At 72.3% G+C, this 112,823-nt stretch carries 103 protein-coding genes, 3 tRNA genes, 1 rRNA gene, 1 other RNA gene and 2 pseudogenes (1 of these 110 running past the window's edge); 48 read left to right on the top strand and 62 right to left on the bottom strand.

The window, feature by feature from the left end; genetic code table 11:
* The 4 genes from eccCa to AB0B39_RS19065 form a co-directional block, all read left to right on the top strand.
* Positions 1 to 62 carry the end of a type VII secretion protein EccCa gene (gene eccCa / locus AB0B39_RS19080; protein WP_357574954.1) on the top strand. It extends 3,913 nt beyond the left edge of the window, so 62 of the gene's 3,975 nt are visible here — the last part of the coding sequence; the start codon falls outside the window, past its left edge; its stop codon occupies positions 60 to 62.
* A gap of 74 nt (positions 63 to 136) precedes the next feature.
* Positions 137 to 1,468: a type VII secretion-associated serine protease mycosin gene (gene mycP, locus AB0B39_RS19075; protein WP_357574953.1), complete on the top strand. Its 1,332-nt coding sequence runs from the start codon at positions 137 to 139 to the stop codon at positions 1,466 to 1,468.
* A gap of 52 nt (positions 1,469 to 1,520) precedes the next feature.
* Entirely contained in the window at positions 1,521 to 2,312 is a 792-nt protein-coding gene (locus AB0B39_RS19070; RefSeq protein WP_357498143.1) for a phosphatase PAP2 family protein, read from the top strand.
* A 37-nt stretch (positions 2,313 to 2,349) separates the two neighbouring features.
* Entirely contained in the window at positions 2,350 to 3,042 is a 693-nt protein-coding gene (locus AB0B39_RS19065) for a phosphatase PAP2 family protein (RefSeq protein ID WP_357498141.1), read from the top strand.
* 13 nt (positions 3,043 to 3,055) lie between these two features.
* Here AB0B39_RS19065 and AB0B39_RS19060 read toward each other — a convergent pair whose 3' ends face one another.
* From AB0B39_RS19060 to AB0B39_RS19035, 6 genes are all read right to left on the bottom strand, one after another.
* On the bottom strand, positions 3,056 to 4,234 hold the full coding sequence (locus AB0B39_RS19060) for a MarP family serine protease (protein WP_234583294.1): 1,179 nt from the start codon (positions 4,232 to 4,234) through the stop codon (positions 3,056 to 3,058).
* Between the two features lie 64 nt (positions 4,235 to 4,298).
* Positions 4,299 to 4,991: a CoA pyrophosphatase gene (locus AB0B39_RS19055; RefSeq protein ID WP_357574952.1), complete on the bottom strand. Its 693-nt coding sequence runs from the start codon at positions 4,989 to 4,991 to the stop codon at positions 4,299 to 4,301.
* Positions 4,988 to 5,665, bottom strand: a complete 678-nt coding sequence (locus tag AB0B39_RS19050; RefSeq protein WP_357574951.1) for a TlpA disulfide reductase family protein — start codon at positions 5,663 to 5,665, stop codon at positions 4,988 to 4,990. Before AB0B39_RS19050 ends, AB0B39_RS19055 begins: the two co-directional genes overlap by 4 nt.
* Positions 5,662 to 6,450: an endonuclease III gene (gene nth, locus AB0B39_RS19045; RefSeq protein WP_234583291.1), complete on the bottom strand. Its 789-nt coding sequence runs from the start codon at positions 6,448 to 6,450 to the stop codon at positions 5,662 to 5,664. Before nth ends, AB0B39_RS19050 begins: the two co-directional genes overlap by 4 nt.
* Before the next feature lie 41 nt (positions 6,451 to 6,491).
* On the bottom strand, positions 6,492 to 7,670 hold the full coding sequence (locus AB0B39_RS19040; protein WP_357574950.1) for a CapA family protein: 1,179 nt from the start codon (positions 7,668 to 7,670) through the stop codon (positions 6,492 to 6,494).
* Positions 7,671 to 7,726: 56 nt separating this feature from the next.
* Complete coding sequence (locus tag AB0B39_RS19035; RefSeq protein WP_357574949.1) at positions 7,727 to 8,389, bottom strand: adenosylcobinamide amidohydrolase; 663 nt, start codon at positions 8,387 to 8,389, stop codon at positions 7,727 to 7,729.
* A gap of 143 nt (positions 8,390 to 8,532) precedes the next feature.
* On the opposite strand from AB0B39_RS19035, the gene AB0B39_RS19030 reads away from it, so the two are divergent.
* The 9 genes from AB0B39_RS19030 to AB0B39_RS18990 all read left to right on the top strand — a co-directional run bounded on the left by AB0B39_RS19030 (position 8,533) and on the right by AB0B39_RS18990 (position 19,591).
* Positions 8,533 to 9,210: a Crp/Fnr family transcriptional regulator gene (locus tag AB0B39_RS19030; RefSeq protein ID WP_007466162.1), complete on the top strand. Its 678-nt coding sequence runs from the start codon at positions 8,533 to 8,535 to the stop codon at positions 9,208 to 9,210.
* 108 nt (positions 9,211 to 9,318) lie between these two features.
* Positions 9,319 to 10,062: a metallophosphoesterase family protein gene (locus AB0B39_RS19025; protein WP_357574948.1), complete on the top strand. Its 744-nt coding sequence runs from the start codon at positions 9,319 to 9,321 to the stop codon at positions 10,060 to 10,062.
* Between the two features lie 362 nt (positions 10,063 to 10,424).
* Complete coding sequence (locus AB0B39_RS19020) at positions 10,425 to 11,075, top strand: helix-turn-helix domain-containing protein (RefSeq protein ID WP_357574947.1); 651 nt, start codon at positions 10,425 to 10,427, stop codon at positions 11,073 to 11,075.
* A 37-nt stretch (positions 11,076 to 11,112) separates the two neighbouring features.
* Positions 11,113 to 11,910, top strand: a complete 798-nt coding sequence (locus AB0B39_RS19015) for a TIGR03084 family metal-binding protein (protein ID WP_234583286.1) — start codon at positions 11,113 to 11,115, stop codon at positions 11,908 to 11,910.
* On the top strand, positions 11,907 to 13,583 hold the full coding sequence (locus AB0B39_RS19010) for an acyclic terpene utilization AtuA family protein (protein WP_357574946.1): 1,677 nt from the start codon (positions 11,907 to 11,909) through the stop codon (positions 13,581 to 13,583). Before AB0B39_RS19015 ends, AB0B39_RS19010 begins: the two co-directional genes overlap by 4 nt.
* Positions 13,580 to 14,776, top strand: coding sequence for an acyl-CoA dehydrogenase family protein (locus AB0B39_RS19005; RefSeq protein WP_357498126.1), 1,197 nt, complete (start codon positions 13,580 to 13,582; stop codon positions 14,774 to 14,776). The genes AB0B39_RS19010 and AB0B39_RS19005 overlap by 4 nt, the downstream gene beginning before the upstream one ends.
* On the top strand, positions 14,773 to 16,374 hold the full coding sequence (locus AB0B39_RS19000) for a carboxyl transferase domain-containing protein (RefSeq protein ID WP_357574945.1): 1,602 nt from the start codon (positions 14,773 to 14,775) through the stop codon (positions 16,372 to 16,374). The genes AB0B39_RS19005 and AB0B39_RS19000 overlap by 4 nt, the downstream gene beginning before the upstream one ends.
* An 11-nt stretch (positions 16,375 to 16,385) precedes the next feature.
* Complete coding sequence (locus AB0B39_RS18995; RefSeq protein WP_357574944.1) at positions 16,386 to 18,431, top strand: biotin carboxylase N-terminal domain-containing protein; 2,046 nt, start codon at positions 16,386 to 16,388, stop codon at positions 18,429 to 18,431.
* Positions 18,428 to 19,591, top strand: a complete 1,164-nt coding sequence (locus tag AB0B39_RS18990) for an acyl-CoA dehydrogenase (protein ID WP_357574943.1) — start codon at positions 18,428 to 18,430, stop codon at positions 19,589 to 19,591. The genes AB0B39_RS18995 and AB0B39_RS18990 overlap by 4 nt, the downstream gene beginning before the upstream one ends.
* Before the next feature lie 2 nt (positions 19,592 to 19,593).
* On the opposite strand, the gene AB0B39_RS18985 is transcribed toward AB0B39_RS18990, so the two are convergent.
* Complete coding sequence (locus tag AB0B39_RS18985; protein ID WP_357574942.1) at positions 19,594 to 20,748, bottom strand: hypothetical protein; 1,155 nt, start codon at positions 20,746 to 20,748, stop codon at positions 19,594 to 19,596.
* Entirely contained in the window at positions 20,745 to 21,686 is a 942-nt protein-coding gene (locus tag AB0B39_RS18980) for a transporter substrate-binding domain-containing protein (protein ID WP_234583280.1), read from the bottom strand. The genes AB0B39_RS18985 and AB0B39_RS18980 overlap by 4 nt, the downstream gene beginning before the upstream one ends.
* 169 nt (positions 21,687 to 21,855) lie before the next feature.
* Here AB0B39_RS18980 and AB0B39_RS18975 point away from each other — a divergent pair, with 169 nt between their 5' ends.
* The gene (locus tag AB0B39_RS18975; protein ID WP_357498114.1) at positions 21,856 to 22,197 is read left to right on the top strand and encodes a hypothetical protein; all 342 of its coding nucleotides are present in this window, start codon (positions 21,856 to 21,858) and stop codon (positions 22,195 to 22,197) included.
* On the opposite strand, the gene AB0B39_RS18970 is transcribed toward AB0B39_RS18975, so the two are convergent.
* The 7 genes and pseudogenes from AB0B39_RS18970 to AB0B39_RS18940 all read right to left on the bottom strand — a co-directional run bounded on the left by AB0B39_RS18970 (position 22,184) and on the right by AB0B39_RS18940 (position 30,339).
* Complete coding sequence (locus AB0B39_RS18970; protein WP_357498112.1) at positions 22,184 to 23,713, bottom strand: serine/threonine-protein kinase; 1,530 nt, start codon at positions 23,711 to 23,713, stop codon at positions 22,184 to 22,186. The genes AB0B39_RS18975 and AB0B39_RS18970 overlap by 14 nt on opposite strands.
* Positions 23,714 to 23,965: 252 nt before the next feature.
* Positions 23,966 to 24,343 (bottom strand): annotated as a pseudogene (locus AB0B39_RS18965) (hypothetical protein); the annotation flags it as partial.
* A gap of 244 nt (positions 24,344 to 24,587) precedes the next feature.
* Positions 24,588 to 28,190: an adenylate/guanylate cyclase domain-containing protein gene (locus AB0B39_RS18960; RefSeq protein WP_357498110.1), complete on the bottom strand. Its 3,603-nt coding sequence runs from the start codon at positions 28,188 to 28,190 to the stop codon at positions 24,588 to 24,590.
* A complete protein-coding gene (locus AB0B39_RS18955; protein WP_357498108.1) occupies positions 28,187 to 29,017 on the bottom strand; it encodes an MBL fold metallo-hydrolase in 831 nt (276 codons plus the stop codon). The genes AB0B39_RS18960 and AB0B39_RS18955 overlap by 4 nt, the downstream gene beginning before the upstream one ends.
* A 129-nt stretch (positions 29,018 to 29,146) precedes the next feature.
* Positions 29,147 to 29,608 carry a RidA family protein gene (locus AB0B39_RS18950; protein WP_007466196.1) on the bottom strand — a complete coding sequence of 154 codons (462 nt, stop codon included), beginning with the start codon at positions 29,606 to 29,608 and terminating at the stop codon, positions 29,147 to 29,149.
* A 46-nt stretch (positions 29,609 to 29,654) separates the two neighbouring features.
* Positions 29,655 to 29,810, bottom strand: coding sequence for a DUF4177 domain-containing protein (locus tag AB0B39_RS18945; protein ID WP_007466198.1), 156 nt, complete (start codon positions 29,808 to 29,810; stop codon positions 29,655 to 29,657).
* 43 nt (positions 29,811 to 29,853) lie between these two features.
* A complete protein-coding gene (locus AB0B39_RS18940) occupies positions 29,854 to 30,339 on the bottom strand; it encodes a hypothetical protein (protein ID WP_357498106.1) in 486 nt (161 codons plus the stop codon).
* 730 nt (positions 30,340 to 31,069) lie between these two features.
* Between AB0B39_RS18940 and AB0B39_RS18935 the strand changes: the two genes are divergently transcribed.
* Genes AB0B39_RS18935 through AB0B39_RS18925 form a run of 3 tightly spaced genes read left to right on the top strand, consistent with a single transcriptional unit; the run spans position 31,070 to position 33,861 of the window.
* On the top strand, positions 31,070 to 31,651 hold the full coding sequence (locus AB0B39_RS18935) for a hypothetical protein (protein ID WP_234583306.1): 582 nt from the start codon (positions 31,070 to 31,072) through the stop codon (positions 31,649 to 31,651).
* 26 nt (positions 31,652 to 31,677) lie between these two features.
* On the top strand, positions 31,678 to 32,655 hold the full coding sequence (locus AB0B39_RS18930) for an ArsA-related P-loop ATPase (RefSeq protein ID WP_357498104.1): 978 nt from the start codon (positions 31,678 to 31,680) through the stop codon (positions 32,653 to 32,655).
* Between the two features lie 54 nt (positions 32,656 to 32,709).
* Positions 32,710 to 33,861 (top strand): ArsA-related P-loop ATPase, encoded by a 1,152-nt coding sequence (locus tag AB0B39_RS18925; protein ID WP_234583272.1) that lies wholly within the window; start codon positions 32,710 to 32,712, stop codon positions 33,859 to 33,861.
* A gap of 6 nt (positions 33,862 to 33,867) precedes the next feature.
* Here AB0B39_RS18925 and AB0B39_RS18920 read toward each other — a convergent pair whose 3' ends face one another.
* The gene (locus AB0B39_RS18920) at positions 33,868 to 34,188 is read right to left on the bottom strand and encodes a WhiB family transcriptional regulator (protein WP_007466209.1); all 321 of its coding nucleotides are present in this window, start codon (positions 34,186 to 34,188) and stop codon (positions 33,868 to 33,870) included.
* A gap of 403 nt (positions 34,189 to 34,591) precedes the next feature.
* Here AB0B39_RS18920 and AB0B39_RS18915 point away from each other — a divergent pair, with 403 nt between their 5' ends.
* Positions 34,592 to 37,021, top strand: a complete 2,430-nt coding sequence (locus tag AB0B39_RS18915; protein ID WP_357498101.1) for a transglycosylase domain-containing protein — start codon at positions 34,592 to 34,594, stop codon at positions 37,019 to 37,021.
* Positions 37,022 to 37,102: 81 nt separating this feature from the next.
* Here the strand turns inward: AB0B39_RS18915 and AB0B39_RS18910 are convergent, their stop codons facing one another.
* Complete coding sequence (locus AB0B39_RS18910) at positions 37,103 to 37,558, bottom strand: GatB/YqeY domain-containing protein (protein WP_234583270.1); 456 nt, start codon at positions 37,556 to 37,558, stop codon at positions 37,103 to 37,105.
* 25 nt (positions 37,559 to 37,583) lie between these two features.
* Between AB0B39_RS18910 and AB0B39_RS18905 the strand changes: the two genes are divergently transcribed.
* Complete coding sequence (locus tag AB0B39_RS18905) at positions 37,584 to 38,477, top strand: metallophosphoesterase (RefSeq protein ID WP_357498098.1); 894 nt, start codon at positions 37,584 to 37,586, stop codon at positions 38,475 to 38,477.
* A gap of 280 nt (positions 38,478 to 38,757) precedes the next feature.
* Positions 38,758 to 38,834, top strand: a tRNA-Pro gene (locus AB0B39_RS18900).
* Positions 38,835 to 38,916: 82 nt separating this feature from the next.
* Here AB0B39_RS18900 and AB0B39_RS18895 read toward each other — a convergent pair.
* Positions 38,917 to 39,390: a hypothetical protein gene (locus AB0B39_RS18895; protein ID WP_357574941.1), complete on the bottom strand. Its 474-nt coding sequence runs from the start codon at positions 39,388 to 39,390 to the stop codon at positions 38,917 to 38,919.
* A 129-nt stretch (positions 39,391 to 39,519) separates the two neighbouring features.
* On the opposite strand from AB0B39_RS18895, the gene AB0B39_RS18890 reads away from it, so the two are divergent.
* Entirely contained in the window at positions 39,520 to 40,797 is a 1,278-nt protein-coding gene (locus AB0B39_RS18890; protein WP_357574940.1) for an MFS transporter, read from the top strand.
* 319 nt (positions 40,798 to 41,116) lie between these two features.
* Here the strand turns inward: AB0B39_RS18890 and AB0B39_RS18885 are convergent, their stop codons facing one another.
* Positions 41,117 to 42,823: a bifunctional metallophosphatase/5'-nucleotidase gene (locus AB0B39_RS18885; protein WP_357574939.1), complete on the bottom strand. Its 1,707-nt coding sequence runs from the start codon at positions 42,821 to 42,823 to the stop codon at positions 41,117 to 41,119.
* A 319-nt stretch (positions 42,824 to 43,142) separates the two neighbouring features.
* Between AB0B39_RS18885 and AB0B39_RS18880 the strand changes: the two genes are divergently transcribed.
* On the top strand, positions 43,143 to 43,940 hold the full coding sequence (locus tag AB0B39_RS18880) for an alpha/beta fold hydrolase (protein ID WP_357574938.1): 798 nt from the start codon (positions 43,143 to 43,145) through the stop codon (positions 43,938 to 43,940).
* A 56-nt stretch (positions 43,941 to 43,996) separates the two neighbouring features.
* Here AB0B39_RS18880 and AB0B39_RS18875 read toward each other — a convergent pair whose 3' ends face one another.
* On the bottom strand, positions 43,997 to 44,713 hold the full coding sequence (locus tag AB0B39_RS18875) for a histone deacetylase (RefSeq protein ID WP_357574937.1): 717 nt from the start codon (positions 44,711 to 44,713) through the stop codon (positions 43,997 to 43,999).
* Positions 44,714 to 44,724: 11 nt separating this feature from the next.
* The gene (locus AB0B39_RS18870) at positions 44,725 to 45,501 is read right to left on the bottom strand and encodes a phosphodiesterase (protein WP_357574936.1); all 777 of its coding nucleotides are present in this window, start codon (positions 45,499 to 45,501) and stop codon (positions 44,725 to 44,727) included.
* A 170-nt stretch (positions 45,502 to 45,671) separates the two neighbouring features.
* On the opposite strand from AB0B39_RS18870, the gene AB0B39_RS18865 reads away from it, so the two are divergent.
* Positions 45,672 to 47,093: a sensor domain-containing diguanylate cyclase gene (locus AB0B39_RS18865; RefSeq protein ID WP_357574935.1), complete on the top strand. Its 1,422-nt coding sequence runs from the start codon at positions 45,672 to 45,674 to the stop codon at positions 47,091 to 47,093.
* A 121-nt stretch (positions 47,094 to 47,214) separates the two neighbouring features.
* Here the strand turns inward: AB0B39_RS18865 and AB0B39_RS18860 are convergent, their stop codons facing one another.
* A complete protein-coding gene (locus tag AB0B39_RS18860) occupies positions 47,215 to 48,276 on the bottom strand; it encodes an aspartate-semialdehyde dehydrogenase (protein WP_357498735.1) in 1,062 nt (353 codons plus the stop codon).
* Between the two features lie 5 nt (positions 48,277 to 48,281).
* On the bottom strand, positions 48,282 to 49,547 hold the full coding sequence (locus AB0B39_RS18855; protein WP_234583260.1) for an aspartate kinase: 1,266 nt from the start codon (positions 49,545 to 49,547) through the stop codon (positions 48,282 to 48,284).
* Between the two features lie 267 nt (positions 49,548 to 49,814).
* On the opposite strand from AB0B39_RS18855, the gene AB0B39_RS18850 reads away from it, so the two are divergent.
* Positions 49,815 to 50,606 carry a hypothetical protein gene (locus AB0B39_RS18850; protein WP_357498733.1) on the top strand — a complete coding sequence of 264 codons (792 nt, stop codon included), beginning with the start codon at positions 49,815 to 49,817 and terminating at the stop codon, positions 50,604 to 50,606.
* An 84-nt stretch (positions 50,607 to 50,690) separates the two neighbouring features.
* The gene (locus AB0B39_RS18845; RefSeq protein WP_357498731.1) at positions 50,691 to 51,221 is read left to right on the top strand and encodes a nitroreductase family protein; all 531 of its coding nucleotides are present in this window, start codon (positions 50,691 to 50,693) and stop codon (positions 51,219 to 51,221) included.
* On the opposite strand, the gene AB0B39_RS18840 is transcribed toward AB0B39_RS18845, so the two are convergent.
* Positions 51,222 to 52,220: an ArsR family transcriptional regulator gene (locus tag AB0B39_RS18840; RefSeq protein WP_357574934.1), complete on the bottom strand. Its 999-nt coding sequence runs from the start codon at positions 52,218 to 52,220 to the stop codon at positions 51,222 to 51,224.
* An 80-nt stretch (positions 52,221 to 52,300) separates the two neighbouring features.
* On the opposite strand from AB0B39_RS18840, the gene AB0B39_RS18835 reads away from it, so the two are divergent.
* Positions 52,301 to 53,572, top strand: coding sequence for an MFS transporter (locus AB0B39_RS18835; RefSeq protein ID WP_357498727.1), 1,272 nt, complete (start codon positions 52,301 to 52,303; stop codon positions 53,570 to 53,572).
* 237 nt (positions 53,573 to 53,809) lie between these two features.
* Entirely contained in the window at positions 53,810 to 55,567 is a 1,758-nt protein-coding gene (leuA, locus tag AB0B39_RS18830) for a 2-isopropylmalate synthase (protein ID WP_357498725.1), read from the top strand.
* A gap of 27 nt (positions 55,568 to 55,594) precedes the next feature.
* On the opposite strand, the gene AB0B39_RS18825 is transcribed toward leuA, so the two are convergent.
* Positions 55,595 to 57,088, bottom strand: a complete 1,494-nt coding sequence (locus tag AB0B39_RS18825) for an MFS transporter (RefSeq protein WP_357574933.1) — start codon at positions 57,086 to 57,088, stop codon at positions 55,595 to 55,597.
* A 107-nt stretch (positions 57,089 to 57,195) separates the two neighbouring features.
* Here AB0B39_RS18825 and AB0B39_RS18820 point away from each other — a divergent pair, with 107 nt between their 5' ends.
* Together AB0B39_RS18820 and AB0B39_RS18815 are read left to right on the top strand one after the other, a co-directional pair.
* Positions 57,196 to 57,837: an HNH endonuclease family protein gene (locus AB0B39_RS18820; RefSeq protein ID WP_234583253.1), complete on the top strand. Its 642-nt coding sequence runs from the start codon at positions 57,196 to 57,198 to the stop codon at positions 57,835 to 57,837.
* On the top strand, positions 57,837 to 58,229 hold the full coding sequence (locus tag AB0B39_RS18815; RefSeq protein ID WP_234583252.1) for a hypothetical protein: 393 nt from the start codon (positions 57,837 to 57,839) through the stop codon (positions 58,227 to 58,229). The genes AB0B39_RS18820 and AB0B39_RS18815 overlap by 1 nt, the downstream gene beginning before the upstream one ends.
* Before the next feature lie 51 nt (positions 58,230 to 58,280).
* On the opposite strand, the gene AB0B39_RS18810 is transcribed toward AB0B39_RS18815, so the two are convergent.
* The 8 genes from AB0B39_RS18810 to AB0B39_RS18775 all read right to left on the bottom strand — a co-directional run bounded on the left by AB0B39_RS18810 (position 58,281) and on the right by AB0B39_RS18775 (position 65,984).
* Entirely contained in the window at positions 58,281 to 59,381 is a 1,101-nt protein-coding gene (locus AB0B39_RS18810) for an oligopeptide/dipeptide ABC transporter ATP-binding protein (protein ID WP_357574932.1), read from the bottom strand.
* Positions 59,378 to 60,364: an ABC transporter ATP-binding protein gene (locus AB0B39_RS18805; protein ID WP_357498720.1), complete on the bottom strand. Its 987-nt coding sequence runs from the start codon at positions 60,362 to 60,364 to the stop codon at positions 59,378 to 59,380. The genes AB0B39_RS18810 and AB0B39_RS18805 overlap by 4 nt, the downstream gene beginning before the upstream one ends.
* A 112-nt stretch (positions 60,365 to 60,476) precedes the next feature.
* On the bottom strand, positions 60,477 to 61,436 hold the full coding sequence (locus tag AB0B39_RS18800) for an ABC transporter permease (protein WP_357498759.1): 960 nt from the start codon (positions 61,434 to 61,436) through the stop codon (positions 60,477 to 60,479).
* A gap of 65 nt (positions 61,437 to 61,501) precedes the next feature.
* The gene (locus tag AB0B39_RS18795) at positions 61,502 to 62,509 is read right to left on the bottom strand and encodes an ABC transporter permease (protein ID WP_357498718.1); all 1,008 of its coding nucleotides are present in this window, start codon (positions 62,507 to 62,509) and stop codon (positions 61,502 to 61,504) included.
* Positions 62,510 to 62,607: 98 nt separating this feature from the next.
* A complete protein-coding gene (locus tag AB0B39_RS18790; protein ID WP_357498716.1) occupies positions 62,608 to 64,281 on the bottom strand; it encodes an ABC transporter substrate-binding protein in 1,674 nt (557 codons plus the stop codon).
* 229 nt (positions 64,282 to 64,510) lie between these two features.
* Entirely contained in the window at positions 64,511 to 64,969 is a 459-nt protein-coding gene (locus AB0B39_RS18785; RefSeq protein ID WP_357574931.1) for a hypothetical protein, read from the bottom strand.
* Between the two features lie 104 nt (positions 64,970 to 65,073).
* Positions 65,074 to 65,667 carry a recombination mediator RecR gene (gene recR / locus AB0B39_RS18780; protein WP_234583245.1) on the bottom strand — a complete coding sequence of 198 codons (594 nt, stop codon included), beginning with the start codon at positions 65,665 to 65,667 and terminating at the stop codon, positions 65,074 to 65,076.
* Between the two features lie 8 nt (positions 65,668 to 65,675).
* On the bottom strand, positions 65,676 to 65,984 hold the full coding sequence (locus tag AB0B39_RS18775) for a YbaB/EbfC family nucleoid-associated protein (RefSeq protein WP_234583305.1): 309 nt from the start codon (positions 65,982 to 65,984) through the stop codon (positions 65,676 to 65,678).
* Positions 65,985 to 66,221: 237 nt separating this feature from the next.
* Between AB0B39_RS18775 and AB0B39_RS18770 the strand changes: the two genes are divergently transcribed.
* Positions 66,222 to 66,902, top strand: coding sequence for a DUF998 domain-containing protein (locus tag AB0B39_RS18770; RefSeq protein WP_357574930.1), 681 nt, complete (start codon positions 66,222 to 66,224; stop codon positions 66,900 to 66,902).
* 15 nt (positions 66,903 to 66,917) lie between these two features.
* On the opposite strand, the gene AB0B39_RS18765 is transcribed toward AB0B39_RS18770, so the two are convergent.
* Entirely contained in the window at positions 66,918 to 69,956 is a 3,039-nt protein-coding gene (locus AB0B39_RS18765; protein WP_357574929.1) for a DNA polymerase III subunit gamma and tau, read from the bottom strand.
* A gap of 189 nt (positions 69,957 to 70,145) precedes the next feature.
* Positions 70,146 to 70,235, bottom strand: an RNA gene (ffs, locus tag AB0B39_RS18760) — signal recognition particle sRNA small type.
* 82 nt (positions 70,236 to 70,317) lie between these two features.
* Here ffs and AB0B39_RS18755 point away from each other — a divergent pair.
* Together AB0B39_RS18755 and AB0B39_RS18750 are read left to right on the top strand one after the other, a co-directional pair.
* A tRNA-Ser gene (locus AB0B39_RS18755) sits at positions 70,318 to 70,402 on the top strand.
* Between the two features lie 77 nt (positions 70,403 to 70,479).
* A complete protein-coding gene (locus AB0B39_RS18750; RefSeq protein WP_357498708.1) occupies positions 70,480 to 71,316 on the top strand; it encodes a class I SAM-dependent methyltransferase in 837 nt (278 codons plus the stop codon).
* Between the two features lie 20 nt (positions 71,317 to 71,336).
* On the opposite strand, the gene AB0B39_RS18745 is transcribed toward AB0B39_RS18750, so the two are convergent.
* Positions 71,337 to 71,573 (bottom strand): flavin reductase, encoded by a 237-nt coding sequence (locus AB0B39_RS18745; protein WP_357498706.1) that lies wholly within the window; start codon positions 71,571 to 71,573, stop codon positions 71,337 to 71,339.
* 199 nt (positions 71,574 to 71,772) lie between these two features.
* On the opposite strand from AB0B39_RS18745, the gene AB0B39_RS18740 reads away from it, so the two are divergent.
* Both AB0B39_RS18740 and AB0B39_RS18735 read left to right on the top strand, forming a co-directional pair.
* Complete coding sequence (locus AB0B39_RS18740; RefSeq protein WP_357574928.1) at positions 71,773 to 72,540, top strand: helix-turn-helix transcriptional regulator; 768 nt, start codon at positions 71,773 to 71,775, stop codon at positions 72,538 to 72,540.
* Positions 72,531 to 72,722 carry a DUF397 domain-containing protein gene (locus tag AB0B39_RS18735; protein WP_357574927.1) on the top strand — a complete coding sequence of 64 codons (192 nt, stop codon included), beginning with the start codon at positions 72,531 to 72,533 and terminating at the stop codon, positions 72,720 to 72,722. The genes AB0B39_RS18740 and AB0B39_RS18735 overlap by 10 nt, the downstream gene beginning before the upstream one ends.
* A 6-nt stretch (positions 72,723 to 72,728) precedes the next feature.
* Here the strand turns inward: AB0B39_RS18735 and AB0B39_RS18730 are convergent, their stop codons facing one another.
* Positions 72,729 to 73,373 (bottom strand): DUF1349 domain-containing protein, encoded by a 645-nt coding sequence (locus AB0B39_RS18730; protein ID WP_357574926.1) that lies wholly within the window; start codon positions 73,371 to 73,373, stop codon positions 72,729 to 72,731.
* A gap of 99 nt (positions 73,374 to 73,472) precedes the next feature.
* Between AB0B39_RS18730 and AB0B39_RS18725 the strand changes: the two genes are divergently transcribed.
* The gene (locus AB0B39_RS18725; RefSeq protein ID WP_357498698.1) at positions 73,473 to 74,027 is read left to right on the top strand and encodes a hypothetical protein; all 555 of its coding nucleotides are present in this window, start codon (positions 73,473 to 73,475) and stop codon (positions 74,025 to 74,027) included.
* A gap of 93 nt (positions 74,028 to 74,120) precedes the next feature.
* Positions 74,121 to 74,615, top strand: a complete 495-nt coding sequence (locus tag AB0B39_RS18720; protein WP_357498757.1) for a hypothetical protein — start codon at positions 74,121 to 74,123, stop codon at positions 74,613 to 74,615.
* 55 nt (positions 74,616 to 74,670) lie between these two features.
* Here the strand turns inward: AB0B39_RS18720 and AB0B39_RS18715 are convergent, their stop codons facing one another.
* Complete coding sequence (locus tag AB0B39_RS18715; protein WP_357574925.1) at positions 74,671 to 76,284, bottom strand: carboxylesterase/lipase family protein; 1,614 nt, start codon at positions 76,282 to 76,284, stop codon at positions 74,671 to 74,673.
* Between the two features lie 167 nt (positions 76,285 to 76,451).
* On the opposite strand from AB0B39_RS18715, the gene AB0B39_RS18710 reads away from it, so the two are divergent.
* A complete protein-coding gene (locus tag AB0B39_RS18710; RefSeq protein ID WP_357574924.1) occupies positions 76,452 to 77,387 on the top strand; it encodes a TetR/AcrR family transcriptional regulator C-terminal domain-containing protein in 936 nt (311 codons plus the stop codon).
* Between the two features lie 4 nt (positions 77,388 to 77,391).
* Here AB0B39_RS18710 and AB0B39_RS18705 read toward each other — a convergent pair whose 3' ends face one another.
* Positions 77,392 to 78,024, bottom strand: coding sequence for a TetR/AcrR family transcriptional regulator (locus AB0B39_RS18705; RefSeq protein WP_357574923.1), 633 nt, complete (start codon positions 78,022 to 78,024; stop codon positions 77,392 to 77,394).
* Between the two features lie 130 nt (positions 78,025 to 78,154).
* Here AB0B39_RS18705 and AB0B39_RS18700 point away from each other — a divergent pair, with 130 nt between their 5' ends.
* The gene (locus AB0B39_RS18700) at positions 78,155 to 78,904 is read left to right on the top strand and encodes an SDR family oxidoreductase (protein WP_357574922.1); all 750 of its coding nucleotides are present in this window, start codon (positions 78,155 to 78,157) and stop codon (positions 78,902 to 78,904) included.
* A gap of 56 nt (positions 78,905 to 78,960) precedes the next feature.
* On the opposite strand, the gene AB0B39_RS18695 is transcribed toward AB0B39_RS18700, so the two are convergent.
* A tRNA-Ser gene (locus AB0B39_RS18695) sits at positions 78,961 to 79,047 on the bottom strand.
* Positions 79,048 to 79,122: 75 nt separating this feature from the next.
* On the opposite strand from AB0B39_RS18695, the gene deoD reads away from it, so the two are divergent.
* Positions 79,123 to 79,830, top strand: coding sequence for a purine-nucleoside phosphorylase (gene deoD / locus AB0B39_RS18690; protein ID WP_030328147.1), 708 nt, complete (start codon positions 79,123 to 79,125; stop codon positions 79,828 to 79,830).
* Between the two features lie 172 nt (positions 79,831 to 80,002).
* On the opposite strand, the gene AB0B39_RS18685 is transcribed toward deoD, so the two are convergent.
* The 4 genes from AB0B39_RS18685 to AB0B39_RS18670 are packed head-to-tail and all read right to left on the bottom strand — an operon-like array spanning position 80,003 to position 83,530.
* Complete coding sequence (locus tag AB0B39_RS18685) at positions 80,003 to 81,217, bottom strand: ABC transporter permease (RefSeq protein WP_357574921.1); 1,215 nt, start codon at positions 81,215 to 81,217, stop codon at positions 80,003 to 80,005.
* On the bottom strand, positions 81,214 to 81,924 hold the full coding sequence (locus tag AB0B39_RS18680) for an ABC transporter ATP-binding protein (RefSeq protein ID WP_357574920.1): 711 nt from the start codon (positions 81,922 to 81,924) through the stop codon (positions 81,214 to 81,216). The genes AB0B39_RS18685 and AB0B39_RS18680 overlap by 4 nt, the downstream gene beginning before the upstream one ends.
* Complete coding sequence (locus AB0B39_RS18675; protein WP_357498684.1) at positions 81,921 to 83,009, bottom strand: peptidoglycan-binding protein; 1,089 nt, start codon at positions 83,007 to 83,009, stop codon at positions 81,921 to 81,923. Before AB0B39_RS18675 ends, AB0B39_RS18680 begins: the two co-directional genes overlap by 4 nt.
* Positions 83,006 to 83,530, bottom strand: a complete 525-nt coding sequence (locus AB0B39_RS18670; protein ID WP_357574919.1) for a hypothetical protein — start codon at positions 83,528 to 83,530, stop codon at positions 83,006 to 83,008. The genes AB0B39_RS18675 and AB0B39_RS18670 overlap by 4 nt, the downstream gene beginning before the upstream one ends.
* A gap of 129 nt (positions 83,531 to 83,659) precedes the next feature.
* Here AB0B39_RS18670 and AB0B39_RS18665 point away from each other — a divergent pair, with 129 nt between their 5' ends.
* Both AB0B39_RS18665 and AB0B39_RS18660 read left to right on the top strand, forming a co-directional pair.
* Positions 83,660 to 84,316, top strand: coding sequence for a response regulator transcription factor (locus AB0B39_RS18665; RefSeq protein ID WP_357498680.1), 657 nt, complete (start codon positions 83,660 to 83,662; stop codon positions 84,314 to 84,316).
* Positions 84,313 to 85,476 (top strand): HAMP domain-containing sensor histidine kinase, encoded by a 1,164-nt coding sequence (locus AB0B39_RS18660; protein WP_357498678.1) that lies wholly within the window; start codon positions 84,313 to 84,315, stop codon positions 85,474 to 85,476. Before AB0B39_RS18665 ends, AB0B39_RS18660 begins: the two co-directional genes overlap by 4 nt.
* Before the next feature lie 122 nt (positions 85,477 to 85,598).
* On the opposite strand, the gene AB0B39_RS18655 is transcribed toward AB0B39_RS18660, so the two are convergent.
* The 4 genes from AB0B39_RS18655 to AB0B39_RS18640 all read right to left on the bottom strand — a co-directional run bounded on the left by AB0B39_RS18655 (position 85,599) and on the right by AB0B39_RS18640 (position 87,556).
* Positions 85,599 to 86,045, bottom strand: a complete 447-nt coding sequence (locus AB0B39_RS18655; RefSeq protein WP_357575047.1) for a nucleoside deaminase — start codon at positions 86,043 to 86,045, stop codon at positions 85,599 to 85,601.
* Positions 86,046 to 86,241: 196 nt separating this feature from the next.
* Positions 86,242 to 86,769, bottom strand: coding sequence for a tRNA adenosine deaminase-associated protein (locus AB0B39_RS18650; protein ID WP_234583233.1), 528 nt, complete (start codon positions 86,767 to 86,769; stop codon positions 86,242 to 86,244).
* A gap of 117 nt (positions 86,770 to 86,886) precedes the next feature.
* A complete protein-coding gene (locus AB0B39_RS18645) occupies positions 86,887 to 87,054 on the bottom strand; it encodes a hypothetical protein (RefSeq protein ID WP_167626078.1) in 168 nt (55 codons plus the stop codon).
* A 112-nt stretch (positions 87,055 to 87,166) separates the two neighbouring features.
* Positions 87,167 to 87,556 (bottom strand): hypothetical protein, encoded by a 390-nt coding sequence (locus AB0B39_RS18640; RefSeq protein ID WP_357574918.1) that lies wholly within the window; start codon positions 87,554 to 87,556, stop codon positions 87,167 to 87,169.
* 62 nt (positions 87,557 to 87,618) lie between these two features.
* Here AB0B39_RS18640 and AB0B39_RS18635 point away from each other — a divergent pair, with 62 nt between their 5' ends.
* A complete protein-coding gene (locus AB0B39_RS18635; RefSeq protein WP_357498673.1) occupies positions 87,619 to 88,380 on the top strand; it encodes a M23 family metallopeptidase in 762 nt (253 codons plus the stop codon).
* 29 nt (positions 88,381 to 88,409) lie between these two features.
* Entirely contained in the window at positions 88,410 to 89,480 is a 1,071-nt protein-coding gene (locus tag AB0B39_RS18630) for a PHP domain-containing protein (protein WP_234583230.1), read from the top strand.
* 18 nt (positions 89,481 to 89,498) lie between these two features.
* On the opposite strand, the gene AB0B39_RS18625 is transcribed toward AB0B39_RS18630, so the two are convergent.
* Complete coding sequence (locus AB0B39_RS18625) at positions 89,499 to 90,479, bottom strand: DMT family transporter (RefSeq protein WP_357574917.1); 981 nt, start codon at positions 90,477 to 90,479, stop codon at positions 89,499 to 89,501.
* Positions 90,480 to 90,599: 120 nt separating this feature from the next.
* Between AB0B39_RS18625 and AB0B39_RS18620 the strand changes: the two genes are divergently transcribed.
* The gene (locus AB0B39_RS18620; protein ID WP_357498670.1) at positions 90,600 to 92,270 is read left to right on the top strand and encodes a DUF885 domain-containing protein; all 1,671 of its coding nucleotides are present in this window, start codon (positions 90,600 to 90,602) and stop codon (positions 92,268 to 92,270) included.
* Positions 92,271 to 92,339: 69 nt separating this feature from the next.
* Here the strand turns inward: AB0B39_RS18620 and AB0B39_RS18615 are convergent, their stop codons facing one another.
* Complete coding sequence (locus AB0B39_RS18615) at positions 92,340 to 93,875, bottom strand: DUF6114 domain-containing protein (RefSeq protein WP_357574916.1); 1,536 nt, start codon at positions 93,873 to 93,875, stop codon at positions 92,340 to 92,342.
* A 71-nt stretch (positions 93,876 to 93,946) separates the two neighbouring features.
* Positions 93,947 to 94,570 carry a DUF6230 family protein gene (locus AB0B39_RS18610; protein ID WP_357498666.1) on the bottom strand — a complete coding sequence of 208 codons (624 nt, stop codon included), beginning with the start codon at positions 94,568 to 94,570 and terminating at the stop codon, positions 93,947 to 93,949.
* 390 nt (positions 94,571 to 94,960) lie between these two features.
* On the opposite strand from AB0B39_RS18610, the gene AB0B39_RS18605 reads away from it, so the two are divergent.
* On the top strand, positions 94,961 to 95,704 hold the full coding sequence (locus AB0B39_RS18605) for a class I SAM-dependent methyltransferase (protein ID WP_234583225.1): 744 nt from the start codon (positions 94,961 to 94,963) through the stop codon (positions 95,702 to 95,704).
* A 73-nt stretch (positions 95,705 to 95,777) separates the two neighbouring features.
* Here the strand turns inward: AB0B39_RS18605 and AB0B39_RS18600 are convergent, their stop codons facing one another.
* On the bottom strand, positions 95,778 to 96,821 hold the full coding sequence (locus AB0B39_RS18600) for a DUF3068 domain-containing protein (RefSeq protein WP_357498664.1): 1,044 nt from the start codon (positions 96,819 to 96,821) through the stop codon (positions 95,778 to 95,780).
* 152 nt (positions 96,822 to 96,973) lie between these two features.
* Here AB0B39_RS18600 and AB0B39_RS18595 point away from each other — a divergent pair, with 152 nt between their 5' ends.
* On the top strand, positions 96,974 to 98,437 hold the full coding sequence (locus AB0B39_RS18595) for an acyltransferase (RefSeq protein WP_357575046.1): 1,464 nt from the start codon (positions 96,974 to 96,976) through the stop codon (positions 98,435 to 98,437).
* 2,034 nt (positions 98,438 to 100,471) lie between these two features.
* Here the strand turns inward: AB0B39_RS18595 and AB0B39_RS18590 are convergent.
* From AB0B39_RS18590 to AB0B39_RS18570, 5 genes and pseudogenes are all read right to left on the bottom strand, one after another.
* A pseudogene (locus AB0B39_RS18590) lies at positions 100,472 to 102,475 on the bottom strand (alpha-(1->3)-arabinofuranosyltransferase family protein); the annotation flags it as partial.
* Between the two features lie 59 nt (positions 102,476 to 102,534).
* Entirely contained in the window at positions 102,535 to 103,986 is a 1,452-nt protein-coding gene (locus tag AB0B39_RS18585; protein WP_357574915.1) for a glycosyltransferase family 4 protein, read from the bottom strand.
* Positions 103,983 to 104,789, bottom strand: a complete 807-nt coding sequence (locus AB0B39_RS18580; protein ID WP_357498660.1) for a glycosyltransferase — start codon at positions 104,787 to 104,789, stop codon at positions 103,983 to 103,985. Before AB0B39_RS18580 ends, AB0B39_RS18585 begins: the two co-directional genes overlap by 4 nt.
* 30 nt (positions 104,790 to 104,819) lie before the next feature.
* The gene (locus AB0B39_RS18575; RefSeq protein ID WP_234583219.1) at positions 104,820 to 104,981 is read right to left on the bottom strand and encodes a hypothetical protein; all 162 of its coding nucleotides are present in this window, start codon (positions 104,979 to 104,981) and stop codon (positions 104,820 to 104,822) included.
* A complete protein-coding gene (locus AB0B39_RS18570; protein ID WP_357574914.1) occupies positions 104,978 to 106,705 on the bottom strand; it encodes a hypothetical protein in 1,728 nt (575 codons plus the stop codon). Before AB0B39_RS18570 ends, AB0B39_RS18575 begins: the two co-directional genes overlap by 4 nt.
* A gap of 227 nt (positions 106,706 to 106,932) precedes the next feature.
* Between AB0B39_RS18570 and AB0B39_RS18565 the strand changes: the two genes are divergently transcribed.
* Complete coding sequence (locus tag AB0B39_RS18565) at positions 106,933 to 108,213, top strand: polysaccharide biosynthesis protein (protein WP_357574913.1); 1,281 nt, start codon at positions 106,933 to 106,935, stop codon at positions 108,211 to 108,213.
* On the opposite strand, the gene nudC is transcribed toward AB0B39_RS18565, so the two are convergent.
* Complete coding sequence (nudC, locus tag AB0B39_RS18560) at positions 108,110 to 109,027, bottom strand: NAD(+) diphosphatase (RefSeq protein WP_357574912.1); 918 nt, start codon at positions 109,025 to 109,027, stop codon at positions 108,110 to 108,112. The genes AB0B39_RS18565 and nudC overlap by 104 nt on opposite strands.
* Before the next feature lie 197 nt (positions 109,028 to 109,224).
* On the opposite strand from nudC, the gene AB0B39_RS18555 reads away from it, so the two are divergent.
* Positions 109,225 to 111,048 (top strand): VanW family protein, encoded by a 1,824-nt coding sequence (locus tag AB0B39_RS18555; protein ID WP_357574911.1) that lies wholly within the window; start codon positions 109,225 to 109,227, stop codon positions 111,046 to 111,048.
* Between the two features lie 27 nt (positions 111,049 to 111,075).
* Here the strand turns inward: AB0B39_RS18555 and AB0B39_RS18550 are convergent, their stop codons facing one another.
* The 4 genes from AB0B39_RS18550 to rrf all read right to left on the bottom strand — a co-directional run.
* Positions 111,076 to 112,014, bottom strand: a complete 939-nt coding sequence (locus AB0B39_RS18550) for a cyclase family protein (protein WP_357498650.1) — start codon at positions 112,012 to 112,014, stop codon at positions 111,076 to 111,078.
* Between the two features lie 38 nt (positions 112,015 to 112,052).
* The gene (locus tag AB0B39_RS18545) at positions 112,053 to 112,283 is read right to left on the bottom strand and encodes a hypothetical protein (RefSeq protein WP_357498648.1); all 231 of its coding nucleotides are present in this window, start codon (positions 112,281 to 112,283) and stop codon (positions 112,053 to 112,055) included.
* Positions 112,284 to 112,353: 70 nt separating this feature from the next.
* Positions 112,354 to 112,557, bottom strand: a complete 204-nt coding sequence (locus tag AB0B39_RS18540; protein WP_357575045.1) for a helix-hairpin-helix domain-containing protein — start codon at positions 112,555 to 112,557, stop codon at positions 112,354 to 112,356.
* Between the two features lie 181 nt (positions 112,558 to 112,738).
* Positions 112,739 to 112,823 (bottom strand): 5S ribosomal RNA (gene rrf / locus AB0B39_RS18535); the annotation flags it as partial.

Raw genomic sequence — 112,823 nt, 5'->3', positions numbered from 1 at the left:
GGCTGGTCACCCGACGGGAGGGCGTACGCCTCGTGCAGCTCGCACATCTGCCGCCACCATGACCTGTCTCCGTAGTTCCTCCCGTGACGGGTGGGGAAACCGGTAATCTCCGATCGTCGTGGTTCCGTCGGGATGAATGGCTGAGGATGTGACAGGGGTTCGGCACAGCGGTCCTGCAGTGGCCCGACGGGCCGGCCGGGCGCTGCTCGGTGTGGCGGCGATGCTCGCCGTCGCGGTCCCGGCCGCCGCACCTGTCGCCGCGCCCAGCAGCGGCGGGCAACTCGCCGGCGCACCGGTGGCGCTCGCCCCCGGTGACAGCGTGGCCCGCACCGACCAGGTCCGTGACGAGCAGTGGCAGCTCGACGAGTTGCGGGCCGACACGGCGTGGCGCAGCTCGACCGGCCGGGGCGTGACCGTGGCGGTGGTCGACTCCGGTGTGGACGCCAACCATCCCGACCTGGCCGGCCAGGTGCTGCCCGGCCTCGACCTGGTCGGGCCCGCTGGCGGCGCCGGTCCGGATCCGGTCGGTCACGGCACCACTGTCGCCGGCCTGATCGCCGGGCGTAACGACGACAAGCGGGGCGTGGTCGGCCTGGCGCCGGATTCCCGGATCCTCCCGGTCCGCGTGCTGGACGAGCGCAACAAGTACGACGACGCCCTGATCGTCGCGAAGGGTGTCCGCTGGGCGGTCGACAACGGCGCCCGGGTGATCAACCTGTCGCTGGGCGGCAGCGGGGACAGCCCGGCCCTGGCCGCGGCTCTGGACTACGCGTTCGCCCGGGACGTGGTCGTGGTCGCCTGCACCGGCAACCTGGCCACGTCGACCGACTCCAGGGTCTGGTACCCGGCTCGCGAGCCGGGCGTGATCGCGGTCGCCGGGCTGGAGCGCAGCAGCGACAACCTGTGGTCCGGCTCGATCACCGGCCGGGCGACGGTGCTCACCGCCCCCGCCACCGGCCTGGTCGGCGCCCGCCCGGCGGACGGGTACTGGCGGGTGCAGGGCACCAGCTTCGCCGCGCCGTTGGTGGCCGCGACCGCCGCGCTGGTCCGGTCCCGTTTTCCGGACATGCCCGCCGGCGAGGTGGTCAACCGGCTGCTGGCCACCGCCCGTGACCTCGGCCCGACCGGCCGGGACGACCGCTTCGGGTACGGGGTGGTCGACCCGGTGGCGGCGCTGACCGCGGACGTTCCCCCGGTCACCGTCAACCCGCTGGACGATCTGACCTCGCCGGGCGTGGTCGGCTTCGGTCCGGCCCCCGGTTCGGACGACAACGGCCCGGTCAGCGGCGCCGGCAGCGACCCGCTCGGTTTCACCGCCGGACGACAGCAGACCGGGTGGACGGCCCGACCGGCGGGCGCTCCGGCCGAATCGGCGCCGGAGCAACTGTGGACCGGTGTCGCGCTCCTCGCTGCCCTGGTGACCGGTGCGGCGCTGATGGTGCGCCGGTTCCGCCAGCGCAGTCGCTGAGCGTCGCGGACGGCAGGCCTGAAGGCCCGGCGGGTGGGGTAGAACCGTCCGCATGAGCACGCCCGCCGCACGAACCCTCGACACCGACCGGCGCCCGTCCTGGCGGCGTCGCCGCCTCGACCCGGACCACTCGTTGGGTCTGCGGCTGACCCTGGCGGCGACGGCGACGTTCCTGGTGCTGGTGCCGTTCGCCCTGCTCGCACTGCTGGTGCTCGGTGCGTGGGGGCCGCTGCACCGGCTGGACACGACGATCACCGACGCGCTGCACGACCATGCGGTGCGCCACCCGGCCTGGGTCGCGTTGATGGACGTCTGGAGCGCGGTGTTCGCGCCCCTGCCGCTGCGGGTCGTGGCCCTGCTCGTGGTGATCTGGCTGCTGCGCCGCCGGGCCCGCCGGCTGGCCCTCTGGGTGGCCACGACGATGGTGGTCGGCGGGTTGATGGGTCCACTGCTCAAGTTGCTCGTCGGCCGGGACCGGCCGGAACTGCTCGACCCGGTGGCGCGGGCCGCCGGCTACTCGTTCCCCTCCGGGCACGCCCTGAACGCCACCCTGGCCGCCGGGGTGCTGCTGCTGGTGTTCCTGCCGTACGTCCGGCGCTGGGCCGCGCGGGTCGCGCTCTGGATCGCCGCACTGCTGCTCACCCTGGTGACCGGGCTGAGCAGGGTCTCGCTCGGTGTGCACTTCACCAGTGACGTGCTCGGCGGTTGGCTGCTCGGCGTGGCGGTGATCGCGGCGACCACCGCCGCGTTCACCAGTTGGCGGGCGCACACCGGCCTCCGACCGGTCCGGCCGGTGCGCGACGGCGTCGCGCCCGAGGTCGAGCGGCAGCCGGACAAGACCTGAGGCGTGACGACGACGTCGATCGGGTATTGGCCGGCTCATGTCCGACACCGTGGTCCAGATCCTCCGGCGGGTGCTGCTGCCGGTGTCCCTCCTGTTCGGTTTCATGGTGCTGCTCGGGGTGCTGATCACCCGCGTGTTCGAACGGACCTGGCCGTTCACCGTCGAGGACTCGGTGAATCGGGAGTTCGCGGGTGACCGCACCGGCGGCTGGAACGACGTCTCGCTGGTGTTCAGCACGCTGGCCAGCACCCAGATGATCGTCGTGGTCACCGTGCTGGTGGCCCTGGTGCTGCGACTCTGGCTCAAGCGCTGGCGGGAGCCGCTGTTCCTGTGCGCGGCGGTGACCGCCCAGGCGTTGGTGTTCCTGTTCACCACGATGGTGATCGACCGGCAGCGGCCGGCGGTGGAGCACATGGACACCTCGCCGCCCACGTCGAGTTTTCCGTCCGGGCACACCTCGGCGGCGGTGGCCCTCTACGTCGGTATCGCGGTGCTGATGGCCCTGCGGGCACGCAGCACGGGAGCGAAGGTCGCCTGGTGGACGCTGCTGCTGGTGCCGGTGGGTGTGGCGCTGACCCGCATGTACCGGGGGATGCACCACCCGAGCGACGTGGTGGCGTCCTTCATCAACGGCGGCACCTGCGTCGCGATCATGGCCCGGGCGGTGCTGGACCGGGGACTGCGCTGGGGACGCGCCAAGCTGCCGATGGCCGCCACGGCCCGGACCTGATCCGGCGCACCGCTCAGGTGCACTCGCCGGTGGCGACGGCCCGGTTGCGCTCGGCCCCGGCCAGCGCCACCGGCCTGGCCTCGGCGGCGGTCACGGCGAACCCGGTGTTGGGGTCGTCCGCCGCCGCCGCGAAGATCACGCCGAGCACCAGACCGTTGGCCGAGAGCAGCGGTCCACCGGAGTTGCCGCTGCGCACCAGCGCACGAATGGTGTAGATCTCCCGGGTGACGTCGCCGGAGGAGTAGATGTCCGGCCCCTTGATTTTGTCGACGTCACGAACGCGGGCCGACTGCGCGTTGTACGGGCCATCCAGCGGGAAGCCGAGCACGATGGCGTCCGAGCCGCTGCCCGCGTTGCCGGCGGCGAACCGCAGCGACGGGCCGGGCAGCCCCGGCACGAGCAGCACCGCCAGGTCGCGGTTCGGGTCGTAGACCACCACCTGACCGTCGTACCGCTCCCCGCCCAGCTCCACCGCCACCGAACGGGTGCCGGCGACCACGTGGGCGTTGGTCATGACCCGGTCGTCGGCGTACACGAAGCCGGAGCCCTCGATGCGGCGCGAGCAGCTGGGCGCGGAGCCGAGCACCTTGACCACCGAACGCTGACCGTTGACCACCACCTGCGAGCCGGCCAGCGCCGGGTCGGGCGGGTCGACCTGGCGGGCCCGGGTGGGCGTGAGACCACCGAAGACGTCCGGGAACCCGTCGGTGTCGACGGTGTCCTCCAGGGCGGTGGAGAGGCGGTGCGCCTCCTCCGGCAGGACCCCGTTCACCACGCCGATCAGCGCGCTGTTGCGCACCGCGGAGGCGAGCCAGGGCACCGACGACGACCCGAGCGGCACGGCGACCAGCCAGGCCAGCAGGAGCACCGCGAACAGTGAGACGAACGCCCCGCCGATGTCGTCGATCCGCCGACCCACGTCGCTGGTGATCGTCTTGCGCAGGTGCGAGCCGAGCCAGCCGGCGAGCGCCTGCCCGATCACTGCCAACCCGAAGATCGCCACCAGTGAGATCAGCACCCGGGTGCCGGCGTCGACGAACTGCCGGGCGAACAGCGGCCCGAGTTGCAGGCCGAGCAGCAGCCCCAGAAAGAAGCCGGACAGCGACGTGATGCCGATGACGAAACCCTGGCGGTATCCGCTGATCGCGAACACGAGCATGAGCAGCAGCAGGACGAGATCCACGACGGACACGGGGTCCAGCGTACGGGCAGTGCGCCCGCCGGATGACCACCGCTTGCGGAAGGTGACCGCGTGGTCAGCGCAGGGCGGTCTCGTCGACGTCTTCGGTGCCGGCCGACGGCGCGGGAGTGGCCCCCGTGGGCGGCAGATCGACCAGCCGGCCGGGCGACCACGGGCGGGCCCAACCACCCATGTCCAGCAGGGTCGCCAGCACCCCGGCGGTGAAGCCCCAGACGAGCATGCCGCGCGCCGAGAACGCCGGCCCCACCCAGCCGCTGGGATGGCGGACCCGCAGCCGGTTGGCGGGGTCGACCAGCTCGCGGACCGGCAGTCGCGCCACGTGCGCCACCTCGGCGGGCTCGGCCGGGTGCACCGGGTGCGGGTCGTGCCACCAGGCCAGCACCGGGGTGACCACGAAGTCGCTGACCGGGATCCACAACTTCGGCAGCTCGGCAAGCACGGTGACGCTGGCCGGGTCGAGGCCGACCTCCTCGTTCGCCTCGCGCAGCGCGGTGGCCCGGACGTCGGCGTCCTCCGGGTCGGCCGCCCCGCCGGGGAAGGCCGGCTGACCGGCGTGGTTGCGCAGGGTGGCGGCCCGTTGCAGGACCAGCACGTCGGGGCCGAGGTCGGGCTGCTCACCGAGAAGCACCAGCACGGCGCTCTCCCGGCCGCCCTCGGAGGGGGTGGTCAGCCGGGTGAAGTCCTCGGCGCGGGCGGTGCCCAGCCGGGTCAGCAACGGCTCGATCCATTCCGGCGGTCGGCGGGTCATGCCGGCACCGTCAGGCCGAGATGCTGGCGGACCAGCTTGGCGATCTGGGCGTCATCGAGGGCCCCGGTGGCGTCGATGTGCCGGATGCGGCCCTGCGCGTCGACGAAGAGGGTCAGCGGAATGGCGTTGCGCTTCAGTTCGCGCTGTAGCGCCTCGCCCTGGTCGACCAGGATCGGGAACCGGACGCCGAAGTCCTCACCGATGGACTGGGCGCCGCTGCGGCTGTCCCGGCTGTTGACCCCGACCACCTGGAGCTGACCGGCGGCCCGTTCGCTGAGGCGTTGGAAAGCGGGCAACTCCTTGCGGCACGGCGGGCACCAGGAGGCCCACACGTTGATCACGGCCGGCCCGGCCACGTCGCGCAGCGCGACGGGCGCCCCGCCGGTGAAGCAGGAGAGCGTCAGCTCCGGCAGCTGCTGCCCACCGGCGGTGGGGGTCGGCGTGCCGGACGTGCCAGAGGCCGCTGTGCCCGAACCGGGCGACGCAGGGGTCGCCGGGCCGGAGCCGGGTGCCCCGGCCGTGGGTGCCGTGCTCAGGGCGGCGCAGTCCCGGAAGGGGGATGGCCGCTCGGCCGCGGCCGGGCGGGTCGCTGGTGCGTCGTCGGCCGGGTTGCCCGTGCAGCCGGCAACGGCCAGCAGCAGCGGCAGGACGGCGAGGGCGAGGCGGCGGTTCACGGCACCTCCGCGGCGACCGCCTGCGCCGGCACCAGCTCCGGGTCGACCCCGGCGGCCACCGCGAGGTCACGCGCGCGGGGGCCCTTGAGCAGCTTGGCGGCGGCGGCCGGCTCGGTCGGGCCGGTGCCGTAGGAGGGGCACAGCTTCGCGAGCGTGCACGCCCCGCAGGCGGGCTTGCGGGCGTGGCAGACCCGTCGCCCGTGGAAGATGATCCGGTGCGACAGCATGGTCCAGTCGCGCTTCGGGTAGAGCGCGCCGATCGCGTGCTCGATCTTGACCGGGTCGGTCTCGGTGGTCAGCTGCCACCGGTGCACCAGCCGCTGGAAGTGCGTGTCGACAGTGATGCCGGGGACGTCGAAGGCGTTGCCGAGAATGACGTTGGCGGTCTTGCGGCCGATCCCGGGAAGCGTCACCAGGTCGACGAGCCGGCCGGGGACCTGACCGTCGTACCTGTCGACGAGGGCCTGCCCCAGCTTGAGCAGCGAGTCGGTCTTGTTGCGGTAGAAGCCGGTGGGCCGGATCAGCTCCTCCATCTCGCCCCGGTCGGCCCCGGCGTACGCGGGGGCGCTCGGGTAGCGGGCGAAGAGCTTCGGGGTGACCTCGTTGACCTTCTTGTCGGTGCACTGCGCCGAGAGGATGGTGGCGACGGCCAGCTCCAGGGCGTTGGAGTGGTCCAGTTCACAGTGCGCGTCGGGGTGCGTCTCGGCCAGCACCCGGCCGATCTTGCGGGCACGACGTGTGCGCCCGAGGTCGGTCTCGCTGGCACCGGGAGAGCTACTGGTCACGACGGTCAGCCTACGTCGCGCCCCGGACGTTCCTCCTCGGGTCAACCCGCCGTCGGCGCGGTGATCCTGCCCTGCCCGTCGAACCGGGCCCCACCCTTGGGGAAGTCGGCGCGGCTCAGCTCGGTGACCAGGCCCAGGCCGCGGTCGTCCGGGTCCATCGTCGGCTTGCCTGCGGAGTTCATGTACGTCGAGGTGAACGAGCCGCCGGCCCAGCTCCCGTCGGGCTTGAGCGACACCTTGAGCACCCCGCCCCAGCCGAGCCGGCCGGTATTGATCAACGTGTTGCTACCGCCGGCGAAGTTGCCCAGGCTGTACGCGATCAGGCGGCCCTGGTAGAACTCCATGCCGCGCAGCACGTGTGGCCCGTGCCCGACGATCAGGTCCGCGCCTGCGTCGATCATGGCGTGCGAGAACTTGACCGGGTCCCCCCGGTTCTCACCCAGGAAGATCTCGGTGCCCGGCTTCACCCGGGTCTTGTCCGCGCCCTCGCCGCCCATGTGCACCTGCACCACGACCAGGTCGGCCATGGTGGCTGCCTTGGCGACCACCGTCTTGGCCTTGGCGATGTCGACCAGGCTGTTGGACCAGACGTACGACGAGAAACCCACCACGGCCACCTTGACGCCCTTGACGTCGACCACGGTGGTCTCGTCCGGGGCGCCGGTGTGCTTCAGGTCGTACTTCTCCAGCGCCTTCTGCGTGTTCTCGTAGCCCTTCGGCCCGTAGTCGTAGCCGTGGTTGTTGGCCTGGTTGAGCACCTCGAAGCCGGCGTCGCGCAGGTGCGCGGCGTACTCCGGCGGGGCCCGGAACTGGTAGCAGCGGGTCGAGTTGGCCCCGCACTTGCCGGTGCCGGTGTCCACCGTCAGCGGCTCCTCCAGGTTGCCCATCACCAGGTCGGCCTTGAGCGCCTGCTTGACCGAGTCGAAGAAGCCCTTGCCGCCGGCGGCGGGCAGCCGGCTCGGCGCGTTGCCCATGATGATGTCGCCGGTCGCGGAGAGCGAGATGGCGCCGCCCCCGCCCGACGCCGAGGCACCGCCGCTGGCCTTGGGGCCGGCCGTGCTCACCGGCGCTCCGGTGCCACCACCACCGGCGCCGGGCTGCCACACCGGGGCCTCCCCGCTGTCGGCACAGCCGGCGACGAGCAGGGCGGCCAGCAGCGCCGCGAGGCCGATGGCGACGCGGCGGAACGGGCGGGACGCGAGGGGGGCGGTAGCGTACATCGTCCGCGACCCTACCGGCCGCTCAACGCGCCGACGAGGGCCGATCGGTCGGAAGTTCAGCCGTTCACCCGGTCCGACCAGGGCACCACCGGCCGGTCCCCGCCCGCGCGTACGGCGGCGTGCACGGCTCGGGCCAGCGGGGCGCCCCAGGTGGAGCGCGGCCCGCCGTACGCGGCCGCGGGGCCGTCCACCGGACAGAGCACGGTGACCGAGTCGGTGGGGGTGCCGGTCCCGGGCAACCCCAGCTCGACGATCGCCTGGGTCTTCGCCTCGGTGGCGGTGGCGACGGCGTTGACCAGGGCCGAGTCGGCGAGCCGGGCCGGCACGTACACCACGATGTTGACAGTGCCCACCCGCTGGGCGAGGGCGGCCGGTTCCGGCGCGGCGGCGGGCACCGGGGTGCCGAGCCCGACCGTCGCCCAGACCCGCACGCCGCTGTCGGTCCGGGCGACCACCTCGGTCACGTCGACGCCGGTCAGCAGGCCCACCCCGGGCCCGTCGAGGGCCAGGTCCGCGGCGAGCGCGGTCAGGTGGGCGGCGGGGTCGTCCCGGTCGTACGACATGGGCACTGTCGCGTTCAGCACCCAGTGCCGGACGCCGACGCCACCGCCGAGCGGGCCGCTGCTGACCGCTCGCAGGGGCCTGTTGGGCCGCCAGACGAGCAGCGGAATGTGCCGCCCGTCTTCGGCGCGGCTGGTCAGGGTCGGGTCGCTCAGCACGTCGGGCAGGTTACGCCCACCGATCAAGATTCCAGGGCCGACCTCTGATTCGTGCTCACATGCGCCTAGACTTGGCGGCGCGCGAGGGGATCAGCGGACGGCGGCCCCGGCCGACGGACGGCACGCGTAACCGGAGGTGCGCGATGGATGAGGTACTGGCCCGCAGCGGGATCTTCCAGGGTGTCGACCCGGAAGCTGCCGAGGCGCTCGCCAAGGAGATGGAGACGATCGAGGTCCGCAAGGGCGAGATCGTCTTCAATGAGGGCGAGCCCGGCGACAGCCTCTATATCCTGCTGTCCGGGAAGATCAAGGTCGGCCGCCGGGCGGCGGACGGCCGGCAGAACCTGATCGCGGTGATGGGGCCGTCGGACATGGTCGGTGAGCTGTCGCTCTTCGACCCGGGTCCGCGTACGGCGACCGCCACCGCGGTGACCGACACCCGGCTGGTGCGGCTGCGCAAGCAGGCACTGCGGCCGTGGCTCAACAACCGCCCGGAGATCGCCGAGCAGCTGCTCCGGGTGCTCGCCCGGCGACTGCGCCGGACCAACGACTCGCTCGCCGACCTGATCTTCACGGACGTGCCGGGCCGGGTCGCGAAGAACCTGCTCCAGATGGCCGGCCGGTTCGGCACGCGCGACGGCGGCGTGCTGCGCGTGACGCACGACCTCACCCAGGAGGAGATCGCCCAGCTCGTCGGCGCCTCCCGGGAGACGGTGAACAAGGCGCTCGCCGACTTCGCCTCGCGCGGCTGGCTGCGGCTGGACGGCAAGAGCATCATCATCCTGGACCCGGAGCGCCTGGCCCGCCGCGCCCGCGTCTGAGCGGTACGTCCCGTCCCCGCCTTCCCTCATCGACGGGAGGCGGGGACGTTTCGTCTGCCCGGCGCAGAAATGCTGGCTCGCGGCGGCTGAAGTGGTGAGGGTGGGGCCATGGTGAACAGAGTTGCGGTGCTCTCCGACATCCACGGCGTACTGCCCGCGCTGGAGGCCGTCCTGGCCGAGCCGGACGTCGCCGCCGCCGACCTCATCGTGCTGACCGGCGACATCGCTTCCGGTCCACAGCCGGTCGAGGTGCTGGACGTGCTCGCCGACCTGGGTGACCGGGTCTGCTGGGTGGGCGGCAACTGCGAACGTGAGCTGGTTGACGCGCGGGCCGGACGGCCCGCCGCTTTCGAGGTGTCCAACTGGGCGGCCGGGCAGCTCCGCGACGATCAGGTGGCCCGGCTCGCCGCGCTGCCGGCGACCGTGACGGTGGAGATCGACGGCCTCGGGCCGACACTGTTCTGCCACGCGACGCCCCGCGACGACGAGGAGGTGGTGCTCGTCGACTCCCGGATGGCGCGCTGGGAGGAGGTGTTCGCGGGCCTGCCCGCCGAGGTCGGGACGGTGGTCTGCGGCCACACCCACATGCCGTTCACCCGGCTGGTCGACCGGCGCCTGGTGGTCAATCCGGGCAGCGTCGGCATGCCGTACGGGGGTGCGGGCGCGTGGTGGGCGCTGCTCGGGCCGGGCGTACAGCTGCGCCGCACCGCCTTCGACGTGGACGCGGCCTGCGCCCGGGTGGCGGCGGAGTCGACGTACCCGGACGCCGCCGCCTGGGCCGACGAGTACCTGCGCTCCCAGCACAGCGACGCCGACGCCCTCGCCGTCTTCGGCCCGCGCGACGGCCGCTGACCCCCACCGATCCGACGCCGCACATCCCCTCGACCCCGCACGTTTCCTCGGCCGTGCACGTGTCCTCGACCCCGCACGTCCCCTCAACGCGGCGCATCCCTCGCCGCGCAGATAGCCGCTGATCCGGCGAGTCAGCTGAGGCCCGTGGACCCGCTCTCCTACCTGTCGAGCTGCCCCAGGAGTGGGGCAGCTCGACAGGGCACGGGAAGGGGCAGATGGCGCACCGCCGCCGTCCCACTCGTGGGGCAGCTCGACAGGGCACGGGTAGGGCAGTCGAGGTCGGCTCGACCGGAGCACGGCCGCCGACTCGGCCATAAAAAGTCAGTCTTGACTGTTTGTTTCGGAGGCCGCAGGCTGTTGCCGTGTCCGCCACATCAACGTCCGCCACATCAACGTCCGCCGCATCGACATCTGCCGGCGCGACGCGTGTTCCTCAGCAGGAACGCAGTCGTGCCACCCAGGCCCGCCTGCTGGAGGCGACAGTCGACTGCCTGATCGATCACGGCTGGTCGGGCACCACGACCACAGTCGTGGCGGCGCGGGCCGGTGTCTCGCGGGGTGCGCAGCTGCACCACTACCCGACCAAGGCCGCGCTGGTCACGGCCGCCGTCGCCCATCTGGCCGAGCGCCGGGCCAACGAGCTGCGCACCGAGGCCGAGGCGTTGCCGGCCGGCCCGCAGCGGCTCGACCGCGTGATCGACCTGCTCGGGGTGGCCTTCACCGGGCCACTCTTCGTCGCCGCGCTCGAACTGTGGGTGGCCGCCCGCACCGACCAGGAGCTGCGCGACGCCCTGGTCCCGCTGGAGGCGACGGTCGGCCGGGAGATGCACCGCCTCACCGTCGCCCTGCTCGGGGTCGACGAGCGCCGTCCCGGCGTCCGCGAAGCCGTGCAGGCCACCCTCGACCTGCTGCGCGGGCTCGGGGTGGCCAACCTGCTCAGCGACGACTCGGCCCGCCGCGCCGCCCTGCTCGCCACCTGGAAACGCCAGCTCGCCACCCTCCTCACGCCCTGACCCCGGCCACACCGGCCCAGCACCGACCGGAGGCATCATGGTCGACCTCAGTGACCTGCTCGCGGATCTGGCCGCCGAGTCCGCCGACCTGGACGCGTTGGTGGCGCCCCTGCCTGCGGCCGACTGGGCCCGCCCGACCCCGGCGGCGGGCTGGAGCATCGGGCACCAGATCGCCCACCTCGCCTGGACCGACCACGTGGCCCTGCTGGCCGCCACCGACGCCGACGCCTTCTACGCGACGGTGACGGCCGCGCCGGACCCGAACCGGATGGTCGACGCGGGCGCCGAGGCGTTCCTCGCCCCGCCCGCCGACCTGCTCGCCCGCTGGCGGGCCGGACGGGCGGCGCTCAACGACGCGCTCCTCGCGGTCCCGGCCGGCGAGAAGCTGCCCTGGTACGGCACCCGGATGTCGGCCGCGTCGATGGCGACCGCCCGGATCATGGAGACCTGGGCGCACGGTGAAGACGTGGCCGACGCCCTCGGTGTCGTCCGCCCCGCCACCGACCGCCTCCGGCACGTGGCGCACCTCGGTGTGCGTACTCTCGGGCACGGATTCGCCGCCCACGGCCGACCGGCACCGGCGGCACCGGTCCGGGTCGAGTTGACCGGACCCGGCGGGGAGACGTGGACCTGGGGCCCGGCGGACGCCGCCGACCGCCTGAGCGGTCCCCTCCTGGACTTCTGCCTGCTCGTCACCCGCCGCCGCCACCGCGCGGACCTCGCCCTGCTGGCCAGCGGCCCCGTCGCCGACGAGTGGCTCGACGTGGCGCAGGCGTTCGCCGGCCCGCCGGGCACCGGGCGCGAACCGTCGAGCCGACGCGGAGTCACGGCGTGATCCGCATCGGCAACGCTTCCGGCTTCTACGGCGACCGGTTCACGGCCTGGCGGGAGATGCTCGACGGCGGCGAACTGGACGTGCTGACCGGTGACTACCTGGCCGAGCTGACCATGCTGATCCTCGGTCGGGACCGGCTGCGCGACCCCGACCTCGGCTACGCGAAGACGTTCCTGCGTCAGCTGGAGACGTGCCTGGGCACGGCCCTCGACCGGGGGGTGCGGATCGTGACCAACGCCGGCGGGCTGAATCCGGCCGGCCTGGCCGCCGCCATCGAGGCGCTCGCCGGCCGTCTGGGCCTGTCGGCCCAGGTGGGGTACGTCGAGGGCGACGCGCTCCGGCGGCCCGACGCGCTCACCGCGAACGCGTACCTGGGCGCGTTCGGGATCGCCGCCTGCCTCGACGCCGGCGCGGACGTGGTGGTCACCGGCCGGGTCACCGACGCGTCGTTGGTGGTCGGCCCGGCCATCGCCAGGTACGGGTGGGGTCGCGACGATCTCGACGAGCTGGCCGGGGCGACAGTCGCCGGGCACCTCCTGGAGTGCGGCGCCCAGGTCACCGGCGGCAACTTCAGCTTCTTCACCGAACTGCCCGACGGCGGGCACCGCCCCGGCTTCCCGATCGCCGAGGTGCACTCCGACGGCTCATCCGTGGTCACCAAGCATCCCGGCACCGGCGGTGCGGTCACCGTGGAGACCGTCACCGCCCAACTGCTCTACGAGATCGGCGGGCCGGCGTACCTGGGACCGGACGTGGTCACCCGGCTGGACTCCGTGACGCTGCGCCCCGACGGGCCGGACCGGGTCCGGATCTTCGGCGTCCGGGGCACCCCGCCGCCGGCGACGCTCAAGGTCGGCGTCAACAACCTCGGCGGCTTCCGGAACTCGATGACGTTCGTCCTCTGCGGGTTGGACATCGAGGCGAAGGCGGCCCTGGTGCGGGGGCAGATCGAGGAGGCGGTGGGCAAGGACGGGCTGGAGTTCACGCTCGCCCGCACCGACCACCCGGACGCGGCCGACACCGAGGTCGCGAGCGCCCTGCTGCACGTACACCTGCGCGACGGCGACAAGGCACGGGCCGGGCGGGCCTTCTCGGCCGCCGCGGTGGAACTGGCCCTGGCCTCCTACCCGGGCTGCACGCTGACCACCCTCCCGGGCGACGCGACACCGTACGGCGTCTTCACCGCCGACACCGTGCCGCAGGACGCGGTGGCGCACGTCGCGGTCCGGCCCGGCGGTGAACGGGTGCCGATCGCCCCGCCGGTCCGTACCGCCCCCACGGTGCGGGACGAGACCGTGCCGGGCGGCGGCGCGGCGGTCGACGGCCCGACCCGGCGCGGGGCACTCGGCGAACTGGTCGGCGCGCGCTCGGGCGACAAGGGCGGTGACGCCAACCTCGGCGTCTGGGCCCGGACCGACGCCGGGTACGCGTGGCTGCGCGCCTGGTTGACAGTCGAGCGGCTGGCCGAGCTGCTGCCGGAGACGGCGTCGCTGTCGGTGCGGCGCTACGAGCTGCCGAACCTGCGGGCGGCCAACTTCGTGATCGAGGGTCTGCTGGGGGCCGGGGTGGCCGCGTCCACCCGGTTCGACCCGCAGGCCAAGGCGCTCGGCGAGCTGCTGCGCGCCCGGATCGTCGACCTGCCCGCCGAGGTGCTGACGGGGGTGGCGCGATGAGCATCGTGGACACCCCCGAACGGCGGCAGCTGCGCGAGCTGACCAGGGCCTTCGTGACCCGGGAGGTCCTGCCGCACCTGGACGACTGGGAGCGGGCCGGCGAGGTCCCCCGGGCCCTGCACGCGACCGCCGCGAAGCTCGGCCTGCTCGGCATCGGCTTTCCCGAGTCGGTGGGCGGCAGCGGCGGTGACCTGCTCGACTCGATCATCGTGACGGAGGAGCTGATCCGCGCTGGCGGCTCGTCCGGCCTGGTGGCGGCCCTGTTCACGCACGGCATCGCATTGCCGCACATGGTCGCCGCGGCCGGCGCCCGCACCGGCGGGTCGCTGGGCGGCCGGCTCGGCGGCACCCCGTCGCCGGCCGACGGCGGCCTGATCGAACGGTACGTCCGGCCCACCCTGGCCGGCACGATGATCGGCGCGTTGGCGATCACCGAGCCGGACGGCGGCTCCGACGTCGCCGGCATCCGTACGACCGCCCGCCGCGACGGCGAGCACTACGTGGTGAACGGGTCGAAGACGTACATCACCAGCGGTCATCGGGCGGACTTCGTGACCACCGCGGTGTGCACCGACTTTCCCGGCAGCGGTGAACTGACCCTGCTCGTCATCGACAAGGGGTCGCCCGGGTTCACGGTGGGGCGCCGACTGGAGAAGCTGGGCTGGCACTGCTCGGACACGGCGGAGCTGTCGTTCGTGGACGTGCGGGTGCCGGTGGCCAACCGGATCGGCGCGGAGAACACCGGCTTCCTGGCGATCATGCAGCACTTCGCCGCCGAGCGACTGTCTCTGGCGACCCAGGCGTACGCGACCGCGCAGCGCTGTGTCGAGCTGGCGGTGCGCTGGTGCCGGGACCGGGAGACCTTCGGGCGTCCGCTGGCCAGCCGGCAGCTGGTCCGGCACCGGCTGGCCGAGATGCACACGCGGGCCGAGGCGGCCCGGTCGTACGTGCACGAGGTGGCCGTCCGGGTGGCCGCGGGCGAGCCGGTGGTGACGGAGGTGGCGATGGCGAAGAACGTCGCGGTGGCCGCCTGCGACCAGGTCGTCGACCAGGCGCTGCAACTGCACGGCGGCTTCGGCTACCTGCGGGACGCCGAGGTGGAGCGGCACTACCGCGACGCCCGGATCCTCGGCATCGGCGGCGGCACCACCGAGATCATGAACGAGATCATCGCGAAGGGCATGGGCCTGTGACCACACTGGACAGCAGGGTGGACCCCGCCGCACCGGGGTACGCCGCGAACCGGACGGCGTTGCTGGAGCGGCTGGCCGAGCTGGACGCCGCGCTGGACCAGGCCCGGGCGGGCGGCGGCGAGAAGTACGTGTCCCGGCACCACAAGCGCGGCAAGCTGCTCCCCCGCGAGCGGATCGAGCTGCTGGTGGACGCCGACAGCCCGTTCCTGGAGTTGTCGCCGGTCGCCGCGTACGGCACGGACTTCCCAGTCGGGGCCAGCGTGGTCACGGGCATCGGCGTGGTCGAGGGCGTGGAGTGCCTGATCGTCGCCAACGATCCGACGGTACGCGGCGGCGCGGTCAACCCGTGGTCGCTCGCGAAGACCCGGCGGGCCGGCGAGATCGCCCTGGCCAACCGGCTACCGATGGTGAACCTTGTCGAGTCGGCCGGGGCGGACCTGCCCACCCAGGCGGAGATCTTCATCCCGGGTGGTCGGGTGTTCCGGGACCTGACGCGGCTCTCGGCGGCGGGCATCCCCACGGTCAGCGTGGTCTTCGGCAACGCCACTGCCGGTGGCGCGTACGTGCCGGGGATGTCCGACCACGTGATCATGATCCGGGACCGGTCGCAGGTCTACCTGGCCGGGCCGCCGCTGGTGAAGATGGCGACCGGTGAGGTCACCGACGACGAGTCGCTGGGTGGCGCGGCGATGCACGCCGGCACGTCCGGCCTCGCCGACCACCTGGCCGAGGACGAGCGCGACGGCATCCGCCTGGCCCGGCAGTGCGTCCGCCGGCTCAACTGGCGCAAGCACGGGCCGTCGCCGCGTACGGCGGTGCCGCAGCCGCCGAAGTACGACCCGGAGGAGCTGCTGGGCATCGTCAGCGCCGATCTGAAGGTGCCGTTCGATCCCCGCGAGGTCCTGGCCCGGATCCTGGACGGCAGCGACTTCGACGAGTTCAAGCCGGCGTACGGGGACGCGTTGGTCACCGGCTGGGGCGAGCTGCACGGGTACCCGGTGGGGGTGCTGGCGAACGCCCGGGGGGTGCTGTTCAGCGCGGAGGCGCAGAAGGCGGCCCAGTTCATCCAGCTCGCGAACGCCTCGGACACCCCGTTGATCTTCCTGCAGAACACCACCGGCTACATGGTCGGCACCGAGTACGAGCAGCGCGGCATCATCAAGCACGGCGCGTTGATGATCAACGCGGTGTCGAACTCGACGGTGCCGCACCTGACGGTGAACCTGGGCGCCTCGTACGGGGCCGGCAACTACGGCATGTGCGGCCGGGCGTACGAGCCGAGGTTCCTGTTCACCTGGCCGAACGCGAAGTCGGCGGTGATGGGCCCGGCGCAGCTCGCCGGGGTGCTGTCGATCGTGGCCCGGCAGGCCGCCGCAGCTCGGGGGCGCGACTACGACGAGGACTCCGACGCGGCGATGCGGATGATGGTCGAGCAGCAGATCGAGTCGCAGTCCGGGGCGCTGTTTCTCTCCGGCCGGCTCTACGACGACGGGGTGATCGACCCTCGGGACACCCGCACCGTCCTCGGGCTCTGCCTCTCGGCGATCCACAACGGACCGGTGAAGGGCGCCGACGGCTTCGGCGTCTTCCGGATGTAGAGAGGCCACTCATGATCAACAGACTGCTCGTGGCCAACCGGGGCGAGATCGCCCGCCGGGTCTTCGCCACCTGCCGCGCGATGGGCGTGCAGACCGTCGCCGTGTACTCCGACGCGGACGCCGACGCGCCGTTCGTCGCCGAGGCCGACCTGGCCGTACGCCTGCCGGGAAGCTCACCGGCCGAGACGTACCTGCGGGTGGATCTGATCCTGGACGCGGCCCGCAAGGCCGGCGCGGACGCCGTCCACCCCGGCTACGGCTTCCTCGCCGAGAACGCCGAGTTCGCGGCGGCGGTGACCGACGCGGGGCTGACCTGGATCGGGCCGCCGGCCAAGGTGATCGCCGCGATGGGCGACAAGTTGGCGGCGAAGGCGCTGCTCGCCGAGGCGGGCGTGCCGATGCTGCCGAGCTGGACCGACGCCGACGAGGTCACCGACTTCCCGGTGCTGGTGAAGGCGTCCGCTGGCGGCGGCGGCCGGGGCATGCGGATCGTGCGGTCCGCGGACGAGCTGGCGGAGGCCGTCGCCGGCGCCAGCCGGGAGGCGGCTGCCGCGTTCGGCGACGGCACGGTCTTCATCGAGCGGTACGTCGAGCGTGGTCGGCACGTCGAGGTGCAGATCTTCGGCGACTCGCACGGCACGGTGGCCGCCCTCGGGGTGCGCGAGTGCTCGATCCAGCGCCGACACCAGAAGATCATCGAGGAGGCCCCCGGGGTGCTCCCGGAGGAGTTGCGTCCGGCGCTGCACGAGGCGGCGGTGTCCGCCGGACGTGCCGTCGACTACGTGGGCGCCGGCACTGTGGAGTTCCTGCTGGCTCCGACCGGTGAGTTCTTCTTCCTCGAGATGAACACCCGCTTGCAGGTGGAGCACCCGGTCACCGAGCTGACCGGGCCCGTCGGGCTCGACCTGGTCCGGTGGCAACTGCTCGTCGCCGAGGGCGTGCCGCTGCCGGAGCACCTGCACGAGCCGGGTGTACGCGGCTACGCGATCGAGGTGCGGTTGTGCGCCGAGGACCCGGCGCAGGGCTGGCGACCCGCGACAGGTGTGCTGCGCCGGTTCGCGGTGCCGGGGGTGGACCGGGAGTTCGGTGGCCTCCAGCACGCCGGCCTGCGGCTGGACTCCGGCGTCGGGACGGGCTCCGAGGTGAGCGTGCACTACGACTCCATGCTCGCCAAGCTGATCGCCTGGGCGCCGACCCGGGCCGAGGCGGCCCGCGCGCTGGCCGGCGCGCTGGCCCGTGCCGAGCTGCACGGGGTGGCCACCAACCGCGATCTGCTGGTCCGGGTGCTGCGCAGCCCGGAGTTCGCGGCTGCGGAGATCGACACCGGTTTCCTGGACCGGCACCCCGAGGTCTTCGCGCCGCTGCTGCCCGCCGATCAGCTTCCGCTGACCGCCCTGGCGGCCGCGCTGGCGGGTGCGGCCCAACGCCGAGCGACCGCGCCGGTGCTCGGCGGGCTGCCCTCCGGCTGGCGCAACGTGCCCGCCGTACCGCAGGTCAGCCGCTTCACCGGCCCGGACGGCGAGATTGAGGTCCGCTACCGACTGGACCGCACCGGCCGACTCGCCGACTGGTCCGCAGCGCCGCCCGGCGACACGGTGGCGTTGGAGGGGAAGCCGCCGACGGTAGCGCTGGCGGAGGTCACCCCGGACCGGGTGGCGCTCGACGTCGACGGCGTTCGGCGCGCGTACCGCGTACACCGGGTGGGGTCGGAGATCTTCGTGGATGGCCCGGACGGGGCGGCGAGCCTCGTCGAGCTGCCGCGCCTCCCGCTGCCCACGGCGGCGGTGGCGGCCGGGTCGCTGCTCGCGCCGCTGCCCGGCGCGGTGACCCGGGTGCACGTGCAGGTCGGCCAGCGGGTCACGGCCGGCGAACCACTGCTCACGCTGGAAGCGATGAAGCTGGAACATCAGGTGCTGGCCCCGACCGACGGGGTGGTCATCGAACTCCCGGTGCCGGCCGGCGCTCAGGTGCGCACCGGCACCGTCCTGGCCGTCATCGACGGCTCCCCCGCAAGCGACGACCCGACGCCGTCGAACCCCGAGGAGGACCCCCGATGACCTTCGACCTCACCCCCGAGCAGGACCAGCTCCGCGACGCCGTGCGGGCGCTGGGCCGCCGGTACGGCCACGGCTACTTCGTCGAGAAGGCGAAGGCCGGTGAGCACACCACCGAGTTGTGGGCCGAGGCGGGACGGCTCGGCTATCTGGGGGTCAACATCCCCACCGAGTACGGCGGCGGGGGCGGCGGCATCACCGAGCTGGCCATCGTCTGCGAGGAGCTGGCGGCGGCGGGGTGCCCGCTGCTGCTGCTGGTGGTCTCCCCCGCCATCGCGGCGACGGTGCTCGCCCGGCACGGCACCGAGGAGCAGCGCAAACGGCACCTGCCCGGCCTCGCGGACGGCTCGGCGAAGATCGTCTTCGCGATCACCGAGCCGGAGGCCGGTTCCAACTTCCACCGGCTCGGCACGGTGGCCCGCCGCGACGGCGACGACTGGCTGCTCAACGGCCGCAAGTGCTACATCTCCGGGGTCGACGAGGCCGGGCACGTCCTGGTGGTGGCCCGGACCGAGGACTCCTCCACCGGCAAGCTCAAGCCCGCGCTGTTCCTGGTGCCTACCGACGCGGCGGGGCTGACCCGGTCCAAGCTGGACATGGAGATCGTCTCTCCGGAGAACCAGTTCCTGCTCTACCTCGACGACGTGCGGGTGCCCGCCGACGCGCTGGTCGGCGAATCCCTGGACGCCGGGCTGCCGGCGCTCTTCGCCGGGCTCAACCCGGAGCGGATCACGGTGGCCGCGATGGGCGCCGGCACCGGTCGGTACGCCATCGAGCGGGCCACCGAGTACACCGCCACCCGCAAGGTGTGGGGTGGCCGGAGCATCGGCTCGCACCAGGGGGTGGCGCATCCGCTCGCCCACGCGGCGGTGCAGGTGGAGCTGGCCCGCCTGATGATCCAGAAGGCGGCCACCCTGTACGACGCCGGCCGCGACCTGGAGGCCGGGGTGGCCGGCAACATGGCCAAGTACGCGGCCGGGGAGGCCGCCGCCCTCGCCGTGGACACCGCAGTGCAGGCCCTCGGCGGGGCGGGCATGACCACGGAATACGGGGTGGCCACCCTGCTCGGCGCGGTCCGGGCCGGGCGGATCGCCCCGGTCAGCCGCGAGATGATCCTGAACTTCGTCGCCCAGCACGTCCTCGGCCAGGACAAGTCCTACTAACCTCAGCCGGGGGCGCGGCAGGCCGCGTCGATGCGGTGCACCGGGCGGACGCGGCGGCCCAACCCCTCCAGCAGCGAGTCCTCGATGTGGAAGTCGTGGATCCGCAGCCGGTGCCGGGGCAACTCCTCCTCGCTCGGGCAGAGCACCTGCGCGCGGACGAGGTCTACCGGCACGTACCGGACTCCGCCCCGTTCCTGCAGGATCACCATGTTGACGTCGTCGGTGGTCACCACGTGCCCTCGGACGTCCTCGGTCGGGCCGTTCTCGACGCCCACGGTGGTGACGGTGAGCGGGAGCACCGGTGTGCTGATCACCGGCAGCGCGGCCCAGACCAGCATGGCCAGCACCGCCACCTCGGTCAGCGACGCCAGCGGCCGGATCACCATGCCGGGCAGCGGCCCGGCGATGAACAGCGCCAACACCGGCGGCACCACGAGAAGTGCGAACACCAGCAGCTCGCGCTGCCCGGCCGCGTCGCGCAGCGTCGGCAGCAGCAGCCAGCCGTACCCGGCGAGCAGCGCGACGATCGCCGCCAACCGGGGTACGACCCACTCGTGCAGCCGGTCCGGACGAAGCTGGAACGCGGCAGCGAACGCCGGCAGCAGCAGCGGCAGGTAGAGCAGCGGCCAGGTGAGCAGGGCGAGCAGGAAGCTCGCCAGCACCACCCAGGCCGGGGTGAGGTCCGCCCAGCGGGCGAAGAGCGGGCGGCGACGGGTGCCCGGCGGCAGTCGGTCCACGCTCACGGCCAGCACCGCGCCGAGCGCGAAGACGGCGACCAGCCCGGTGGAGAGCAGTCGAGCCGCGGTGGTCAGGAAGCCCGCGAGCAGGTTGACCGGCCCGACGTTGGCGACCAGCAGCAGCGTGGTCTGCAGCTCCCCACCCGCCTCGACGCCGAGCCGGAGCACCGAGAAGATCGCCGGTACGCCCACGACCGCCGTCCAGAACGACTGGCTGGCCCGCGCCCGCCGCTCCGCCGGATCCCACCGCACCGGCACCTGCTCGACGTCGGCGACCGGCACTGCGGGTTCGGCCCGCGGCACACCGGCCGGCCACCCGCCGGGGTCCACCTCGACGTGGTCGGTCGGCACGGCGGGCCGGGGCGGCGGCACCGTGCCACCGGGGCTCGCGTCGCCGGTGGTGGTCGGCACCGTGCTCACCGCCGGGGCGCCTTGTCGTCGAAGTCGACAAGCTTCGGCACCTCAAGTGGCTGTGGCTGGGTCTTCTCGACGCGCAGCCACGGGCCCAGGGTCCGGTTGTACGCCGTCAGCCACGGACTGGCCTGCCCGTTGCGGCCCTGCTGGTAGCTCTTCTGCAGAAAGAAGGCGACCAGGTCACGCAGCGCCGGATCGCCGATCGGCACGCCGATGCCCAACAGCTCGCTCGTGCCGAAGGGCAGATCGACGATCTCGAACTCCTTGGGGTACGTGGCCAGGAAGCCCGCGAGGATCGTCTCGTCCGAGCTGACCACGTCGTACCGGCCGGCGCGGATGCCTGTCACGCAGTCCCAGACGTCCTTCACCACAAGCGCCTTGACCTGGCGCTTCTCCAGCTCGGCCTCGGTGGTGGAGCCGCCGGTGGTGCAGACCTTGTATGCCGGGTCGCGCAGGTCCTCGATGGTGCGGATCCTGTCCTTGAGCCGGACCGGCACCAACACCTCCTGCGTGGTGACGAAGTACGGCCCGGCGAAGCTGACCAGCTTCTTGCGCTCCTCGGTCATCGAGAAGCTGGAGATCACCAGGTCGACGGTGCCGCCCTGCAGGTACGGGATCCGGTCCTCGGTGGCCGCCGACACGAACTCCAACTGCTGCTCGCCCTGGTAACCGAGGGACGCGGCGATGTACCTGCCGATCTCGACGTCGAAGCCGACGTGCTGGCCGTTGCGGAGGTCGCCCATCAACGGCTCGTTGGTGGCGACGCCGATACGCAGCTTCGACTGCCCGTAGATGTGCGACTCGCGCAACTTCTCCTGCACCGACGGCAGGTCCGGTTCCTTGCGGCTCTCGCAGCCGGCGGCGGCGGAGAGGGTGAGGGTCAGGGCGACCGCCAGTGTCGACGCGACCGAGCGGAGCCGGGACTGGGAACTGCGTACGTTCATGGGCGACCTCGCTGACGGAGCAGCCTGCGGAACACCGAGAGTAGCGAGACGAGTCCACTGCGTGTGCACGCCGACCGGTCAGGTCGGATGGTCCGTTCGATCAACACTGATCGGCGCGGCGGATCGCCTCTCCGGTTGACAGCGGGCCAGGCCGCGACATGCTGGAGGGGTGAGTCGACTGTCCAGGATCGATGCGCGGATGGTGGCGGCGGTCGCGGCGCCGGGTGCCGTCGCGCTGCTGGCCCTGCTTGTCGTTCTGCGCCGGCAGGACCTTCTCGGCGTGGTTCTCGCACTGCTCTGCGTGCTGCTGGCCATGGTCGCCGCGGTCGCCGTGTCCGCCGTCCGCCAGCGCGCCGAACCGGAGCCGGCGGACCAGCCACACGCCACCGCACCGCCGGAGTTGATGCCGTACGGGATCGACGCCGACACGCTCGACGCCCTGGACAGCCGGGACGCGTTGCGTGCGGTGCGTGACCGGGGACGGGCGCGCGGCGGGTTCAGCGACCGGTGAGCGTGGGCGCGGTGAGCGCGTCGACGCCCCGCCCCGCCAGGCACCGGTAGACCCGGTCGACGTTGCCGTCCACCGGCGGCAACACCTCCAGGTGCCAGCCGACCGGCTCGGCGATCTCCGTGGTCAGTCGGAACGTCGTGGCGCTGCAGACCTGTCGTACCGGCTCGGCGGCGATCACCTCGTCGTAGGCCGCGCCGACGAGCTGCACCGGCAGGATGCCCTCGGCGTACGTCTCCCAGGTGTGCCGGCCGTCGCACGGGACGCGGGCCGCCTCGGCGCGGGCACCGCGGATGCGTACCGGGCCGAAGCACTCCAGCTCGGGCAGGCAACGGGCGCCGCTGGGCAGCGCGGTCGGCGCCCCGGCACCTGACGCGCAGCCGGGCAGCGGCCCGGTCGCCGGTGCCGCGACCTGGGTCACCGAGGGGGACGGGCCGGGCGGCGGGCCACCGCTCGCCAGCCAGGCCCCGGTGGTGGCCGAGGCGGCGAGCGCCAGCACCCCGGCGCCGCCGAGGAACCAGCGTCGTCGCCACCGCCGGCCGCCGGGAACGCTGGGGCGGGAGTCCTCGACCGGCGGCCGGGGCGCTGGCTGGCCGGTGCCGTACAGGCCGGACCGGCTCGGGCCACCACTGACCGGGGCGCCGCTGATCGGTGAGCCGCTGGTCGGGACGCCGCTAACCGGGGCGGACGGTGAGCCGAACGGCAGGTTGGCGAGCAGGTCGTGCAGTTCGAGGGCGGACGGCCGCTCGGCCGGGTCGTTGGCCATGCCGAGACGCAGCACGTCGATGAGCTCGTCCGGTACGCCCGGGAGGCCGGGAAGCGGCTGGTTGAACATCTCCAGCACGGTGACCAGGCTGGGGTTGCGCTCGGACTGCCAGCGGGGCGGCCGGCCGTGCATCACCGCGTAGAGGGTGGCGCAGAGCGCGTACACGTCGACGGCAGGCGACGGTGGGCTGTGGCTGAACATCTCCGGCGGCGCGTACGCCGGGGTGAGCACCTCCAGGGTGACCGAGGCGTCGCGCGCCTCGGCCAGCACGGCCAGCCCGAAGTCGGCGAGCACCGCCGAGTTGAAGTGCGAGTAGAGGATGTTCGCGGGCTTCACGTCCCGGTGCAGCACCCCGGCTCCGTGTGAGTGCGCCAACGCATCCGCGATCTTGATGCCGAGATCGCGGGCCTCCACCGGGCCGAGCGGCGAGCTGCGCATCCGCTCGGCGTACGACCCGTCACAGAGTTCCATGATCAGGTAGGGGTGCTGGTCGACGGTGACGCCCACGTCGAAGAGGTCCACCACGTGCGGGTGCGACGACATCCGCCCGGCGGCACGCGCCTCGCGCAGGAAACGGGCCTGATCGCGTTCGCTGTCCAGCGTGCGGTTCTCGACCTTGACGGCGACCTCTCGACCGACCGAGATCTGGGTGGCCTGGTAGACGGTGGCGTAGCCGCCTCGGGCAAAGACCCGCAAATCAGTCAGACCGGGCACGATCGGCACCGGCAAGCCGCCGGTCGGGGTGTCGGTCACCGCTCGAAAATACCCAACCCGGCCGGCGGCTCAGCGCGCCGCGTCCGCCGGAGCGGCACCGGCCGCGCCGGGCGCCTCTCCGGTGCCTTCCGGCGCGTCGGCATCGGCCGACGTGGAGGCGGCGGGCGCAGCGGGCGCGGAGGCGGGAGCGGGAGCAGGCGGAGCGGACGCCGCGGCGGGAGACGCGGCGGGAGTGGGAGACACGGCAGCGGTGTCGACGGCGGCCGGCGTGCCCCGACGGGCGTCCATCCGCAGTCCGATCGCCGTGGCAACCGCGCCCAACCCCTCCCACGCGGCCACGCCGAAGAACCGGTCGGGGGCGATGTCGGCCAGCACGGCGATGCTGAACACGGTGAAGGTCACCAGCCGGAAGACCACCGTGAAACGGTAGAACGCCCGCCACTCGGTGACCGTCGCGAGCAGGTAGTAGACGCCCATGTTGAACGACGCCATCGACGACGCCAGCAGGAAGGTGCCGGTGTAGTCGCCAGCGCCACGAGTCGCCGGCACCTCGAACCCGAGCAGACGCAGCTGCGCCTCCGGCCACAGCAACCCGACCGCGCCCATCACCAGCGCCAGCACGCCGAAGACCGCGATGGTCCAGCCCGCGACGGAACGCGGCAGCTTCATGATGGCCTCCCCAGGCACGGCGACGGTCGCCACTGTGGACCACCGCACGGTGGTGACACGCTAGCCCCTCGCCCCGACCACCACATCCCCAGAACCGCCAAAACCGCCCCACCCCACCCCTTGCGGCCCCACCCGCACCGCGCGGTGATCATGAAGTTGTTGCCACCAATGCCGGCGCGTCGGCGCAACAACTTCATGATCAACCGCGGGAGGCCCGGGTAGGGGCCGGGTGGGTGGAGTGGGGTTAGGGGAGGGTCAGGCGGGCTTGTAGGGACTTTGCGGCTGCTCGTTCGCTGCGTTGTTCGGTGGCGTAGGCGAGGCGGACCGCCTCGTCGGCGCAGGACCGGGCTTCCGCCGAGTGGCCGCAGGCCGCCAGCGCCTCGGCGAGCACGCTCGCCGCGATCACCTGACTGCGTACGTCCTCGGCGGGCGCGGTGACCGCCCGTCTCGCCCAGTCCAGCGCCTGCTCCCGCTGACCGTGCGCGAGCAGCGCCGACGCGTACCGGGCCATGGTCTGGCGGCGGGAGAAGAGCAGCGAGGGCGCGTTGGCGGCGGCCGTCGCCACCGGGGCGAGCAGCCCGACCGCGGTCGCGGGGTCACCGGCGGCAAGCCGGGCGGTGGCCAGCAGCACCCGGGGCGCGACCTGCGCCGGCGCCTGCGGGTTGTGCGGTTCGACGGCCGTCAGCACCGCCCGGGCGGCCTGCTCGGCGGTCTCGTGGTCGCCCATGTCCAGCGCCACGAAGCCGCGCAGCGTGCCCGCCATTCCGGTGAGCAGCGGGTGCGAGGTCTGGTCGGCGTACACCAGGGCGTCGGTGAGCAGGTCGGCCGCGTGCTCCGGCTCGCCCAGTCCACGAGCGACGACGGCCCGGACGACGAGCGCGAACCCGCGACCCCAGTCGTCGGACGCGGCGGCGAACTCGCGGTACGCCCGGCGGGCCTCCCGGTCGGCCTCGGCCAGGTCGCCCAACTCGGCGGTGGCGAACGCGGCGACCGCGCGCAGCGTGCCCACCGCCCACGCCTCGCCGACCCGCTCGCCGAAGGGCAGGAAGACCTGCGCCATCCGGCACGCCTCCCGCAGCCGACCGGCGAGCAGCCGGGCGAACGCGGTGGTGCCCCGCAGCCAGGCCCGCCCGTACGGGTCCTTCAGCTCGGCGAAGAGCCGCGCGGCCCGGCCGAGGACGGCATCGGTGCCGGCGAAGTCACCCCGGGTCGTGGTCACCCAGGCCAGGTTCTGCAGCGACCAGGCCTGCCCACGCCGGTCCTGCGCGCCGAGGCTGACCTGGTACGCGGCGGCCAACCGGCTGCTCGCCTGGCTGAGCCGGCCGGCCACGAAGTCGCCCATGCCGAGCCGACGCATGGCGGACGCGCGCAGCGTGGGCAGCCCGCCGGCCGTGGCCACCTGCAACGCCTCCTGCCAGGCGGCCTCCGCCCGACCCTGGTCGCCGAGGGTCTGCTGGGCCTGCCCGGCGAGCAGCAGGGCGCTGGCACGGGTGGCTTCGTCCCCCGCGTTCGCGGCGATCTTCTCGGCGAAGGCGAGCGCGTCGGCGACCCGGCCGATCTGCAGCAGCGCACGGGCGTGCACCACCCGGTCGATCGCCGGTATCCCGTCGCGGGCCAGTTCGCTGGCGCGTTCGGCGTACTCGACGGCGAGCGCGGGCTCCCCGGCGGACAGCGACCGGCGGGCGGCCCGGCCGAGCGCGGCGATCCCGAGCGGGACCACGGCGCGGGCCGGCGCGTCCGGTCGCAGTTTCACCGCGTCGGCGAGCGTGGCGGCCCGCTGGACGTGCACGGCGACGAAGTCGTCGCGTGCCTCTTCGGTGAACCCGCCCACCGCGCCGGCCGTAGCCCCGTCGACGGGCGCCGCCCAGCGGGCCAGCGCGGCGTGCCGCTCGGCCAGTTCCGCCTTGCTCACCCCGGCGTACGCGGCCTCCCGCATGAGCGGGGTGGCGAACGCGTAGCCGGCTCGGGTGCGGTGCAGCATGCGGCGTTGCAGCAGCTCCTCGACGGCCCGGTCGAACTCCACGGCGACCACCGCCGAGGGCCTCCCGTCGCGGCCGGCCCGCTGCTCGCGCAGCGCCTCCAGCGCGCCGGTCGGCACTGTGTCACCGACCACCGCCGCGTCCCGCAGGACGGAACGGGCGTCCGGTGGCAGCGCGTCGATGCGGGCGGCGAGGACTGCCGCGAGGTCCCGGGAGAGCAGCCGGCTGCCCAGCGAACCGGGCACGAGGCGCCAGCCGGCCGGCGTGGCCGGGTCACCGTCACCGGACGCCTGCCGCTCCGCGGTCAGCGCGCCGCGTTCGATCAGCAGGGTGACCAGCTCCGCCAGGTAGAACGGGTTGCCCTGGGCGGTGGCGAGCAGCCGATCCGCGTCGGCCGGTGGCAGCTTCCCTCCGCCGAGGTAGCTGGTGAGCAGCCGGGCGGCGTCGGCGCCGCGCAGCGGCGGCAGGGAGTGCACCTCGGCGTCCGCGACGCGGGTCAGCGCGCCGGCGGTACGGACCAGCTCGGGGCGGCCGAGCAGCAGCACGAGCACCGGACCGGTGAGTCGGGAGAGCGCCAACCCGAGAGCGCGGATGGTCTCGGGGGTGGCGTCGTGCAGGTCGTCCACCACGATGACCAGGGGCGCCTCCGAGGCGAGCCCGCTGAGCAGGTCGGCGACCGCGTTCGGCACCGCCTCGGCATCGGCGGGCGAGGCGGTGGAGCTGCCCCACTCGCCGTTGTCGGCACCGCCGTGCGCGGGCAGTTCGGCGTAACCGAGCAGGGCGAGCAGCTGGTCGGTGGCGATCGGGGGCGACTCGCCGCCGGAGCGGGCGAGCCGCTGACCGAGCCGGCGCAGCCGCTCCTCCACAGCCGGCCGGGTCAGCGCGGTTGCCGCATCACTGGGCAGACCGACCGCGGCGCGGACCAGGTCTGCCAACGGCGCGAGCCTGCGTCGCTCACCGAAGGCGGCGCAACGCACCGAGAGCACCCGGGCGCCGGTGTGCGCGGCGTACCGGCCGGCGCCCACGTCGTACCCGGCGGCGAGACGCTCGACCTCGGCGGCGAACCGGGACTTGCCGATGCCCGCCTCGGCGGTCATCAGCAGCACCCGCGGGTCGCCTTGGTCGATCACCTCGGCGAGTCGGCCGGCGACCCGACCGATCTCGGTCTCCCGGCCCACGTAGGGCGCCTCGTCGCCGAGACCCGACCGGGTGCCCGGCGCGTCCAGCAGGCCCAGCAGCTCGTACGCCTCGACCGGCTCGCGCTTGCCCTTGAGCCGGAGCGGGCGCAGCGCCCGCCAGGAGGCGACGTGCCGGGTCGCTGCGGCGGTCCGCCCGCCGGCGTAGACCGCGCCGACAGCGGCGGCGTCGGCCAACCGGGCGGCGGTGTTCACCGTGTCGCCGATGACCGTGTATTCGATGGCCGCCTGGATGCCGGCGATGACGTCGCCGGTGTTCAGGCCGACCCGCAGGCCGAGCGGTGCGCCGCCGCCGCGCTCGTCGTCGAGCACCCGGCGGACGGCCCGCTGCATGGACAGGGCGGCCCGCATGGCCCGCTCGGCGTCGTCCTCGTGCGCCACCGGCGCCCCGAAGACCGCCATGATCCCGTCGCCGGTCAGCTTGTCGACGTGCCCGCCGAACGTCTTCACCGCCCCCGCGAGGGAGGCGAGCACCCGGTCGGTGACCGCGCCGACCCGTTCCGGGTCGAGGTCCTCCGACCAGGACGTGAATTCCGAGAGGTCACCGAAGAGCACGGTGACGACCCGACGCTCGGCCGCCGGCAACGTGGCGGCGGCCGGCAGCGCGGCACCGCAGTTGTGGCAGAACCGTGCGCCGGGGACAGCGACAGTTCCGCACACCGGGCAGGTCACATGTGCTCCAACCCACTGACCCCAGGCGCAGATTCCCCGGTGTCGACGCCCAGATACTCCAACTGGGCACGGACCGACCATTCCGCAGCCCACCAGAGCGAGCGGTCCACGTCGGCGTAGACCGCCGCGACCACGTCCGCGGGTGTCCGCGCGCCGGCGGCGACCGCCGCGCGGACCTGGTCGAGCCGGGCCCGGCGGTGGGCAAGATAGAAGGTGGCTGCGGCGGCGCAGTCGGCCAGCGCCGGGCCGTGCCCGGGCAGCGCCGGGATTCCGGCGTACGCGGACAGCAGCTCCAGGCTGCTCAGGTAGTCGCCGAGGTGCCCGTCGGGATGGGCCACCACCGTGGTGCCGCGGCCGAGGATAGTGTCACCGGTGAGCACCGCGCGTTCGTCGCCGTGCTCGACCAGGAAGCAGACCGAGTCGGCGGTGTGCCCCGGGGTGGCCAGCAGCCGGATGCCCAGGCCGAAGCCGCCCAGGTGCGCGTCGGTCAGGGGCGTGCCGCCGATGGCGTGCGCCGGGTCGACGGCGAGGACGTGCACCCCGCCGAGCAGTTTGCTGAGCCGGGCGGCGCCCTCGGTGTGGTCGGGGTGGCCGTGCGTGATCAGGATCAGCCCGATCGGGCCGTGTGCGGCGATCGCCGCCAGGTGTCCCTCGTCGGCCGGCCCGGGGTCGACGACCACCGCCGGGTCACCCGGTGCCGCGCGCAGCAGCCAGGTGTTGGTGCCGTCGAGGGTCATCGGGCCGGGGTTCGGCGCGCGCAGCAGTGTCACCCAGCTCGGCAGCCTGTCGGCCAGCGCCGCAGTCGCCCCCGTCACGTGCCCGCTCATGGCTGCGATCGTACGACCCTGCCCGCCACGTCCCGCGATCATGCACGTCCGGCCCCTGATTCGTCCCTGTTCAGGGCTTTCCTCCGGGCCAGCGGCGCATGATCGCGGGACGGTGGCGGTGCGGTCAGGTCAGGCGACCTCGACGATCAGTTCGATCTCCACCGGGGCGTCCAGGGGCAGCTCGGCCACCCCGACGGCGCTGCGGGCGTGGCGACCGGCCTCGCCGAAGACGGTGCCGAACAGGTCGGAGGCGCCGTTGATCACGGCGGGCTGACCGATGAAGCCGGGGGCCGACGCCACGAACCCGGTCAGCTTGACCACCTTGACCACGTTCTCCAGGCCGACCAACGAGTCGACAGCGGCCAGCGCGTTGAGCGCGCACCGCTGGGCCAGGTCCTTCGCCTGCTCGGCGGAGATGCCGGCGCCGACCTTGCCGGTCGCCAGCAGCTTGCCCTCGGCGATCGGCAGCTGGCCGGAGACGTACACGTGCTGCCCGGACTGCACTGCCGGCACGTAGCTGGCCACCGGCGGCACCACGTCGGGCAGTTCGAGGCCCAGCTCGGCGAGCTTCGCGTGGGGACCGTTGCTCATCGCGTCACCCCGTGGCCCGCGACCGCGGTGCCGCGCCGCGCCGCGCTCACGCCTTGGGCCGCTTCAGGTACGCCACCAGCTGGTCGGGGTTGGGGCCGGGGACCACGGCGACGAGTTCCCACCCGTCCTCACCCCAGTTGTCGAGGATCTGCTTGGTCGCGTGGACCAGCAGAGGGACCGTGGAGTATTCCCACTTCTGCATCGCTGGAGGGCTCCCTCGTGGTGCGGACTTCGTCGGGCACAGCCTACGGTCCGCTGGCCGGACGAGGCGCGGGACGCTGCTCCGGCGCGGTCGGCAGCTCTCCACAGGGGCCCTCGTGCTCGTACCCCTGGGGGCAGCGCGACCGGTCGGGCAGCAGCAGGTCGCAGAAAACCCGGTGGCGGTTGTTCTGGTCGTCGGCGTTGGACACGGTGGTCTCGCCGGCGTCCAGCTCCGGCAGGAAGCCCAGCGACTCCGCGACGCGACCGGCCAGCACGGTCGCCGAGGCCAGGTCGGGCACCCGGATCGGCAGGTGGATGACGAACCCGGGCTCGTCGTCGTCCCGCAGCCGCTCGACGGGCTGGCTCGACATCCGGATCACTTCCGGGGGCTCCGGAACCCGACGGTACGACCGCTCGTTGATGGGCAGGCTGCCCAACGGCCCGCCGGCCACCTCGCCCACGGATGCGGGCCGGCGTTGCCGTTCGTTCGTCGGGAATTGGGTGCGAGGGATGTTGTCCGCGTCGCGCATGAACTGCCTCCGGTCGTACCTCTCGGACCACGCTTCCGGCCCGGACCATTCATCCGTTCCGGCCCCCCCGCCCGGACGAAGGTAGGTCTCCGGCGGCGGTCCCGCCAACAGGACGCGCACGATCAGTCACCGAGAGTCACATATGTGACAGATGTCGGGCAGGAATCCCGACTGCGAGTGATCTCACCGTCTGCGTGATGCACGCCATGCCCACACACCGCGCGATAGGGGCGACACCGAACCGTCGGCTGGCCGCTACCCTTCCGGTCGGACGGTCGCACAGCGCCCGGCCGCCCGCTCGATCTCGCTCGGCGCCAGGGGTGGCGGCCGGGCGCCGCACCCCCGGGGGAACGAGATGACCCAACCGCCCAGCGGCGACCAGGCCGGCCCGCGCGCTCTTCCGTCGGCGACCCCGGATTCCGCCGGTCAACCCGAGAAGACGGCAATCCCCGCACAGCCCGACCCGACGGCTTCCGGCCAGCCGGATCCGACGTCCGCCGGCCAGCCGATCCCCGGGCAACCCGACCCGCGCACCCCCGTGGGCGAGCCCGAAGCGGCGACAGTCACTTCACCCGGCCCGGTCGCCCAGCCCGCACTTCCCGCCCCGGCCGCCCCTTCCGGCTCGGCGGTCCCGTCCGGCCCGTCCGCCCAGCCAGGCCAGCTCGCCCTTCCGGGGCAGCCCGCTCTGCCCGGGCAGCCCGCGCCGGGGGGATTCCCCGCGCAGCCGGGCGTGCCGACCCAGCCCGGCCCGCCCGCTGGCCTTCCGCAGACCGATGTTCCGACCGGCACGCCGCAGTCTCCCGGCGCCCCGGGCGCGTTCCCGCCGCCCCCGCCCGGCTACCCGCCGTACCAGGGCACTGCCGAGCCGAAGAAGAAGCGCGGTCTGCTGATCGCGGCAATCGCGCTGGTCGTGATCATGGTGCTCTGCGTGGGCGGCGGCGTCGTGGCGTTCCTGACCCTGCGCAACGCCGAGTCCGGCGAGGGCGCGAAGGAGCCGGCGGTCGCCGTCGACGAGTTCCTCACGGCCGTGTACAAGGACCGGGACGCGACCAAGGCCGCCAAGCACGTCTGCGCTGCCTCCCGGGACGACAAGAAGATCGCGGCGAAGGTGGCCGAGGTGCAGAAGTACGCGTCCGAGTACCAGAACCCCCGGTTCAAGTGGGCCACCCCGAAGGTCGACAACCAGACCGGCGACCGGGCCACCGTCTCCACCCGCATCACCATGACCACCGCCGACGAGAAGGTGGCCGACCAGGACCTGCGCTTCACTGTGGTGCAGAAGACGGGTTGGTGGGTCTGCGAGGTCGCCTGACCGGCGAGCCTGGATAGGCTCGACGGGTGCGTGCAGCTGAGCGGCCGTCCGACCCGGCCGGTACCGGATGGTCGGCCCGCCTCCACGTGGTGACCGGCAAGGGCGGCACCGGCAAGACCAGCGTGGCCGCGGCGCTGGCCCTGGCGCTGGCCGCCGGTGGCCGGCGCACCCTGCTGGTGGAGGTGGAGGGCCGGCAGGGCATCGCCCAGCTCTTCGGCATCGACCCGCTGCCGTACGAGGAGCGTCGCCTCGCCGACGCACCGGACGGCGGTGAGGTGCGCGCGCTCGCGGTGGACGCCGAGGAGGCGTTGCTCGAATACCTGGACATGTTCTACAAGCTGGGCGCCGCGGGCCGGGCCCTGCGCAAGCTCGGCGCCATCGACTTCGCCACGACCATCGCCCCGGGCCTGCGTGACGTGCTGCTCACCGGCAAGGTGAAGGAGGCCACCACCCGCACCACGGGGCAGCGACGCGCGTACGACGCGGTAGTGCTGGATGCGCCGCCCACCGGTCGGATCGGCCGCTTCCTCAACGTCACTGCGGAGACGGCGCGGCTCGCCAAGGTCGGCCCGATCAAGACCCAGAGCGAGGGGGTGTCCGCGCTGCTGCGCTCCCCGATGACCGCCGTCCACGTGGTCACGCTGCTGGAGGAGATGCCGGTGCAGGAGACGGTGGACGCCATCGCCGACCTGACCGCGCTCGGCTTCGGCATCGGGAAGGTGATCGTCAACGGCGCCCGGCCTCCACTGCCGGCCGGCCCGGCGGTCACCGCCGCGGAACTCCGGCGCGGTCTGGTCGCCGCCGGGCTGCCTGCCGATCAGGACATCGTGGCCGGGTTGCACGACGAGGCGCGAGACCAGCTCATCCGGCGCGAACTGGAGGATTCGCTCCGCGCCGACCTGGTGGAGTTGGGGCTGCCGATGATCGAGCTGCCATTGCTGCCCGACGGGGTGGACCGGGCGGGCCTCACGGCACTGGCCCGTGCCCTCGTCAGCGCCGATTGACTCACACCTGAGCTCAGCACGGGCGCATGGACCGACGCGGCCCGATACGCTCGATTGGTGCCTTCCGAAGACGCGGCGCCGCAGCTGGACGTCGACCAGATCCTCGCCGACCCGGGCGTGCGGATCGTCGTGTGCTGCGGTGCCGGCGGGGTGGGTAAGACGACCACGGCCGCGGCGCTGGCGCTGCGGGCCGCCGAACACCACGGCCGGCGCACGGTGGTGCTCACCATCGACCCGGCCCGCCGGCTGGCCCAGTCACTGGGCCTGACCGAGCTGGACAACACACCCCGCCAGGTCAAGGGCATCGACGTCGAGGCCAGCGGCGGTGAGCTGCACGCCATGATGCTGGACATGAAGCGCACCTTCGACGACGTGGTGCTCCAGCACACCGACCCGGCGAAGGCCGCGGAGATCTTCGCGAACCCGTTCTACCAGGCGATGAGTTCGACGTTCGCCGGCACGCAGGAATACATGGCGATGGAGAAGCTGGGCCAGCTGCACGCCCGGGGCGAGTGGGACCTCATCGTGGTGGACACGCCGCCGTCCCGCTCCGCGCTGGACTTCCTGGACGCGCCGGCCCGGCTGTCCCGCTTCCTCGACGGCCGGATGCTGCGCCTGCTGCTGGCACCGGCGCGCAGCGGCGGACGGAGCATGTTCAACCTGGTCACGGCCTCGTTCGGGATGTTCTCGAAGGTGGTGCAGAAGGTGCTCGGCGCGCAGCTGCTCACCGACCTGTCCGGCTTCGTGGCCGCGCTCGACTCGATGTTCGGGGGTTTCCGGCAACGGGCGGAGCAGACGTACCGCATCCTGCAGGCGCGGGAGACGGCCTTCGTGCTGGTCGCGGCGCCGGAGCCGGACGCGGTCCGGGAGGCCGCCTATTTCGCGGGCCGGCTGCGGGAGGAGAAGATGCCCCTGGCCGGCCTGGTGCTCAACCGCGTGCACCGACCGGCGGTCCCGGAGCTGGACGCCGAGCAGAGTCGGGCCGCCGCGGAGCGGCTGGCCGAGCTGGGTGGGCACGAGGCCACCGCCGACGTGCTGCGGGCGCACGCCGCGCTGGCCCGTCAGGCGGTACGCGAGCAGCAGGTCGCCGCGCGGTTCACCGAGGCGTTCCCGGCGGTGCCGGCGGTGTCGGTGACGGCGCAGCCCGCCGACGTGCACGACGTCGACGGGCTGCGGACGATCGGCGCGGCGATCAGCCGGTCGTGACCGGCGTCAGGTGGCCGCGCTGACGAGGATCTTGTCCTTGCCAGCCTTGTCCTTGCTGTTCTTCTTCATCGCTGCCTCGAACATCTTGCGCCAGCTCGTCACCTGGGGGTGACGACGCAGCAACGCCCGGCGTTCGCGTTCGGTCATACCGCCCCACACACCGAACTCGATCCGGTTGTCCAGCGCGTCGGCCAGGCACTCGTACCGAACTGGGCAGCTCCGGCAGATCCGCTTCGCCACGTTCTGTTCGGCGCCCTGTACGAACAACGCGTCCGGGTCCCCGTTCTGACACGCCGCCAGCGACGGCCAGTCAGTGATCATGCCCATGTGTACACGTCCCCCCTTGCAGTACCTACCGACCTCGTTGCACGGCAGCCGGCAATTTCCCCCCGGTCGCCCGGCCGCCTTCCCCAAGGCGGTGCGGACGACATGTGGCGCTGTCGCCGCCATCATCATGCTCTGTAGTCGACTGATTACGCAACGTTGTCGGCGAAATCCATCATTCCGGACACTCCCGGCTTCCCGGGCTCTCGACCGCCGGTTACCCCGCCGAGGTCGGCGAAAACGCTGCGGAGCCTCCGCCAAACGGTGGAGACTCGCGCCAGGTCACACGCAACCTCGTACGGGGGGTCATGCGTTTAGCACAACGAGGGCAGCGCACGCAGGAAATGGGGAAAGACGCCCAGGCGGCCCTCGTTCCCTACTCGCGTACCATGCCGAGGTGACCTGGATGCGGAAACGTGACCACAATGTGCTGACCAACGCCGCATCGCTGCTCATATGTGGCCTGTTGGCTGGCGTGGTGGTCGCTGCGGCGGCCTTCCCCGCGGTGGCGATGTCCGGCTTGGCCGCCAAGGCCGGGGCAGAGACATTCGGCAACCTGCCGACAGAGCTGACGGTGGCCCGCGCGCCACAGATCAGCTATCTGCTGGCGTCGGACGGCAAGACGCCGCTCGCGACGATGTACGACGAGAACCGTCGCGACGTGAAGCTCGCCGACATCTCGCCGTACATGATCAAGGCCATCATCGCGGCCGAGGATCACGACTTCTACAAGCACAACGGCGTCGACATCAACGGTGTCGCCCGCGCGTTCGTCAACAACCAGAGCGAGGGCTCCGGGCGCCAGGGCGCCTCGACGCTGACCATGCAGTACGTCCGGCTGGCCATCGCCTACTCGGCCACCCACCCGGCCGACGTGGTCGCCGCGACCGAGGACACCAGCGCCCGCAAGCTCCGCGAGATGCGGCTGGCCCTGCAGGTCGACAAGGAGTTCTCCAAGGACGAGATCCTGACCCGCTACCTCAACCTCGCCTCGTTCGGCAACGGCGCGTACGGCATCTACGCCGCCAGCCAGGTCTACTTCGGCAAGCCGCCGAGCAAGCTGAAGATCGAGGAAGCCGCGCTGCTGGCCGGCATGGTGAAGGCCCCGACGACGAACGACCCGACCACCAAGAGCGGCTACCCGCTGGCGCTGGACCGTCGTAACTACGTCATCCAGAACATGGTCGACACCAAGGCCATCACCCAGCAGGAGGCCGACGCCGCCAAGGCGGTCAAGCTGAAGGTGCAGGACAAGCGCACCCCGAACGGCTGCGTCGCCACCAACGTCAACAGCTGGGGCTTCTTCTGCGACTACTTCTACCGCTGGTGGATGCAGCAGGAGACGTTCGGTTCGACCTCGTACGACCGTGAGCGGCGACTGAAGAGTGGCGGCTACACCGTCGTGACCTCGATCGACGTCCAGGCACAGAAGGGCGCCGACGCGGCGGTCCGCCGGGCCAAGAAGGAGACCAGCAAGGAAGCCGCCATGGTCGCCGTGGTGGAGCCGGGCACCGGCCGGGTGCGGGCGCTCGCGGTCAACCGGCAGTTCAAGTTGGACGATCCGAAGAGCCCGAAGAACAAGATCTCCAGCGACCCGGCGAAGAGCAAGCGCGGCATCAAGGGCAACTACCCGGCGACGGTCAACCCGCTGCTCACCGGCGGCGACGGCATCGCCGGCTACCAGGCCGGCTCGACGTTCAAGATCTTCACGATCGTCGCCGCCCTGGAGAAGGGCATCCCCCTCAGTTATTCGTTCAACGCGCCGCAGCAGTTCAAGTCGGAATACATCATCGACAGCAACAGCCCTGCCGCCTGCTCCGGCACCCACTTCTACTGCCCGACCAACTCGGGCAAGAAGGCCGGCGGCGTGCAGAACATGTGGAGCGCCTTCGCCCAGTCGATCAACACCTACTTCGTGCCGCTTCAGCAGCAGGTCGGCGCGGAGAACGTGGTCGACGTCGCCAAGCGGGCCGGCATCCAGTTCCGGGCCAGCAACGACGCCAAGTTCGCCGCCACCAAGGACTCGGCCCACCAGTGGGGCGCCTTCACCCTCGGCGTCTCCTCCACCACTCCGCTGGACCTGGCCAACGCGTACGCGACGCTCGCGGCGGACGGCAAGTACTGCGAGCCGATCCCGGTGCAGGAGATCCGCGACCCCGAGGGCAAGAAGCTGGACATCGCCAACCCGCGCTGCGAGAAGCGGTTCAGCACCGACGTGGCCCGCGCCGCCGTGGACGCCGCCCGCTGCCCGGTCGGCGACAACTCCAAGACCAGCAAGTGCGGCAGCAGCCGTACGGCCGGCGTCGTGAAGGGCATCGTCGACGCGCCGGTGGCCGGCAAGTCCGGCACCACCGACTCCGAGAAGACCGCCGCCCTGGTCGCGATGACCAAGCAGTACGCGGTGGCCGGCATCATGGCCGACCCGGACTGGCCGCAGACAAACGTCAAGATGAAGCACGCCGAGAAGGACGGCATCAACCCGCCGGTGTACGAGACGCTGCGAGACGCCATGAAGGGCAAGCCGCGGATCAACTTCGAGCCACCCGGCCAGAAGATCTCCGAGGGTGACCAGCGCAGCATCCCGGACGTGAAGTGCCAGCCGGTGGAGACCGCCAAGTCCCGGATCAAGGGCGCGGGCTTCGAGCCGATCGTCTCCCAGACGAAGGTGACCTCCCCCTGCCCGGCGGGCACCGCCGCCGGTACCAACCCGGACGGGCGCACCATCAAGGGCGGCCCCGTCACCATCGAGATCAGCACCGGCGGCGGCGCCGCCGGCACGCCGCCGGCCAAGAAGCCGGGGCAGCCCGGCAACCCGCCAGGCCGCCCGGGCGGCTGATCAGCAGCAGTACGCACGAACGGGCGGGCACCCTCTGTGGGGGTGACCGCCCGTTCGCATGTCCGGACTGGGCGCTGGGGATCAGAGCCCGAGCTGTCGGCGTACCTCGGCGGCGACCCGACCACCCTCGGCCTGGCCGGCCACCGCGGCCTGGGCCGCCTTCATGGCCGGGCCCATCTGGGCCTTGCCGGTGAAGCCGCCCGCGGCGAGCGCCCCCGCGACCAGCTCGGTCAGCTCGGCGTCCGAGAGCTGCTTGGGCAGGTAGCGGTCCAGCACCTCACCCTCGGCGGTCTCCTTCGCGGCCTGCTCGGCGCGGCCCGCGTCGGCGAAGGCGGTGGCCGCCTCCCGACGTTTCTTGGCCTCCTTGGTCAGCACCGCGAGCACCTCGTCATCGGTGAGCTCGCGCTTGGCCTTGCCGGCGACCTCGGCATTGCCCACGGCGGCCAGGGCCATCCGCAGCGTGGAGGTGGTCAGCTCGTCGCGCGCCTTGAGCGCGGAACGCATGTCGGCGGTGAGGCGGTCCTTCAGCGTGCTCATGGACGGTCAAACTACCCTGAACGCCATGCGAAAGCGCACACTATTCCGCCTCGCCGCCGGAACCGCAGCGGTCGGCGCGACCACACTCGCGTACGCGTCGCTCGTCGAGCGCAACATGTTCACCCTCCGGCGGTACGACGTGCCGACGCTGCCGGCCGACGCGGAGCCGCTGCGCGTGCTGCACCTGTCGGACCTGCACATGATGCCCGACCAGGCGCGCAAGCAGCGCTGGGTGGCGTCGCTGGCCGCCCTCGACCCGGACCTGGTCGTGGTCACCGGCGACAACATGGCGCACCCGGGCGCGGTGCCGGGCGTGCTGCGGGCGCTGCAACCGCTGCTCGACTACCCGGGCGCGTTCGTGTTCGGCTCCAACGACTACACCGGGCCGGTGCTGAAGAACCCGTTCACCTACTTCCTGCCTGACCGGGAGTACACCGAGGGCGTCGACCTGCCCTACGAGGAACTGCGCCAGGTGTTCACCGGCGCCGGCTGGGCCGACCTCAACAACGCCCGGACCACCCTCAAGGCCGGCGGCCGGGAAGTGGACCTCGTGGGCGTCGACGACCCGCACATCGACCGGGACGACTACCCTGTCGTCTCCGGCCGCGTCTCGTCCTCTGCCGATCTGTCCATCGCCGTGACACACTCCCCCGAGCCACGGGTGCTCGACCAGATGGCCGCCGACGGCTTCGGCCTGCTGCTGGCCGGGCACACCCACGGCGGCCAGGTCTGCGTCCCGGGGTACGGGGCGCTGGTGACCAACTGCGGCCTGCCCCGCTCGATGGCACGTGGCCTGCACCGGTGGCCGGGATCGGACTCCTGGCTGCACGTCTCCGCCGGCCTCGGCACCCACCCGACCGCACCGATCCGCTTCGCCTGCCCCCCGGAGGCCAGCATCCTGACCCTCATCCCCCGCTGACCTGTCCCGCCGCGCCTCCCCGACCGCCCCCGACCACCCGCCCCGCCGTCGCCCCGCCCTCGTCCCCGCCGTCGCCCCGCCCTCGTCCCCGCCGTCGCCTCGCCGCGCCCCAAGATCCGCGCAGTATCGGGGATGTTGCTGCCTCGCCGTGCCGGGAGGCAGCAACATCGGGGAAGTTGCGCGGATCTTGGCGGCTGCGGGCGTGATTCGGCCGGGTCGGGCGGCGGGGGTACCGAGTTTGACCATCGGAGCGGGTGGGCTACTATTTGTCGGCACGCCTCGGGGTGTGGCGCAGCTTGGTAGCGCGCTTCGTTCGGGACGAAGAGGTCGTCGGTTCGAATCCGGCCACCCCGACCAGAGGTAAGAGGGCACATCCGATCGATGGATGTGCCCTCTTGTGTCTGTCGGCGACGGTCACCGCCCACGGCAACCCCTGCCGTCAGTCCTGCCGTTCGGTGCGCTCGATCTCGGTGAACGCGGCGGCCAGATAGTCGTCCAACGGCACGCCCGTCACCGCCAACAGGTCGGCCACGAGCAGCGGGGCGTGCCGGGCCAGGGCGGCCGCGTCCGGCCGCGACTCGTCGCCCTCGGGGTCGTACACACCGAGCGCTCCGGCGAGCAGGACGAGCACCACGTGCGGGTCCACATCGCGACGCCACCGCATCGCGCCCTGCACGCAGCGGGTCAGCACCTGACGGATGTCGTCGCCGGCCAGCCCCTCCGGGTGGCACTCCTCCAGCAGGAGCCGCACCACAGTTCCGAGCACCAGACCGGACCGCTCGTCGGCCGCGAGATCAACGACCGCCTCGTCGTACGCCTGATCGTCGCGGGCCTGGGCTGCGGCGACGGCCGCCGTGGCGGTCACCGCGATGGCGCGGGCGGTAGCGGGCAGGTGGCGCCAGGTGCCGGTCATCGGGCCAGCATCGCAGACCCGGCGGACACCGACGATCGCCGTGGGGTTGGTCACGCGGCGGCCCGGGAACAGCGTCGCCGCTGCAAAACGCTTCGCGGGGCGTCACACCCACCGAACAGAATGCCGGACATGCTGCGTCGATCCCTGCCCCGCCGTCCGGAAGCCCGCCGGATCCTCCTCGGCACCCTGCTGTCGGCGATCGGGCGGGGTCTGACCCTGCCGTTCCTGTTCATCTACCTCACCGACGTACGCGGGCTCACCGACACCCGCGCCGGCCTGGTGATCGGCTGGTACGGCGTCGTCACGCTGGCGTTGTCGCCGCTGGGCGGGACGCTCATCGACCGGTTCGGCGCGCGCCGGGTGGTGGTGCCGTGTCTCGTGATCGAGGCGATCGGCACCGGTTCGCTGGCGCTGGTCCACTCGACCGGCTCGGCCCTGCTCGTGATGACCGTGATCGCCGTCGGCAGCTCGGCGATCTGGTCCGGGCAGAACACCATCCTCGCCTCGCTCACCGACGACGGTGAGCGGCAACGGGTCTTCGGGCTGAACTTCGCGCTGCTCAACCTCGGCATCGGTATCGGCGGCATGACGTCCGGCGCGATCGTCGACACGGCGCGACCCGCCACCTTCCAGACGATCTACCTGCTGGATTCGGTCAGCTACCTGATGCCGGCTCTGATCCTGTTGACCCTGCCCGGCGTCGGCCACCGACTCGGCCACCGCTCCGCCGGCGACGGACCGTCGAGCGGCGGCTACCTGACAGTGCTCCGGGATCGTCCGTTCCGCCGGCTGGTGATCTTCGGTCTGGTCCTCACCACCTGCGGGTACGCCCAGGTCGAGGTCGGCTTCGCCGCGTTCGCGGTACGCGTCGCCGAGGTGAACCCCCGGGTGGTGGCCTGGGCGCTCGCGGCCAACACGGTGATGATCGTGCTCGCCCAACTGCTGGTGATCCGCCGGATCGAGGGGCGTAGCCGCACCGGCGCGCTCGCCGTGGTCGGGGCGGTATTCGCCGCCGCCTGGCTGGTCCTCGGTGTCGCCGGTGTGGTCAGCACCGGCAACGCCCTGGTGGCCGCCCTGTGCGTGGTGGCCTGCTCGGCGATCTTCGGCCTCGGCGAGACGCTGCTGTCGCCGGTGATGCCGGCGCTGACCAACGCGCTCGCCACCGACGAGCTGCGCGGCAGGTACAACGCCATGAGTTCGATGATCTTCGGGATCAGCGGTGTGATCGGTCCGGTGACCGCCGGCCCGCTCATCGGCGCGGCCAACGGCATGGTCTGGGTCGCGGTGGTGGTGGGCGGTTGCCTGGTCGCCTCGCTCATCGCGCTCTCCCTGCGCCGACTCCTCACCACCGATCAGGACGGCCGCCCGACGATCACCGCGCCCGCCCCGGCACCCGCCCCCGTCTGACCCGACGCGGTAGCCGCGTTCGGATGCGCGGGCAGCCCGGACCGCGGGCAGGGCGGCGTCGCGCGCGTCCGCAAGATCATGCTCGAACCTGGATGTAGTGGCATCCCTGCGCCCGAAGGCCACTACAACCAGGATCGAGCGCGATCTTGCGGAGGCGGACCGCCGGCGCTGCCCGGGCCGGGCAGGCCGCCAGGCGCGGCCAACGCGCAGCGCGCGGGCAACACGCGGGACGGCAGCAGGGCGTCGCGGCGCCGGTGCCCGGGGACGGGTCGGGCCCCGGAGCGGGTGCTCCGGGGCCCGATCGTTGCGGGGTACGCCGTCAGGCGGCGGGGACCTCGGCAGTGGTGCGGATGCGGTCGAGCGTCGGTGCGGAGACCGGCGACTGCGCGGTCAGGTACGCCACGAACGCGTCGAGGTCGATCTGGCCGGTGACCAGGTTGGTCCCGGCGGTGAGGGCGCTGAAGCCGTCGCCGCCGCCGGCCAGGAAGTTGTTCACCGTCACCCGGTAGGTGGCGGCGGTGTCGACGGCGGTGCCGCCGATGGTGAGGCTGCCCCGGACCACGCGGGTGCCGGCGCACGGGTCGGCGGCGGTGCCGGTGGTGCCAGCCGGGTCGACCACGTAGCCGACGGTCGACGACGGGTACAGCACCCGACCGGTGACGAACTGCTGCTCCAGTACGCAGTAGAGCTGCGCGCCGGTCAGGTCCAGCGTCACGAGGTTGTTGGCGAACGGCTGCACCGTGAACGCCTCCTCGTAGGTGACCGGGCCGGCGTTGAGGTCGGCCCGGACCCCACCCGGGTTCATGAAGGCGGCGACCGCGTTCTGCTCGTCGTCGGTGGCGGCGAGCTGCGCGTCGGCGATCAGGTTGCCCAGTGGCGACTCGCCCACTGTCGTACCGAAGAGGGTTTCCTGGGTCTTGGTGATCGCGGTGGTGGTCTCGCCGACCTGGCGGTCGGCGACCGGGCCGAGCACCGTCTTGTACCTGTCGATCAACGCGGTCTGCTTCGGGTCCTTGGCGACGTCCCGGGTGACCACCACGTTGTTCGCGGCGGCCGAGAGCACGTCCCCGGACCGGCGGTCGATCTTCAGGTCGATGTCGGTGACCAGGCGGCCGAACGAGCTGGCGCTGGTGACCAGCTTGCCGTTGATGTTGCAGTTGTACGCCTGGTGGGTGTGGCCGCTGACGACCACGTCGATCGAAGGGTCCATCCGGTTGGCGATGTCCACGATGGGCCCGGTCATGCCGACGCAGTCGTTGATGCCACCGGTCGCCGCCTGGGCACCACCCTCGTGCAGCAGCACGACGATCGTCTCCACGCCCTTGCGGCGCAGCTCACGGGCGTACCGGTTGGCGGTCTCCGCCTCGTCGGCGAAGGTGAGGCCCGCGACGCCCTGCTGGCTGACGATCTGCGGGGTGCCCTCCAGGGTCATCCCGATGAAGCCGACCTTGACGCCCTGCACCTTGTGGATCGCGTACGGCGCCATCAGCGGCTTGCCGGTGGCGGTCTTGAAGGCGTTGGCGGACAGGTACTGGAAGCCGGCGCCCCGGTACGGGGTGCCGTCGGCGCAGCCGTCCACCGGGTGGCAGCCGCCGTTCTGGATCCGCAGCAGCTCGGCGGCGCCCTCGTCGAACTCGTGGTTGCCGACGCTGGCGTAGTCCAGCCCGGCCATGCTCAGCGCCTCGATTGTCGGCTCGTCGTGGAACGCCGCGGAGAGCAGGGGGGACGCGCCGATCAGGTCACCGGCGGCGACGGTGATGGTGTTCTGCTTCTTGGCGGCGGCGCGCAGCTCGGCCAGGTGGGTCGCGAGATATTCGACGCCTCCGGCGGTCTGCCCGGCGATGGTGCCGCTGGACCCGCTCGGCGGTTCGAGGTTGCCGTGGAAGTCGTTGAGGGCCAGCAGGGTGACGTCGACCGGCTTCGGTCGCGCGTCGGCCTGCTCGGGAGTGGTGGCGACCGCGCCGAGCGCTGCCACCGCGAGCGCGGTCAGGCCGACAGCGGCCCGACGCATCCCGGGTATGGACATGGAACTCCTCGTGAGAATCGGCGCGTGCGGTGGCCGGCCTGTGGGTCGACCGGGCCGCCGACCGACGCCGTCGGAAGGGTCGGTCGCGGATGGCGGCGGTTGGGAATTGCCGCCCGCACCGAAAGCCTCTCATCCGGAGGCCGGTCGGTCGAGCCGGGCAGCGGATCGAAGCCGTTCCGCGGACAGCGCGTCAGAGCTGCGGATACGCCAGCATCGGCGCGGGGGTCGACATGGCCCGTGGTCGACAGCGGTCTGCCGGACATTGTCGGTCCGCTGGTCTAGAAAGGACGGGACGGCAGACGCGGATGGAGGCGGCATCGTGAGCGGAACAGCCCCAACGGTGGAGCAGGTGCGATCGGCGGACGGCACGCCCATCGCGTACGAGCGGTCCGGGGCCGGACCGGCGATCATCCTGGTGGGCGGCGCGTTCAACGACCGCGGCACGACCCGGGCGTTGGGCGAGGCGCTGGCACCGGACTTCACCGCCGTCGGCTACGACCGTCGGGGGCGGGGCCACAGCGGGGACACGGCGCCGTACGCGGTCGATCGGGAGATCGAGGACCTGGCCGCCGTGGTCGACGCGGTCGGTGGCAGCGCCGCCCTCTACGGGATCTCCTCGGGCGCGATCCTGGCCGCCCTCGCTGCCGCACAGGGCCTGCCGTTGACCGGGCTGATCCTGTTCGAGCCGCCCTTCCAGGTCGGTCCGCATGTCGGCATCCGGGAGGACATCTCGGCGCGACTCACCGAGCGGATCGCCGCCGGCGACCGGGACGGCACGGTGGAGATGTTCCTCCTCGAATCGGTGGGTCTGCCGGCCGAGGCGGTCGCCGGCATGCGGGCGCAGCCGATGTGGGAGTCGCTGGCCGCGATCGCGCACACCCTGCCGTACGACGCGCTGGTCAGTGCCGGTGGCGCACTCCCGGTCGACCGGCTGGGAGCGATCGCCACCCCGACGCTCACGGTGGACAGCACCGGCAGTCCACAGTGGCTGCGCGACGCGAGCCACGCCACCGCCGAGGCGATTCCGGGCGGCCGGTCGATCAGCCTCGACGGCGGCTACCACGAGGTGCCGCCCGCCACGCTCGCCCCCGCGCTACGCCAGTTCCTGCTCGGCTGACGACCGCCGACCGCCCAGGCCCCGACCACACCCCCGGCCCACGCCGACCGGCGCGGTCAGTCAGCGGCGAGCCTATCGCTGACCAGCCCATCGACGGTGGGCCCGCCGCCAGCCAGCGCTTCGGTGGCGAGCGCTTCGGTGACCAGGGTCGTGACGGCGTCGGGCGGCCAGCAGTCGACGACTCCGGGACGTTGTGCCAGGTAGTCGGCGACCCGCTCGGCGGGCCAGCCGTGTGACTCGCGCAGCCCTCGGGCGATCATGCGCAGGTAGGTCGGTGCCGGTGGCCGGCAGCGCACGGCCGACGCCGGCTCGGGGGCGGTGAAGGTGAGCATCGGAACGCCGGCGCGCAGCCCGGGGCAGATCAGGGTCTCGTAGCGGCCCGGGCCGAGCGTCGCCCGCCCCTTCGCGACGGCGGTGTCGACAGCCGCGCCGGTCGCCGGAATGAGGTCGGCGGTGTCGCCCGTCGGGCGGTACATCTCCTGGGCGGCGATGTCGGTGAACTGCTCGATGGTGACCAGGTAGGCCCGCGCGGCGGCCTCGCCCGGCAGCTGCGGGTCGTAGAACGCCATCCCGCCGGTCCACGCGCCGGACTCGCCGGCGAAGTAGATCCCGCCCGGAAGCCACACCGGCGCCGACCGGCTCGGCGGGCGGGGGTCGCGGCAACCCGGGTACGTCCGCCGACCGCCGGGCGGGCAGCCGCCGACGATGTACCAGGCCAGCCGGGCGGCGTGCATGTTCGAGCCGTACGCGACGTACCAGACGGTGCCGAGCATGGGCGGCGGGCTCAGAAGCCGCAGGTCTGGCCGGCCGAGTGGCTGACCTGTACGACGTGGGTCGTGCAGCCGTCTGGCTCGATGCGGTGCAGCAGGAAGGCGGTCGGCTCGGCGACCCAGCCGATCACCTCGTCGGCGGCCATCGTGAGGGTGCTCTGCTTCCAGGTGCTGGGTGCCACGGTGAGCACCGTGCCGGCGTACCCAATGGTGACCGGACGGTGCAGGTGCCCGGCGGCGACCCGCACGACGTGCCGGTGCCGGCCGATCACCTCGGCCAGCGCGGGCCCGTCGGCGAGCCGGATGGCGTCCGCCGCCGGGATGCCGACCGCGACCGGCGGGTGGTGCAGGAAGATCGCGGCAGGCACGTCGGGCCGACCGGAGAGCACGCCGTCGAGCCAGGCGAGCTGCTCCTCGCCCAGGTTGCCGCCGCCGCCGGGGGTGAGCGAGTCGAGCACGACGACAGTCGCCGCCTCGTGGTCGACGTGGTAGTAGGCGGAGAACCCGCCGCCGAGCCAGGGTGTGCCGCCGAACGCGTCGAGCAGCGACTCCCGGTCGTCGTGGTTGCCGGCGGCCAGGTACACCGGCAGCGGGAATCGGCCGATCAGCTCGCGCAGCGCAGCGTACTCGTCGGGTCGGCCGTGGTCGACCAGGTCGCCGGTGATGACCACGCAGTCGGGTCGCGGGCGTAGGGCCAGCACCCGGCCGAGCGCCCGGTGCAGCCCGGCGGCGGGCTCGGCGGCGAGCAGGCCGGTGGTCACGTGCGGATCACTGAGCTGGGCGATGAGCATGAGTGCTCGCCTCCTCGGCGACGGGAGTTCCACGCTATCGCCCGCCGCTTCTTCCCACAGGCTGCGTCCACAGCCTGTGGATAGCACATGTGTACGAAGCTCGGGGCGGTTCCGTCGGCGTGGGTACGCTTGATCGCGCAGAACCCTCCCCTACCTGGAACGACGTGCGAGTGGATCATCAGCGAGTCATCCGTGACGGCACCGTCGGCCTGTCGATGGCGTCGACCGCGCCGGAGGCCTGCCGGCGGACGGTCGCCGCGCTGTCGCGCCACACCCCGGCCACCATCTCGGTGCTGCTCGAGGCCCACGACCGCCTGCGGTGCGTGGCGGCGACCGGCGCGTGGCAGGTCTTCGCGACCGTCCCGGCCCGCACCGGGATCGTCGGCCGGGTGTACGCCACCGACGTCGCGGCGGTCGTCCCGGACGTCACCGCCGACCCCGACTACCTTCCGGTACGCCCGGACGTGACCGCTGAGCTGTGCGTGCCGGTGCGCGACCCGGCGGGCCGGGTCTTCGGCGTACTGGACCTGCAGTGGAGTGGGCCGGTCGACCTGGAGCCGTGGCAGGAGACCGCGCAGCGGCTGGCGGCCCGGCTCGGCGCGCGCATCGCCGCGCTGGGCGGCCCTCCGTCGGAGAGCCGGAGCGAGAAGCTGCTCCGGCACGCCGCCGCGCTCTCCGCCGCGCCGACCGAGGAAGCCGTGATCAGCGCGGCGACCTCGGCCGCCCGGGAGGTGTCCACCCTCTCCACCGCGGTGCTGCTGATCGGCGGCCCGGAGGGCGCCCAGCTCGGGCCGCCGGCGCTGGCGGGGTGCGAGTTGGAGACCCGCATCCGGGCCGAGTTGGCCGAGGCGGGGCCGGAGGCTCTCGGCCGGATGATCGACCGGGCGCACCGGTACGGCGCAGGCTACACACTGGGCGAGGCGGGCCACCCGCCGACCGAGGACTACCGGCCGCTGACCCGGGCCGGGGTACGCACGCTGATCGCCGTTCCGGTGGGTCCACCGGACGTCGGTGGGGCGCTGCTCGTCGCCGACGAGCGGGCGCTGCGGCCGGACCCGACCACGGTCAGCCTGATGGAGCTGCTCGCCGGGCAGGTGTGGACCAGCCTGGACCGGCTGCGTACGCTCGCCCGGCTGCGGGAGCAGGCCAGCTCGGACCCGCTGACGGGGCTGCGGCACACCGGCCCGTTCGGGCAGCGGATCGCGGCGGCCACCCCGGGGCGTACGGCTCTGCTGGCGATCGACGTGGACGGCTTCAAGACGGTCAACGACACGTACGGCCATCAGGCCGGCGACCAGGTGCTCGTCGGGTTGGCGCGGGCGCTGGAGGGGGCGTTGCGCCACGGCGACGAGCTGTACCGGATCGGCGGCGACGAGTTCGTGGCGGTGATCGAGGTGAGCCGTCCGGAGGAGGCGGTCCGGATCGCCGAGCGGCTGACCGAGGCTGCTCGCCGGACCGGTCGCACGATCAGCGTGGGCGTCGCCCTCCCCCGCCCCGGCGAGTCCCCCGACCGCACCCTACGAAGGGCCGACCAGGCCCTCTACGCGGTAAAACGCCAGGGCCGAGACGGAGTCCACCTGGCCGCGGCGTGAACCTCCCCGCCGATCTTGCACTTTCGGTCGTCGTTTCGTCACCTTCACGCCTTATGCGGGGACAGAAAGTGCAAGATCGGCGCGGAGAGGGGCGGGGGGCGAGGGTGCGGGTGGGGCGGGGCTAGGGGGTGCGGAGTTCCTTGGCCAGGAGTTCGGCGATCTGGGCCGTGTTGAGGGCGGCGCCCTTGCGGAGGTTGTCGCCGGTGACGAAGAAGTCGAGGGCGCGCGGGTCGTCCAGGGCGCGGCGGATGCGGCCGACCCAGCTCGGGTCGGTGCCGACCGCGTCGATCGGCATCGGGAACTCACCGGCGGCGGGGTCGTCGACGAGGATCACGCCGGGGGCGTTGCGCAGTGCCTCGCGGGCGCCCTCGGCGTCGACCTCGGTGGCGAAGACCGCGTGCACGGCCACCGAGTGGCCGGTCACCACCGGCACGCGCACGCAGGTGGCGCTCACCTTGAGGTCGGGCAGGCCGAGGATCTTCCGCGACTCGTTGCGGATCTTCATCTCCTCCGACGACCAGCCGCCGTCGGCCGGCGAGCCCGCCCAGGGCACCACGTTGAGCGCCAGCGGCGCCGGGAACGGGCCGAGGTCGTCGCCGACCGCCTGGCGGACGTCGCCGGTACGCGAGCCGAGCGCTCGATCCCCGGCGACCTTGGTGAGCTGGTCGTGCAGGATGTCCACGCCGGCCTTACCGGCGCCGGAGACCGCCTGGTAGGAGGCGAGCACCAGCTCCCGCAGGCCGTACTCGCGGTGCAGGGGCGCGACCGCGACGATCATCGCGAGGGTGGTGCAGTTGGCGTTCGCGATGATGCCCCGGGGCCGGTTGCGGACCTGCTCGGGATTGATCTCCGGGACGACAAGTGGGACGTCCCGGTCCATCCGGAAGGCGCCGGAGTTGTCCACGGCGATCGCGCCCCGGGCGACGGCGATGGGCGCCCACTCGGCGGAGACCTCGTCGGGCACGTCGAACATCGCCACGTCGACCCCGTCGAACGCCTCCGGGGTCAGCGCCTGGACGACGATGTCCTCGCCCCGGCAGCGCACCCGCCTGCCGACCGAACGCTCGGAGGCGAGGAGCCGGATCTCACCCCAGACGTTGCGACGCCCGCTGAGCAGCTCACACATCACGGTGCCGACGGCACCTGTCGCTCCGACCACGGCGAGGGTGGGCAGCGCCGTCATCGGCGCTACCTTCCCGTCCCGGCGTAGACCACGGCTTCGGTGTCGCCGCCCAGCTCGAACTGGTCGTGGATGGCGCGGACCGCGGCGTCGAGGTCGGTGTCCCGGCAGACGACGGACACGCGGATCTCGGAGGTGGAGATCATCTCGATGTTGACCCCGGCAGCGCCGAGCGCGGCGAAGAAGCCGGCGGCCACGCCGGGGTGCGAGCGCATGCCGGCGCCGATCAGGGACACCTTGCCGACGTGGTCGTCGTAGAGCAGGCCCTTGAACTTGACCGGCTCCTGGATCTTGCTGAGGGCGGCCATCGCGGTCGGGCCGTCGGCCTTGGGCAGCGTGAACGAGATGTCCGTCCGGCCGGTGCCCTCGGTGGAGACGTTCTGCACGATCATGTCGATGTTGATCTCGGCGCCGGCGACGGTGTCGAAGATCCGCGCGGCGGCACCCGGCTCGTCGGGCACGCCGACGATCGTGATCTTGGCCTCGCTGCGGTCGTGCGCGACCCCGGTGATCAGTGCCTGCTCCACGGAAAGGTCCTCCATCGATCCGGTGACCATCGTGCCGGTGTTGGTCGAGTATGACGAACGGACGTGGATCGGCAACCCCGCCCGGCGGGCGTACTCCACGCTACGCAGGTGCAGCACCTTCGCGCCGCACGCGGCCAGCTCCAGCATCTCCTCGTAGGTGATGTCCCGGATGTGGCGGGCGTTGGGCACGATCCGCGGGTCGGCGGTGAAGATGCCGTCCACGTCGGTGTAGATCTCGCAGACGTCGGCGTGCAGCGCGGCGGCGAGCGCCACGGCCGTGGTGTCCGAGCCGCCGCGGCCCAGCGTGGTGACGTCCTTGGTGTCCTGCGAGACGCCCTGGAAGCCGGCCACGATGACCACCGAGCCCTCGTCGAGCGCGCCCTTGAGCCGCCCCGGGGTGACATCGATGATCCGCGCCCGGCCGTGCACCGAGGTGGTGATCACACCGGCCTGCGAGCCGGTGAACGAGCGGGCCTCGTACCCCAGGTTGTGAATCGCCATGGCCAGCAGGGCCATCGAGATCCGCTCCCCGGCGGTGAGCAGCATGTCCAGCTCGCGGCCCGGCGGCAGCGGGCTGACCTGGTTGGCCAGGTCGAGCAGCTCGTCGGTGGTGTCCCCCATCGCGGAGACCACCACCACCACGTCGTCGCCGGCCTTGCGGGCGGCGACGATGCGCTCGGCCACCCGCTTGATCCGCTCGGCGTTGGCGACGGAGGACCCGCCGTACTTCTGCACAACGAGTGCCACGACGGTGCACTCCCTCCCAGTGACCCTGAGCGTGCCGACGCCGCCGGAACCGGGGCCGGCGGCGCGTGTCAGACCCCATGAGGGTATCCGGCGGGTCACGGCGGCGGGTCGGGTGATCCCACCATCCGGCCCGCGCGGCCGTCCGGGCAACGCGGGTGGCCAGGTCCGCGAGTTCGGGCGGTACGCCGAAAGTCCGTGCCCGACACGCCGGGGCGGACGGCTGCCCGCCGCTGCCCACACCTGGCCCGCACCCACCAGAATGGGCCGGTGCCCGTCCTTCACCGCTCGGCCAGCCGCGTGCTCGGGCCGCTCGTGTTCGCCCTGCCGGTAGTCCTGGTCTCCTGCACCAGCGAGCAACCTCCGCCGCCTCCGCCGCCGGCCGATCCCGGGCCGGTCGAGGTGGACGGCGCCCGGGACGAGCTGGCCGCCCTGGCCGCCGCCGCACAGGATCGCCACCTGGTGGCGCGGTACGTGTTCGGCCGGACCGGCCAACCGGACCGCAGCATCGTGTTCACCAGCGCGAACGACGGCAGTTGGCGGGTCGACGTGCCGGGCGGGGCGCTGGGTGGCACCGCCGACGTCTCGCTGGCCGCCACCGGCGACGGGCTGTTCCAGTGCGCGCTGCCCTCGACCGGCCATCCGGAGCCGGCGCGCTGCGTACGCCTCGGCGAACGGGACGACGCGCTCCCGCGCCGGCTGGACCCCCGGATCCAGCATCCACTCACCGATTGGCTGGACGTGCTGACCGACCGGCGTGCGCCGCTCGCGGTGGCCCTGGCCGCCACGCCCAAGGGGTTGACCGGGACCTGCTACTCGGTGGAGTCCACCTCCGCCTCGCTGAACGCGCCGTTGGACGTCGGCATCTACTGCTACGACACCGACGGCACGCCTACCGGCGTCCGGACCGAGGCCGGCACGCTGCGGTTGGCGGCCCCGCCCGGCCCGGCGCCCGCCACCGTGCAGCTCGCCGGGCCGGTGGTGGTGGACGCGGAGCCCCTCGACACCGCCGCCCCTCCGACGCCCGATCCGACACTCAGCCCGAGCGCGGGAACGCCCTGATCTTCATACCGTTACGGGTGCTTTTGCCCACATACGGCGAGCCCACGTTGAGTGGCGAATCACCCATACAGGACAATTCTCGGCATGGCTGACCTGACCCCGCTGCTCGCCTTCCGCTGGAGCCCTCGGGCCTTCGACCCGGGCGCCACCCTGACCTCGGACGAGGCGGCCTCGCTGCTGGAGGCCGCGCGGTGGGCGCCGTCGGCGGACAACGGGCAGCCCTGGCGGTTCGCCCTCGGCCACCGGGACGACCAGAACTGGAAACGGATCCTGATCAACCTGCCCGCCGACGACCAGGGCTGGGCCCGGCACGCCGCGACCCTGGTGGTCGGCGCGCACACCGGCGGCGACGCCGAGCGGGCCGCGTACGACCTCGGTCAGGCGATGGCCCACCTCACGCTCCAGGCCACCGCGCTCGGTCTGCACGTCCGCCAGCTCGTCCGCTTCGACCGGGCCGGCCTCGCCATCGAACTCGACCTGCCCGGCGGCGTCCGACCGCTGGTGGTCGCCGCCGTCGGCCGGCTCGGCGACCCGTTCGCCCTCCCGGCCGAGCTGCGAGCCCGGGAGACCGGCCTGCGGCACCGTCGGCCGGTCGCCGACCTGCTGCTCGCCTGATCACCCGACCGGGTCGGCCGCCCCGCTGGCCCGCAGCAGAACCTCTGCGGCGTCGGTGTTGCGGTAGAGGACGTGCCGACCCTGTCGAGACCGGCTGACCAGGCCGGCGGCATGCAACGCGGCCAGGTGCTGCGAGACGTTCCCCGCGGACATCCCGGTGCGGCGGGCCAGGTCGGTGGTGGTGGTGGCCGTGTCGAGCAGGTGCAGCAGCGCGGCGCGGCCGGGGCCGATCACCCGTGCCAGCGGGTCGCCGGGCGGTGGCGCGGTCGCCTCCCAGAGCGTCCCGACCGCCCGGACCGGGTACGCGCCGGCCGGCAGCGAATCCTCCAGCAGGTTCCACAGCACCTGCCGCCCGCTGAACACCGTCGGGTTCAGCGCCAGCCCGCGACCGCGCAGGTCGAAGTCCCGTCCGAACGTGTCGTCGCTGATCACCCGGTCCCCGTGCCAGTGCAGGCTCGGGTGGAGCTGCTCGAAGAACCGACCGGCGCCGTTCTCGGCGAGCTGGGCGGCGCGGTACGCCACGTCGGCGTCGAGCAGCGCCCGCATCCGCGGCCAGTCCGGGGCGATCGCCTCGTCGTACCAGACCCGCACCGCGTCGACGAGCTGCGGCAGCAGTCCACGGGGGTCGGCGAGCAGCGCCTGCCCGAACGGATTGAGCGGCCGGCTCGGGACGGTCGCCAGCAGATCCTGGACCACCACGCTCGGCGGTGTCGCGGCGATCTGCTCAAGCTGCTCGGCCATCTCCACGTTCGGCCGGGCCGCCGGGGTGAGGAAGTCGGGCAACCAGCGCCCCCGCCCGACCATCTGCGTCAGCGGACCGACCCGGGCGGCCACCTCGGGGCGACGCAGGGTCACCCGGGCCCGGTCGATCCAGGGCAGGTGCACCGCGTAGCGGACCGGGCTGGCCATCGCCCACATGCTCATGACCGTCTCGTTGACCGGCGACACGGCGAGCCGCACCCCCGCGACGTCGGCCAGGCTGAACCGCAACTCGGACACTGACACCCCCCTCGGGAGCAGGATTCGGTCCAGCCTAAAAGGCTCGACCGTCGTCATGGGGGCACGGTTCACTCCCGGCCATGGGGGCCAGAGAAACCATCCGCACTGCCGTCCGAAACGTCGTACCGCCGGCCGGGTTGATCCGCGCGCTGGCCGTGCAGGCCACGGTCTACGCCGTCGGCAGCGGCCTGTTCCATGCCGGCAGCGCCGTCTTCTTCACCCGGGCGCTCGGGCTCAGCGCCGCCCAGGTCGGGCTGGGGCTGTCCATCGCGGCGGGGGTGTCGCTGCTGGGCACGGTGCCGCTGGGCGGGCTCACCGACCGGTACGGACCGCAGCGGGTCTGGATCGTCGGGCTGGTGCTGGACGCGGCGCTCTTCGCCACGTACCCGTTCGTGGGCGGCTTCGCCAGCTTCCTCGCCGTGGTGGTGGCACTGGCGGCCGTGGATGCGTCGACAGGCGTGGCCCGGCAGGTCTACTCGATCAACGCACTCCCCCCGGCCGAGCGGGTCACCGCGATGGCGTACCAGCGTTCGTCGCTGAACGTCGGCTTCGGGCTGGGCGCGGTGATCAGCGGCGTGGTGCTGGCGGTGGACACGATCGAGGCGTACCGCGCGATGGTCTGGTTCATCGCGGCGGTGATCCTGGTGACGGCCCTGTTCGTACGGCGGCTGCCCCGGCTGCCGCAGGTGACCCGGCCGGTGGAGCCGATGAGTCGGCTCGCCGTGCTGCGGGACCGCCCGTTCATGGCGGTGTCCCTGCTCTCCGGGCTGCTCACCGCGCACCAGGCGCTCTACCTGACGGTCATGCCGCTCTGGATCCTCACCCACACGGACGCCCCGAAGACGGTGATCGCCGCCCTGGTGCTGCTCAACACTGTCCTGATCGTGCTGCTCCAGGTGCGCGTGAGCCGGGGCGCCGACACCGCCGCGGACGCGGCGAAGGCCTCCCGCCGGGGCGCGCTGTTGATCGCCTCGTTCTGTCTGGTCCTGCCGATCTCCGGGTTCACCCGGGGCTGGCTCACCATCGTGGTGCTGGTGGCCGCCGCGACGGTGCTGATCCTGGCCGAGCTGATCGAGTCGGCGGGCACCTGGGGGCTCACCGCCACCCTGCCGCCGGCCGGCCAACGCGGCGCGTACGTGGGGGCGTTCCGGCTCGGCGAGCAGGTGCAGTACTTGATCGCCCCGGCGGGGCTGACCGCGCTCGGCGTGACCACCGGCGGCTGGGGATGGTTACCGACGGCAGCGATCTTCGTGCTGGTCGGAGTGGCGATCGTGCCCGCGGTGGCCTGGGCTCTACGGACGCCGAGGCTGGGCGCCGAGGTCCCGGAGCCGGCCATGACTCCGGTCCCATAGTCCGGACCGACCTTTCCACCCTCCGTTCCATCACGTAGGGTGACCTGGTCATGTGGCGGGCGCTTCTTCTCCTTAGCCGCCGCGACGAGGCCTGACCGGCCGGCACCTCGTCGCGGAGTCGCATCGCGCCGTCCAGCACATCTGAGTTTCCTCTCGGCACCGCCGCGCACCGTCGCCCGGCACCTCGCCGACACCTTCCGATCTGCTGACGCCACATGTTCCAGGGAGCACTCTGAGATGGCTCAACCTGTCACCGACGCCGATACCGATACCGATCCGATCGCCCGGCAACGCCCGAGCCGGATGCCGTACCACCGCTACCAGCCGTACCGGGAGCAGTTCCGGATCGACCTGCCGGACCGCACCTGGCCCACCCGTACCGTCGAGGCCGCTCCGCGCTGGTGCGCGGTGGATCTCCGGGACGGCAACCAGGCGCTGATCGACCCGATGTCGCCCGAGCGCAAGCGGCGGATGTTCCAACTGCTGGTCCAGATGGGCTACAAGGAGATCGAGGTCGGCTTCCCGTCGGCCAGCCAGACCGACTTCGACTTCGTCCGGCAGCTCATCGAGCAGGACATGATCCCGGAGGACGTCACCATCCAGGTGCTCACCCAGTGCCGGGAGCACCTGATCGACCGGACGTTCGAGTCGCTGCGCGGCGCCAAGCGGGCGATCGTGCACTTCTACAACTCGACCTCCACCCTCCAGCGGCGGGTGGTCTTCGGCCTGGACAAGGACGGCATCGCCGACATCGCCACCACCGGCGCGCGGCTCTGCCAGAAGTACGCGGAGATCCACACCCCGGACACGGAGATCTTCTACGAGTACTCGCCGGAGTCGTACACGGGCACCGAGCTGGAGTACGCGCTGGAGGTCTGCTCCCGGGTGATCGACGTGATCGACCCGACGCCCGACCGGCCGCTGATCATCAACCTGCCGGCCACGGTCGAGATGGCCACCCCCAACGTGTACGCGGACTCGATCGAGTGGATGCACCGGCACCTGCCGCGTCGCGACAGCGTGGTGCTGAGCCTGCACCCGCACAACGACCGGGGCACCGGGGTCGCCGCCGCCGAGCTGGGCCTGCTGGCCGGCGCGGACCGGATCGAGGGCTGCCTGTTCGGCAACGGCGAGCGCACCGGCAACGTCGACCTGGTGACCCTGGGGCTCAACCTCTTCTCCCAGGGCATCGACCCGATGATCGACTTCTCGAACATCGACGAGATCCGGCGGGCCGTCGAGTACTGCAACCAGCTGCCGGTGCACGAGCGCCACCCGTACGCGGGCGACCTGGTCTACACCGCCTTCTCCGGCTCCCACCAGGACGCCATCAAGAAGGGCTTCGACGCCCTCGCCGCCGACGCGAAGGCGGCCGGCGTGCCGATGGACGAGCACACCTGGGCGGTGCCGTACCTGCCGATCGACCCGAAGGACCTGGGCCGCACCTACGAGGCGGTCATCCGGGTCAACTCGCAGTCCGGCAAGGGCGGCGTCGCGTACATCATGAAGAGCGAGCACCAGCTGGACCTGCCCCGCCGCCTCCAGATCGAGTTCTCCGGGGTCGTGCAGCAGGTCACCGACCACGACGGCGGCGAGGTCGACCCGCGCGCCATGTGGGAGATCTTCGCGACGCACTACCTGCTCGACCACCAGCCCGACCCGGCGATCCGGTTCGGCGGCTACACGATCGGCACCACCGACGGCAAGGTCGAGATCGAGGCACAGGTCGGCGTGGGCGGCGAGCAGCGCTCGCTCGCCGCAGTCGGCAACGGCCCGATCGACGCGTACGTCAACGCGCTCGGTTCGGTGGGGGTGGGCGTCCGGGTGCTCGACTACCACGAGCACGCGCTGTCCTCCGGTGGCGACGCGCAGGCCGCCGCCTATGTGGAGTGCGAGGTGGACGGTCGGACGGTCTGGGGTGTCGGCACCGACGCCAACATCGTCACCGCGTCGATCAAGGCGGTCACCAGCGCCGTCAACCGCGCCCGCGGCTGACGTTCCCGCCACGCCCCCGAAGTCGGTCTACTTCGGGGGCGTGGCGGCGGGCATCTGGTGGCAGGGCTGCGACGGCGGCGCCGCGCGCGGGGGCCGGTGCACCAGCACGAGGGCCAGCACCGCGCCGGCCAGCAGCAGCCCCGCGCACCAGGCCAGCGCTCCCCGGAACGCGTCGGTCAGCTCGGTCTTCTGCTCGTACCCGCCGCCGGAGAGGCCGACCAGCAGCGGCAGCGCGGCGACCGCGAGCAGACCGCCGGCCCGGGACGCGGCGTTGTTGAAGCCGCTGGCCACCCCGGAGAAACGGTCCTGCACCGCCGCGAGGACCGACGCAGTGAGCGGCGCCACCACCAGGGTCAGCCCGACGCCGAAGAGCAGCACCCCGGGCAGCACGTCGGTCCAGTACGACGCGCCGGGGCCGACGCCGCGCAGCAGCAGCAGACCGAGGGCGGCGATCACCGGCCCGACGGTCAGCGGCAGCCGGGGGCCGATCCGCGCCGACAGCGCGCCCGCCCGGGCCGACCCGATGAGCAGCAGCACCGTCATCGGCAGCAGCGCGATCCCGGTGCGGAAGGCCGACCATTCGACCACGTTCTGCAGATAGACGGCGAAGAAGAACGTGAACCCGTTGAGCGCCGCGTAGACCACGACGGTGAAGATGTTCAGGACGGAGAAGAGCCGGCTGCTGAACAGCCCGGTGGGCAGCATCGCCGTGTCGCCGCGCCGTCTCTCCAGCAGCACGAAGGCCACCGCGGCCACCACCCCCACCAGCGCGGCGACCAGCACCGACGCCGAGGCGAAGCCCCGCGCGGGCGCGTCGATCAGGGCGTACGTGACGCCGGCGAGCGCGAGCGCGCCGAGCAGCGCCCCGGCCACGTCGAACCGGCGTCGCGTCCGGCCCGGCCCGTGCGTCCGGGAGGCGTTCTCGTCCCGGCTCTCCGGCACCCAGCGGACCGTGGCCAGCACGACAAGCACGGCGAGCGGCAGGTTCAGGAAGAAGATCCACCGCCACGACAGCGCGTCGATCAACCAGCCACCGAGGAACGGGCCCAGCGCCGTGGACACACCGGACAGCCCGGCCCAGGCGCCGATCGCCTTGCCCCGGTCGTCCGGGTGGAAGCTGGCCTGGAGCACCGACAGGGAGCCGGGGGTGAGCAGCGCCCCGCCGGCGCCCTGGAGGAACCGGGCGGCGATCAGGGTGCCGGTGCCCTGGGACAGCCCGCACAGCACCGAGGCCACGGTGAACCACACCACCCCGATCAGGAAGACCCGTCGCCGACCGAAGCGGTCCCCGAGAGCTCCACCGAGCAGCACGAACGCCGCCAGCATCAGCAGGTAGCCGTTCACGGTCCACTGGAGATCGGCCACGTTGGCCCCGAGATCCTGACCGAGTTTCGGCAGCGCGACGTTGACGACGGTGCTGTCGAGGAAGACCATGCCGGAGGCGAGCACCGCGGCGAGCAGCGTCCCCCGGCCGGCGGCGGTGCCCATCCGCAGAGCGGGCGATGGTACGGCTGTGGTCATCTCACCAATCTGCCTTGCAGGATGTGGGAGACGCCACGAAACGCCGAAACCATGCCCGGGTACTGTGCGCAATCGCCGGGAGCCCGCAAGCTGGAGAGGTGTCGTCTGTGCGTACCAGATCAGGACAGCGCGCGGCGGTGACCGCGCTCGTCGCGGCGCTGGCGCTCGGCGTAGCCGGTTGCGTCCCGCCCGAGGAGCCGGAGGGAACGCCGGCACCGGGTGGCGGCGGCAACGCCGTCGAGCAGTTGGGCCAGCTGACCGTCGCCACCGCCGGCTCGATGAAGGGTTACAGCCGGGAGCGCTTCCCGCACTGGCGGGACACCGGCAAGAACTGCGACGTGCGGGACAGCATCCTGCAACGCGACGGCAAGGACGTGAAGCTGTCCGGCTGCAACGTGGTCGGCGGCCGCTGGGAGAGCGTGTACGACGGCCGGAGCGCTACCGATCCCTCCGACGTGGACATCGACCACACGGTGCCGTTGGCCAACGCGTGGCGCTCGGGCGCCGACGAGTGGGACAACGCCAAGCGGGGTGACTTCGCCAACGACACGACACGTCCGCAGCTCATCGCGGTTTCCGCGTCCTCCAATCGGGCAAAGGGTGACCAGGATCCGTCCCAGTGGAAGCCGGCAAACCGGTCGTACTGGTGCCAGTACGCCAAGGACTGGGTGACGGTGAAGCACTACTGGAAGCTGACGGTGACGAGCGCCGAGAAGAGCGCCCTGACCGACATGCTGGAGGGCTGTTGATGAGCGAGGAACCGGCGACAGACGCCAAGACGGCGGCGGACACGGCCCCGTCCGCCGCCGGGATGACCGCCGACGGCACCGGCGACACGCCGGCCGCGGTGCCGGGCGCCGGCATGGTCGCGGACTCGACCGGCGCGAGCGCGCCGCAGAGCCGGACCGCCGACATCGTGCCCGGACCGGGCGGGGTGATGACCGACGAGGTCGGCGTCGTCACCGGTGAGCTGACCCTGCGCACCGAGTACGCGGACGGCAAGGTCACGCTGCGGGTGCAGTACAAGGACGCGGACGAGTGGTACGCGGTGACCGGCGGATCGGTCGCGCTGGCCGATCCGGCGGGGCTGGACGCCGTGCACGCCGTCGCGGTGGCCCTGCTGAACCGTCCCGAGGGCTGAGGCCCCGTACGCAGATCCGGGGCCGTCCGTCGCGGACGGCCCCGGACCGCGTCACGGGGTGGGGATCAGTTCGCCCGGTGGGTCGACGGGACCGGTGCCATCGGTCGGGCGCACCAGCTCCACCTCGACCTCGTGCGGCCGGATCCGGCCGGCGGCGATGTCCTCGGCGAAGTGGCAGGCCACCCGGTGGCCGCCGACCACGTCGCGCAGTTCGGGCCGATCGGTGGCGCAGCGGGTCGGCTGCGCCCACGGGCACCGGGTGTGGAACCGGCAGCCCGAGGGCGGGTTGGTGGGCGAGGGCAGGTCGCCGGCGAGCAGGATGCGCTCGCGGCGGTCCTCGACGACCGGGTCGGGCACCGGCACGGCGGACATCAGCGCCCGGGTGTACGGGTGCATCGGCTCGCGGTAGAGGTCGTCGCTGGACGCCTCCTCCACCAGACCACCCAGGTACATCACGCCTACCGTGTCGGCGATGTGCCGGACCACAGCCAGGTCGTGCGCGATGATCAGGTAGGTCAGGCCCCGCTCGTTCTGCAGGTCCTCGAGCAGGTTGAGCACCTGCGCCTGGATCGACACGTCCAGTGCGGAGACCGGCTCGTCGGCGACGATCAGGTCCGGGTCGAGCACCAGGGCCCGGGCGATGCCGATGCGCTGGCGCTGACCGCCGGAGAACTCGTGCGGGTACTTGCTGAGGGCGGACGCGGGCAGGCCCACCGCCTCCAGCGTCTCGCGCAGTCGCCGGTTCGTCTCGGCCTTGTCGCCGGCCAGCCCGTGCGCCTTCAGGCCCTCCACCAGCAGCGACTCCACCGACTGTCGAGGGTCGAGACTGGACAGCGGATCCTGGAAGATCATCTGCATGCGGCGACGGGCGTGCCGCATCGCCTCGCCCTTGAGGGCCCGGACGTCGGTGCCGTCGAAGACGATCTCGCCGTCGGTGGGCTCGACGAGCCGCAGCAGGCCACGACCCAGCGTCGACTTGCCGCAGCCCGACTCGCCGACCAGGCCGTACGTCTCGCCCTTGCGGATGCTCAGTGACACGCCGTCGACGGCGTAGACGTAGCCGACGGTCCGGTCGAAGAGCAGGCCGCTCTTGATCGGAAAGTGGACCTTGACGTCGCGCAGCTCGATCAGCGGGGTGGTCTCTTCGGTCATCGGGCCGCCACCTCCTCGGAGACGGGGTTGTTGCAGCGCAGGTCGCCGCCGGTGGCGGTGGGTTCGAGCGGCGGAGGCCCCTCCAGGCAGGCGTCCACGACGTTGTCGCAGCGCGGGGCGAACGCGCACCCCTCGGTCCACGGGATGTTGTCGGAGACCGACCCGCGGATGGCGTGCAGCCGCTCACCGCGCGGGGAGTCCAGCCGCGGCACCGAGTTGAGCAGCCCGTGGGTGTACGGGTGCCGGGCGTGCGCGAACAGCTCGTGCCGGCGGGCCCGCTCCACGACCTTGCCGCCGTAGAGCACGTTGACGGTGTCGCAGAGCCCGGCCACCACGCCGAGGTCGTGCGTGATCATCACGAGCGCGGTGCCGGTCTCGTCGACCAACTGCTTGAGCAGGGTGAGGATCTGCGCCTGGATTGTCACGTCGAGCGCGGTGGTCGGCTCGTCGGCGATCAGCAGCCGCGGCTTGCAGGCCAGGGCGATGGCGATGAGCGCGCGCTGGCGCATCCCGCCGGAGATCTGGTGCGGGTACTCGCTGAGTCGCCGTTGCGGGTCGGGAATCCCGACGGCGTCGAGCAGGTCCCGTGCCTCCCGCAGCGCCTGCTTGCGGTCCCGGCCCTGGTGGCGTTCGAGCACCTCGGCCACCTGGATGCCGATCGGGATGACCGGGTTCAACGACGACAGCGGGTCCTGGAAGATCATGCTGATCTCCCGGCCGCGCCGGTCGCGCATGTCGTCGGGACGCAGCTTCAGCAGGTCGGTGCCGTCGAAGTGCACCTCGCCGCTCACCTTGTTGCCCCGCTTGGGCAGCAGGCCCATGATGGCCAGGCTGGTCACGCTCTTGCCGCAGCCGGATTCGCCGACCAGGCCGACGGTCTGCCCCGGCTCCACGGTGAAGCTGACCTTGTCGACAGCGGTGAAGGGCCGCTCGCCCCGCCGCTGGAACACGACGCTCAGGTCACGGACGTCGAGCAGGCTCATCGGGTCACTTCCTCACTGCTGTGGTCCTTCACTCGCGACTGCGGGGCTCGCAAGCTCACTCCTCGCGCTCGCCCGAGGCACGGGCCGGCCGTGCTGATTGCGCGCACCGCGGTCACCGCCGGTTCTTCGGGTCGATCGCCTCGCGCATCGCCTCACCCAGCAGGGTGAAGCCGAGCGCGACCACGATGATCGCGAGCGCCGGGTAGTACGCCAGCTCCGGACGGACCTCGAAGTAGCGCTGACCGTCCACGCCGAGCATCAGGCCCCACTCGGCCCGGTTGATGTCCGGGTCACCGAGGCCCAGGAACGAGAGCGCCGCGGCGTCCAGGATGGCCACCGCGAAGGTCAGGGTGGCCTGCACGATCACGGCGGTCAGCGAGTTGGGCAGCATGTGCCGCAGCACGATGTTGCGCTGCTTGACGCCGAGCGCGCGGGCGGCGAGCACGTGGTCGCTCTCCCGCTGGGCCAGCATCGAGCCGCGCAGCAGCCGGGCGAAGATCGGCACGTTGACGATGGCCACCGCGAAGATGACAGTCCACTGGCTCGACCGGCTGGCCATCGCGACCAGGGTGATCGCGAGCAGCAGGCTCGGCAGGGCCAGCATCACGTCGGTGAGTCGCATCAGGACGACGTCGACCCAGCCGCCGAAGGCGCCGGCGATCGCGCCGATCAGCACGCCGAGCGCCAGACCGATGAGGGTGGCGAGCACACCCACGAACAGCGTCTGCCGGGCACCGTAGATCATCCGGGACAGGAAGTCCCGGCCGAGCGGGTCGGAGCCGAACGGGAAGTCACCGCTGGCGCCCGGGATGCTGTCCACCGTGAGGTTCTTCGTCAGCTCCTCAAAGCGCTGCACCGGGTCGTGCGGCGCGATGAGCGGGGCGAAGATCGCCACCAGGACGAACAGGCCGACGATGCTGGCGCCGACGATGGCGACGGGGTTGCGTCGCAGCCGGCGTACGGCGTCGCGGACGAGGCTGATGCCGCCCCGGTCGGACGCGCTGGCCCGGGCCAACTCGTCCAGTCGTGCCTTCTTGCGGTCGCCGAGCACGCCGATGCTGCGCTCGCTCATGCCGGGGCGGGGCTTGTCGTCCCCGCTGCGGGGCGTCGGCGCTCCGGCCTGGGTGATGGGGTCACTCATCGCACACGCACCCTGGGGTCGATGAAGGCGTAGGAGAGGTCGACCAGCAGGTTGACCACCACGAAGACCAGCGCCGCGAGCAGGATGATCGCCTGGAGCACCGGGTAGTCCCGGCCGCCGCTGATCGAGTCGGTGATCAGCGTGCCGATGCCGCCCCAGTTGTAGACCTTCTCGGTGAGCACCGCGCCGGAGAGGAGCGCGCCGGTCTGCAGGCCGATGGTGGTGACCACCGGGAGCAGCGCGTTGCGCAGGATGTGCCGGCCGCGGATGGTGCGGTGCCGCAGGCCCTTGGCCTCGGCGGTCCGCACGTAGTCCTCGTTGAGGACGTCGAGCACGCTGGCCCGGGTGATCCGCACGATCACCGCCAGCGGGATGGTGGCGAGCGTGATCGCCGGCAGGATCAGGTGCCACAGCGCGTCCGCGCTGGCGTCGAACTCCCGGGTCAACAGGCCGTCGAGCACGAAGAAGCCGGTGACGTGGGTGTTGTCCAGACCCGTGGTGAGCCGTCCGGACGGCGGGAACCAGTGGATGTTCTGGGTGAAGACGTCCTTGAGCAGGTAGCCCAGGAAGAAGATCGGGATCGAGATGCCGAGCAGGGTGCCGGCGATGGTGAGGTTGTCCAGCGATCGTCCGCGCCAGCGAGCGGCGAGGTAGCCGAGCGGCACGCCGAGTCCGACCGCGATGATCATCGCGGCGAGGGCCAGTTCGACGGTGGCCGGGAAGGCGCGGCTGATGACCTCGGTGACCGGGTCACCGGTCCGGATCGAGTTGCCGAAGTCGCCGGTGACGACTCGCTGCATGAACTTGCCGTACTGCACCAGGATCGGCTGGTCGTAGCCGAGCGCCTTGGTCAGCAGCACGCGGCGCTCGGGTGTGGCCCGCTCGCCGAGCAGCGCCTCGACCGGGCCACCGGGCAGGTTCCGCAGCCAGATGAAGATCAGCGCCGACAGCGCTATGAGGGTCACCACCAGCTGCAACAGGCGGCGGACTATGACTCGCAACATCTCTCACACACCAGACTCTCGATGAATCGCGGATCGGCCCGGGCCGGGAGGAACCCCGGACCCGGGCCGATCACGCCTACGGCCTCAGCCGAGGGACGTCACTTGCTGACGCTGACCGTGTTGAATCGCTCGTCGGTCAACGGGCTGGCCACCATGCCCTTGACGTCCTTGGTGACGACGATGGCCGGCGGGGCGTGCCAGAGCGGCACGGCCGGCAGCCACTTGGTGGCGATGTCCCGGTTGACCTGCTCCCAGGCCGCCTTCTTGCCGGCCTCGTCGACGGTGCCGTCGGCCTTGGCGATCGCGTCGAACATCTCGGTCATCGACTGGTCGCCGAACTCGACCTTGGCCCGTCCGAAGAACGTGCCGACGAAGTTGCCCGGGTCGTTGTAGTCACCGGTCCAGCCGAGGATGTGCAGGTCCTGCTTACCGAACTGCTGCACGTCGTCCTTGAAGCCACCGTTCCACGGGCGAGGCACACCGTTGACCTTGATGCCCACGGCCTGGAGGTCGTTGGCGAGGACGGTGAAGATCTCCTGCGGGTTCGGCATGTACGGCCGGGAGACGTCCGGCGGGTAGTAGAAGTTCAGCGTCAGACCCTCGGCGCCGGCCTCCTTGAGCAGCTGCTTGGCCTTGTCCGGGTTGTACTCGTACTTCTGCACGTCCGGGGCGTAGCCGAGCACGGTGTCCGGCATGAACTCGTCGGCGACCTTGGCGCCACCCGGGCCCTTGGTCTGCACCAGCTGCTGGCGGTTGAGGGCGTAGGCGATCGCCTGGCGCACCCGCAGGTCCTTGAGCTTCGGGTTCTTCTGGTTGAGGCCCAGGTAGAGGACGTTGAACGCCGGACGGTTGATGACCTGGAAGCCCTCACCCTCCAGCGCCTTACGGTCGGCCGGGGCCGGGAAGTCGATGCCCTGGACGGTGCCGGCGCGGAGCTCCTGCTTGCGGGTGCTCTCGTCCTTGATGACCTTGATGATCACCTTGTCGACCTTGGCCTTGTCACCCCAGTAGTCCGCGTTGCGGTTCAGGGTGATCTCGTTCTTGGCCTTGTCCCAGCCACCGAAGGTGAACGGCCCGGTGCCGACCGGGTTGGTGGTGGCGAACGCGCTGTACTCGAACGAGTCGCCGTTCTGCTTCACCGTGTTGGCGTCGTACTTCTTCAGCGCCTCGGGGCTGGCGATCGAGAGCGAGGTCAGCGCGAACGCGCCGGGGAACGCACCCTTGTACTGGTTGAGGGTGACGACGGCGGTGCCGCCGTCCTTCGCCTCGCACTTGTTGTAGATCGGCTTGCCGGCGTCCGGGCTCTCGTTGTTGGCGAAGCCCCCGAAGACGTCCATGTAGTAGATCATCTGGGACTGGGCGGCAGCGCCCTTCATGTTGTACCAGCGGTCGAAGTTGAAGCAGACCGCCGCGGCGTCGAACGGGGTGCCGTCGTGGAACTTCACACCCTGGCGGAGCTTGAACGTCCAGACCTTGCCGTCGGGGTCGTGCTCCCAGCTCTCGGCCAGGCCGCCCTGCAGCTCCGCGGTGCCCGGCTTGTGGCTCACCAGGGTGTCGAACATCTGCCGGACCGGCCGGAACGACTCACCGTCATCGTTGAAGATCGGATCGAAGTTCTTCGGGTCACCGGCACCCGCGAAGATGAAGGTGCCGCCAGTCTTGGCCTCGCCACTGTCGCCGTCGCGATCGCTCTTCGCGCAGCCGGCCGCGCCGACCGCCAGAGCGGCAACGGCCGCGATGGCCATGGCCGATTTAAGCCTTCTCGCCTGCATCTCTCACCTCTGTCATGCGCATGACCACGCCGAGCTGTGGCTCGGTCCGTGTGCGGGAGGCTATGACATGTAACACCGGAAGCGGAACGGCCGTCAGGCAATCGCTACCAAGCCGACACCTTGCGCGGACGTCTGACAGTCGACGGCACGGGGAATACATCGAGCGACACATGAATTCGACGCCACGACGCCAGCCGTCGACGCCTGTCGTCGACGACCCCGGGGTGCGTCAGGAGGGCGACGGCCAGGCCACCGGCGGTGGGCAGTCGGCCAACCGCTCGACGGTCGAACCCGCCGTGGCCGTGCCCAGGTCGTGGAAGGTCACGCGGTGGCAGGCGTTCACGTGACTCACTCCGAACACCACGCCGAAAGGGGCGGAACCGTACACGGTCACCACCAGGTCAGGCGCCCGGCGGACCTCCTGCACCTCGACCTGGGTGCCCTCCGCGACCGCCGCCAACCGTTCGTCGGTCGGCGCCGGATCACCGGTGGCGACCACCGCCGCGCCGTACGCCTGGGCGTTCCGGGTCACCGCGGCTTCGGCCTCGGCTTCCCCGGCACGGGTGTCCGCGGCGGTTCGCCGGCTCCCCACCTCGATCGCCACGAGGACGCCGGCGAAGGCAAGCGCCAGCACGGCCACCAGCACCGCCGGGGCCCAGGACCGCCGGGCCGGCCGCTGCCTCGCCACTCGCCACCTCCCTGAGGTACGCCGGTGGGCCCGCGCTCGTCGCACGGACCCACCGGAGTCACCTCAGTTGTACCGGCCGCCGACAACCCCAACGGCGTACGGCGTCAGACGGCTCGGCGCCCCTCGAAGGCCCGGCCCAGGGTGATCTCGTCGGCGTACTCCAGATCGCCGCCGACGGGCAGCCCACTGGCCAGCCGGGTCACCGCGATCCCCATCGGCTTCACCATCAGCGCCAGATAGGTGGCGGTCGCCTCGCCCTCCGTGTTCGGGTCGGTGGCCAGGATCAACTCCCGGACCGCCCCGCCGCTCAGCCGGGTCATCAGCTCCCGGATGCGCAGATTGTCCGGGCCGATCCCCTCCAGCGGATTGATCGCGCCGCCGAGCACGTGGTAGCGACCGCGGAACTCGCCGGTCCGCTCGATGGCCACCACGTCCTTGGGCTCCTCCACCACGCACAGCACCTCGTCGGTGCGGCGCTGATCGCGGCAGATCCGGCACTGCTCGGACTCGGCCACGTTGTAACAGGTCGTGCAGAAGCGCACCAGCTCCTTGACCTTGCGCAGCGCGCCGGCCAGCCGGTTGACGTCGGCCGGGTCGGCCGACAGGACGTGGAACGCGATCCGCTGGGCGCTCTTCGGGCCCACGCCCGGCAGTCGTCCCAGCTCGTCGATCAGATCCTGGATGGCGCCTTCGTACATCTGCCGGCTCAGAAACCGGGCAGGCCGAGGCCGCCCATGCCGCCGGCGACCGGACCCATCTTGCGCTCGGTCAACTCGCGCGCGGCCTCGGCGGCGTTGTGCACGGCCGCAACCACCAGGTCCTCAAGCGTCTCCACGTCGTCCGGGTCGACGGCCTTCGGGTCGATCTTGATGGACTTCAGATCACCGGAGCCGGAGACGGTAGCGGTGACCAGCCCTCCGCCGGCGGTGCCGGTCAGCTCGGCCTCGGCCAGCTCGGCCTGGGCGGCGGCGATCTGCTGCTGCATCTTCTGCGCCTGCTTCAGCATCTGCTGCATGTTCGGCTGTCCACCTGGGCGCACGGATGGCTCCTTCTCGCACTCGTCTGCTCGGCCGCCGACCAGCCTAACCGCTGGGACCGACCCCGCCCCGCCCGGTGCGTCCGCCCACGCCGGGCCGTGCCGGGGCTTTACCGCCGCCCGCTCGGACGACCTGCGAGGTATGGCTGGCACCACCGGGAACCGGCCATCTGCGGGTAGTGCGTCGGCACCCCCCGCGCTGGTCTGCTCGACAGCATGAACCTCAACCCCACGGGCCGGGTCGGCGCGCTGTGCTGGGTGATCGCCGCACCTGTCTTCCTCGTCGCCAGCCTGGTCACCGGCCTGCGCTGGCGCGAGCCGGCCTACAGCTGGGCCAGCCACAACATCAGCGACCTCGGCAACGTCCACTGCGGCAGCTGGGACACCACCCGGCCCCGGTACGTCTGCTCCCCCTGGCACCCGTTGATGAACGCCGCGATCCTGGCCACCGCCGTGCTGCTCGCCGCCGGGCTCCTGCTGACCTGGCGGTTACTCGGTCGCGGCGCGGTGGTGCGCTCGGCGCAGACGCTGCTGCTGCTGTCTGCCGGTGGGTACGCCCTGGTGGCCCTCTACCCGGCGGACGTCGACGAGAACCGGCACGTCCTCGGCGCGTTCCTGATCATGGGCCTGGGCAACATCGGGCTGCTCCTCGCCGGCTTCGCGCCGCACACCACGATGCTCGGCCGGTGGCGAGCGCTCACCCTTGCCGCCGGGCTGACCGCGCTGGCGGGGACCATGCTGTTCTTCGCCCAGCAGGGCCTCGGGATCGGCGTGGGCGGCATGGAACGCGTGGCGGTGCTGCCCTTTCCCGTGTGGGCCTGCTGCCTGGGTGCCCTGCTCGCGGAAACCCCGCCCGTCAACGTCGCCCAGGAACCCGCGAGCCACATCGCTTCATGATCGGCGGGCCGGGTGTCAGCGGGCGTCCACCTCGTCGATCTTCTCGGCGCCGAAGGTCTCCCGGAGCAGCCGTACCGCCTGTTCCTCGCTGGACTCCCGGGCCGTCTTCTCGTCGATGACCTCGTCCAACGGTTCGTCGCCCGGGTCGAACCCCTCATAGGTCGGTACCGCCGCCGGCGCCCCGCCGCCACCCGGGCGCCTACCGCGCTGCGGGCCGTCGAAGTCCGGGTCGTAAGGCGGTTCGCCGGCCCATTCGGCGTCCGCGACGGGCCGGGCCGCCGATGCGGTACGCGTACCGCGCCCCGCCGCCGCCGCTCGTGCGGCGGCGATGGCGCTGCTCACCGGTGCGCCACCGGCTGACGCCGGCTGCCGGGCCCCCGGCGTCGGGTTGCCCGCCCGCGCGTCCGGCTTGCCGGTCACCGCGCCGGAGCCGCCGGGGCCGCCACCGTTCGCCCCCGGGCCGGAACCGTTCGCGGCGCCGTTCGATCGGGTGTGGGCCGCGTCGGCACCGTTCACGCTTGTCGACGCGGGTACGGAGGCGGAGTCGCTGTCGTCCACCGCGGTGCCGCCCGGTCGGGCGGCCTCCGGCCAGTCCTCGTCATCGGTCGCCGGGGCGGCGGGAGCACTGCCACCGGGGCGCGCAGCCTCCGGCCAGTCGTCCTCGTCGTCAGCGGCCGCCGGGGTGTTCGTCGCGCCAGCCGGGGCGGCCGTGTTCGCCGAGGCCGGAGACACGGTGGGCGACGTGTTCGTGGGGGCAGATCGGACATCCGCCGGAGCAGTCGGCGCGGCGGCAGCCGGCGCGGCCGGGGTCTGGGTCGGCGTGCCCGGGGTCGGCATGGACGGCTGCGCGGCAGCGGTCGGCACGGTCGAGGTCGGTGCAGTCGACTGCGGGGCAGCCATCGGCGCGTTCGAGGTCGGCGCGGTCGGCTGCGGGGCAGCGGTCGGCGCGGCCGGGGTCGGCGCGGCCGGGGTCGGCGCAGTCGAGTGCGGGGCAGCGGTCGGCACGGTCGAGGTCGGCGCGCTCGGCTGCGCGGCAGCGGTCGGCGCGGTTGGCGCGGTTGGCTGCGCGGCAGCGGTCGGCGCGGTTGGCGCGGTTGGCTGCGCGGCAGCGGTCGGCGCGGTTGGCTGCGTGGTAGCGGTCGGGCGGGGTGGCGCGGCCGGCTGGGAGCGCGGCGGACCGGACAGCGACACGCCACCCCGCTCGCCGGCCACCTCGCAGCGGATCTGCCAGCGTCCGCCCAGCTCCTCGTAGAGCGCGTCGGTGAGCACCGCCGCGTGGTCGGCCATCATCTTGGCCAGCACCGTGGACTTCACCGTCAGCACCAGCATGTCGCCGTCGAGTTCGCGCACTACCGCGTCGCGCATGAGGGCGGCGATCCGCTTGTTGGTCCGGTTGACCTTGCCGACCACGTCGGGCCAGACCCGGCGGACGGCCACCGCGTCCAGTGCGGCGGCCGGCGCACCGGGGCGAGGCGGCACGGGTGTCGCCGGGTCGGGCAGCACGGCCGACGGCGGCACCACGCGACGCGGGGGCGTGCCCGGTCCGGCGGGCGAGACGGGTGCGGTGGCCGGGTCAGCGACGGCCGACGCACCGGGTGAGGCCGGAATCGGTGAGTCGGCGCCCGAGGGCGTGTACGAGGCCGGTGCGCCGGAAACGCGAGCGCCCGAGCCGGTGGCACCCGAACCCACCACGCCCGAGCCGGCGACGTCGGCAGCCCGAGCGCCAGGGGTCGGGGACGCGGTCGGGTCGACGTCCCACGGCGGTGCGGAGGTCGGGGCGTTCACTGGCGCCGGGGTGGCGGCAGCCGGGACCGGAGGGGCGTGCTGTGGGCGTACTCCTTGGGGGGCTGCTGACGCGGAGCCGGCGGTGGCCGACGGTGCGTCGGTGCCGCCCAGGGTGAGCCGGCGTTCCATCCGTTCGAGGCGCTGGAGGAGGCCGCCTGCGGAGTCGTCCACGCCGGGCAGCAGCATCCGGGCGCAGATCAGCTCCAGCAGCAGGCGGGGCGCGGTGGTGCCGCGCATCTCCACCAGGCCGTCGTGCACGATGTCGGCGCAGCGGGAGAGCGTGGCCGGGCCGAGCTGGGACGCCTGGGCGGCCATCCGCTCGATCTGGTCGGCGGGGCCGTCGATCAGGCCCTTCGCGGCGGCGTCCGGCACCTGCTGGAGCACGATGAGGTCGCGCAGCCGTTCCAGCAGGTCGGAGGCGAATCGGCGCGGGTCGTGCCCGGCCTCGGCGACCCGGTCGACGGTGGCGTACGCGGCGGCGCCGTCACCGGCGGCCAGCGCGTCGCACATCTCGTCGATCAGCGCGGCGTCGGTGACCCCGAGCAGCGCGGCGGCGCGGGCGTAGCTGACGCCCTCCGGACCGGCGCCGGCGATGAGCTGGTCGAGCACGGAGAGGCTGTCCCGGGCACTGCCCCCACCGGCGCGGACCACAAGCGGGAAGACCGCCGGTTCGACGGCGACGCCCTCGGCCTGGGTGAGCTGCTCCAGGTACGGGCGGAGGATCTTCGGCGGGATCAGCCGGAACGGGTAGTGGTGGGTCCGCGACCGGATCGTGCCGAGGACCTTCTCCGGCTCGGTGGTGGCGAAGATGAACTTGACGTACTCCGGGGGCTCCTCGACGAGCTTGAGCAGGGCGTTGAAGCCCTGGGTCGAGACCATGTGTGCCTCGTCGATCACGTAGATCTTGAAGCGGCTGCTGGCGGGCGCGAAGAACGCGCGCTCGCGCAGCTCACGGGCGTCGTCGACACCACCGTGGCTGGCCGCGTCGATCTCGATCACGTCGATGGAGCCGGCGCCGTCGATGGCCAGCGAGCGGCACGACTCACACTTGCCGCACGGCTCGGGGGTGGGGCCCTGCTCACAGTTGAGCGAGCGCGCGAGGATCCGGGCGCTGGAGGTCTTGCCGCAGCCACGGGGGCCGGAGAAGAGGTAGGCGTGGTTGAGCCGGCCGCTACGCAGCGCCTGCGACAACGGCTCGGTGACGTGTTCCTGCCCGATGACCTCGGCGAAGGTACGTGGCCGGTACTTGCGGTAGAGCGCCAGCGTCACTCGTCCCGCCTCCTCTCGACCGAGCCATTCTGCGCCGGTCGGGCGCGGGTGACCACCCACCCCGCCGGGCAGCTTGGGTTACCCCGGGTTGCCGCGATTGATCGACTCCATCTCGGCGACGTGGCGGTATCCACGGCCCAGAACAGCCCCACCTCGGCGACCTGGAGTGGATCAAGGCCCCGGAGACAAAAAGGCCTCCCGTGCACCCGGCAGAGCTCGCTTATCCTTGCTGCCTTCCGGCCCTGGGGAGGTTCACGAGATACCGCCGCACGGGAGGTGACGCCAACCCTACCCGACGGCCCGTCGATCTTCAGGGGGTGGTGGGGTGGCCCGACCGACGGGGGCCTGTATCCTGGCTCGCGGAGGATTCGCCTAGAGGCCTAGGGCGCACGCTTGGAAAGCGTGTTGGGTTTACACCCTCACGAGTTCGAATCTCGTATCCTCCGCTCGCCTGAGCAGCAGCAACGCCCAGCAGACCGATAACCGGTCGGCTGGGCGTTTTTGTTGTGGTGTCATCGACGCCATGGCGGAGACCGCGTGGGAGTGGGACGAGACGTTGTACGCGGGCAGCGCCCGCCACTACAGCGTGGGCCGGTGGCCGTACCCGCCGGAACTCGCCGAGACCATCGGCAGCGCGCTCGACCTGGACTGCACCGGCCGCCTCCTGGACGTCGGTTGCGGCCCGGGGTCGTTGACGTTGCTGCTGGCGCCCCTGTTCGAGGCGGCGGTCGGGGTGGACGCCGACCGGGACATGCTCACCGAGGCGCAGCGGCGGGCCGGCGAGGCCGGGGTCACCACCGTCGAGTGGCGGCACCTGCGCGCCGAGGACCTGCCGGCCGACCTGGGTACGTTCCGGGTGGCCACGTTCGCCCAGTCGTACCACTGGATGGACCGGCCGTTGGTGGCCCGGCGGGTCCGCGACATGCTCGCGCCCGACGGGGCCTGGGTCCATGTCAGCGCCAACACCCACCAGGGCGTGAACGGCGACGACGGGTTGCCCTACCCGCGACCGCCCTGGCCGCAGATCACCGAGCTGGTCGCGCGTTACCTGGGGCCGATCCGCCGGGCCGGTCAGGGAGCACTGCCCGCCGGCACCCCCGGGGGCGAAGCGGAGATCATGCTGGCGGCGGGCTTCGCCGGCCCCACCCGACTGACCATCGAGCAGGGGATGGTCGTGGAACGGTCGGTGGCCGAGGTGGCCTCGGCGGTGTTCTCGCTGTCCAGTTCGGCGCCGCACCTGTTCGGCGACCGGCTCCCCACCTTCGAGGCCGATCTGCGCGACCTTCTGACGACGACGGCGCGAGATGGCCTCTTCGCCGAGCGCCGCCAGGACGTGGGCATTGCCATCTGGCGACCCTGAGGCCAGGTGAAGGCCGTCGGTCACCCGCGGGCGCGGGCCCAGGAGAGGAAGCGTTCGGTGAGCCGGGCCGGTTCCACGTCCCGGAGTTGTTCACCGGCCTCGGCCTGGAGCGTCGCGAGGTAGACGGCCAGCGCCAACCGGTCGTTGCGGTACTCGCCGAGCAGCCGCAGCTTCGCCGCCGAGCAGGGCCAGGCGATGCCGCACGCCGCGCAGCGCCAGGTGGGTCGGGTCGGTAGGTGGTCCCGGCGGCGGGGCATGGTCGAGCCTCCTTGGCGGTGGAAGGGAGTCGCCCCGCCCTCCCCGCCGGGGCGACCCCCTGACTGACGCAGGCCGCCGGGCTCTCACACCTCCACCGGCCACGCCGTCTTCTGTGGACCACCCTCGGCCGCGTAATCGGACAAGTACACCGCGTAGCGATATGGTTTCCAGATATTCGAGACATCCGATGGAGGGGCCGTGAACGACGCGCTGCGGGTGGCACTGAACGACACCGGGCACACCACCGAATCCCTCGCCGATACCGTCGGCGTCGACCCGAAGACCGTGGCGCGTTGGCTGACCGAGGGCCGCATCCCGCATCCTCGGCATCGGTTCGCGGCAGCGGAAGCCCTCCACAAGGACGTGTCGGACATCTGGCCGGACACTTCAAGACGTCGTGACCCCATCTGGTTTCGTCCGTGGCAGGAAATCGAGCGCGAGGCGGTGTCGCTGCGCTGGTTCGAATCGACGGTCCTGCCGGGGCTGCTCCAGACCGAGGCGTACGCCCGCGCGGTCCTCGGCGGCGCGGGCCTGATCCCGCCGAGCGAGATCGAGCGGCACCTCACCGTGCGGCTCAACCGGCAGGGCGTGCTGAAGCGGGACGACCCGCCGCAGTTCACGGCCGTCATCGACGAGGCGATCCTCCGCCGACCGGTGGGCGGCCGGGCGGCCATGCGCGAGCAACTGCTGGCCGTGGTCGCCGCCTGCGCGGAGCCACACATCCGGGTGCACGTGGTGCCCAGCGCGGTCGGCGCGTACGCCGGCCTCAACGGGCCGTTCGTGATCGCGCACAGCCACGATCACCGGGTCGCCGGCTACCTGGACAACCAACTCCAGGGACAAGTGGCTAGCGACCCCGACGACATCGCGGCCATGATGGCGGCATGGGAGAACGTGCGCGGCGAGGCGCTGTCGCACTGGCAGTCGGTCGATCTGATGACGGAAGTGGCGGAGACATGGAGCTGAACGGCGCCGTTTGGCGCAAGAGCAGCCGCAGCAGCGGCAACGGCGGCGCGTGTGTCGAGGTCGCCGACAACCTGCCCGGCGTGATCGGCGTACGGGATTCCAAGGACCCGAGCGGTCCGGCGCTCACCTTCGCGCCGACGGCCTGGCGGGCGTTCGTCACCCAGCTCGCCCGGGAGGCGTGAAAGGCGTCAGGAACCGTCGCGGAGATCGGCGAGACGTTCGGGCCGGAACTGGATCTCGTCGAAGGTCACGCTGCACCCCTCGCCGGTCGGTGACTGGCCCGCGAACCCGATCCGGTCGCGGGACGTGTCTCCGTCGAAACCGAACACGCGGATCAACTGCCAGGTCCGGCCGTCGAGTGCGGCGTGGTACGCGTAGACCCGGCCGATCCGGGAGACCCGCAGCCACACCGACCGGTCGGGAACGACGAAGGCGTTCGCGTCGTCGGCAACGCCCCGACAGATGACGGACACGATCATGGGCTCAGCCTCGGGTGAGAACTCGAAGCACAACTTTCCCCAGCACCGTTCGTCGCGCCAGAGCAGGAGCACCCCGGCGTCGAAGGTCGCTCCGAAGGCCACGCTGACCCGGGCGCTGAACTGGAAGTCACCCTCCGGCGGCAGGTCGCCGAGCAGCGTTGCCGCGTTGAGCACGGGTGCCGGGCTCGGCGCGGCACTCTCGCCCGCACCGCCGCCGCTCGGGTCGATGAAGAGGTCCGTGCGTGGCTGCGCCGACACCGTGACCGCACCGGTCGCCTCATCGACCCGCCACAGCGCTGCGGACGAGGGCACGAGTGGCGTCGGCATACCCGGCACGGTCAGTTGATCAGCCATGCCATAGGAAGCTACACCGGTACCGTTCCAGAAACCGGCGGCACCCGGAGCCCGTCGTACACATGTTCTATCCACAGGCTGTGGACGGCGGAGGGTTCGATGGGTTACCAGCTCAGCGCGGTGGTCGCGGACGCGGACCTGCTCCGCGAGCACACCGCCGAGCTGGATCACGCGGTCCTCGGCGAGCTGCGGCAGGATTTCGCGCTGCTGCCGATCACGCCGCAGTTGGTGGTGGAGCTGACCGGTTCGCTGCCGGATTACGCGACCGAGGACCGCAGCGCCGCGCACCCGTTCGAGCTGGTGCTGTCGCCGGCACTGGCCGACCTGGTGGCCCGCTGGTCGCGGTCGGGGCCGGTGGCGTACGTGGAGGCCGAGTTCGGCGGTGGCGTCGGCCACCAGTCGGCCGCGGTGTGGCTGGGCGGCGCGCTGTCCTGGGGACCGCGCTTCGACGACGTCCTCGACGCGCCGCGCGAAGAGTGGCCGATCAACGCGGCGTTGGTCCAGCTCGGCGTCGAGCGGGGAGCGTGGATCGACCCGTTCGCCGAGGTGGGGTTGCACCTGGAGCGCAACACCGACGGCTGGCTGGCGCACGGACGGCGGCGACTCAGCGCCGACTACTGGGACGAGCTTGTCGAGCAGTGGGAAAACCAGTAATCCGGCGACGGGCAGCAACCTGAGCGGCCCCGTCCCGTTGGGGGACTGGGGGATTCCATGAAATTGCGACAATTCGTGTTTATTGCCATGCTGCTGACGGCTGCCTCGATCGCGGGCAGCGGCCCGCCACCGCCCGGCCCGATGCCACCGAACCGACCCGCCGGCAACGTCGAGGTCATTGACCTGAACGGCCTGCGCAACATCGAGTTCGGCGACACCGAGGCAGAGCTGACCCGCCGGGGCGTCCTGCGTACCGTCCAGGACGCCTGTGGGCCGGTGCTCACCGGCCACGACACGGTCAGCCCGGTCTTCATCGAGGACAGGCTGGTGCTGCTGTGGGTCGGTGACCCGATGCGCACACCGGAGGGCATCACCGCCGGCTCGCCGATCGACGAGGTCTGGGCCCGCTACCCGTCCGTCACGCGACTGCCCGCTCCACAGGGGACGCACCGCCTCGACGGGCTGCTCGCCCGCAGCGGCGACCGCGCGTACCTGTTCCTGCACGACGGGCGCACGGTCCGAAAGACCATCGCCGGGTACGCCGACTGGGCCCGCCGCCTCTTCGACGAGGGCGCGGCTCCCTGCTGACCCGTCCGTCGTGCCGGGCGGCTGGTCCACGTTGGACCTGCCGCCCGGCACGATGTCAGCCGCGCAGCGACCGCCAGAAGTCGTACGAGTGGCCAGCCGCGAAGTCCGTCGTGCCCGACCCGCCGTCACCGGCCAGGACCCGCACGTACCCGGCGCGGTCGCGCAGCCGGGGCCACCCGGGCCGACCCGTCCGGGCGAAGTCGCTCCAGGCGCGGACCATCTCGCCGGAGAGCCGCCGCTGGGTGGGCGTGAGCGCCTCGGCGTAGTCGACGTCGAACAGGTACGGCAGTTCGGCGCAGTGGTACGCGCCGGTCGGGAAGGTCGGCTCCGGTCCCTCGGCGAAGAACGGCGCATCCTCGTCGGCGAACTCGTACACGTACGTCGGCACCGTCCGAGTGAACGCCAGCGCGGCCGTGAAGATCGGCTCCGCGTACGCCTGATCGGTCCACACGGCCCCCAACGCCTCGCTGGCGGAGCGTGTGTCGTCGCTCGGATAGCGGGCCAGCACCTCCTGGGCCCGCTCGCCGAACATCGCGCGTACCTGCTCGCGGTACCTGTCGTCGGTGAGCGGGCACGACTCGGGCTCCTGCCCGGGCGCGGGCGGCCGGGGGCAGTTCATCCCGCTGCGTTCCATGCCCCACACCTGGAGCGTGGACTCGTCGCGGTTCGTACCGGTCAACACCGGCACCGGGTGCAACCGGCCGCTGACCAGCGCGTCCGCCGGATCCACCGGCAGGGTACGACCGTCGACCACCGGGCCCAGGTCGACACCCGCGCCCGGGTAGCCGACCGCGTCGACAAGCGTGGCGGTGTCCCGCCCCCGGAGGCAGGCGGCGAGCACACCGGAATCGGTGCAACCCACCCGCCGGGCGAACTCCCGCGCCGCCTCGACCGCCTCCGCCCGGGTCTGAACGGGGTTGGCGCACGAGTTGCTCTGCATGATCGCCCGGTGGAACAGGCCGGCGGAGCCGGGCGCGGCGAGGTGGGCGCAGACACTTGTCGCGCCGGCCGACTGGCCGGCCAGGGTGACGCTGCCCGGGTCCCCGCCGAAGGCCGCCGCGTTGCGCCGCACCCAGCGCAGCGCCGCCTGCTGGTCCTGCAACCCGTAGTTGCCGGTGGACCCGTCCGGGCCGGCCAGCGCCGGATGCGCCAGAAAGCCGAGCGCACCGAGCCGGTAGTTCACCGTGACGACGATGAGATCCCCGTCGACGGCCAGTCGTGCGCCGCCGTAGGCGTCACCCTGGCCGAACCGGAAGTCACCGCCGTGCAGCCACACCAGCACCGGACGCAGCGTTCGAGCGGAGGTGCGGGGCGTGGTGACGTTGAGGTAGAGGCAGTCCTCGGACGCCGACGCGTCGTCCATCGGCAGTCCCTTCAGTTGCGCGCAGGCGAGGCCGGGCCGGGTCGCGTCGCGTACGCCCGTCCACTGTGGGCCGGGTCGCGGCGGGGCCCAGCGCAGCGCGCCCAGCGGCGGACGCGCGTACGGGATTCCCTCGAACGTCAGGTGGTCCGCCGCGACGGTCCCCCGGAGGGCGCCCTGGTCGGTCCGCACCACGGCCGCGCCCTGTCGGTCGGCGGCCCCGGCGGCCGGACCGGCCGCCGTCCCCACCGTCGCCGCCGCGAAGAGCGCGGTCGCGACGACCCACCGGCGGTACGGGATGCTGGTCATGACAGTCCCCAATCATCGATTCCTGTACGGCGTACGCGTCGAGCATCGCGACTCGGTGACGGGTCGGCCAGACAGCTCTAGTGCACCCACGGGCAGCCCTCGGGAAGGGTCGACGGACGGGACCAGGTGCTCTAGTGCGCTAGGCTCCGGCCGACGGAAGGACGGCCGTGCCGGAGATCGACGGGACCACACCTCCGTACCTGCGCATCGTCGCGGAGCTACGGCGGCGCATCGCGTCCGGTGAGCTGGGTCCCGGTGACCGGGTGCCGTCCACCCGCCAGCTGGTCCGGGAGTGGGGTGTCGCCATGGCGACCGCGAGCCGCGCCCTCACCGCGCTCCGGCAGGAAGGCCTGCTCCGGGCGGTGCCCGGTGTGGGCATGGTGGTCGCCGGCTCGGAGCCCGCGCCGCCCGGCCGGGGCGGCCGGGTCGAGGTGCGCCGCGGGCCGGCCCACGGGGTGACCCGGGACCAGATGGTGCGCACGGCCATCGGCATCGCCGACTCCGAAGGGCTGGCAGGGCTGAGCATGCGGCGCATCGCGACCGACCTGGACGTGCCGACCATGTCGCTGTACCGGCAGGTCCGCGGCAAGGAGCACCTGCTGTTGCTGATGGCGGACGCCGCCTTCGCCGCGCATCGGGTGCCCGGCACGCTCCCGCCCGGCTGGCGGGCCCAACTGGAGCTGCTCTGCCGGCTGCAGTGGTCGATCTACTGTCGACACCCCTGGCTGGCCCAGGTCATCTCGCTGACCCGCCCGCTGATGGCACCGCACGCCGTCGCGCACACGGAATGCGCCCTGCGCGCCCTCGCCGGATGCGGCCTGGACCCGCACACCCAGCTACACCTGGTGGCCGCCCTGGCCAACCACGTACGGGGCGCGGCGGTGACCCTCCAGCAGGGGGCCGAGGCGGAACAGGACACCGGCCTGACCGATGACGAATGGATGGTGACCCAGGCCGACGTGTTGGGCCGGCTGCTCGCGGCTGGCGAGTTTCCGCACCTGGCCCGGCTCTCCCGGTCGGCGATCGACCTCACCGTCGACAGCCTCTTCGAGTTCGGGCTGCAACGGCTCCTCGACGGGATCGCGGCGCTCGTCCGACCGTGAGCGGTCAGGCCGGGCTGTCCGCGGGCGCGGGACGCCGCGCCCCGGACACGGCGGCGAACCCGGCGAGCGCGATCTCCGCCGTCTGACGCAGGTCCTCCCGAGCCACCCCGGCGGCGGCGTGAATCGCCTGCCCCTCGGTGACGCTCATGACGAAGCGGGCGAGCGCGGCCGGATCGGCGTCGGCGGGTAGGTCGCCCTCGGCGACGGCTCGGGTGAACCGGTCGGCGAGAGCCAGCTCACCGGCCAGGCGGCTGCTGGCGAGGAACCCGACGACGGCCGCGTTCTCGCTGGAGCAGGCGGTGCCGCCCTGGATCGACAGGCAGCCGGCCGGCCGGTCGGGCCGGGTCACGGCGAGCACGTTCTCGCGCAGCAGAGTGGCGACGACCTCGTACGCGGTGGGTTGGGCGAAAGCGTGCCGCGCGTACTCCATGTCCTGTTCGGCGTAGCGGGTCACGGCCTTGCGGAACAACTCCTCCTTGCTGCCGAAGGCGGCGTAGAGGCTGGGCTTGTTGATGCCCATGGCGGCGGTGAGGTCGCTCATCGAGGCGCCCTCGTACCCCTGGCGCCAGAACACCTCCAGCGCGCGCTCCAGCGCCTCGTCGGCGTCGAAGCCGCGCGGTCGCCCTCGTTGTGGCACGAACCACCACCTCCCGCGACTTATCCTACCCGCGCCTGAACCGATCGGTACAGAAATTTGCGGCGCAGGTCAGCGGTTGCTACGGTCGGATCAGTACCGCTCGGTACACAATTCGTGAAGGAGATCAATCGTGGGACAGCTCGACGGCAAGACCGCCCTCGTCACCGGGGGCACCACGGGCATCGGCCTGGCCACCGCCCGCCGCTTCGCCGCCGAAGGCGCGTACGTCTTCATCACCGGCCGCCGTAAGGGCCCGGTGGACGAGGCCGTGGCCAGCATCGGCGCCAACGTCACCGGCATCGCCAGCGATGTCAGCAAGCTCGACGACCTGGACCGGGTCATGCGGGCGATTGAGGAGCGGGGCGCCGGGCTGGACGTGGTGTTCGCCAACGCCGGCGGTGGGGAGTTCCGTTCGCTCGACTCGATCACGGTCGAGCACGTCGCCACCACCTTCGACACCAACATCTACGGCACCATCTTCACGGTGCAGAAGGCCCTGCCCCTGCTCAACGAGGGTGCGTCGATCGTGCTCACCGGTTCGACGGCCGCCAGCAACGGCACCCCGGCGTTCAGCGTCTACGCCGCGTCCAAGGCGGCCATCCGCTCGTTCGGGCGGACCTGGGCCGCCGAGCTGATCGGCCGGAAGATCCGGGTCAACACCCTGGTGCCCGGCTCGACCGAGACACCGGGGCTCGCGGGCCTCGCGCCCAGCCCCGCGGAGGCTCCCGGGCTGCTCCAGGCCATCGCCTCGGGCGTGCCCATGCAGCGCATGGCCCACCCCGACGAGATCGCCAACGCCGCGCTCTTCCTCGCCTCCGACCAGAGCAGCTTCATGACCGGCGGCGAGCTCTTCGTCGACGGCGGCGAACAGCAGCTCTGACGCGAAAACGCCCGGTCGATCCTCGCGGATCGACCGGGCGTTTCTGCACTACAGAGCGGTGGCGGAGGGATTTGAACCCTCGGAGGGCGTTAACCCTCACACGCTTTCGAGGCGTGCTCCTTAGGCCGCTCGGACACGCCACCGCCGACGAGGGTACAGGACCGCCGGTTCGGACGCCGAACCGGTATCGCCCGGGCCGGCCTGGCAGGATCTTTGCCATGAGTACGCACATCGGCGCGAAGCCGGGCGAGATCGCCGAGCGGGTCCTGATGCCGGGTGACCCCCTGCGGGCCAAGTGGATCGCGGAGACCTACCTCGAGGGCGCGACCTGCTACTCGACGGTTCGGGGCATGCTGGGCTTCACCGGCCGCTGGAACGGCGTCGAGGTCTCGGTCCAGGGCTCCGGCATGGGCATGCCGTCGGCCTCCATCTACGCCCACGAACTGATCAACGAGTACGGCGTGAAGACGCTGATCCGCGTCGGTTCCTGCGGTGCCCTCAGCACCGACCTGCAACTGCGCGACGTGGTCGCGGCGATCGGGTCGTCCACCGACTCGAACATGAACCGGATGCGCTTCGACGGGCTGATCGACTACGCCCCGGTGGCCGACTTCGGTCTGCTGCGTACCTCGGTCGAGGTGGCCGAGCGGCGCGGCATCAGCATGCACGTCGGCCCGATCCTGGCGGCGGACGCCTTCTACACCGACCGGCCGGACCTCTACGACACGCTCGCCGACTACGGCGTGCTGGCGGTGGAGATGGAGTCGGCGGCGCTCTACACGATCGCCGCCCGCTTCAAGGCCCGCGCGCTGACCGTGCTGACCGTCAGCGACCACATCAAGACCGGCGAGAAGACCACCTCGGAGGAGCGCGAGCAGACGTTCAGCCAGATGGTCGAGATCGCGCTCGACACGATCATCGCCTGACCCGTCCCGGCGGGCGGTGTCACTGCCGAGAGCGGTATGACTCAGAGGAATATTTATTCCTCTGAGTCATACCGCTCTTCGGCATCACGCCAGGGCCGAGCCGCCACGCCAGCTCAAACCGCGCCACGCCATCCCGAGCCACGCCACGCCAGCCCAGACCCCGCCACAGCGGTCAGACGGCCGCGAGTGCCTCGGTCGGCGCGAGGCGGGCGGCGCGCACCGCCGGGTAGAGGCCGGCGAAGCCACCGATGACCAGGGTCGCGGCCACCCCGCCGAGCATCGCCCACGCCGGCACCACTGTCGGCCAGCCCTGCGACAGGGCGTATCCCGAGGTGACCAGGATGCCCAGCAGCACCCCGCCGATCCCGCCGAGCGCGGAGAGCAGCAGCGACTCGGCGAGGAACTGGGTGCGTACCTGACCGCGGGTCGCCCCCAGTGACCGGCGGAGGCCGATCTCGGCCCGTCGCTCCAGCACCGAGATCACCATGGTGTTCGCCACGCCGACCCCTCCGACCAGCAGGGCGACCGCCCCGAGGCCCAGCAGCAGCCCGGTGAACGCGGCGTCGGTCGCCTCGGCGGCGGCCAGCGCGTCGGAGGGGCGGGACACCTCCACCTCGTTCGGCGCCTCCGGGTTGGCGGTCGCGCCGAGCACCGACCGCACCGCCTCGACCTGCGACTCCCGCGCCCTGGTGTAAACGGTGGTGGGGTGCCCGTCGAACCCCAGGTAACCGGTCGCGGCGGACCACCCGACCAGCGCCGACGTGTCCAGCTCCGGGGCGAGCGGTGCGGCCGCGAGCACGCCGACGACGGTGAACCACCGTCCGCCCAGCCACACCTGCACCTGCGGATCGGCAGTGGTGATGCCGAGCCGCTGCGCGGCGGTGGCACCCAGGACCACCGCCGGATAGCGGGCGGTGGCCTCGTTCAGCCAGGTGCCGCTGGTCAGCTCGGCTCCGACGGTGCCGAGCAGGTCCAGTCGTGCCGCCCGGGTGGCGATGCCTCCGGTCTCCGCCTCCGGGATCCGGTCGGAGCGGTAGACCTTGGCGTCGGAGACCTGCCCGGTGGCGGACACCTGCGTGACCGGGCCGATCCGGCCGATCATGGCGATCGACTCCTCGGGCAGCTGCGCGTCCGCGCCGAACAGGGTGTTGCCCGGCTCGACGGTGAGCAGGTTGGTGCCGAGGGCGTCGAGCGCGCGGTCCAGCTCGGCCCGGGACGACGAGGAGATGCCGACGACAGCGATCATCGCGGCGATGCCGATCGCGATGCCCAGCGCGGAGAGGAACGCCCGCAGTGGGCGGGTCCGCAGGCCAACCCCGCCCACCCGCAGAACGTCCGCCGGACCCATCCGGGCCGGGACGAGCCGCGCCGGCGTGGCCGTCGTCATCGGACGCCTCCGCCCGTGGCGAGGGCCGTCGCGGCGGCCGAATCGTGCCGCACCGAGCCGTCCCGCATCCGTACCTGCCGGGGCAGGCTCTCCGCGATCTCCCGGTCGTGCGTGATGACCACCACAGTGGTGCCGGCCCGGTGCAGCTCGTGCAGCAGGTCCAGCACCCCGGCTCCGGAGGCGGAGTCCAGGTTGCCGGTCGGCTCGTCGGCCAGCAGCACCGCCGGCTCGCCGACCACCGCCCGGGCCACCGCCACCCGCTGCCGTTCGCCGCCGGACAGCTCGTGCGGCCGGTGCCCGAGCCGGTGGCCCAGACCGACCCGGACCAACGCGGCCTCCGCGCGTTCGCGCCGCCTCCGCAGGGGTACGCCGGCGTAGAGCAGACCGTCGGCCACGTTGTCCACGACCGGGACGCCGGGGGCCAGGTGAAACTGCTGGAACACGAAGCCGATCCGGGTGGCCCGCAGCGCCGACAGCTCGCGGTCGGTCAGCTTCGCCGCGTCGTACCCGTCGATGAGTACGCTGCCCGACGACGGCCGGTCCAGGGTGCCGATCAGGTGCAGCATCGTCGACTTGCCCGAGCCGGACGGGCCGACGATGGCCACCAGCTCGCCGTGGCCGACCCGCAACGAGACGTCGTTCAACGCCACCACACCGCCGGCGTAGCGCTTGCCGACCCGGTCGAGGACGATCACGTCACCGCTCATTTCGGCATCACCACGGTCATGCCCTCGGCGATCTCCGAGCCGCTGACCTCGACACGACCGTCGGCGAACAGCCCGGTGGTCACCGCGACGATGCGGCTCGCCCCGCCGTCGACGACCTCGACGCCGTACCCGCCCTCGGCGAGCGCGAGCAGCGCCGCCACCGGGACGGTGAGCACGTCACGCCGCTCCGAGGCGGTGAACGTCACGTCGGCGCTGGCCTGGTCGAAGCCGGCGAGAGCCTTCGGGTCGGTGACGGCGACCGTCACCTCGATCTTCGTCTCGGCCTCGCCGGACTGCCCGTCGGCACCTGTGGCACCGGCCTGGACGACCGTCTCGACAGTGCTGACCGTGCCGCCCACCGACCGGCCGTCCGGCAGCTTCACCGTCACCTTCGCCTTCGGCTTGGCCAGCCGCTGGTCGTCCACGTCCAGGTCGACGGTGACCACCCGGCTGGTGCCGGTGTAGGTCAGCACCGCCTGACCGGGCTGAGCGACGGCACCGACGTCGGCCTGGTGGCTCTCCACCCGGACCTCGCCGTCGGCGTACACGACGCGCCCCGGCTCGACCCGGCCGGTCTCGGGCAGGCCGAGGTCCTCCTGCCAGTCACGGACCGCGTCGGCGGTGTCGCCGGTGTACTCGTCGTCGACCGTGAACCCGGTGTAGCCCAGCGCCTTGAGGTTCCGCTCGAACTGGGTGACGTCCGGACCCTCCACGCCGGGCGTGAGCGTCCGGTACGCGGGCAACCCGCCGTAGAGGAGCACCACCTCCTCGTTGTCGACGAGGTAGAGCGCCTTGCCGCGCCGCACCGTCGACCCGGTCGCCGGCACCCCGGTGATCGTGCCGCCGAGTCGACTGGTGGCGGTGCGGGTCGTGCCGTACCCCAGTTCGCCGTCGGCGGTCTGCGCGTCGGCGAGGGTCTGTCGGGTGATCACGGCGGTGGCCGTCGGCGCGCTGGCCTCGGCGGCGTCTCCGGTGGAACCGCCACCGAAGCCGATCGCGGCGACCGCGCCCACGGCGGCGACCAGCAGGACGACGCCGCCGGCGACGGCGGCACGCAGCCGGGAACGCCGGACGCCACGGGTCACCGTCCGCCTCCGAACTGCGGCGCGTACTGCCGGCACTTCTCCAGCGCGGCCTTCATCGTCGGATCACCGATGTCGAACGCCTTGCCGGCCTTCGGAATTTGGATCCGGCCGTCGGCGTCCGGGTCCGGGAAGTCCGGTACGCCGTTCTCCCGCATGCACTTGGCCAGGGTGCGCATCTGCTCGGCCTGCTCCGGGTTGAGCTGTGGGCCCTGCCCACCGTTGGGCAGCTTGTCGCGACACTTCTCCATGGCCGCCTGGACCTTCTGCTGGTCGACGTCCGCGCCGAAGCGGAACCCCGGGCGACCGCCCGGCTCCGGGTCGGGCATGTCCACCCCGTTCTCGCGCATGCACCGGGCGAAGTCGAGCTGCCGCTCCGAGTCGCCGACCCCGGCGGCGCTCGCCGAGGCGACGGTCTTCGCGCCGCCGGCCGTCGCGACCCCGCCACCGTCGTCGCCTCCCGCACGGCACCCGGCCAGCGCCAGGGCGAGCAGGACGGGCACCACGAGCACCTGTCGTCGCATGGTGTTCACCTCCGCTGGTGTCCGGCGTGGCTCGCCGGACGTCGGACCCAGTGCACGGCAGAGCGCGTATCCCGGGCGTAACCGTGCGCGGTTATGCCGCAGTTACCGCGCCCCGGGGACCATGGACACGTGAGAGTGCTGGTGGTCGAGGACGAGAGCGTGCTGGCGGACGCCATCGCCGAGTGGCTGCGCCGGGAGTCGTTCGCGGTCGACGTGGCGTACGACGGCGACGCGGCGTTGGAACGGCTCGGTGTCAACGAGTACGCCGTCGTGGTCCTAGACCGGGACCTGCCGGTGGTGCACGGCGACGACGTGTGCCGGGCGATCGTGGATGCGGGCGGCGAGACCCGGGTGTTGATGCTGACCGCCGCGGCGGCGGTACGGGAGCGGGTGGCGGGGCTCGCGCTCGGGGCGGACGACTACCTGACGAAGCCGTTCGCCCTGGTCGAGCTGTCGGCACGGGTGCACGCGCTGACGCGCCGGGCCCGCCCGGCCGCGCCTCCGACCCTGCGCCGCGCCGGCATCCAGCTCGACCCGGCCCGCCACGAGGTACGCCGCGACGACCGGCACGTGGCCCTGTCCCGCAAGGAGTTCGCCGTACTCGTCGAGCTGCTGCGCGCCGACGGCGCGGTGGTCTCCGCCGAGGACCTGCTGGAACGTGCCTGGGACGAGCACATCGACCCGTTCACCAATGTGGTCCGGGTGACGGTGATGAAGCTGCGCCGCAAGCTCGGCGACCCACCGGTGATCGAGACGGTGCCGGGAGCGGGGTACCGGATCCGATGAAACGCCTCACGATCCGTGCCCGGCTCACCCTCATCTACGGCGGGCTGTTCCTGCTGGCCGGCATCGTCCTGCTCGCGGTCACGTACGTGCTGGTGGACCAGCGGATGCCGCAGCCGTTCGGGGTGAGCCTGCGCGACCTGCCGAAGGTCGGGGTGACCACTCCCAGCTCGGGTAACGGGCAGAACATCGAGATGCTGCGGTCCCTGGTGGAACAGGCGCAGGACGAGGCGAAACGCAGCGCGCTGGAGTCGCTGCTCACCCAGGGCGGCATCGCGCTGGTCGTGGTCTCGGCGGCGGCGATCGCGTTCGGCTGGCTGCTGGCGGGCCGGGCGTTGCAGCCACTGCACCAGGTCACCGACACCGCGCGGCGGATCGCCGGCGCGGACACCGCCGGTCGGGGCCTGCACGAGCGGATCGCCCTCGTCGGCCCCCGCGACGAGGTCCGCGAACTCGCCGACACGTTCGACGAGATGCTGGAACGGTTGGACCGTTCGTTCGACGGGCAGCGGCGGTTCGTGGCGAACGCGTCGCACGAGTTGCGTACGCCGTTGGCGCTCAACCGCGCGCTGGTGGAGCTGGCCATCACCCGTCCGGACGCGTCGGCGGAGACCCGCCGGCTGGGCGAGTCACTGCTGGCGGTCAACGAGCGGCACGAGCGGCTGATCGACGGCCTGCTGACCCTGGCCGACTCGGAGAACGAGCTGACCGACCGTACGCCTGTCGACCTGGCCGAGGTCTGCGCGCACGTGACCGACCAGGCCGGCAGGCAGGCGCCCGACCTGCCCGTGCACCTGTCACTCGCGCCGGCCCCGGCCAGCGGCGACCCGGTGCTGTTGGAACGGCTCACGTTCAACCTGGTGGAGAACGCGCTGCGGCACAACCTGGCCACCGACGGCTGGGTCGAGGTGCGCACCGGGCTCGTCGGAGGCCGGCCCACGCTCACGGTGACGAACACCGGCCCGGTGATCGCCGGCTACGACGTGGAGACCATGTTCCAGCCGTTCCGCAGGCTGTCCCGGGAGCGGGTCGCGGGTGCCCGGGGTTTCGGCCTGGGGTTGTCGATCGTCCGGGCCGTGACGCGTGCCCACGGCGGCAGCGTCGACGCGCAGCCCCGCGCGGGCGGTGGCCTGACCGTCACGGTGACCCTGCCCCCACCGTGACCACCCGACACAGCCGCGCGTGGCCTGGCAGCCCGCGGTTCGGCGGCCGGGGACACTGGCTGCGTGAGCCGCCTCTCCCGGCCACGCGACCGCCAGCGGCGGCCGGGAGAGGCCGCGCGGCCTCAGCGGAAGAAGGCGCGCAGGACGGCTGCGGTCTCGGTCTCCAACACGCCGCCGTAGACCTCGGGGCGGTGGTTGAGCCGGCGGTCGCGCAGGACGTCCCAGAGGGAGCCGGCCGCGCCGGTCTTGGGCTCCCAGGCGCCGAAGACGACTGTGGAGATCCGGGCCAGCACCAGCGCGCCCGCGCACATGGTGCACGGCTCCAGGGTGACCACCAGGGTGCAGCCGTCCAGTCGCCACCGGCCGGTGCGCTCGGCCGCACGGCGCAGGGCCAGCACCTCGGCGTGGGCGGTGGGGTCGCCGGTCAACTCCCGCTCGTTGCGCCCGATCGCCAGCTCGGTGCCGTCCGGGCCGTAGAGCACCGCGCCCACCGGCACGTCGTCCACGTCGGCCGGGCCTGCGTCGTCGGCCGTCGGGCCGGTGACGGCGACCTCCAGGGCCCGGCGCATCCACAGCTCGTGCCGCTGCCGCCGCCCGAGGTCGCCCGGGTCGGCCAGTTGCTCGTGCGCGCCGGGGCCAGCTCGACCCACAGCGCCGGGCGTCGGCTGCCCCGGCTGGATCGTCTCCAACAACGGATCGGTGGCGTCGGCCGGCTCCGCGCCGCCCGCGGGGACGGTCCCACCGTGTGCTGCCGACCCGGCGGGGTCAGACCTCACGCAGCTCCTCGACCTCGTCGGCGCAGCCGAGCACCTCGCAGATCTCGGCGGTGACGTCCGCCGGCAGCATCCCCTCGGTGGCGCAGAGCGTCAGCAGCTTCTGCGCGGAGATGCCCAGGTTGGCCAGCAGGTCGGCGTCGCCCACCGGATCGGCCTCCGGATCGACGGCGGGCTGCTCGCTCTCGTCGTCGCCGCCGGCGGCCGGGCGGGGCTCGTCGTCGCCGTCGAGCCCGGTCACGGACGTCTTCAGGTCACCGACCAGCAGCTGACCGAGCCGGGACTCCTCGGCGAACGCCGAGTCCGAGCCGAACACCCGCAGATCCTCGCCCTCGTCGAGACGCAGGATCACCAGGTACGCGTCGTCGGCCTCGACGAACAGCAGCGACACGTCGGCTTCCTGGTCGACGTCGCGCAGCCGGTCGGCGACCTCATCGATGTCGGTGGCGCCCCGCAGGCTGACCTCGGCGGCGGTCCAGCCACTGTCGTCACGCACCACGGCCGCAGCGAAGTACGACACGGTTCCCCCAAAAGCCCTCGGCACAGCGCCGACTCGTCAAGGGTGCACGTTAGCCGGTCGGGTCGGCGGGCGACCGGTCAACGCCCCGAGACGCCGGCCAAACCTGACAAAGTCGGATCAGCCGGCTACCCGACGGCGGGTGGCGATGAGCTGGCGCAGACGCTCGGTGCGCTGTCGCTGCGGCCGGCTGCGCTGGCGTACCGCCCGAGCGCCCGCCAACTCGGCGAGCAACTGGAGGCGGCGGCGGTTGCGATCCGGGTCCTGCCGCGGGGTGGTCCAGGCCATAGTGCCGAGGGTGCCGAGTATCGACAGCCACGTCAAGACGGCGTTCGCTACGCAGCCAACCGGGCACGCGCCGCAGTCGTCCGCCGCCGGATCCGGGCCGGTCGGAACACGCTCACCACATCGGCCAGTCACCGCTGGTCGCCCAGCGGACCGCCACCACGGCGGCGGCGATGCTCCAACCACCAGCGGTGACGATGGCCACCCCGGTGGCCACGCCGCGATCGCCGTAGCGGACCAGCACCAGAGCCGTCAGCCACGCCAGCAGGCCGGCCACCACAGTCCACCACGCGTACCTGGCGACGTCGGTGCCCAGCAGCCCGAACAGCAGCAGCCAGGCAGCCGCGGCGCCGCCTCCGGCGGCGACACCGCCGCCGGTCACCGGGTGCGGTTCGCGGTAGGTGGGTCTGGTCGGCGGCCCGGCCGGAAAGAGCCCGGACGGGGTACGCGGCGCCGGGCGGGCGGGACCGGGATCCGGGACGGGGTCTCCTCGGGCGATGGTCATCGGCTGCCCTCCCCTCACGCGCGTCGCTCGTGCCCACGGTACCGGTCTGTCAGGATGACCGAATGCCCTCGCCGACGATCGGTCGCCGCGTGCGTCCGGCGTACCCGATCCTGTTGCTGCTCGCCCCGGTGCTGGCCGCCGGCTGCGCGACCACCCGGCCGGGAGTGCCGCCGACCGGCGCCGCGCCGTCGTCGTCGGCGGTCTGGGAGACCGGTGAGCAGCCGGCGGCGCCGACGGCCACACCGACGACACGCCCGGCCAGCCCGACGCCGTCGTCCGCCAGGCCGTCGCCGACCGCACCCCGCGCCGGGCTCCGGCACGTCTTTCCGGTACGCGCCGACAACGTGGATTACCACACGACGCACGGGGCGTACCCGGCGACTGACGTGTTCGCCGACTGCGGTGAGCCGTTCGTGGCGGTGACCGACGGCAAGGTCCTGGAGGTGAGTCGTGTCGACAGGTACTCCAAGAGTGGGCCGCAGGGCCCGAACAACGGCGGCCTGTCGGTGTCACTGCTCGGCGACGACGGCGTGCGCTACTACGGCTCGCACCTGAGTGTGGTCGGCGCCGGCGTCGAGGCGGGGGTTCGGGTCCGTGCCGGCCAGCAGCTCGGCAAGGTGGGCCGCACCGGCAACGCCAACAACGTCTGTCACGTGCACTTCGGCATCTCGCCGCCGTGCACGGGCAAGGACGGGTGGTGGATCCGGCGCGGTGTGCTCTGGCCGGCGCGCTATCTGGACTCGTGGCGGCGCGGCGGCAACCGGGAGCCCGCCGCCGAGGTGACCGCGTGGCAGCGCGAACACGGCTGTCCGAAGGCTCCCTGACGCGGCTCGTACGCACTAGGTTCGGTGGGATGAGCGCCCGGGACCCCATTGCCGACCTGCGCCGGATCGCGTTCCTGCTGGAGCGTGCGAACGAGGCCACCTACCGGGTGCGGGCGTTCCGTTCGGCGGCGAAGGCGCTGGCCGGCCTGCCGGCCGCCGAGGTGGCCGAGCGGGCCGGCAACGGCACGCTCACCGAGCTGGCGGGCGTGGGGGACGTGACGGCCCGCTGTGTGGCGGAATCCCTGGCCGGCGAGGAACCGGTGTATCTGCGCCGGCTGGTGGCGACCGAGGGCAGCGACCTGGACGCCGAGGCCACGGCGCTGCGCGCCGCCCTGCGCGGCGACTGCCACACCCACTCGGACTGGTCCGACGGCGGCTCCCCGATCGAGGAGATGGCGCTGGCAGCGGTGGAGCTGGGCCACGAGTATCTGGTGCTCACCGACCACTCGCCCCGTCTCACGGTGGCACGAGGGCTTACCGCCGAGCGGCTGCGCCGGCAGCTCGACCACGTGGCGCAGGTCAACGCGGCGCTGCCGGAGGGCTTCCGGATCCTGACCGGGATCGAGGTGGACATCCTCGCCGACGGCTCACTCGATCAGGACGACGACCTGCTGGCCCGGCTGGACGTGGTGGTCGGCTCGGTGCACAGCGGCCTCAAGGACGAGCGGGCGAAGATGACCCGCCGGATGCTGGCGGCGGTCGCCAACCCGCACCTGGACATTCTCGGTCACGTCACCGGGCGGATGGTGTCGTCCCGGCCGGCGGGGGTGACCGGCCCGGGTGATCGGGGGCACCGGGCGCGGACCAGGAACGAGAGCGACTTCGACGCGGACGCGGTCTTCGCCGCCTGCGCCGAGCACGACACCGCCGTTGAGATCAACTCTCGGCCGGAGCGGCAGGACCCGCCGAAGCGGCTGATCCGCCGCGCCCTGGAGGCGGGCTGCCGCTTCGCGATCAACACGGACGCGCACGCGCCCGGTCAGCTCGACTGGCAGCGGTTCGGCTGCGAGCGGGCGGCCCGCTGCGGCGTCCCGGCCGACCGGGTGGTCAACACCTGGTCGGCCGAGCAACTGGTGAAGTGGACACGCGACCGGGCCTGACCAGCGGCCCGGTCGGGGTCACCTGCGGGCGGGTTCGGCGGCGGGCGTGGCTGGTGCGCCGACGCCGACCACCGGGCGCGGCTTGCGACGGCCGAACAGGCCCTGCGCGACCGCGACCCCCAGCAGCACGATGAGCGCGCCGACCGGCTGGTGCCAGTTGAGCCGCTCGTCGAGCACCACCGCGCCGATCAGCACCGCGAAGATCGGAATCAGGTACGTGACGGTGGAGGCGGTGCTCGCGCCGGCCACCCGGATGTTGCGCATGTTGATGACGAAGGCGAGCCCGGTGCCGAGCGCCCCGAGGGTCAGCACACTGGCCACCACCTTCGGCGACAGCTCGGTGGGCAGCGGCGGCACCCCTGCGACGAACGGGGTGACGACGGCGAGCTGGCCTGCGGCGAGCAGCAACTGCGCAGTGGACAGCGACAGGCCGGAGTGCGAGCTGCCCGCGATGAACCGCTTCTGGTACGGAATGGCGACGCCGTAGCAGGCGGCCGCGCCGAAGCACATCAACTGCCCGACGAAGTGCGCCCCGCCGATGCCCTCCCAGACCCCGAGCACCACGAGCACGCCGAGGAAGCCCAGCCCGAGGCCGATCGCGCGGCGCACGGTCAACCGCTCGGTGCGGAACACCAGCACCGCGAGCGGCAGCACGATCAACGGCGTCGTCGCGTTCCAGATGCCGGCCAGCATCGACTCGACCCGCTGCTCACCGTAACCGAAGAGGGTGAACGGGACGGCCACGCCGAACGCGGCGACGACGAACAGGTGCGCCCACACCCGGGGCTCGCGCGGCAGCCGGTCGCGCAGCACCGCGAGGACGACCAGCAGGGTCAGCGCGCCGGCGACGACGCGGTAGAGAGTCAGCTGGACGGGGTGCAGCTCGGCCACGCCGACCTTGATGAACAGGAAGCTGGAACCCCAGATGGCGGCGAGGGCGAAGAAGCCCGGCAGCCAGGCACGCAACGGTGCCTTGTCAGGAGCGATGTCGGTGGTCACCCCTGACACTCTGCCGGACGGGTACGACAAAGTCCCGCGACTTTCCGCACTCTGGATCTGCTGCCTGAACACGACAAACGTCGTCGACATCCAGGTGGGATGGTCACGTAGTGTCGCACCGTGGGACGAATTGATGAACTCGCCAACCGCTACGTGGCCGAGTGGGCGCCGTTGAGCCCCACCGGCGCGACCTACGTCGGCATCGCCGGCCATGACGACAAGCTCGACGACCTCTCGCCTGAGGGTTACCGGGCCAAGGCGGACCTCACCCGCCGCACACTCTCCGAACTTGAGGTGACCGAGCCGGACACCGAGGCGGAACGCACCGCCAAGGAGGCCATGCAGGAACGACTCGGCCTCGACCTGGCCCGCTACGAGGCCGGCGAGACGACGAGCGAGATCAGCGTGATCGAAAGCGGGCTGCACGAGGTCCGCATGGTGTTCGACCTGATGCCTACCGCGACGGCCGACGACCAGGCCAACATCGCCGCCCGGCTCAACGGCCTCGCCGGCGCGCTGGAGGGTTACAAGACCACGCTGCGCGAGGCGCTCGCCGACGGGCGGGTCAGCTCGAAGGTGCAGCTCGCCGAGGTGGCCAAGCAGTGCGACACCTGGACCGACCCGACCGGGGACAACTTCTTCCACGGCCTCGTCGAACGGCTGGGCGCGGACGGCACGCTCGGCGCCGAGCTGCGCCGGGGCGCGGCGGCGGCCACCGCGGCGACCGCCGAGTTCGGGCAGTTCCTGCGTGCCGAGTTGGCCCCGCACGGGCGGGACAAGCAGGCCGCCGGCCGGGAGCGCTACGAACTCGCCTCGCAGTACTTCCTCGGCGCGAAGGTCGACCTGGACGAGACGTACGCCTGGGGCTTCGCCGAGCTGGCCCGCCTGGAGGCGGAGATGCGGGTCGTGGCCGGGCGTATCGCCGGCTCGGGCGCGACTGTCGACGAGGCCGTGGCCACGCTGGACGCGGACCCGGCGCGGACGATCCAGGGCAAGGAGGCGTTCCGCGACTGGATGCAGACGCTCGCCGACAAGGCGATCGACGAGCTGAACGGCACCCACTTCGACATCCCGGAGCAGGTCCGCCGGATCGAGTGCTGCCTCGCACCCACAAGTGACGGGGCCATCTACTACACCGGCCCGAGCGAGGACTTCTCCCGGCCGGGCCGGATGTGGTGGGCGGTGCCGCAGGGCATCACCGACTTCTCCACCTGGCGGGAGGTGACGACGGTCTACCACGAGGGCGTGCCCGGTCACCACCTTCAGGTGGCGCAGACCGCCGTCCGGGCCGACCTGCTCAACCGCTGGCAGCGGCTGCTCTGCTGGGTCTCCGGGCACGGCGAGGGCTGGGCGCTCTACTCGGAGCGGCTGATGGACGAGCTGGGTTACCTGGAGGATCCGGGCGACAAGCTGGGCATGCTCGACGGCCAGGCGATGCGCGCCGCCCGGGTGATCGTCGACATCGGCATGCACCTGGAGTTGGAGATCCCGAAGGACAACCCGTTCGGCTTCCACCCGGGCGAGCGGTGGACGCCCGAGCTGGGCTGGGAGTTCATGCGGGCGCACTGCCGGGTGCCGGACGAGAACCTGCGCTTCGAGCTGAACCGCTACCTGGGCTGGCCGGGGCAGGCGCCGTCGTACAAGGTGGGTGAGCGGATCTGGTTGCAGGCCCGCGAGGACGCCAAGGCCCGCAAGGGCGCCGACTTCGACCTGCGGGAGTTCCACCGGCAGGCGTTGGACCTCGGCGCGCTGGGCCTCGACCCGCTGCGCAAGGCGCTGGCCCGGCTCTGAGGCTGCGAGGGCTCCGGGTGCCGGCGGTACGACCAGCCGTCGGCGTCCGGAGCCCTGTCACCGCGCCGCTCAGGTCAGACTCAGCGCCAACGCCGGCTCGGCGGTAAGTGTGTTGCTCGTGACGTACGCCAGGTCGATCACCGGGTCGGTGAACGTGACCTCGAAGGGCAACGTGACAGGGATGCCGTCCGGCAACGGCAGCTCCGGAGTCAAGGTGAGCTTGAGGCCGAGCAGCTTGCCGACGAACCGGGTGGAGTAGAAGGCCACGTCACCGCTGACGGTAAGCGTGTCGGTCGCGTACCGCTGGGTGCGCCCCGATGGGCCGTCGGCTTGCAGGACGAATTTCTTGGTGACCGCCTGCTTCATGCTGAACTTCAGCACCTTGAGGTTGCCGTTCTCGGTGCGCAGTTCGGTGATCCCGTCGAACCGTAGACCGGTCATCTTGACCGAGGACCCGGTGAGCTTGGACGGCGTCTGCGCGACCTTCGGCAGGCTCGGGTCGGCGGCGATGCGCGGCAGCAGTTTGCCAGGTTCCGCCTTGCCCGGCTTGTCCGGCGTGCCGGGTTTACCCGGCTTGCCGGGTAAACCCGGCTTGGCAGGGGGCGATGGTGGGCAGGTGCCGGGGTCGGGGCGGGTGGTCGGTGTTCCGCTCGGCTGGACGCTTGGGCTCGGCGACGGCGAGGGGCTCTCCTGACGGCCCCCGCCGGTGAACAGGTCCCCGATCCCGTGCAGGATGTCGCCGATCAGGCCCCGACGCTGCTCCGGACTGGGCGTGGGTGTCGGCGTGGCCGCGCTGCGGCTGGGCGACGGGGTGGCCGTCCGGGACGGCGTGGGACAGGCGGTGGTGGTGGGGCGGCTCGGCGCGGCCTGCACCGCTCGAGGCTGGACGGCCAGACCGACGGCGGCGAGGCCCAGCACCACCAGGATGATGCCGAGCGCCCGCGGATCGGTCGACCGTCCCGGCCACTTCGGGGGCGGGCCCGCGTCGGCCAACCCCCTCTCCGGAATGGGCTGCCGCTCCCGGACGACCCGCTCGGGGACGACCTGTTCAGGAGCGACCTGCTCGGGGACGGCGCGCTCGGAAGCGACGGGCTCAGAAGTGACCGGCTCGGGGACGTCCTGCGCGGGGACGTCCTGCTCTGCATCGACCTGCTCGGCGGTGGGCTGCTCGGCGGTGGGCTCGTCTTTTACGGCCGTCGCTGGCGGGGGCGGGCTGGTCGGCGTCCAGGCGAAGGCCAGCGCGCTACCGACGATGCCGAGCAACAGGCCGACGAAGAAGCCGCCGAGGTTGAGCCCGATCAGCGAGTAGACCGCGGTGACCGCCGCGACGATCGAGTAGAACAGCCGCTGCGCCGGAGTGAACCAGAGCAGCAGACCACAGGCCACCAGGATGACCGGGATGAGCAGGGAGAGCAGACCGGTGGCGCCACTGTGGAAGCTCAGCCCGTTGAGCGTCATCCGGGTGGAGGCGAACATCTCCACCCCGGCCAGGGCGGTGAGAAGGCCACCCCAGAACGGGCGACTCCGTTGCCAGCGGCGAAAGCTCCGCCAGACCTGAGCCGTCGTACCGCCGGGCCGGGCGTGAGCCGGGTTGGTGGTTGTCACGTACTCCTCCTGGCGGAGCGGGGACGGGGACACGGGCTGGCCCGCGGTGGTCGACCACCGCGGGCCTCACCTCAGAAGCACTCTTTGCCCTTGGCGTCGTCGCCCACGTTGACCTTCAGCTTCAGCCCCACCAGGTTGAAGGTGGCCGCCGTGGTGTAGCGGGACACCTGCTCAAGGTTGGTGATGGTGACGTGATCGGAGTTCTGACCGAACGATCCGGCCTGCGCCGTCGGGTTCAGGTCTGTCGCGTCCCGGCCGATCTTGATGTTGGTGAAGGTCGCGTTGCCGCCCAGCGAGTCCATCGCGATGAGCAGGTCCTTCGCCCGGGCGGGCTCCTTGCCGTCGCCGGCGTTGATGGTGAGCACCACCGGCAGACCGGGGAGGTCGGCGCGGACCGACTGGCAGAGCTTGTACAGCTCGGCGCTGCTGATCTCGGAGAGGGCGACGGGGCGGACCTGGCCGGCCTTTCCGTCCTCGCCCTTCTCCCGGACGATGCCGCCGTACTGCTTGAAGCCGTCGCCCTCCAGCCGCTCGGCGCCGATCTTGAAGGTCTGACCCGAGACCGTGATGTCGGACGCGATCGCGCCTGTCGACATGCCGAAGAGGATGGCTCCGGCAGCGGCCGTGGCGGGCACCATCATGGCGGCGAATCGACGCCACCGGACACGACCCTGGTTGTCTAACCGATCCTGCACGGGTTCCTCCTGCGGGTGGATGGGCGCGGCGGCCGTTCGCGGCGGCCCACGCAGCGCCCGCCATCTATTACCGGCGGGTAACGATCGAGCTTGATCGTGCACCCGGCGCGGCACAGCTCACAACCCCCCGATTACTCGGTGGTAACACGAGGGCGACCCAGAGGTAGAGCGATGTCACGAAGCGTTCTCGTCGAGGGCGTCGCAAAATATCCACAAGCCTGTCAGATGTCGCATAAGGACTAGTCAGCGCGACCCAGAGTGAGCAATGCATCGACGGATTACAATCAGGTAACGGATGTAAAGTTCCCAGGTCAGGCGAGCCGTTCGGCTGGGGCCTCCCGGTCCGAACATCCCCGCCGACAGGACGCCCGGATGCCCTAGGGTTTCGGCGTGAATCTGAACGACGTACGACGCGACTGGACCAAGCTGGGCGCCGAGGATCCGCTCTGGGCCGTGCTCGTTCAACCCGGCAAGCGGGGCGGCCGGTGGGACGTGGACGAGTTCCTGGCCACGGGTCGCGCCGACGTCGAGGAGACGGCCACCTGGCTCGGCCAGCTCGGGCTGCCCACCCGCTGGGAACGGGTACTCGACTTCGGCTGCGGCGCCGGGCGGCTGTCGCAGGGGCTCGCCCCGCACGCCGACGAGGTCGTCGGCGTCGACATCGCGCCACCCATGCTGGAGACCGCCCGACAACTGGACCGGAGTGCCGGGAACATCCGCTTCGTCCTCAACGACGCACCGGACCTGAGCCAGTTCCCCGACGGCCACTTCGATCTCGTCTACAGCGCCCTGGTCCTGCAACACCTGCCGCGGCCCGCCATCGACAGCTACCTCGCCGAGTTCCTGCGCGTCCTGCGACCCGGAGGGATCGCCGTCGTGGGGCTGCCGACGGAGCCGGCGCGTACGGCCAAGGCCCTCATCTGGCAGGTCGTGCCGTTCCGGCTGATCAGCTGGGCGCAGCGCCGGCTGCTGGGCTATCCGGCGCCGATGAGCATGACCGCCGTGCCGGACGCCGACATGGTGCGGCTGGTGGCGGCGCACGGTGGGCACATCGTCGGGCAGCGCCCCGACCTGCCGTACACCGAAGACTGGGTGTGCACCCGCTACGCCGTGCGGCGCGACCAGCAGGCCTGAGACGCGAGGGCCGGCCGACCCGGAGGTCGGCCGGCCCTTCAGGTCGGCGTGCGGTGGTGCGGTGGTGTGGTTGTTACGGCTCGCTGCGCTCCACGGCGTGCCGGCCCCCGGTCGGCGCCGTGGTCTCCTCGACCGGCTCCGAGGACGCCTGCGCCGGCAGGTCGGTCGTCGGTCGGTCGTCGGCGGCCACCGGCGACGCGTCGGACCTGCGGCGGGTAGCCCGGATGATGATGAACAGACCGAGCAGGACCAGGGCGAGGCCGACGAGTCCGAGGACGATCGGCACCACAGTGGTCAGCAGGTTGATCTGGTCACGCGCATCCTTGGCAACCTTGGCCTGCTGCTTCTGGGTGTCCTCGGTGAAGGCGAGGGTCGCGTCGATCATCTTGACCTTGTCCGCGCCGGCCGCGTCCCGCAGGGTCTGGGCCTGCTTCTCCTGGCCCTTGACGATGACGCCGCTCGCCGGCTCCACCCACAGGGTGCGGGTGTTGGTGTAGAAGAGACCGGCGGTCACGGTGGGCTCGGTCGAGCCGACCAGCCGGCCCGGGACATCGATCTGCTTGATCTGGATCGGCTCGGCCGTCATCTCGAACTTGTAGACGGTCAGGCCCTGCAACTTCTCGGTGCTCACGTACTTGGCGGGGTACGCCTTGCGCGCGGTGTTGTCGAAGTACTGGTAGGTCTTCTTCTCGGTGCCGAACGGGAAGGTGTAGGTCAGCCCCTCGTGCTTGAAGGCTGTTCCGTTGATGTCCTCGGCGCAGCAGGCCACCGCCTCGGCGGTCCGCCGGTCGACGGCAACCCGGTCCGTGTTGACAGTGATCTCGGCCTTGCTGGCGTCGTCGATCACCCGGACGCCGACGTTGAAGACCGCGCGGTCATCGTTGCCGGCCCCGACATCGCCCCGCACCGCGCGGTGGGCTGTGAGGTTGACCCCGCTGCGCTCCGACAGGGTGGGGAAGTCGAAGACTGTCGCGTTCTCGGCCTTCGACACCGTCACCGAACTCTGATCAAGGGGCACCTTGACGAGAGCGGGCGCGACGGTCAACGGCGTCGCCACCGCCCCGGCGATCAGGAACGCGCCCGCCGCCACCAAGACGGCACCCGACGTAGGTCGCATGTAACTCCTCCCCTTGTAAAGACTCGACTGGCGGCTGACAGTACATGACGGGGCCGATTTCGGATATGGTCCGACGCGGCCTTCGGAAGACGTACCGACTCCGGTGGCACGTGGCCGTGGGGCCACCCCACCAAATGGGATGTTGAGGAACTGTGAGCCAACCCGTCAGACCCGACGCGAGCAACGGACAGGTAGGCGAGTCCGCGTCAAATACCGTCCGTTCGGATGGTTGGTTGCCGGCATTGGAAGGACTTCGCGCGGTAGCGGTACTGTGCGTCGTCATCCACCACGTCTCTTTTCTCAGCGGGTTGACCAACTCGTTCGCCCGCCTCGGAGGTGTGCTGGCCAGACTGGATGTCGGGGTGGCGATCTTCTTCGCGCTGTCGGGCTTCCTCCTCTACCGGCCATTCGCGCACGCCGCCATTCATTCGCAGGCGCACCCGCCAGTTCGGCGATACCTCTGGCATCGCGCGCTGCGTATTTTGCCCGGCTACTGGGCAATGGCGGTTGTCGCACTGCTGTGGCTCAACATCGATTACCTCAGGTCGGTCTGGGACTGGGCAGTTCCCCTCCTTCTGGCACAGATTTATCAGCCATTGCGACTTCCGGTCGGGATGGAACAGACCTGGAGCCTGGCTACGGAGGCGACTTTTTACCTGGCGCTGCCGGTGATAGCGGTGCTCGGTCGCCGAATGGGCGGTCGGACCCCGCTTCAGCGAGCCCGACGCCAACTGGCGCTCGGCGCCGTGCTCGTCCTCGCCGGCCTCACCTGGAACGCGTACGCGCACAACCCCGACTCGCCACTGCCGGGGCTCGCGGTGCTCTGGCTACCCGCCTTCCTCGACTGGTTCGGCATCGGCATCATGCTGGCCGTGCTCGCCTCCTGGCCCCCGAGCACGACCTCCCCGGTGCTCCTTGCCGGACTGACCGGGAGCGGGCCCGGGCGAGGCGACGAGGACCTGTGGTCCGCCACGCCTCGCGGGCTGCGCGTCTTCACGTTCGCCCCGGGTACGTCGTGGCTCATCGCCGGCGCGCTGCTGTGGATCGCCAGTACGCCGATCGCCGGCCCACGCGGGGTCGAGCCCACCAGGCCGATCGAGTCGACCATCGAGCACCTGGTGTTCCTGCTCGTCGCCTGGTTCCTGATCGCCCCCCTCGTCGGCCCGGGCGCGGGCGGGGTGCCGCGGGCGTTCCTCGACCAGCCGGTGATCAGGTTCGTCGGTCGGATCTCCTACGGCATCTTCCTCTGGCACCTCCTCGCCCTCGAGGTCTGCTTCCGCCTGATCGGGTTCACCCGGATGAACAGCTCGTTCTGGGTGCTCCTCGTGCTCACGCTGGCCCTCACCATCCCCGCCGCGGCGGCCACCTACTACCTCATCGAGCGGCCGACGCAGCGCCTGCGCAGATTCCTTGCGCGGCGGCACAACCGACGCGGGCCCGGAATCGTCGCGGCCGACACCCCGCTCCAGACGCCGGTGCCGGCGTTGCAGGCGGCGGGTCCAGCCGAGCGCCCGGCCCTCCCGGCGCGACTCGTAGCGCCCGCGGACCCGGCGGAAGCGCAGCACCAGGGCGGCGATCGCGACGAGGAGCAGGCCGGTCGGAACCGTGACCAGTAGATCGGCCAGCCGGTCCGAGGAGATCCGGGGCTGCCACCAGCGCTGGGTCCCGTAGGCCGCCAGCCCCACCGCTGCCGGCACCCAGATCCAGCTGGGGCTGGGCATCCGGCGTCGGTGCAGCACCACGACCACTGCGGCGCAGCCGAACCCGACCAGGCCCCCCAGCAGCGCCGGCACCCCCAGTGCGAGCACCGGAGCGGTGGGCATCGTCGCCGGGACGATCGGGTACGACGGTCGGTGGCGACGCGCGGGGAGCAGGGCTGCGACGACCAACAGCAGCAGCAGTCCCCCGCCGACGCGCAGGACGAGGGCGTACCGCTCCCCGGGGGTGAAGTCCAGCTCCACCCGGCCAGCCGCGCCGGCCGGCACGAACCACGCCTGCTTCCACCCGTCCAGCCGGGTCGGTACGAGCCGGACCCCGTCGAGGGTGGCCCGCCAGCCCGGGTTGGCGTTCTCCGGTACGACCAGGTAACTGCCGCCGCCCGCCCCGACCTCCACCGACCGGCGCTGGTCGTTCCAACCGAGCACGGTCAGGGCCCGGCGGGGCGGCTCGGCGGCGGCGGGGCGCTGCGGCGGTTCACCGGTCAGGATCACGCTGTCGACGACGAACCGGTCCAACGGAGCCGAGACCTCGTTCGGGCCGGCGCGCAGAGCGACGCGGTCCTCGTCCGCCCTCGCCGTGGTCTTCGCCCCGGGCTTCGGGGCGGGGACGCAGGCGCGGTAGCGCAGCGGCCGCAGATCCCGCAGATCCCGCAACGTGCCGGTGGCCGTCGTCGGCACCGTCGCGCCGTTGATCACGATCGTCGGTCCCGCACCGCAGGGCAACGTCACGGTCTGGGAGAGGTCACGCGGCTGGTTGACCTCGGGCCCACCCTCCACGTCCACCCCGCTGAGGCCGACGGGCAGCGGCTGCGGCTCGAACATCGCCGTCGACCGGCTGACCCGCGGCACCGTCAAGGTCACGGCCACGACGAGGCTGCGGGTCCGCAGGGCGGGGAAGCGGGCGACGCCGTCCAGGCCGACAGTCACCTCCCGGATGCCGTTGTCGCCGGTGATCCGGACCGTCCTGGGTGGCGCCGCGACGAGGCTCGGCGCGAACCGCAGCCGCACCCAGCTCACGTTCCGCACCTCGGGCCAGCGCAGTCGTATCGTGGGCTGCGGGTCGTTCGGGTCCGCCCACCAGGCCGTGCCGTCGTTCCCGTCCGACAGCGCCCTCGACGAGGCGACCGGGTCGGCGAACCACGAACTCGACGTGCTGACCGTTTCGCCGCCCACCGTCTCGTCGTACACGGCGAGTGCGGTGGCGGGCGTGGCGCGCGCCAGGCCGGTGAGGCGGGGGGCGGAGGCGGCCGGCAGGTCGAAGCGGCGGGGCACCAGGCCGGTCTCCTCGCCCTGACGGATCAGGTCGGGAGCGCACAGGTAGTGGTCGTCGACGACGACGCAGGCCGGCCGGTCCACGGCCTTGCGGGCGAGGGCGACGACCTCCGGGGTCGCGGTGGCGTCGGGCAGCGCCGGCAGCCGCAGGTACCGCTGGGGACTCACCCCGGGCACGCGCAACTCCCGGATGCCCGCGCGGCGTCCCGGAACGTCGAAACCCGCGACGCCGTCGATGGTCACCCGAACCCAGCTGGTACGCCCCGACGGCAGCGCCAACCGCAGCGGCGTCCGCCCGGCGTCGACCACCGAGTGCACGTACGTCCCGCCCGCGGTGCTGACCTGGATCCTGGTGACCGGGGCGCCCACGACCTCGTCGTCGACCACCTGCACCTCCACCGACCCGGCTTGGATCTTCTCGGCGAAGCGGACCTCCATCCACTGGCCCACGGGTTTGCGCGCGCCGTCGGAGAGCCAGAAGGTGCCGCTGTCGCCGTCCACTGCCGCGAACGGCGTGGCGGAGGGGTCGCGCAGCCCGGCCGGGCCGGTGACGTCCGCCGCGCTTGTGGACGCCCGGACGTCGGCGATCCCGGCGTAGCCCGACGAGGTGATCGCCGAGCGCCATGCCGGGTCGAGGATGTCGTGGGCCGTCCGGGCCGAGGCCGGTCGTTCCTCGGTGGTCAACGTCCGCGAGGTGTTGCCCCGGACCAGCCCGAAGTCGACCTCCCGGTTGCGCAGGCTGTCGGCGAGGACCGTGCCTCCGGTCTCGGCCTCCGGAGCGTCCCCGTCGAGGATCACCGGCCGGTCGCCGAGCACGCCGGCGTCGCTGAGGTCCAGCAGGGTCTCCGGTGCGCCGACCAGGTTGAGCGGCTGCGCCGCGTCGGCGAGCGTGGCCTTGGGGGTCGGCCGGTCCACCTGGTAGATCTCCACCGCCCGGTACGGCTCGTGCAGCCCGTAGTCCCACGCTCCGGCGAGGTCCGGCCGCACGCCGCTGCTCGGGCCGAACGCGGCGACCCGGAACAGTCCGGGCGCGCTGTTCAGCGTCCGGTGCACGAGGACCGGCCAGGCGAAGCCTCCGACCGGCTGGCGGAGGTCGTTGCGGACGAGCAGGTACCGCACACCGAGCCGACCGAGCACGTCCGCCAACCCGGGGGAGGCGGTACCGGCGGCGAGCCGCTCGTCGATCGCGGAGAGCAGACGGGCGTTGCCCGCCGATCCGGCCGGCACCAGTGACCGCACCGCCCACGGCGAGTCCAGCAGGGGCTGGACCGGCTCGTCCAGCGAGCGCCCCCAGTCGTACTCGGCGAAGTTGCTGCCGGGCACGAGCAACGTCGTGCCGGGCCCGGCGTGCCGGTCGAGCCAACCGGTCGCCTGCCGCCAGTGCTCGGGCAACCCCCAGAAGCCGCCGCCGGCCGGGAGGCCCGCGCTTGCCGCGCCGCTGGTGACCGCGAGGAGCGCGACGGCGGTGGCGCCCAGCGCCACCCGCCGGGGTGCCATGTTGGTGGGTCGCGTGAACCGACGGATGATCGCGATCCGGCCGACGGTGTCCAGCATGTGCGCGGTGGCCAGGGCCAGCGGCAGGCGGAGCACGACGTCGAACTTGTGCAGGTTGCGCAGCGCGGCGAGCGGGCCGTCGAGGGCCTCCCGGACCGTCGTGGCGAAGGCCGCGCCGCCGTCGGACAGGTTCCCGGCGGTCAGGGTCAGCAGCCCGACCAGTGCGCCGACGAGCAGGAAGCGACGCTCCGGCAGGTCCCGACGGGCCAGCCCGGCCAACCCGAGGCAGGCGATCAGGCCGGTGAGCACGACCATCCAGGACGTCGTGACCAGCGCCCACCCGGAGCGCCACCAGGGCACGCCGTCGACGGCCAGGTAACCCACCCAGTGGGTCGCGCCGCGCACGGCCGAGGGGAGCGACGTCACGCTCGTCGTGACCGCCGCGCTCTCGGTGTACGGCAGGAACGGGAACCCGTAGCGCTGCAGGAGCAGCAACGGCACCAGCCACCAGAAGGTGGCCGCGACCACCGCGACAGTCCACGCGGCCAGCAGGCGGATCCGTCGCCAGCCGGGCGCACGCGTCACCACGAAGAGGAACGCCGGCAGCACGGCACACGCGGCGGCCGCCCCGTTCGCCCCGCCCATGCAGAGCACGGCCAGCCCGCTGAGCGCCGCCGCCCGCCGCAGCGAGCCACCCGCCGCCCCCTTGACCAGAGGCAGCAGCACCCACGGCGCGACGCAGTACGGCAGCAGCTCCAGCGAGACCGTGCCGACCAGGGACAGCGCGCGGGGCGAGAGCGCGAACACCACGCCGGCCATCAGCCGTGACGCCGGACCGCCCAGGTCCAGGGCACGCGCCAGGCGCACCACACCGGTGAGCGCCACGCAGAGCAGGGTGGCCATCCAGAGCCGCTGCACGAGCCAGGCCGGCAGGCCCATCGCCTCGCCGAGGAGAAAGAACGGCCCCATCGGAAAGAAGTAGCCGACCGCCTGGTTCTGGAGCGTGCCGAACTGCCAGTCCGCCGTCCAGAGGTGCGCCGCCCGCGCGAGGAAGCCGCCCGGGTCCAGGGCCATGTCCAGCTTCGTGTCCGGCACGATGAGCCCGGGCTCCTGGGTGACGCACAGACCGATCAGCGCGAGGCAGACCAGCAGCTCACGCAGGCGCCACACCGCCAGGGACACCGTCGCGGACGGTATACCGGCGGTGCGGCGAGCGGTCGACCAGGCGGTCAGCACTGCCGTACCGGAACTCCGGTGAGCAGTTCGTCGCCGCTGGCGTCCCGCTCGCTGATGTGCTCGGGCGCGACGCCCGCCTCGACGAGCACCTGCCGGACCGCCGCCGGAGCGGCGGCCGGCACCAGGATCCACAGGCCGTGCTCGTCGGTCGCCACGTGTCGGGTGTACGGAAGGAGGGGGGACACCCGGGCCAGGAGGCTCTCCGGCTCGTCCGCCCGGACCAGGACGGACGCGTTACGCGCCGCCCACGGCACCCGGCGCGGCGCGAGCAGGTCGCCGAGGACCGCGCGGACCCGCCGCCCGGTGTCCGCCCAGCGGAACGCCCCGCTCCACTGCCGACACTCGGCGGCCATCCGCTCGGCCTCGCCCGGAGCCGCGAGGGAGTCCAACGCCTCGTCGAGGCCGACGGCCAGGTTGCCCGCCGGGTCGTCGCCCTCACCGACCAGCCATCCGGTCCGGCCCGGCCGTACCGCGTCGCGCAGCCCGTCGACGTCGAAGGCGACGGTGGGCAGCCCGGCGGCGGCGGCCTCCACGACCACCAGACCCCAGCCCTCACCCCACGAGGCCGAGACGTGCAACCACGCGCTGGCCAGCAGCGCGTCCCGCTCGGTGGAGGGCAGGTGACCGTGCACCGTGACGACGTCGGCGAGCCCACGCTCGGCGACCTGCCGACGGATCGTCGCCACGTCCGGCCCGCCACCGACGACGTCCAGCCGCAGGTCGGGCCGCTGCGCCCGGAGCTGGTCGACGGCGTCGAGCACCAGATCCACCCGCTTGTGCCGGGTCACCCGGCCGACGCAGACGACCCGGGGTCGCGCGTCGCGAACGCCACTGCCGACGACCGGCGGTGTCGCCGCGTCCGCGCCGTTGGGTACGACCACCACCGGGCCGGCCCAGCGGAGCCGGTCCCGTACGGCCACTGCCGTCGACGGTGAGACGGCGAGCGTCACCCCCCGGCGGTAGACCCGTCGGGCGACCGGCCCCTCCAACCACGCCCCGAAGCGACCGACGAGCGGGCCGAAGTAGAGCCGGAACTGGCGGTCGTGCACGTGGTGGATCACGCAGACGACCGGCACGTCAGCCGGCAGGACCGCCGGGCTGAAGAACGGTATGCCGTTCTGGCAGTCCACGACGGCGTCGAACTGACGGCGGCGTCGCGCGAGCCAGCCCAGCACCCGGGGGTAGATGCTCCACCGCCCACCGACCCGGACGATCCGGATGCCGTCGCGGGTCTCGTCGCCGGGCTGGCCGTCCGGACGCGCGGTGACGAAGGTGACCTCCGCGCCGGCGGTCACCAGGTCGCGGGCGACCTGCCAGGCGTAGACCTCGGCGCCGCCGGCGTCCGGATGCCACGGGTCCTTCCAGTTGAGCACCGCGATCCGTCGACCCGCGACCACCGCGTCGGTGGTGGGAGCCGCAGCCGCCGGAGAGTGTCCGACACTCACGGCCGCAATCCAACGGCAGCGCCCCCGGTCACGTCCGTGCCGACCGGCAGGGCGACGACCGGCAGCGGCATCGCGGGTGCGACCTCCGCCCGGCGCAGCCGCCAACTGATCTTCGCGACGTCCACGAAGCTCTGCCAGCCGTGGCGGGCCGGGGAGAAGCGCGAGCCGGGCACGTCCACCCAGTTGACGGGGATCTCCACCAACCGGGCGCCCGCCCGCTCGGCACGGCCCAGCACCTCCACGTCGAACGCGAAGCCGCCGCACCGCAGGGGTGCGAACGACCGCCGCGCGACGTCGTTGCGGAAGAACTTGAACCCGCACTGCGTCTCGCCCACGCCGCGCACCACCTGCCGCACGGCACCGCGGAACGCCACCGCGCCCCAGCGCCGGAGCAGGCTGTGCCGCTCCTGCACCACCGACTCGGGGTGCGCCCGCGAACCGACCACCGCGTCGGCGCCCTCGACCAGGAGGCTGAGCACCTGGCCGAGGGTGTCCGGCGCGGTGGCCAGGTCCGCGTCACAGAAGCCGACGAAGCGCGCGTCGCTCGCCAGCACACCGGTACGTACCGCGAAGCCCTTGCCCGGTTCCGCGCACCAGAGCAGCCGGACGGGGACCGGGCCGCAAGGGGCGCCCGTCACCACCTCGGCGGTTCCGTCGGTGCTGGCGTTGTCGACAACGGTGACCCGGCAGGGCACACCGAGGTCGGCCAGCGCCGCCCGGAGCAGGACCAGGGTTTCGGGCAGCCGCAGTGCCTCGTTGTACGCGGGCACCACGACGTCGAGTACTACCGCATCTGACGACACGTCAGGAGGGAGGACCTCCATGAAAGGCCGTCAGCGCTCGCCGTACACGATGATGGGCTGTTCGACGTTCGCCGGCTTGGTGTTGGTGTTGGCAATGGTGGACGTCCCGATCGAGACGGCCGCAATGCCCAGCACGGCACCCACCGCCGCGGCGACGACCGCGATCAGGAGGGGATTGAAGGTTGCCTTCATTGACGGTCCCTTCGTCTTAAGTGACCGCACAGTAACATGCGTCGTCGGCGTGCGGCCGTGTGCGAAAGGGTGATCAACAGGGTGGCCCCGAGTATCGAATACCCCAACGCCGGACCAATACCGACACTCCCTGTCGAGCCGGTAGAACCGGCACCAGGCAGGCGAAGCAGGATCAGCGTCCCGTCCCGCTGGACCACCTCGGCACCTGCGAAACGCCCCTCGACCTCGGCCGCGCCGGGCTGATCGGTCTGGATGAGGACGTACCGCACGCCGAGCCGACGCAGGCCCGGGACCGGGTCACCGGGCACCGCCAGCGCCTGCGCCACCCGGTCGGCGTCCCGGCTCTCCCCACGGATCCGGTCGCGGCCGACAAGCACGTCCTGGTCCCCGATGACCGGCCGGCGGAACGCCCGCGGCGCCGGGTCGAGCATCGGGACGTTGCCCGCCCAGCGGTAGGCGCGGAACGACGCCCACGGCAGTGAGACCAGGCTGCCGCCGGCCGGATCGGTGTTCACCACCTCGCGGACGGCCGACCACTCGGCGGGGTACCGGACCGTGTCGAGCTGGCCGCCGAGCCCCCAGGCCAGGCCGGGCAGCAACGCCACCGGAGCGATCATCACCAGCGGGGCCAGCGGCCGGGCACCAGCCGCCACGAGCGACTCCACAAGCATGCCGAGGCCGACCGCCTGCACCAGCGCCAGCGGGGCGAGCAGTCGGGCACCGTCCCGGACGGCGCCGGCCAGCGGAACGTGCTCGACCAGCGCGACCATCCACTGGGCGCTCACCGGCCAGGCCGGCAGAACGGCGATCGCGGTGCCCACGGCCGCTCCGACGAGCAGGCCCCACCACGCGGCCGACGGCCACCGGCGACGGACCAGCGCGTACCCCCAGACCGCCGCCGCGGCCAGCACCAGCGCGAGCAGGGCGACCGGCCACCGGTCCCGCCCGATGGCTGCGGCATGGCGGCTCCAGACCCCACCGAGGGTGGCGACGCTGCCGAGCACACCGAGCGGTGTGTCGGCGCGGACGGCGAAAGCGGCGACGCCCCGCTCGTCGAGATCGACGACACCACCCCGGTTCGTCAACGCCACCAGCCACGGCGCGGTGAGGCCGGCGAGCGTCGCCGCCCCCGCGACCAACGCCCGCCACCGCCGCGCCAGGGCCAACGCCGGAGCGCAGGAGACCACCGCCGCCAGCACCAGCGCCGGACCGCCCAGCACCACCGCCAGCCCACCGGCGACGGACCAGCGCCGACCCGGACCGATGCCGCCGTCCGGCGGCCGCAGCACCCCGAGCACCCAGGCGTACGCCCACGGCAGGGCCGCGTACCCGGCGATCACCGCCCACTGACCGAGATGCAGCCGCCCGTACACCCAGGGATTCCAGACGTACGCGAGCCCGGCCGCGACCCGCGCCACCGGGTGGCTGACGGGCGCCAGCCGGGCCGCGCCCAGCGCGGCCAGGGCCAGGCAACCGGCCAGCAGCACCTTCTCCGCCACGTCGGCGGGCAGCAGCTGGGCCAGACCGACCGCGAGCAGTTCGCTGGGCACCGCCCGGGGCAGCTCCGTGCCGCTGCCCCAGACCATCGCGCCGAACGGCGGGTCCGGCACGAACACCAGGTCGTACCGCAGCACGTAACCCCGGCCCAGCACCGGCGCGAGGATCGCGAGGACCACCCCGACGCCGAGCGCCACCTCCGGCCACCACCGACGGAGCACGATCACGGCCCGCGACGGCGCCGGACGGGACTCCGGTGATCCTCGGCGCACACGGACCCCCACAGACCTGGACGGGAAGCGGGCCCGACGTCGCTCCCGGGGCTCCGGACAGCACTCTAGGCACAGGCGGGCGCGGGCGGTAGCTTGCCTGACTACGTCGACGCGCGACTCCGTGACGACGACGCGAAGCTCGGGGCGTGCACCGGTCCCCGGCGGAACCGACATGAGGCGCGATGACAGAGACGACGGCCGGCCCCGGCGCGGGCCGCCTTTCCGCGGCGGGCGCGGCGGTGGCCGGTGCCGCGATGGTGACGAACGGGCTGGCCTACCTGCTCCCGATGCTCGGTGCCCGGCACCTGGCGGCCGAGGGCCTGAGCGTCCTGGCCACGGTCGCGGCCCTCGTCGCGATCGCCGGCGTCGCGGGTGTCGGCCTGCAGATGGCGGTCGCGGTGCACCGGGCCCGGCATCCCGGCGCACCGACCAACCGGGTCACCCTCGTCACGACCGCCGTCGCCGCGGGCGCAGTCGTCGTGGCCGCGCCGCTGATGATGACCGCCCTGCGGCTGTCGCTGACGGTCGTGGCGCTGGTCGCCGGCACCACGGTCGCGGTCGTCCTGTCCGCCCGGTGGCTCGGCGAGTTGCAGGGGGAGCAGCGCTTCCTCCGTCTCGCGTGGGCGATGGGCGTGGTCGCCGCCGGGCGGTACGGCGGCATGATCGTCGCGCTGGTCCTCGGTGCCGATGTCGTCGACACCCTGGTCGCCGGCATGGTGACCGCATACCTGGTGCTGCCCGCGCTGGTCTGGATCGCCCGACCGGCCCGCCCCGCCAGCCCGGACGGGTCCGCCGCCATCGGTGCCGCCCTACGGATCCGGCAGGTGACCAGCGCCGGCACGGCCGCGCTCGCGATGCTCGCCGTGTCGTACGCGGACCTGATCTTCGCGCGCCAACTGCTGTCGCCGGCCGACTCCGGCGCGTACGCCGTCGGCACCGTGCTCACCAAGGGGGCTCTCTGGGCGCCGCAGGTGATCGTGGTGCTCGCCCTTCCCCGCCTGGCCGTCGGGGACAACCGCGTCCGCACGGCTGTGCTCGCGATCGTCGCGGCCTGCGGCGCCGTGCTCGTCGCAGCCTCGGCCCTGGCCGGCGGCCTCGCGTTCCGCCTGGTGGGCGGCGAGAACTACGCCTCCCTGGGCGAGTACGCCCCGTTCTTCGCCGCCACCGGCGCGCTCTACGCGCTGGTCTTCGCGGTCGTCAACGCGAAGATCGCGGCCGGTGCGCGGTGGCCGTCCGCGCCACTGTGGGTCGCGGCGGCCGTCCTGGCCGTCCTGACCATGGCCGTCGCACCCCGCACGTTCCAGGGGATCATGTGGTGCGCTCTCGGCACCGCCGCGGCGACCGCGCTGGTGATGATCCTCAGCCTGCCGTCAGCCACCGGCCCAGCAGGTGGTGATCGATCGAGTCCACCCGGCCGAGCCGACGACCTGCCGCGACCCGCTCCCGCAGCTCCGCCCGCGTGAACCAGCGCGCCTCCAGCAACTCCACGCCGTCCACGCACACCTCGTCGGACGTCGCGGTGGCCCGGAAGCCCACCATCAGCCCGGCGGGGAACGGCCACGCCTGCGACCCCTGGTAGGTCACGTCCGTGACGGTGATCCCCGCCTCCTCGGCCATCTCCCGGCGGACCGCGTCCTCCAGGCTCTCGCCGACCTCGACGAAGCCCGCCAGCGTCGAGTAGGAGTCCTGGGCAGCGCCGGCGTGCCGGGCCAGCAGGCAGCGCTCCGGCGAGCCGGGCGCCTCGACCAGCACGATGATCGCCGGCTCGATCCGGGGAAACAGCAGCCGACCACAATCCGCACCGGAACAGGTCCGCACGTGCCCGCCGCCGCCGGCGACGGCCGCCGCGCCGCAGGTGCCGCAATACCGCTGCTGCCGGTGCCAGTGCAGCAACCCCCGGGCGTACGCCTGGACCGCCGCGCCCGCCGGGTCGAGCCGCCCGACCAGGGCCCGTACGTCGACCGCCCGCGTCGCGCCGGCCATCTCGACGGCGGCGGGCTCGCTGAGCCCGGAGAGGTCCACGGCGAACACCGCGACGTCGTTGTCGAGCCCCAGGAAGACGGTCTCGGCGGCGGCCGACCGGACGAGCGACGCGCGCTCGGCCGTCAACCGGACCGGCCCGACCCCGTCGACCAGGCAGCGGTCGCGCCACAGCGGCAGCACCACAGTCGTCGGATCGGTCAGCAACGCGTCCAGTCGCGCCGCGTCGGTGCGCACCGCGCCCGCCCGGTCCAACCAACCGCCGCCGTACGCCAACACCCGCTCCGCAGCGTCCACCCCGCCACCGTGCCACGGCGGCGACCCGGCGTCGGCACCGACCCCGGCTCCGGGTCCCTCCCGACCCACGCGACACGCCGAACGACACGCGGTGGCAGCGCAGAGCGGGCGCAGCCGGCACGGACGGCCGAGCATTGGTTACCGTGGTGTCCTCCGGGAGGGGGGACCTCCCGTGGCACCTGGCGATCGAGGTTGCAGTGACGCTGTACGGCGACAAACGTCCACCCGCCGACGACCGACCCACCGTGCAGGTCACCGCGGTCACCTGGCCGGACGACGGACCGGAGGCGGCCACACCGCCCACGGTCACCGGCGAGCCGGACACCGGTGGACGCCGTCCGCGCCGGGTGCGGATGCTGCTCGCGGCCGGCGTCACCGGCGGCGTCCTCGCCGCCGTGGCGGGCGCCGGCGCCTGGGCGTACGCCGGGGACGTGCCCCGGGGCACCAGCGTGCTCGGCGCCGAGCTGGGCGGCCGCAGCCGCAGCGCCGCCGACCGGGAGCTGCGGGCCGAGCTGGCCCGGCGGGCGGCAGCCCTCGCCGCGCCACTGCGGGTCACCGTCGGGGAGCGCACCGCCGAGATCAACCCGGCCGATGTGGGGCTGGGCGTCGACGTGGCGGCCAGCGTGGCCGCAGCGGCCGAGGCCGACGCGCACCCGGTCAGCCGGCTGGTCGGCTCCCGAACCGTCGACCCGGTGGTCACCATCGACACCGCCCGGCTGGACGCGGCCCTGCGCAAGGTGCTCGGCGACCAGGTCCGCCCGATGACGATGCCGGCGATCACCTACCAGGGCACCACCCCGAAGGTCGTACGCCCCAAGCCGGGCCTGGCGTTCGACCCGCAGCGCTCCGCCGACGCCGTCCGCACCGGATGGCTGGCCGGCACCCCGGTCACCGTGCCGCTCGTGGAGAGCCAGCCGGCGACCACCGCCGAGGAGCTGGACCGGCTCGTCGCCGAGCTGGCCAGGCCGGCGGTCGCCGCGCCGGTCACCCTGCGCACCGGCAAGGGCTCCGTGCGGGTGCCACCGGCGGCCATCGCAAAGAGCCTCCGGTTCACCGCCGACAAGGCCGGCAAGCTCACCCCGGCGGTCGACGTCAAGCGGCTGCGCGCAGCCCTCGGCGACGACCTGCTCGCGATCGAGGTGCCGCCGAAGAACGCGTCGATGACCATCTCCGGTGGCCGCCCCAAGGCCACCGACGGTCGTCCCGGCCAGCAACTCGACAGCGCGGCCCTGGGCCGTGATCTGTTGGCAGTGCTGCCGAAGTCAAACGGACGCGAGGTGACCGGCGAGCTGAAGGCCACCCCGCCGGAGCTGACCGCGGAGAAACTGGCCGGCCTGGGCATCAAGGAGCGGGTCTCCACCTTCACCACGCGGTTCACCGGCGGCATGGCGTCGTCCCGCAGCCAGAACATCGCCACCATCGCCAAGGAGGTGGACGGCACTGTCGTGCTGCCGGGCAAGACGTTCTCCCTGAACGGGCACACCGGCGAACGCGGCTACGAGCAGGGCTACCGGGACGCGCCGGTCATCCTGGACGGCAAGCTGGTGCCGGGCGTCGGCGGCGGCACCTCGCAGTTCACCACCACCCTGTTCAACGCCACCTACTACGCGGGCCTGGAGGACGTCGAGCACAAGCCGCACTCGTACTGGTTCGACAGGTACCCGGCCGTCATCGAGTCGACAATCTTCTGGCCCAGTCTGGACTTCAAGTTCCGCAACAACACCGAGTACGGCCTGCTCATCGACACCTCGTACACGTCGAGTTCGGTGACCGTCTCGATCTGGAGCACGAAGATCTACGACAGCGTCAAGACCGAGTACGGCCCTCGGCGCAACATCACCACGCCGAAGGTCATCCACCTCGAACCCGGCCCGACGTGCATTCCGAGCAACGGCATCAACGGTTTCGCCCAGGACGCCTTCCGGGTCATCAAGAAGGGCGGCGTGGTCGTCAAGCGGGAGAAGTTCACCTGGCGCTACGACGCGGAGCCCCGCTACGTCTGCGGTCCCAAGCCCTCCTGAGCCTGGGCGGCCGTCCGCACCCCGTGGTCAGAATGTGGCGATCGGGTTGACCGGGCTGCCGGACGTGCCGGCGAAGCGGACCGGCGCGACGGCGAGCTGGAAGTCCCACTGGCCCAGCTCGGCGGCCGTCGCCGTGCACGCCTCCAGGTCGCAGTTGTCGAGCAGCCACAGACCCATCGCGACAAGACTCACGGCGTGCACCGGCATCAGCACGTCGTCGTACCCCGACGGCTGAACGTCCTGCGGACTGTCGGCGCCGATCAGCGCGACCTGCCGTTCGTGCAGCCACGGCAGACAGGACGCGTGCCAGCCGGCCTGGGTGAAACCGCCGGCCGCACCGGATTCGTGCCGGAAGCGGCCGTAGCCGGTCCGCAGGAGTACCGCATCGCCGGGACGCACCTGGACACCCTGGCGGCGCTCGGCCTCCTCCAGGTCCTCGGGAACGACGCCCTGGCCCGGCTCCAACCACCGCACACCGCGGGCCCCCGCGACGTCCAGCAGCACGCCACGCGTGACGATCCCGTCCGCCGCGGCGGTGACGGCCGCCCACGCCGATCCCGTGGCGGCGTCGACCAGCGAGTGTGAACGACCGTTGTACATCGTGCCGTCCCAGAAGAGGTGGCACGGCGAGTCGAGGTGGGTGATGGTGTTGCCGTGGAAGGTCATGCCGAGTCGCTCGGACGAGAAGCCCCACCGCCGGTCGGCGTGGAAGGCGGCGACCGGCATGTTCTCCGCGCCCGGCATGTCGGCGGCGCACGGGCACGACATCGTCGCCCGCTCCATCTCCTCCGGTACGGCGACCTCCCACGCGCAGGACACGCTCCGGCCATGGCGTACGGCCCGCGCCGCTGCCAGCCGGACGTCGTCGGTGATGTGGTTCAGGGTGCCGAGTTCGTCGTCGTCACCCCACCGTCCCCAGTTCGACAGCGTGTCGAAGTATCCGAGCACGTCGTCCTGAGTGGGCATCGGTCGCTTCGGGGGCGTCCCCGCATCGACATCTCCGGTCACGCGGTCTGACCCTTCGCATCGGCGGACGGCAGCGGAACCAGGCGCTCTTCCTGTACTCGGATCTCGGCCCGGTACCGGGTCGCGGCCGGGTGCCACATCTCCTCGAACGGCCCCATCACCTCGCCACCGACACCGCGGCGACGACCACGGACGCCCAGCCACGCCAACGCACCCAGTACCGCGGCAACGCAGCAGGCGAAGACCAGGAGGATCAGGAGGTCATCCACACGACCGAGCCTAGTGGCCGTCTGCATGCCCACACCACGCCCGACGCCGGAGCCAGGTGACGGTGGACTACTAACCCAGACTCAGGTTGTGCTCCTCAAGCGCGCTCTGAATGATCTCGAGGGCTTTCGGACCCATGCCATGTAGCTTGGCCAGCTCAGTACGCGGCACCCCGGCAAGCTCACCCAGAGCCGTGTAACCAACGTTGTTCAAGGCCCGCGTCGCTGGTGCACCGATCTTGGGCAGGGTGTCGAGGGAAGAGTCCACGCTCCTCATGATGTCGGGTCCGGTCCACAACTGCACCGTCACCACGTATCGCACCGCGATCCGCCCCAGCCGCGTCCACGCCGAGGCCAATTGACATTGGAGTTGGAGGCCAGGCACCCGTTCACCGGTGGCCGGCGCCCGGTGAACGCAGAAAAGGCCACCCCATTGGGGTGGCCTTTTCTGGAAGATTGTCCGGCGGTGTCCTACTCTCCCACACCCTCACGAGTGCAGTACCATCGGCGCTGGAGGGCTTAGCTTCCGGGTTCGGAATGTAA

This window comes from Micromonospora sp. NPDC049114 (assembly GCF_040648635.1).
Lineage (GTDB): Bacteria > Actinomycetota > Actinomycetes > Mycobacteriales > Micromonosporaceae > Micromonospora.
This window is presented reverse-complemented; position numbering and strand designations above follow the sequence as displayed.

What these genes read in the sequence shown, in the direction of transcription:
- AB0B39_RS18910 (WP_234583270.1), bottom strand. Translation starts at nt 37,558, where the DNA reads ATGAGCACGCTGAAGGACCGCCTCACCGCCGACATGCGTTCCGCGCTC.
- leuA (WP_357498725.1), top strand. Translation starts at nt 53,810, where the DNA reads ATGGCTCAACCTGTCACCGACGCCGATACCGATACCGATCCGATCGCC.
- AB0B39_RS18715 (WP_357574925.1), bottom strand. Translation starts at nt 76,284, where the DNA reads ATGACCAGCATCCCGTACCGCCGGTGGGTCGTCGCGACCGCGCTCTTC.
- AB0B39_RS18680 (WP_357574920.1), bottom strand. Translation starts at nt 81,924, where the DNA reads ATGAGCGGTGACGTGATCGTCCTCGACCGGGTCGGCAAGCGCTACGCC.
- AB0B39_RS18685 (WP_357574921.1), bottom strand. Translation starts at nt 81,217, where the DNA reads ATGACGACGGCCACGCCGGCGCGGCTCGTCCCGGCCCGGATGGGTCCG.
- AB0B39_RS18575 (WP_234583219.1), bottom strand. Translation starts at nt 104,981, where the DNA reads ATGAAGGCAACCTTCAATCCCCTCCTGATCGCGGTCGTCGCCGCGGCG.
- AB0B39_RS18805 (WP_357498720.1), bottom strand. Translation starts at nt 60,364, where the DNA reads ATGAGCCTGCTCGACGTCCGTGACCTGAGCGTCGTGTTCCAGCGGCGG.
- AB0B39_RS18770 (WP_357574930.1), top strand. Translation starts at nt 66,222, where the DNA reads ATGAACCTCAACCCCACGGGCCGGGTCGGCGCGCTGTGCTGGGTGATC.
- AB0B39_RS18670 (WP_357574919.1), bottom strand. Translation starts at nt 83,530, where the DNA reads ATGCGACGACAGGTGCTCGTGGTGCCCGTCCTGCTCGCCCTGGCGCTG.
- AB0B39_RS18800 (WP_357498759.1), bottom strand. Translation starts at nt 61,436, where the DNA reads ATGAGCGAGCGCAGCATCGGCGTGCTCGGCGACCGCAAGAAGGCACGA.
- AB0B39_RS18835 (WP_357498727.1), top strand. Translation starts at nt 52,301, where the DNA reads ATGGGGGCCAGAGAAACCATCCGCACTGCCGTCCGAAACGTCGTACCG.
- AB0B39_RS18655 (WP_357575047.1), bottom strand. Translation starts at nt 86,045, where the DNA reads ATGCGCCGGGCCCTGGAGGTCGCCGTCACCGGCCCGACGGCCGACGAC.
- AB0B39_RS18990 (WP_357574943.1), top strand. Translation starts at nt 18,428, where the DNA reads ATGACCTTCGACCTCACCCCCGAGCAGGACCAGCTCCGCGACGCCGTG.
- AB0B39_RS19015 (WP_234583286.1), top strand. Translation starts at nt 11,113, where the DNA reads ATGGTCGACCTCAGTGACCTGCTCGCGGATCTGGCCGCCGAGTCCGCC.
- AB0B39_RS18860 (WP_357498735.1), bottom strand. Translation starts at nt 48,276, where the DNA reads ATGACGGCGCTGCCCACCCTCGCCGTGGTCGGAGCGACAGGTGCCGTC.
- AB0B39_RS18825 (WP_357574933.1), bottom strand. Translation starts at nt 57,088, where the DNA reads ATGACCACAGCCGTACCATCGCCCGCTCTGCGGATGGGCACCGCCGCC.
- AB0B39_RS18915 (WP_357498101.1), top strand. Translation starts at nt 34,592, where the DNA reads ATGCGGAAACGTGACCACAATGTGCTGACCAACGCCGCATCGCTGCTC.
- AB0B39_RS18885 (WP_357574939.1), bottom strand. Translation starts at nt 42,823, where the DNA reads ATGTCCATACCCGGGATGCGTCGGGCCGCTGTCGGCCTGACCGCGCTC.
- AB0B39_RS18795 (WP_357498718.1), bottom strand. Translation starts at nt 62,509, where the DNA reads ATGTTGCGAGTCATAGTCCGCCGCCTGTTGCAGCTGGTGGTGACCCTC.
- AB0B39_RS18565 (WP_357574913.1), top strand. Translation starts at nt 106,933, where the DNA reads ATGACAGAGACGACGGCCGGCCCCGGCGCGGGCCGCCTTTCCGCGGCG.
- AB0B39_RS18895 (WP_357574941.1), bottom strand. Translation starts at nt 39,390, where the DNA reads ATGACCGGCACCTGGCGCCACCTGCCCGCTACCGCCCGCGCCATCGCG.
- AB0B39_RS18645 (WP_167626078.1), bottom strand. Translation starts at nt 87,054, where the DNA reads ATGGCCTGGACCACCCCGCGGCAGGACCCGGATCGCAACCGCCGCCGC.
- AB0B39_RS18540 (WP_357575045.1), bottom strand. Translation starts at nt 112,557, where the DNA reads ATGAGGAGCGTGGACTCTTCCCTCGACACCCTGCCCAAGATCGGTGCA.
- AB0B39_RS18725 (WP_357498698.1), top strand. Translation starts at nt 73,473, where the DNA reads ATGGGTTACCAGCTCAGCGCGGTGGTCGCGGACGCGGACCTGCTCCGC.
- AB0B39_RS18890 (WP_357574940.1), top strand. Translation starts at nt 39,520, where the DNA reads ATGCTGCGTCGATCCCTGCCCCGCCGTCCGGAAGCCCGCCGGATCCTC.
- AB0B39_RS18905 (WP_357498098.1), top strand. Translation starts at nt 37,584, where the DNA reads ATGCGAAAGCGCACACTATTCCGCCTCGCCGCCGGAACCGCAGCGGTC.
- AB0B39_RS18945 (WP_007466198.1), bottom strand. Translation starts at nt 29,810, where the DNA reads ATGCAGAAGTGGGAATACTCCACGGTCCCTCTGCTGGTCCACGCGACC.
- AB0B39_RS19055 (WP_357574952.1), bottom strand. Translation starts at nt 4,991, where the DNA reads ATGACCCGCCGACCGCCGGAATGGATCGAGCCGTTGCTGACCCGGCTG.
- AB0B39_RS19025 (WP_357574948.1), top strand. Translation starts at nt 9,319, where the DNA reads ATGGTGAACAGAGTTGCGGTGCTCTCCGACATCCACGGCGTACTGCCC.
- AB0B39_RS19065 (WP_357498141.1), top strand. Translation starts at nt 2,350, where the DNA reads ATGTCCGACACCGTGGTCCAGATCCTCCGGCGGGTGCTGCTGCCGGTG.
- AB0B39_RS19005 (WP_357498126.1), top strand. Translation starts at nt 13,580, where the DNA reads ATGAGCATCGTGGACACCCCCGAACGGCGGCAGCTGCGCGAGCTGACC.
- AB0B39_RS18845 (WP_357498731.1), top strand. Translation starts at nt 50,691, where the DNA reads ATGGCTGACCTGACCCCGCTGCTCGCCTTCCGCTGGAGCCCTCGGGCC.
- AB0B39_RS18870 (WP_357574936.1), bottom strand. Translation starts at nt 45,501, where the DNA reads ATGCTCATCGCCCAGCTCAGTGATCCGCACGTGACCACCGGCCTGCTC.
- AB0B39_RS18940 (WP_357498106.1), bottom strand. Translation starts at nt 30,339, where the DNA reads ATGCGCGACGCGGACAACATCCCTCGCACCCAATTCCCGACGAACGAA.
- AB0B39_RS18875 (WP_357574937.1), bottom strand. Translation starts at nt 44,713, where the DNA reads ATGCTCGGCACCGTCTGGTACGTCGCGTACGGCTCGAACATGCACGCC.
- AB0B39_RS18750 (WP_357498708.1), top strand. Translation starts at nt 70,480, where the DNA reads ATGGCGGAGACCGCGTGGGAGTGGGACGAGACGTTGTACGCGGGCAGC.
- AB0B39_RS18815 (WP_234583252.1), top strand. Translation starts at nt 57,837, where the DNA reads ATGAGCGAGGAACCGGCGACAGACGCCAAGACGGCGGCGGACACGGCC.
- AB0B39_RS18955 (WP_357498108.1), bottom strand. Translation starts at nt 29,017, where the DNA reads ATGAGCGGGCACGTGACGGGGGCGACTGCGGCGCTGGCCGACAGGCTG.
- AB0B39_RS18995 (WP_357574944.1), top strand. Translation starts at nt 16,386, where the DNA reads ATGATCAACAGACTGCTCGTGGCCAACCGGGGCGAGATCGCCCGCCGG.
- AB0B39_RS18600 (WP_357498664.1), bottom strand. Translation starts at nt 96,821, where the DNA reads ATGCGACCTACGTCGGGTGCCGTCTTGGTGGCGGCGGGCGCGTTCCTG.
- AB0B39_RS18660 (WP_357498678.1), top strand. Translation starts at nt 84,313, where the DNA reads ATGAAACGCCTCACGATCCGTGCCCGGCTCACCCTCATCTACGGCGGG.
- AB0B39_RS18640 (WP_357574918.1), bottom strand. Translation starts at nt 87,556, where the DNA reads ATGACCATCGCCCGAGGAGACCCCGTCCCGGATCCCGGTCCCGCCCGC.
- AB0B39_RS18735 (WP_357574927.1), top strand. Translation starts at nt 72,531, where the DNA reads ATGGAGCTGAACGGCGCCGTTTGGCGCAAGAGCAGCCGCAGCAGCGGC.
- AB0B39_RS18810 (WP_357574932.1), bottom strand. Translation starts at nt 59,381, where the DNA reads ATGACCGAAGAGACCACCCCGCTGATCGAGCTGCGCGACGTCAAGGTC.
- AB0B39_RS19040 (WP_357574950.1), bottom strand. Translation starts at nt 7,670, where the DNA reads ATGTACGCTACCGCCCCCCTCGCGTCCCGCCCGTTCCGCCGCGTCGCC.
- mycP (WP_357574953.1), top strand. Translation starts at nt 137, where the DNA reads ATGGCTGAGGATGTGACAGGGGTTCGGCACAGCGGTCCTGCAGTGGCC.
- AB0B39_RS18980 (WP_234583280.1), bottom strand. Translation starts at nt 21,686, where the DNA reads ATGAACGTACGCAGTTCCCAGTCCCGGCTCCGCTCGGTCGCGTCGACA.
- deoD (WP_030328147.1), top strand. Translation starts at nt 79,123, where the DNA reads ATGAGTACGCACATCGGCGCGAAGCCGGGCGAGATCGCCGAGCGGGTC.
- AB0B39_RS18775 (WP_234583305.1), bottom strand. Translation starts at nt 65,984, where the DNA reads ATGCAGCAGATGCTGAAGCAGGCGCAGAAGATGCAGCAGCAGATCGCC.
- AB0B39_RS18730 (WP_357574926.1), bottom strand. Translation starts at nt 73,373, where the DNA reads ATGGCTGATCAACTGACCGTGCCGGGTATGCCGACGCCACTCGTGCCC.
- recR (WP_234583245.1), bottom strand. Translation starts at nt 65,667, where the DNA reads ATGTACGAAGGCGCCATCCAGGATCTGATCGACGAGCTGGGACGACTG.
- AB0B39_RS18550 (WP_357498650.1), bottom strand. Translation starts at nt 112,014, where the DNA reads ATGCCCACTCAGGACGACGTGCTCGGATACTTCGACACGCTGTCGAAC.
- AB0B39_RS18950 (WP_007466196.1), bottom strand. Translation starts at nt 29,608, where the DNA reads ATGAGCAACGGTCCCCACGCGAAGCTCGCCGAGCTGGGCCTCGAACTG.
- AB0B39_RS18635 (WP_357498673.1), top strand. Translation starts at nt 87,619, where the DNA reads ATGCCCTCGCCGACGATCGGTCGCCGCGTGCGTCCGGCGTACCCGATC.
- AB0B39_RS18920 (WP_007466209.1), bottom strand. Translation starts at nt 34,188, where the DNA reads ATGGGCATGATCACTGACTGGCCGTCGCTGGCGGCGTGTCAGAACGGG.
- AB0B39_RS19070 (WP_357498143.1), top strand. Translation starts at nt 1,521, where the DNA reads ATGAGCACGCCCGCCGCACGAACCCTCGACACCGACCGGCGCCCGTCC.
- AB0B39_RS18630 (WP_234583230.1), top strand. Translation starts at nt 88,410, where the DNA reads ATGAGCGCCCGGGACCCCATTGCCGACCTGCGCCGGATCGCGTTCCTG.
- AB0B39_RS18790 (WP_357498716.1), bottom strand. Translation starts at nt 64,281, where the DNA reads ATGCAGGCGAGAAGGCTTAAATCGGCCATGGCCATCGCGGCCGTTGCC.
- AB0B39_RS19030 (WP_007466162.1), top strand. Translation starts at nt 8,533, where the DNA reads ATGGATGAGGTACTGGCCCGCAGCGGGATCTTCCAGGGTGTCGACCCG.
- AB0B39_RS18745 (WP_357498706.1), bottom strand. Translation starts at nt 71,573, where the DNA reads ATGCCCCGCCGCCGGGACCACCTACCGACCCGACCCACCTGGCGCTGC.